This is a genomic window from Vibrio sp. RM-41-2B, from assembly GCF_024744415.1.
Lineage (GTDB): Bacteria > Pseudomonadota > Gammaproteobacteria > Enterobacterales > Vibrionaceae > Vibrio > Vibrio diabolicus.
The window spans coordinates 1-115,343 of sequence record NZ_JAMQWD010000015.1; the positions used below are offsets into that span (position 1 = coordinate 1).

98 protein-coding genes and 2 pseudogenes (1 of these 100 running past the window's edge) are annotated in these 115,343 nt (G+C 43.7%); 46 read left to right on the plus strand and 54 right to left on the minus strand.

The features are described 5' to 3' along the window. Positions 1-238 precede the first annotated feature (238 nt). The 4 genes from yciH to NB463_RS10305 all read right to left on the minus strand — a co-directional run bounded on the left by yciH (position 239) and on the right by NB463_RS10305 (position 2,775). Positions 239-550 carry a stress response translation initiation inhibitor YciH gene (gene yciH / locus NB463_RS10290; RefSeq protein WP_012842285.1) on the minus strand — a complete coding sequence of 104 codons (312 nt, stop codon included), beginning with the start codon at positions 548-550 and terminating at the stop codon, positions 239-241. 1 nt (position 551) lies between these two features. After that, complete coding sequence (locus tag NB463_RS10295; protein WP_005395460.1) at positions 552-938, minus strand: DUF3319 domain-containing protein; 387 nt, start codon at positions 936-938, stop codon at positions 552-554. A gap of 128 nt (positions 939-1,066) precedes the next feature. Next, complete coding sequence (locus tag NB463_RS10300) at positions 1,067-2,056, minus strand: D-alanine--D-alanine ligase (protein WP_258431146.1); 990 nt, start codon at positions 2,054-2,056, stop codon at positions 1,067-1,069. 149 nt (positions 2,057-2,205) lie between these two features. Further along, complete coding sequence (locus NB463_RS10305; RefSeq protein ID WP_005390018.1) at positions 2,206-2,775, minus strand: SPOR domain-containing protein; 570 nt, start codon at positions 2,773-2,775, stop codon at positions 2,206-2,208. A gap of 236 nt (positions 2,776-3,011) precedes the next feature. Here NB463_RS10305 and NB463_RS10310 point away from each other — a divergent pair, with 236 nt between their 5' ends. Further along, positions 3,012-5,645, plus strand: a complete 2,634-nt coding sequence (locus NB463_RS10310) for a bifunctional acetate--CoA ligase family protein/GNAT family N-acetyltransferase (protein ID WP_085344749.1) — start codon at positions 3,012-3,014, stop codon at positions 5,643-5,645. 76 nt (positions 5,646-5,721) lie between these two features. Here the strand turns inward: NB463_RS10310 and NB463_RS10315 are convergent, their stop codons facing one another. After that, complete coding sequence (locus NB463_RS10315; protein ID WP_005395465.1) at positions 5,722-6,609, minus strand: LysR family transcriptional regulator; 888 nt, start codon at positions 6,607-6,609, stop codon at positions 5,722-5,724. 232 nt (positions 6,610-6,841) lie between these two features. Between NB463_RS10315 and NB463_RS10320 the strand changes: the two genes are divergently transcribed. Continuing rightward, positions 6,842-8,923, plus strand: a complete 2,082-nt coding sequence (locus NB463_RS10320) for a TonB-dependent hemoglobin/transferrin/lactoferrin family receptor (RefSeq protein ID WP_258431147.1) — start codon at positions 6,842-6,844, stop codon at positions 8,921-8,923. Positions 8,924-9,258: 335 nt separating this feature from the next. Here NB463_RS10320 and galE read toward each other — a convergent pair whose 3' ends face one another. Further along, positions 9,259-10,275 carry a UDP-glucose 4-epimerase GalE gene (galE, locus tag NB463_RS10325; RefSeq protein WP_258431148.1) on the minus strand — a complete coding sequence of 339 codons (1,017 nt, stop codon included), beginning with the start codon at positions 10,273-10,275 and terminating at the stop codon, positions 9,259-9,261. A 54-nt stretch (positions 10,276-10,329) separates the two neighbouring features. Then, positions 10,330-12,288, minus strand: a complete 1,959-nt coding sequence (locus NB463_RS10330; RefSeq protein WP_258431150.1) for a diguanylate cyclase domain-containing protein — start codon at positions 12,286-12,288, stop codon at positions 10,330-10,332. A 319-nt stretch (positions 12,289-12,607) separates the two neighbouring features. On the opposite strand from NB463_RS10330, the gene NB463_RS10335 reads away from it, so the two are divergent. Genes NB463_RS10335 through NB463_RS10345 form a run of 3 tightly spaced genes read left to right on the plus strand, consistent with a single transcriptional unit; the run spans position 12,608 to position 14,978 of the window. Beyond that, a complete protein-coding gene (locus NB463_RS10335) occupies positions 12,608-13,363 on the plus strand; it encodes a 5-oxoprolinase subunit PxpA (RefSeq protein WP_074190669.1) in 756 nt (251 codons plus the stop codon). Further along, positions 13,363-14,046 carry a 5-oxoprolinase subunit B family protein gene (locus NB463_RS10340; RefSeq protein WP_258431151.1) on the plus strand — a complete coding sequence of 228 codons (684 nt, stop codon included), beginning with the start codon at positions 13,363-13,365 and terminating at the stop codon, positions 14,044-14,046. Before NB463_RS10335 ends, NB463_RS10340 begins: the two co-directional genes overlap by 1 nt. After that, positions 14,043-14,978, plus strand: coding sequence for a biotin-dependent carboxyltransferase family protein (locus NB463_RS10345; RefSeq protein WP_258431152.1), 936 nt, complete (start codon positions 14,043-14,045; stop codon positions 14,976-14,978). The genes NB463_RS10340 and NB463_RS10345 overlap by 4 nt, the downstream gene beginning before the upstream one ends. A 27-nt stretch (positions 14,979-15,005) precedes the next feature. Here NB463_RS10345 and NB463_RS10350 read toward each other — a convergent pair whose 3' ends face one another. From NB463_RS10350 to NB463_RS10360, 3 genes are all read right to left on the minus strand, one after another. Further along, positions 15,006-16,445, minus strand: coding sequence for an FAD-dependent oxidoreductase (locus NB463_RS10350; protein WP_053808418.1), 1,440 nt, complete (start codon positions 16,443-16,445; stop codon positions 15,006-15,008). Positions 16,446-16,798: 353 nt separating this feature from the next. Continuing rightward, on the minus strand, positions 16,799-19,255 hold the full coding sequence (locus tag NB463_RS10355) for an ABC transporter permease (protein WP_258431153.1): 2,457 nt from the start codon (positions 19,253-19,255) through the stop codon (positions 16,799-16,801). After that, positions 19,255-19,947 carry an ABC transporter ATP-binding protein gene (locus tag NB463_RS10360; RefSeq protein ID WP_005395482.1) on the minus strand — a complete coding sequence of 231 codons (693 nt, stop codon included), beginning with the start codon at positions 19,945-19,947 and terminating at the stop codon, positions 19,255-19,257. Before NB463_RS10360 ends, NB463_RS10355 begins: the two co-directional genes overlap by 1 nt. On the opposite strand from NB463_RS10360, the gene tesA reads away from it, so the two are divergent. The 4 genes from tesA (at position 19,946) to NB463_RS10380 (ending at position 25,648) form a co-directional block, all read left to right on the plus strand. After that, positions 19,946-20,548 (plus strand): multifunctional acyl-CoA thioesterase I/protease I/lysophospholipase L1, encoded by a 603-nt coding sequence (gene tesA, locus NB463_RS10365; protein WP_005395483.1) that lies wholly within the window; start codon positions 19,946-19,948, stop codon positions 20,546-20,548. The genes NB463_RS10360 and tesA overlap by 2 nt on opposite strands. A gap of 82 nt (positions 20,549-20,630) precedes the next feature. Then, positions 20,631-21,830, plus strand: coding sequence for an enoyl-ACP reductase FabV (gene fabV, locus NB463_RS10370; RefSeq protein WP_182033675.1), 1,200 nt, complete (start codon positions 20,631-20,633; stop codon positions 21,828-21,830). Positions 21,831-22,010: 180 nt separating this feature from the next. Further along, the gene (locus NB463_RS10375; protein ID WP_053808423.1) at positions 22,011-23,921 is read left to right on the plus strand and encodes a bifunctional diguanylate cyclase/phosphodiesterase; all 1,911 of its coding nucleotides are present in this window, start codon (positions 22,011-22,013) and stop codon (positions 23,919-23,921) included. 71 nt (positions 23,922-23,992) lie between these two features. Further along, complete coding sequence (locus NB463_RS10380; protein WP_258431154.1) at positions 23,993-25,648, plus strand: ABC-ATPase domain-containing protein; 1,656 nt, start codon at positions 23,993-23,995, stop codon at positions 25,646-25,648. An 82-nt stretch (positions 25,649-25,730) separates the two neighbouring features. Here the strand turns inward: NB463_RS10380 and NB463_RS10385 are convergent, their stop codons facing one another. Together NB463_RS10385 and NB463_RS10390 are read right to left on the minus strand one after the other, a co-directional pair. Beyond that, the gene (locus tag NB463_RS10385; protein WP_176319417.1) at positions 25,731-26,351 is read right to left on the minus strand and encodes a DNA-J related domain-containing protein; all 621 of its coding nucleotides are present in this window, start codon (positions 26,349-26,351) and stop codon (positions 25,731-25,733) included. Between the two features lie 203 nt (positions 26,352-26,554). Then, positions 26,555-27,394 carry an isopenicillin N synthase family dioxygenase gene (locus tag NB463_RS10390; RefSeq protein WP_005376329.1) on the minus strand — a complete coding sequence of 280 codons (840 nt, stop codon included), beginning with the start codon at positions 27,392-27,394 and terminating at the stop codon, positions 26,555-26,557. 242 nt (positions 27,395-27,636) lie between these two features. Here NB463_RS10390 and NB463_RS10395 point away from each other — a divergent pair, with 242 nt between their 5' ends. Then, on the plus strand, positions 27,637-28,233 hold the full coding sequence (locus NB463_RS10395; protein ID WP_005395495.1) for a DUF2238 domain-containing protein: 597 nt from the start codon (positions 27,637-27,639) through the stop codon (positions 28,231-28,233). Here the strand turns inward: NB463_RS10395 and cutA are convergent. The 5 genes from cutA to NB463_RS10420 form a co-directional block, all read right to left on the minus strand. Then, positions 28,195-28,527, minus strand: coding sequence for a divalent-cation tolerance protein CutA (cutA, locus tag NB463_RS10400; protein WP_031780471.1), 333 nt, complete (start codon positions 28,525-28,527; stop codon positions 28,195-28,197). The genes NB463_RS10395 and cutA overlap by 39 nt on opposite strands. Positions 28,528-28,541: 14 nt before the next feature. Then, the gene (locus NB463_RS10405) at positions 28,542-28,793 is read right to left on the minus strand and encodes a hypothetical protein (protein WP_053349877.1); all 252 of its coding nucleotides are present in this window, start codon (positions 28,791-28,793) and stop codon (positions 28,542-28,544) included. Next, positions 28,777-30,486: an SgrR family transcriptional regulator gene (locus NB463_RS10410; RefSeq protein WP_104970693.1), complete on the minus strand. Its 1,710-nt coding sequence runs from the start codon at positions 30,484-30,486 to the stop codon at positions 28,777-28,779. The genes NB463_RS10405 and NB463_RS10410 overlap by 17 nt, the downstream gene beginning before the upstream one ends. 79 nt (positions 30,487-30,565) lie before the next feature. Further along, positions 30,566-30,799, minus strand: a complete 234-nt coding sequence (locus NB463_RS10415) for a DUF3389 domain-containing protein (RefSeq protein WP_104970692.1) — start codon at positions 30,797-30,799, stop codon at positions 30,566-30,568. Positions 30,800-30,805: 6 nt separating this feature from the next. Beyond that, positions 30,806-31,240: a hotdog fold thioesterase gene (locus NB463_RS10420; RefSeq protein ID WP_104970691.1), complete on the minus strand. Its 435-nt coding sequence runs from the start codon at positions 31,238-31,240 to the stop codon at positions 30,806-30,808. Between the two features lie 201 nt (positions 31,241-31,441). Here NB463_RS10420 and NB463_RS10425 point away from each other — a divergent pair, with 201 nt between their 5' ends. Next, on the plus strand, positions 31,442-32,230 hold the full coding sequence (locus tag NB463_RS10425; RefSeq protein ID WP_104970690.1) for a M48 family metallopeptidase: 789 nt from the start codon (positions 31,442-31,444) through the stop codon (positions 32,228-32,230). Positions 32,231-32,303: 73 nt separating this feature from the next. On the opposite strand, the gene NB463_RS10430 is transcribed toward NB463_RS10425, so the two are convergent. Next, positions 32,304-33,332, minus strand: a complete 1,029-nt coding sequence (locus tag NB463_RS10430; protein WP_258431221.1) for a site-2 protease family protein — start codon at positions 33,330-33,332, stop codon at positions 32,304-32,306. Positions 33,333-33,755: 423 nt separating this feature from the next. Here NB463_RS10430 and NB463_RS10435 point away from each other — a divergent pair, with 423 nt between their 5' ends. The 4 genes from NB463_RS10435 to NB463_RS10450 all read left to right on the plus strand — a co-directional run bounded on the left by NB463_RS10435 (position 33,756) and on the right by NB463_RS10450 (position 38,620). After that, complete coding sequence (locus NB463_RS10435) at positions 33,756-35,000, plus strand: outer membrane protein transport protein (protein WP_012842310.1); 1,245 nt, start codon at positions 33,756-33,758, stop codon at positions 34,998-35,000. Positions 35,001-35,020: 20 nt separating this feature from the next. Further along, positions 35,021-37,429: a VolA/Pla-1 family phospholipase gene (locus NB463_RS10440; protein WP_258431155.1), complete on the plus strand. Its 2,409-nt coding sequence runs from the start codon at positions 35,021-35,023 to the stop codon at positions 37,427-37,429. A gap of 134 nt (positions 37,430-37,563) precedes the next feature. Further along, positions 37,564-37,773: a YgdI/YgdR family lipoprotein gene (locus tag NB463_RS10445; protein WP_005395509.1), complete on the plus strand. Its 210-nt coding sequence runs from the start codon at positions 37,564-37,566 to the stop codon at positions 37,771-37,773. A 289-nt stretch (positions 37,774-38,062) separates the two neighbouring features. Continuing rightward, positions 38,063-38,620, plus strand: coding sequence for an alkylphosphonate utilization protein (locus NB463_RS10450; protein WP_258431156.1), 558 nt, complete (start codon positions 38,063-38,065; stop codon positions 38,618-38,620). Between the two features lie 191 nt (positions 38,621-38,811). Here the strand turns inward: NB463_RS10450 and NB463_RS10455 are convergent, their stop codons facing one another. The 3 genes from NB463_RS10455 to NB463_RS10465 all read right to left on the minus strand — a co-directional run bounded on the left by NB463_RS10455 (position 38,812) and on the right by NB463_RS10465 (position 42,668). Further along, complete coding sequence (locus NB463_RS10455) at positions 38,812-39,003, minus strand: hypothetical protein (protein ID WP_005376351.1); 192 nt, start codon at positions 39,001-39,003, stop codon at positions 38,812-38,814. A gap of 278 nt (positions 39,004-39,281) precedes the next feature. Further along, positions 39,282-40,301 (minus strand): TerC family protein, encoded by a 1,020-nt coding sequence (locus tag NB463_RS10460; RefSeq protein ID WP_104970688.1) that lies wholly within the window; start codon positions 40,299-40,301, stop codon positions 39,282-39,284. Between the two features lie 624 nt (positions 40,302-40,925). Then, positions 40,926-42,668, minus strand: a complete 1,743-nt coding sequence (locus tag NB463_RS10465) for a bifunctional metallophosphatase/5'-nucleotidase (protein WP_182018552.1) — start codon at positions 42,666-42,668, stop codon at positions 40,926-40,928. 271 nt (positions 42,669-42,939) lie between these two features. On the opposite strand from NB463_RS10465, the gene NB463_RS10470 reads away from it, so the two are divergent. Next, a complete protein-coding gene (locus NB463_RS10470; RefSeq protein WP_012842315.1) occupies positions 42,940-44,574 on the plus strand; it encodes an ATP-dependent endonuclease in 1,635 nt (544 codons plus the stop codon). 151 nt (positions 44,575-44,725) lie between these two features. Here the strand turns inward: NB463_RS10470 and NB463_RS10475 are convergent, their stop codons facing one another. Further along, on the minus strand, positions 44,726-45,208 hold the full coding sequence (locus tag NB463_RS10475; protein WP_005395520.1) for a DUF1097 domain-containing protein: 483 nt from the start codon (positions 45,206-45,208) through the stop codon (positions 44,726-44,728). 435 nt (positions 45,209-45,643) lie between these two features. Next, positions 45,644-46,549, minus strand: a complete 906-nt coding sequence (locus NB463_RS10480; protein WP_005395522.1) for a LysR substrate-binding domain-containing protein — start codon at positions 46,547-46,549, stop codon at positions 45,644-45,646. Between the two features lie 303 nt (positions 46,550-46,852). Here NB463_RS10480 and focA point away from each other — a divergent pair, with 303 nt between their 5' ends. Further along, positions 46,853-48,304 (plus strand): formate transporter FocA, encoded by a 1,452-nt coding sequence (focA, locus tag NB463_RS10485; RefSeq protein WP_012842317.1) that lies wholly within the window; start codon positions 46,853-46,855, stop codon positions 48,302-48,304. A gap of 138 nt (positions 48,305-48,442) precedes the next feature. Here the strand turns inward: focA and NB463_RS10490 are convergent, their stop codons facing one another. The 3 genes from NB463_RS10490 to NB463_RS10500 form a co-directional block, all read right to left on the minus strand. Beyond that, positions 48,443-49,012, minus strand: a complete 570-nt coding sequence (locus tag NB463_RS10490) for a YceI family protein (protein WP_005395526.1) — start codon at positions 49,010-49,012, stop codon at positions 48,443-48,445. Next, positions 49,009-49,548, minus strand: a complete 540-nt coding sequence (locus NB463_RS10495) for a cytochrome b (RefSeq protein ID WP_012842319.1) — start codon at positions 49,546-49,548, stop codon at positions 49,009-49,011. Before NB463_RS10495 ends, NB463_RS10490 begins: the two co-directional genes overlap by 4 nt. 175 nt (positions 49,549-49,723) lie before the next feature. Next, positions 49,724-49,966 (minus strand): DUF2164 domain-containing protein, encoded by a 243-nt coding sequence (locus NB463_RS10500; RefSeq protein ID WP_005395529.1) that lies wholly within the window; start codon positions 49,964-49,966, stop codon positions 49,724-49,726. A gap of 186 nt (positions 49,967-50,152) precedes the next feature. On the opposite strand from NB463_RS10500, the gene NB463_RS10505 reads away from it, so the two are divergent. Together NB463_RS10505 and NB463_RS10510 are read left to right on the plus strand one after the other, a co-directional pair. Then, on the plus strand, positions 50,153-50,785 hold the full coding sequence (locus NB463_RS10505) for a hypothetical protein (RefSeq protein WP_258431157.1): 633 nt from the start codon (positions 50,153-50,155) through the stop codon (positions 50,783-50,785). Between the two features lie 186 nt (positions 50,786-50,971). Continuing rightward, positions 50,972-51,760 (plus strand): EAL domain-containing protein, encoded by a 789-nt coding sequence (locus NB463_RS10510; RefSeq protein WP_005395532.1) that lies wholly within the window; start codon positions 50,972-50,974, stop codon positions 51,758-51,760. 27 nt (positions 51,761-51,787) lie between these two features. On the opposite strand, the gene NB463_RS10515 is transcribed toward NB463_RS10510, so the two are convergent. Beyond that, positions 51,788-53,047 carry a DEAD/DEAH box helicase gene (locus NB463_RS10515; RefSeq protein WP_253658079.1) on the minus strand — a complete coding sequence of 420 codons (1,260 nt, stop codon included), beginning with the start codon at positions 53,045-53,047 and terminating at the stop codon, positions 51,788-51,790. A gap of 180 nt (positions 53,048-53,227) precedes the next feature. Beyond that, a pseudogene (locus NB463_RS10520) lies at positions 53,228-53,705 on the minus strand (ACP phosphodiesterase); the annotation flags it as partial. A 568-nt stretch (positions 53,706-54,273) separates the two neighbouring features. On the opposite strand from NB463_RS10520, the gene NB463_RS10525 reads away from it, so the two are divergent. Next, entirely contained in the window at positions 54,274-55,704 is a 1,431-nt protein-coding gene (locus NB463_RS10525) for a methyl-accepting chemotaxis protein (RefSeq protein WP_258431158.1), read from the plus strand. Between the two features lie 429 nt (positions 55,705-56,133). Here NB463_RS10525 and NB463_RS10530 read toward each other — a convergent pair whose 3' ends face one another. Then, entirely contained in the window at positions 56,134-56,802 is a 669-nt protein-coding gene (locus NB463_RS10530) for an HAD-IA family hydrolase (protein ID WP_005397612.1), read from the minus strand. 194 nt (positions 56,803-56,996) lie between these two features. Beyond that, positions 56,997-57,506, minus strand: a complete 510-nt coding sequence (locus tag NB463_RS10535; protein ID WP_053808437.1) for a hypothetical protein — start codon at positions 57,504-57,506, stop codon at positions 56,997-56,999. 262 nt (positions 57,507-57,768) lie between these two features. On the opposite strand from NB463_RS10535, the gene NB463_RS10540 reads away from it, so the two are divergent. The 4 genes from NB463_RS10540 (at position 57,769) to glgC (ending at position 63,389) form a co-directional block, all read left to right on the plus strand. Then, positions 57,769-58,239, plus strand: coding sequence for a CreA family protein (locus tag NB463_RS10540; RefSeq protein ID WP_005397614.1), 471 nt, complete (start codon positions 57,769-57,771; stop codon positions 58,237-58,239). Between the two features lie 232 nt (positions 58,240-58,471). Then, positions 58,472-59,776 carry an inosine/guanosine kinase gene (locus tag NB463_RS10545; protein WP_005397615.1) on the plus strand — a complete coding sequence of 435 codons (1,305 nt, stop codon included), beginning with the start codon at positions 58,472-58,474 and terminating at the stop codon, positions 59,774-59,776. 236 nt (positions 59,777-60,012) lie between these two features. Next, positions 60,013-61,761, plus strand: coding sequence for a formate--tetrahydrofolate ligase (locus NB463_RS10550; RefSeq protein ID WP_258431159.1), 1,749 nt, complete (start codon positions 60,013-60,015; stop codon positions 61,759-61,761). Positions 61,762-62,171: 410 nt separating this feature from the next. After that, complete coding sequence (gene glgC / locus NB463_RS10555; RefSeq protein ID WP_006742254.1) at positions 62,172-63,389, plus strand: glucose-1-phosphate adenylyltransferase; 1,218 nt, start codon at positions 62,172-62,174, stop codon at positions 63,387-63,389. Between the two features lie 97 nt (positions 63,390-63,486). Here the strand turns inward: glgC and NB463_RS10560 are convergent, their stop codons facing one another. Further along, positions 63,487-66,651 (minus strand): chitinase C-terminal domain-containing protein, encoded by a 3,165-nt coding sequence (locus NB463_RS10560; protein ID WP_065646272.1) that lies wholly within the window; start codon positions 66,649-66,651, stop codon positions 63,487-63,489. A 277-nt stretch (positions 66,652-66,928) separates the two neighbouring features. Then, positions 66,929-67,810, minus strand: coding sequence for an AraC family transcriptional regulator (locus NB463_RS10565; protein ID WP_258431160.1), 882 nt, complete (start codon positions 67,808-67,810; stop codon positions 66,929-66,931). Positions 67,811-68,016: 206 nt separating this feature from the next. On the opposite strand from NB463_RS10565, the gene NB463_RS10570 reads away from it, so the two are divergent. The 7 genes from NB463_RS10570 to NB463_RS10600 all read left to right on the plus strand — a co-directional run bounded on the left by NB463_RS10570 (position 68,017) and on the right by NB463_RS10600 (position 74,552). Next, positions 68,017-69,165, plus strand: coding sequence for an iron-containing alcohol dehydrogenase (locus NB463_RS10570; protein ID WP_258431161.1), 1,149 nt, complete (start codon positions 68,017-68,019; stop codon positions 69,163-69,165). Positions 69,166-69,461: 296 nt separating this feature from the next. Beyond that, positions 69,462-70,109, plus strand: a complete 648-nt coding sequence (locus NB463_RS10575) for a lysoplasmalogenase (protein ID WP_104972557.1) — start codon at positions 69,462-69,464, stop codon at positions 70,107-70,109. Positions 70,110-70,279: 170 nt separating this feature from the next. Further along, complete coding sequence (locus NB463_RS10580) at positions 70,280-71,014, plus strand: amino acid ABC transporter ATP-binding protein (RefSeq protein WP_237285069.1); 735 nt, start codon at positions 70,280-70,282, stop codon at positions 71,012-71,014. Beyond that, complete coding sequence (locus NB463_RS10585; RefSeq protein WP_258431162.1) at positions 71,014-71,811, plus strand: amino acid ABC transporter permease; 798 nt, start codon at positions 71,014-71,016, stop codon at positions 71,809-71,811. Before NB463_RS10580 ends, NB463_RS10585 begins: the two co-directional genes overlap by 1 nt. Positions 71,812-71,820: 9 nt before the next feature. Next, entirely contained in the window at positions 71,821-72,639 is an 819-nt protein-coding gene (locus tag NB463_RS10590; RefSeq protein WP_258431163.1) for a transporter substrate-binding domain-containing protein, read from the plus strand. 81 nt (positions 72,640-72,720) lie between these two features. Further along, positions 72,721-73,641, plus strand: a complete 921-nt coding sequence (locus tag NB463_RS10595) for an amino acid ABC transporter permease (RefSeq protein WP_258431164.1) — start codon at positions 72,721-72,723, stop codon at positions 73,639-73,641. A 92-nt stretch (positions 73,642-73,733) separates the two neighbouring features. Beyond that, a complete protein-coding gene (locus tag NB463_RS10600; protein ID WP_139060995.1) occupies positions 73,734-74,552 on the plus strand; it encodes an EAL domain-containing protein in 819 nt (272 codons plus the stop codon). Between the two features lie 103 nt (positions 74,553-74,655). On the opposite strand, the gene NB463_RS10605 is transcribed toward NB463_RS10600, so the two are convergent. Next, on the minus strand, positions 74,656-75,189 hold the full coding sequence (locus NB463_RS10605) for an RNA-binding S4 domain-containing protein (RefSeq protein WP_053808449.1): 534 nt from the start codon (positions 75,187-75,189) through the stop codon (positions 74,656-74,658). A gap of 226 nt (positions 75,190-75,415) precedes the next feature. Between NB463_RS10605 and NB463_RS10610 the strand changes: the two genes are divergently transcribed. Further along, complete coding sequence (locus NB463_RS10610; protein WP_048625007.1) at positions 75,416-76,369, plus strand: endonuclease/exonuclease/phosphatase family protein; 954 nt, start codon at positions 75,416-75,418, stop codon at positions 76,367-76,369. A 9-nt stretch (positions 76,370-76,378) separates the two neighbouring features. Here the strand turns inward: NB463_RS10610 and cra are convergent, their stop codons facing one another. Next, positions 76,379-77,359 (minus strand): catabolite repressor/activator, encoded by a 981-nt coding sequence (gene cra / locus NB463_RS10615; RefSeq protein ID WP_006742265.1) that lies wholly within the window; start codon positions 77,357-77,359, stop codon positions 76,379-76,381. A gap of 374 nt (positions 77,360-77,733) precedes the next feature. On the opposite strand from cra, the gene fruB reads away from it, so the two are divergent. The 3 genes from fruB to fruA are packed head-to-tail and all read left to right on the plus strand — an operon-like array spanning position 77,734 to position 81,606. Further along, positions 77,734-78,867: a fused PTS fructose transporter subunit IIA/HPr protein gene (gene fruB, locus NB463_RS10620; RefSeq protein ID WP_258431165.1), complete on the plus strand. Its 1,134-nt coding sequence runs from the start codon at positions 77,734-77,736 to the stop codon at positions 78,865-78,867. Positions 78,868-78,876: 9 nt separating this feature from the next. Further along, on the plus strand, positions 78,877-79,848 hold the full coding sequence (gene pfkB, locus NB463_RS10625; RefSeq protein WP_256894230.1) for a 1-phosphofructokinase: 972 nt from the start codon (positions 78,877-78,879) through the stop codon (positions 79,846-79,848). A gap of 18 nt (positions 79,849-79,866) precedes the next feature. After that, on the plus strand, positions 79,867-81,606 hold the full coding sequence (gene fruA / locus NB463_RS10630) for a PTS fructose transporter subunit IIBC (protein ID WP_048625003.1): 1,740 nt from the start codon (positions 79,867-79,869) through the stop codon (positions 81,604-81,606). Positions 81,607-81,688: 82 nt separating this feature from the next. Here fruA and NB463_RS10635 read toward each other — a convergent pair whose 3' ends face one another. The 4 genes from NB463_RS10635 to NB463_RS10650 form a co-directional block, all read right to left on the minus strand. Then, positions 81,689-82,402, minus strand: a complete 714-nt coding sequence (locus NB463_RS10635; RefSeq protein ID WP_085343740.1) for a hypothetical protein — start codon at positions 82,400-82,402, stop codon at positions 81,689-81,691. Positions 82,403-82,577: 175 nt separating this feature from the next. Next, a complete protein-coding gene (locus tag NB463_RS10640) occupies positions 82,578-85,637 on the minus strand; it encodes an efflux RND transporter permease subunit (protein WP_258431166.1) in 3,060 nt (1,019 codons plus the stop codon). Beyond that, positions 85,637-86,698, minus strand: a complete 1,062-nt coding sequence (locus NB463_RS10645; protein WP_258431167.1) for an efflux RND transporter periplasmic adaptor subunit — start codon at positions 86,696-86,698, stop codon at positions 85,637-85,639. The genes NB463_RS10640 and NB463_RS10645 overlap by 1 nt, the downstream gene beginning before the upstream one ends. Then, positions 86,698-87,771: an efflux RND transporter periplasmic adaptor subunit gene (locus tag NB463_RS10650; protein WP_006742272.1), complete on the minus strand. Its 1,074-nt coding sequence runs from the start codon at positions 87,769-87,771 to the stop codon at positions 86,698-86,700. Before NB463_RS10650 ends, NB463_RS10645 begins: the two co-directional genes overlap by 1 nt. 161 nt (positions 87,772-87,932) lie before the next feature. Here NB463_RS10650 and vdeR point away from each other — a divergent pair, with 161 nt between their 5' ends. After that, positions 87,933-88,661 carry an efflux transporter transcriptional repressor VdeR gene (vdeR, locus tag NB463_RS10655; protein WP_006742273.1) on the plus strand — a complete coding sequence of 243 codons (729 nt, stop codon included), beginning with the start codon at positions 87,933-87,935 and terminating at the stop codon, positions 88,659-88,661. Between the two features lie 133 nt (positions 88,662-88,794). Here the strand turns inward: vdeR and gcvT are convergent, their stop codons facing one another. Beyond that, positions 88,795-89,913: a glycine cleavage system aminomethyltransferase GcvT gene (gene gcvT, locus NB463_RS10660; RefSeq protein ID WP_258431168.1), complete on the minus strand. Its 1,119-nt coding sequence runs from the start codon at positions 89,911-89,913 to the stop codon at positions 88,795-88,797. Between the two features lie 259 nt (positions 89,914-90,172). After that, a complete protein-coding gene (locus NB463_RS10665; protein ID WP_005395176.1) occupies positions 90,173-90,796 on the minus strand; it encodes a helix-turn-helix domain-containing protein in 624 nt (207 codons plus the stop codon). 377 nt (positions 90,797-91,173) lie between these two features. On the opposite strand from NB463_RS10665, the gene NB463_RS10670 reads away from it, so the two are divergent. The 3 genes from NB463_RS10670 (at position 91,174) to gcvP (ending at position 95,896) form a co-directional block, all read left to right on the plus strand. Continuing rightward, complete coding sequence (locus NB463_RS10670; protein ID WP_005395177.1) at positions 91,174-92,469, plus strand: serine hydroxymethyltransferase; 1,296 nt, start codon at positions 91,174-91,176, stop codon at positions 92,467-92,469. A gap of 53 nt (positions 92,470-92,522) precedes the next feature. Continuing rightward, complete coding sequence (gene gcvH, locus NB463_RS10675; protein WP_046876056.1) at positions 92,523-92,903, plus strand: glycine cleavage system protein GcvH; 381 nt, start codon at positions 92,523-92,525, stop codon at positions 92,901-92,903. A gap of 128 nt (positions 92,904-93,031) precedes the next feature. After that, complete coding sequence (gene gcvP, locus NB463_RS10680; RefSeq protein ID WP_258431169.1) at positions 93,032-95,896, plus strand: aminomethyl-transferring glycine dehydrogenase; 2,865 nt, start codon at positions 93,032-93,034, stop codon at positions 95,894-95,896. 107 nt (positions 95,897-96,003) lie between these two features. On the opposite strand, the gene NB463_RS10685 is transcribed toward gcvP, so the two are convergent. The 6 genes and pseudogenes from NB463_RS10685 to NB463_RS10710 form a co-directional block, all read right to left on the minus strand. Beyond that, positions 96,004-97,788, minus strand: a complete 1,785-nt coding sequence (locus tag NB463_RS10685; RefSeq protein WP_258431170.1) for a hypothetical protein — start codon at positions 97,786-97,788, stop codon at positions 96,004-96,006. Between the two features lie 32 nt (positions 97,789-97,820). Further along, entirely contained in the window at positions 97,821-98,309 is a 489-nt protein-coding gene (locus NB463_RS10690; protein ID WP_258431171.1) for an ABC-three component system middle component 2, read from the minus strand. After that, the gene (locus NB463_RS10695; RefSeq protein ID WP_258431172.1) at positions 98,299-99,330 is read right to left on the minus strand and encodes an ABC-three component system protein; all 1,032 of its coding nucleotides are present in this window, start codon (positions 99,328-99,330) and stop codon (positions 98,299-98,301) included. Before NB463_RS10695 ends, NB463_RS10690 begins: the two co-directional genes overlap by 11 nt. Before the next feature lie 715 nt (positions 99,331-100,045). Further along, positions 100,046-100,447, minus strand: coding sequence for a VOC family protein (locus NB463_RS10700; protein ID WP_006742276.1), 402 nt, complete (start codon positions 100,445-100,447; stop codon positions 100,046-100,048). A 250-nt stretch (positions 100,448-100,697) separates the two neighbouring features. Further along, positions 100,698-101,518 (minus strand): annotated as a pseudogene (locus NB463_RS10705) (MBL fold metallo-hydrolase). Between the two features lie 254 nt (positions 101,519-101,772). Further along, on the minus strand, positions 101,773-102,678 hold the full coding sequence (locus NB463_RS10710; RefSeq protein WP_258431173.1) for a LysR family transcriptional regulator: 906 nt from the start codon (positions 102,676-102,678) through the stop codon (positions 101,773-101,775). 93 nt (positions 102,679-102,771) lie between these two features. Between NB463_RS10710 and NB463_RS10715 the strand changes: the two genes are divergently transcribed. The 3 genes from NB463_RS10715 (at position 102,772) to NB463_RS10725 (ending at position 105,186) form a co-directional block, all read left to right on the plus strand. After that, complete coding sequence (locus tag NB463_RS10715; RefSeq protein WP_258431174.1) at positions 102,772-103,689, plus strand: DMT family transporter; 918 nt, start codon at positions 102,772-102,774, stop codon at positions 103,687-103,689. A 190-nt stretch (positions 103,690-103,879) separates the two neighbouring features. Continuing rightward, positions 103,880-104,341, plus strand: coding sequence for a carboxymuconolactone decarboxylase family protein (locus NB463_RS10720; protein WP_046876053.1), 462 nt, complete (start codon positions 103,880-103,882; stop codon positions 104,339-104,341). A 104-nt stretch (positions 104,342-104,445) separates the two neighbouring features. Further along, on the plus strand, positions 104,446-105,186 hold the full coding sequence (locus NB463_RS10725) for a helix-turn-helix domain-containing protein (RefSeq protein WP_203586289.1): 741 nt from the start codon (positions 104,446-104,448) through the stop codon (positions 105,184-105,186). 119 nt (positions 105,187-105,305) lie between these two features. On the opposite strand, the gene NB463_RS10730 is transcribed toward NB463_RS10725, so the two are convergent. Next, positions 105,306-105,800 carry a YcxB family protein gene (locus tag NB463_RS10730; protein WP_167427461.1) on the minus strand — a complete coding sequence of 165 codons (495 nt, stop codon included), beginning with the start codon at positions 105,798-105,800 and terminating at the stop codon, positions 105,306-105,308. A 223-nt stretch (positions 105,801-106,023) separates the two neighbouring features. After that, positions 106,024-106,284 carry a DUF5062 family protein gene (locus NB463_RS10735; RefSeq protein WP_005376453.1) on the minus strand — a complete coding sequence of 87 codons (261 nt, stop codon included), beginning with the start codon at positions 106,282-106,284 and terminating at the stop codon, positions 106,024-106,026. A 195-nt stretch (positions 106,285-106,479) separates the two neighbouring features. On the opposite strand from NB463_RS10735, the gene NB463_RS10740 reads away from it, so the two are divergent. The 3 genes from NB463_RS10740 (at position 106,480) to NB463_RS10750 (ending at position 109,921) form a co-directional block, all read left to right on the plus strand. Continuing rightward, entirely contained in the window at positions 106,480-107,094 is a 615-nt protein-coding gene (locus tag NB463_RS10740; protein WP_186290300.1) for a 3'-5' exonuclease, read from the plus strand. A 173-nt stretch (positions 107,095-107,267) separates the two neighbouring features. After that, positions 107,268-109,028: an ABC transporter ATP-binding protein/permease gene (locus NB463_RS10745; RefSeq protein WP_258431176.1), complete on the plus strand. Its 1,761-nt coding sequence runs from the start codon at positions 107,268-107,270 to the stop codon at positions 109,026-109,028. A 500-nt stretch (positions 109,029-109,528) separates the two neighbouring features. Next, positions 109,529-109,921 carry a hypothetical protein gene (locus NB463_RS10750; RefSeq protein WP_053808466.1) on the plus strand — a complete coding sequence of 131 codons (393 nt, stop codon included), beginning with the start codon at positions 109,529-109,531 and terminating at the stop codon, positions 109,919-109,921. Between the two features lie 40 nt (positions 109,922-109,961). Here NB463_RS10750 and NB463_RS10755 read toward each other — a convergent pair whose 3' ends face one another. The 4 genes from NB463_RS10755 to NB463_RS10770 all read right to left on the minus strand — a co-directional run bounded on the left by NB463_RS10755 (position 109,962) and on the right by NB463_RS10770 (position 113,617). Next, positions 109,962-110,966, minus strand: coding sequence for a metal-dependent hydrolase (locus NB463_RS10755; RefSeq protein ID WP_258431177.1), 1,005 nt, complete (start codon positions 110,964-110,966; stop codon positions 109,962-109,964). 333 nt (positions 110,967-111,299) lie between these two features. Continuing rightward, positions 111,300-111,758 carry a hypothetical protein gene (locus NB463_RS10760; RefSeq protein WP_005395188.1) on the minus strand — a complete coding sequence of 153 codons (459 nt, stop codon included), beginning with the start codon at positions 111,756-111,758 and terminating at the stop codon, positions 111,300-111,302. A gap of 94 nt (positions 111,759-111,852) precedes the next feature. Next, positions 111,853-112,881, minus strand: coding sequence for a phospholipase A (locus NB463_RS10765; RefSeq protein ID WP_006742284.1), 1,029 nt, complete (start codon positions 112,879-112,881; stop codon positions 111,853-111,855). A 232-nt stretch (positions 112,882-113,113) separates the two neighbouring features. Continuing rightward, on the minus strand, positions 113,114-113,617 hold the full coding sequence (locus NB463_RS10770; protein ID WP_258431178.1) for a DUF2938 domain-containing protein: 504 nt from the start codon (positions 113,615-113,617) through the stop codon (positions 113,114-113,116). 83 nt (positions 113,618-113,700) lie between these two features. Here NB463_RS10770 and NB463_RS10775 point away from each other — a divergent pair, with 83 nt between their 5' ends. Further along, positions 113,701-114,108, plus strand: a complete 408-nt coding sequence (locus NB463_RS10775; RefSeq protein ID WP_053808503.1) for a helix-turn-helix domain-containing protein — start codon at positions 113,701-113,703, stop codon at positions 114,106-114,108. A gap of 64 nt (positions 114,109-114,172) precedes the next feature. Here the strand turns inward: NB463_RS10775 and def are convergent, their stop codons facing one another. After that, positions 114,173-114,679: a peptide deformylase gene (def, locus tag NB463_RS10780; RefSeq protein WP_005395192.1), complete on the minus strand. Its 507-nt coding sequence runs from the start codon at positions 114,677-114,679 to the stop codon at positions 114,173-114,175. 220 nt (positions 114,680-114,899) lie between these two features. Next, positions 114,900-115,343, minus strand: partial view of an ABZJ_00895 family protein gene (locus NB463_RS10785; RefSeq protein WP_170892643.1) — the 3' portion only. It continues 15 nt past the right edge of the window; only the last 444 of its 459 coding nucleotides appear in the window; the start codon falls outside the window, past its right edge; its stop codon occupies positions 114,900-114,902.

Consider the following 115,343-nt stretch of genomic DNA (forward strand, 5'->3'; position numbering starts at 1 on the left):
ATATTATGTTAAATTGCATGTGCTCGTACGCCAAATGTTGCCAATGAGCACTATTCCCCTGTGAATTTGAAATTTAAAGCCTTTAATGTGAGTATTAAACATAATGGCTATTTACCATAAAATAGCTAATATCGATCTATCAATCTGCGATTGCTTGTTCTTCAATTAGCGTATTACTTACTAAAATAAAAAATGGCGTCTATTTTTAGACGCCATTCTGAGTTTTCCTTAATGTAAATTAGCCACCGGCTAATTTGACTGTCATGCCTTTCTTTTCAAGATGCGCTTTGATCTTGTCTCTAGCATCACCTTGAATTTCGATATTGCCATCTTTTACCGAGCCACCACAGCCGCAGACTTTTTTGAGTTCTGCAGCTAATAATTTTAAAGGTGCATCATCCAAGTCTAAACCTGTCACGATGCATACACCTTTACCTTTACGGCCTTTCGTTTGGCGCTGAATTCGTACAATACCGTCGCCTTTGGGGCGAGATGTTTTTTCTTCTTCCGGCTTAATTCGACCGGTTTCTGTTGAATATACCAGAGTCATTCTATTGTTTCTTTTGTTGTTGAGCTTGCATCGCTTTTTGCTTTGCAACTAAATAAGCTTCGATATGACGTTGAATAGCAGTTTTACTACCCTTAATCAGTTTACCATTAAACATACAGTACCAAGAGTTGGGCTGACCTGTATCATTTTGAATAGTATAACCGTTAAAGACTTCTGATTTTGCACCACCAACTTGCTGCGCTCTTTGTCCAAGCGCAGCAAACTCTTTGGGATCAATAATTGATGCGGTATCGCACCACCAATCAATGCTTTTCTTTACCGCCGTCAAACTGCCTTGTAAGACGTGGTTTTTGATTTTAACCTTCCAAATACTGCCATCTGGTCCGCCTGACTGCAGGTTAAAACCTCTATAGTTTGAAATCGCCATACCACTGAGTCATCTGTTTAATGCGTTGATATAATCATAATTGCTACTGAGCAATATTCAAATACGGCTTGAATAAACCTTGCTCTAGAAAACAATTTCTATCATAAAACGCGCCTCGATAACGTTAATCACTTTGCACTGTTTATACAATCTTCCAAGAACTCATGGAATTTGTGCCCGTTATTTTGAAGCATTTTAGGAAACATCGAGATAGGAGTCATACCTGGGAATGTGTTTACTTCGTTTAAGTAAACCTCATCATCTTCCGTTAAGAAAAAGTCGATACGAGACAAATGGCGAAGATTCATTTGCTTAAATACCCTTTCAGATGCGTGCTGAATTGCATCTAATTGTGCTTGGGTTAGATTCTTCGCTTCAACTTCGGTGAGCGAGTGACTTGAACTGCTGTACTTTTCATCGTACGAGTAAAAAGCACCGTCAGGTGCAATAACCTCGCCTGGTTTGGTTATGTGCAGCTGGCCATTCATCTCATATGCAGCAACTTCAAGCTCTCGTGGTTTTACTGATTTTTCAACCAACACTTGGTCAGAAAACCCAAACGCATCATTTACTGCATTGGAAAGTTTATCTTTTTCTATGACGCTGTAACATCCAACAGATGACCCTTGACGAGCGGCTTTGACAAAGACTTTTCCCCATTTTTCAAACGCTTTATGAGCTTGAGCATGAGCTTCTTCATCGTTGCGCGTTAAGAATAAGTAAGGCGTATTGGGAATGCCGATAGCGTCGTACCAAAGCTTAGATGTGATTTTATTGAAGCTATTGCTACTTGCTTCTGGCCCGCAACCAAGGTAAGGAATGCCTGCGATTTCAAACAGAGATTGAATATCACCTGTCTCGCCTGGAAAACCATGTATACAAGGCACAATGAAATCGATGGTTTGATTAGATTCACTTGAGCACAACTGCTTGGTATTGAGATCCAAGTAAACCAACTCACCTTGGTTGGTCATCCAACCTTCGTTTTTAATTTCTACGCGTGTAACGTGAACGTCTTCAAGAAGATTTAATTGTTGTTCGACAAAGTTTGCAGACAATAATGAAATCTCGTGCTCAGAAGAGCCGCCGCCGCATAGTAGAAGAATATTTTTAATCATGAATCAATCTTTCCGTGACCTACAAAAGATACTATTTATTATGATAAACCTTTGAAGTGTGACGTACAGTAATTTTAGTGTGAGGAATTTTGTTCGAGTAGGATTTGAACAAATAAATAAGGGAGCTATTCGCTCCCTTATTTGATGTGTTAGTTTAATTTGTTAAGCGTTGGGTAAGCTGAGTTTTTAATGGCGTCAATGCTTTTAACAAATGGTCTTAACTGCTGAAATTGAGCAGGCAAAGTCGAAATCGCTTGCTTGGCTTCCGCGCTTGTTGCGTAGTCTCCGTATAAAACTGAGAACCACTTAGTACCGTTGACGACTTTGTAGTTTTCCCAAATTGGCTGACCGTTCTGTGGCAGCTTATTTGCAAACTGATCGACTTTCGCTTGGCTACCCACAGCCGCGACTTGAATGGTATAGCCGAATCGTTGAATACCTGCTTGCTTTTTACTCGGTGGTACGATCTTAACTGGCTTCGCCTGCTCTTTTGGCGTTAGCTTGACTACTTTCTTCTCTTCAGGCTTTGCCGTCATTTTCACAACAGTTGGTTGTACGTCTTTTTCTACTACCGCGTTTTCAGACGCCATAATTGGCTTAGAGATACGATCTGATTTGTAGTCCTCTCGATAACTTTCAGAAGTTACGTCTGTGATGTAAGTTTCAGATGCACAAGCAGAAAGCAGGACTGACAAGCCGATGATTGCGATTTTTTTCATGAAGTAACAAATGCTCTGGATAAATATTACGATAAATCATGCCGATAGCAGGGCCGTTTATCAAGCATCAAATACAATAATCTGTGATTTTGATGTGATGAATAACACAAACTCCATAAGCATCGCCCACATTTTATGCAATGTCTGGTCTGAAGACGTTTTATCAATAAATTATTCGTTTATGATTGATATTAAACCGATAGGCAAACGTTACTTGCAAACGGCTAGGAGTCAGCATGAATAAACTACATAAACTCTTTAAACCCAACTCTGTGGCCGTTATTGGGGCATCTCAAAAAGCATTGCGAGCAGGACATGTAGTTATGCGCAACCTTCTACAAAGTGGGTTTGGTGGCGCGATTATGCCAGTAACGCCGCGATACAAAGCGGTATCCGGAGTTATAGCCTACCCTGATGTGGCTTCCCTACCCTATACGCCAGATATTGCGATTTTATGTACGAACGTTTCACGCAACGAGCAACTGCTTAAAGAGTTAGATGAGAGAGGCACACCGTTTGCGATTGTTATCTCTGATGACGCCCAGCCTTTAAATATTTCATCATTGAATATTCGAGTTTTAGGACCAAACAGCTTAGGTATTATCTTGCCTTGGCACAATTTTAACTGCACGTTTTCTCCTGTTGCGGCTAAGCCCGGAAAAATTGCGTTCATCTCACAATCTGCGGCGGTTTGTACCACAGTGTTAGACTGGGCAAATGATAAGAATATTGGCTTTTCTTCGTTCATTTCGATTGGACGCGGACAGGATATCGATTTTGCTGATTTGCTTGATTACTTAAGTATGGATGGGAATACGGAAGCTATTCTGCTTTATGTGGATAACATCCAAGATGCTCGACGATTTATGTCTGCTGCGCGAGCTGCTTCACGTAACCGCCGTATATTGGTATTAAAAGCTGGCCGCTCTAAAGAGATGAATACTTTCGAACAGCAAGATGGTGATACGCTTGATGTAATTTACGATTCTGCCATCCGTCGAACTGGTATGTTACGAGTCAGCAATACGCATGAGCTCTTCGCTGCGGTAGAAACACTCACGCATTCTGTTCCACTTCGTGGGGAGCGTTTAGCGATCGTCACCAATGGCGGCGGCCCTGCAGTTATGTCCGTTGATACTTTGATTGAACGTGGTGGCCAGCTCGCAACGCTTGATGACGCTGCCATTGAGCAATTACAAACAGTACTCCCGTCCAACTGGCGCGCTCGAAATCCGATTGATCTGTCTGGTGACGCAACAAAAAAACGCTACATTGACACCATTAACGCACTGATGAATAACGACTGTGCAGATGCGATCTTGATTATGCATAGTCCTTCAGCGGTTTCCGACCCTCTTGAAACTGCTCAAGCTGTTATTGAGGCGATCAAGGCTCACCCTCGGCATAAGCATTTTAATATCTTGACCAACTGGTCAGGAGAACAAACGTCGAGAGAGGCACGACTGGCATTTACTCAAGCTGGCATTCCAACCTATCGAACGCCGGAAAGTGCGGTTGTTGCATACATGCACTTGGTTGAGTATCGCCGAAACCAGAAGCAATTAATGGAAACGCCAACGACGGCTGAGCCATTGCACTCTGGAAGTGTGAGTTCTGCAAAAGAATGGGTAAATGAACGACTACTGGATAAAAACACAGTCACCTTGGATACGCATCAAACCAGCCCATTATTTAAGCTGTTCGGGTTTAATGTTCTGCCAACATGGATTGCATCTGACGAAATTGAAGCCGTGCATATGGCAGAAAATATCGGATACCCTGTTGCGGTTAAGTTGCGATCTCCAGACATTCCTCATAAATCGGATGTACACGGTGTCGCCCTGAATTTGAGAAACAGTCGAGAAGTTTCCAACGCAGCGCTATCCATTCTAGATACCGTAAAGCTAAGTTACCCTTCTGCCAATGTACACGGTCTGTTGGTGCAAGGTATGGCAAAGCTCGGCAGCGCTGAAGAACTAAGGATTAGCATTGCAGTAGATAAGGTCTTTGGACCTGTCATCTTGCTGGGTCAAGGCGGCTCGGAGTGGAATATCGCCCAAGATGCCGTCGCTGCACTTCCTCCTTTGAACATGACGCTTGCACGCTACCTTGTTGTTGTTGCTTTAAAGTCTGGAAAGATTCGCCTGCAGAAACACAAAGATGCGCTCGATATTAGTGAGTTGTCGAAATTCTTAGTTCGTATCTCCCAAATGGCGGTTGAGTTGCCAGAAATACAAAGACTGGATATCCATCCAGTGTTGGTGTCGGGAAGCGATTTAACTATCCTCGATGCGGACATCACACTGTGTAAATACGAGGGAGATGCGCAAAAACGTCTGGCGATTCGTCCTTTCCCGGCAGAATTTGTCGAAACTGTAACGCTTCGAGATGGCCAACCTATCCTGCTTCGCCCTATCCTGCCTGAAGATGAGCCGCTGCATGCTCAATTCATTAATAGCGTATCGAAAGAAGATCTGTATAAGCGTTTCTTTTCTGAGGTTGGTGAGTTCAACCATGAGGCTTTGGCAAACTTCACTCAAATCGACTATGACCGCGAAATGGCGTTTGTTGCTGTAGCGTTTAATACCGACGGACCGTCTATCATAGGCGTAGCCCGCGCATTGATTACACCAGATAATAGTGATGCTGAGTTTGCTATTTTGGTTCGTTCAGATTTGAAAGGAAAAGGCTTAGGTAAAGTGCTGATGCAGAAAATTATCAGCTATTGCAAGATTAAAGGCACAAAGCAAATGTCTGGAATGACCATGCCTACAAACAGAGGGATGTTGATGTTAGCTCAAAATCTGGGATTTGAAGTCGATGTTCAGTTTGCCGATGGTACGGCAGATATGGTGCTCCCTTTAAATTGAAAAATAAAGCATTAGCGATAACTTTACTTCTTAGATTCGATAAGCAATGGGAACCTAAGAAGTAAAAGTTACGTTGTTACTTTAGTTTCCAATTCTTTTTCAAGTATTGAATACACCAGGATTTCGCCTCACCCATGGTATTTCGGCGCCATGCTAAGATAATATCCATCGGCTGCTCTTCTGTACCTTCGATTCGCTTCAATACGCCACTATCAATCAAAGGTTGTGCAATTTGGCTTGGTAACGTACCAATGCCTAAACCTGCAGTGAGCGCATCTACTTTTGCCGTAAAGTTGGTGACGGTCAAGCGAGGCTGTTTTTGAATGATATTAATTGAGAGCGCAGGTTGTTCGCGTGCAGTGTCTGCAATGGCAATGATCCGGTACTTTTCTCGCGCCGCCTCATCAAACTTACCACTACGCTTGTGAACATAGTGATCAGCTGCCGCTACCCAAAACATGCTCATTTTACCAATTTTTTCTGATTTGACTTCTTGAGGAAGTGTATCCAGTGATGGGCAAATCAGTAAATCCGCTCTACCTGTATTCAGCGATTCCCAGCTACCAGCCAAGATCTCTTCTTGCAGTCTGACTCGTGTTGAGCTGACTTCAGCCAATGCATCAACCATAGGGAAGAAATTGGATATAGGAATAATGCCATCAAAGGCAATGGTAATATCCAGTTCCCAGCCATTCGCCAATAACGTTGCATCATTCACTAACTTTTCACTGGCTTGTAAAATGGCTCGTCCTCTTTCAAGGATGAGCTTTCCTGCTTCAGTAAAATGGGCTTTGTGGCCAGAGCGGTCGAAGATAATGATGTCTAAGTCTTGCTCGAGTTTCTGGATCTGATAGCTCAGTGATGACGGGGCTCTATCTAACTCATTCGCAGCAGCTGCAAAACTCCCTCTTCGGTCAATGGCATCCAGAATATGGAGCGCTTCTAACGTAATTGGACTCTGCACATGGCCTCTCTTAATGTGATTTTTGTCACATTGATTGTATTTGGATGATCTTATCAATAACTAACATTAAACAATATAACACACTGATAACTAAAGACTAGAAATGCTCATAACCTAAGAGTTCTACTCAAGATAAAACCACAAATGACAATGGTAATGATAGTAATTATTATTTAGATCCATTAATATCCCGTTTGTTGTTACCTATTATGGATCTAAGGTATTGAAGCCAATGTATAAAAAAACCATTTTGTCAGCCTCTATTCTGATTGCACTATCCCAAGGTGCCTACGCTGAAGATCATTCAACCTTCAATGAAGTGGTCGTGACTGCGACTCGTACTAATAGCCAAATCGAAGACACTGCTGCTTCTGTTGCGATCGTTACTGATAAGAACATCGAAGAAAGCATGGTCACTGGCTTAGATGATCTCTTTGAGTACACGCCAGGAGTCACGGTTAAGACAAACTCTCGCCAAGGTGTCCAGAGTATCAATATCCGTGGCATCGAAGGCAATCGAATTAAAGTTCTTGTGGACGGCGTATCTCAAGGTAACCAGTTCGAATCAGGGAATACGTTCATTAACTCTGCTCGCGTTAACGTTGATACCGACCTAATAAAAGCGGTTGAAATTGTAAAAGGTGCAGCATCGTCTCTACATGGTTCTGACGCAATTGGTGGCATTGTTGCATTTGAAACCAAAGATCCGGCTGATTTCCTTAAGGGTCGTAACTTTGGTGGTCATGCGAAGTTCAACTACTCTTCCGAAGACAATACATTCAGTGAATCTGTGGCATTAGCGCACAAAACTGGCGATTTGGAATCTTTACTTGCTTATACGCGTCGCGACGGCAATGAACTGGATAACTTTGGAGATCTAGCAGATGCAGATACAGAAGCGAACAACTTACTGGTTAAGCTTCAGTACCAACTCAATGATGCACATCGTGTTGAGTTCAATGGGAATTATATTCGCAACAAAGGCAACGGAAAGCAGTCTTACAACGGTTATACTAATGCAACAAGTGAAGATGTAACAGAACAATATCAAGTTGGTATAAAACATATTTGGGAGATGCAAACGGCCGTAGCGGACTCCCTTACCTGGCAACTAGATTGGCTTAGCAAAGAAGAAAACGGCATTACTGATCGTGTTAAAGGTCAGAATAACCAACGTAAAGACTACACCTACGAGGATGAAGGCTACCAGTTTGATTCTCAGTTCGACAAATATCTCATGCTTGGTAGTACAGAGCATTACTTTGTGTACGGTGCATCCTTCAGTGATAAAGACATCAAGAATGTTAACAAAGAGTACAACAGTGCAAGCGCAAACAAAGAAATTTTCTATATCCCTTCTGCGAGCGAGCGTCGTTACGGGCTCTTTTTACAAGACGAAATTACGGTAGGTAACTTTACGATTACCCCGGGCGTACGGTGGGATGCATTTGAAACCGATCCAGGTGACACAAGCAGCAACCCAAGTGGTAACGCGGCTAGCGACTACAAAAAGTTTTCTGATTCTGCATTTACAGGCCGCTTAGGTTCTGTTTATAAGCTTAATGAACAACATCGTTTATTCGCACAAATCAGCCAAGGTTTCCGTGCTCCAAATTTCCAAGAGTTGTACTACTCCTTCGGCAACCCAATGCATGGCTACATTTTTAAGCCAAATCCTGATTTAAAAGCAGAAGACAGCATTTCGTACGAATTTGGTTGGCGACATAATAATGACATTTCTAGCAGTGAAGTGTCAGTTTTCTACAGCGATTACGACAACTTCATCGAGAGTAAAACCGTCTCTGGCACTTGGACACCAGTGACTGACCCTGCGATTCTGCAGTACGTAAATATTGGCAAAGCGACAATTAAAGGTATTGAGTTTTCAAACCAACTTTCGTGGAACAAGTTCATGCCAATCGAAGGCTTTAGCTCTCGTGTAGCAGCGGCATATACGGAAGGTGAAGATGGAAACAATAATCCACTAAACAGTGTTAACCCTTGGAATCTTGTCGCTGGTTTAAATTACGATTCAGAACAAAACTGGGGAACCAAGTTAACCATTAACTACACCGCTTCTAAAGATAAAAGCGACATAAATGACGATAAAGTGTTGCCTATCTCCGCAGCTACGGTTGTAGATATCACCGCGTACTACAAACCTATTAAAGACCTTACGTTGCGAGCAGGTCTGTTCAACGTGACAGATGAAGAGTACTACAATTGGAATGATGTTCGTGACCTTCAGACAGAAAACAAAGATCTGACTCAAGCTGGGCGGAACTGGTCAATTACAGCTAAATACGAGTTCTAAAGCCTCCGAAAACACAAAAGCCAGCTTAATGCTGGCTTTTTTATGGCTTTCATTTCAAAAATGTAAAGAAAAGTATGAAAAATGAAAGTTTACTGTTTTGCCATCTCTTTTTTCACCATTACTGCTGCTGCAATGATAAAAGTGATGATCAGACCGAGTTCCATGAACTACCCCAATAGCTATGAGAAAATTTATAACCCAAATTAAGAGTCGGACATAGTTTAACAGCTCTATGTAGACTTGCTACCTTTTAACCAGTAATTTACGATTTTTTCCGATTTGGATCAAAAAAGACGCAATTATGCGTCTTTTTGTTATTATTATGTAAATCAAGATTAGGCGTCTGGGTAACCTTGAGGGTTGTTAGATTGCCAACGCCATGTATCACCAGTCATTTCTTCTAGAGTGCGAGACGCTTTCCAACCTAACTCATTCATTGCTTTTGATGGATCAGCCCAGCACTCCGCAATATCGCCTGGACGACGTTCAACAAGTTGGTATGGAACATCTTTACCACTTGCGGTTTCAAAGGCTTTCACCATTTCAAGCACACTGTAGCCATTGCCAGTGCCAAGGTTGTAGACATGAAGCCCAGCTTTGTTACCTACTTTTTCCAAAGCAGCGACGTGACCATCGGATAAGTCCATCACATGAATGTAGTCACGCACGCCGGTGCCATCTTTCGTTGGGTAGTCGCTACCGAATACAGAGAGGAACTCTCGGCGGCCCACCGCAACTTGAGAAACAAACGGCATTAGGTTATTTGGAATACCTTGAGGATCTTCACCTAACTCACCAGTTGGATGTGAACCTACAGGGTTAAAGTAACGAAGAAGTGTGATGCTCCAATCTGGATTCGCTTTTTGGAAGTCCGTTAAACATTCTTCCACCATTAATTTACTGCGTCCATAAGGGTTAGTTGCGCTAGTTGGAAAGTCTTCTGTGATTGGAACAGAAGCAGGATCGCCATAGACAGTTGCTGAGGAGCTAAATACCAACGATTTAACTCCAACTTCGCGCATTGCATCAGCCAATACCAAAGTGCCATTCACATTGTTGTCATAATACTCTAGAGGTTTTGCTACGGACTCACCGACGGCCTTTAAACCTGCAAAATGGATAACCGCTTCTATATCGTGCGATTTTAGAACCTCTACCATTGTCGATTTATCTCTGATATCGGCTTGGATGAAGGTTGGCTTTACGCCACATACCTTTTCAATGCGCTCTAAGACCGTAGACTTACTGTTGTACAGGTTATCTAGAATCACTGGCGTCATACCAGCTTCGATCATTTGAATACATGTATGGCTACCAATATAGCCCATACCACCCGTAACAAGTACTTTCATTTTATCATTCCTTCTGACGCGAATGGGTTTAGTTTAAAGCTTTGACGTTACGATTTAAACTGTCTCCTGCAATTCGCATCCCATTAATATTGCTTGGCCTTTTCCGGCTTTTTTAGCTTGATACATTGCAGTATCTGCACTTTTTAACACTCGAGTGGCATCTCGCTCATTAACACCGACCAATTTTACGCCGATGCTAACGCCAACCTTGAGCGAGTTACCTTTGTACTCGATTGGTGTGCATACGCTTTCGAGCAGTTGTTCTGCAATGCGGGTGACGACTTTTTGGTTGGCAGGGTTAACCAACATGACAAATTCATCCCCCGAAAGTCTTGCGATTAAATCACTATGTCGAGTCGCAGATGTTAGACGCTCGGCTACTTTTTTCAGAACTTCATCACCTGCGTCATGGCCATAGGTATCATTAACCTCTTTAAAACCATCGAGATCGAGGTAAAGCACCGCAAATTCGTCACGTAAGTATCCCGACCGTTGTACTAATTCTTCCAACTCTAAATGGAACGTGGAGCGATTCGCTAACCCCGTTAGTGCATCGTGATGAGCTAAGTACTCAAGTCGTTCCATCTCTTTTGCACCAGAAAGATCGGTAAGAACAATGACTAGGTCGTAGAACCCATGGTCTTCACATTTAACGATACGATTAACCCTTGCAAACATCGGCACAAACTGGCAAAGATGGTTCTGCTCAATAACTTCCCCTTGCCATACCCCGTAGTTTTCTATCGATTCAATGATGCTAGGCATCATTTCCTGCAACTTGCGCCACTTAAGTGTTTGGATAAATGACTTCCCAATAAGCTGATCCATCTCTAGTCCAACTAACTTAGTGACCGCAGGGTTAGCCATTGTGATAACACCTCGATGATTAAGAACGATGAGGCCATCTTGGCTGCTCTCAAAAACACGCCCTGCAACACGCTGCCTGCTCATGGCCTCTTCAATTTCGGTGATATCTTGAATCGAGAACAATAAGTATCCATGTGTGGACAAACGACGACTGGTTAAACTCAATTGCTGTTCGTTGTCTGCATTTTTGAGGTGAATATCATCGCATTCTAACCCCCTACTTAGGATTTGGCTCAGCTCATTCGGTGTTTTCGTTTTAATTAGATCACGGATATTGGCATGCTCAAGTTCCTCTGACTTTTTTTGAAATATCTGCCGAGTCGCAGTATTACAGTAAATAACACGCCCGAAGTTGTCGGTAATAACTAATGCATGTTGAATAGATTCAATGACTTCTTCTGAAAACGCCCGCTTTTGTTCTAACATTTCTAATGAATGTTGCCGCTGTTTCTCGCGTGTTGTTAACTTGTTCATCATTTGATTGAAGGAATGTGCGAGTTCTCCAATTTCATCCTTGGAGTAATAGCGAACTTGAGTATCCGTATTTTGTCCGTGTGTCACACTCTCTATCGTATGACTCAGTTCTATAACAGGTTTGAGAACAAGCCTATCGATACTTATGTAAAAGATAGTGCCACCAGCGAACAGCAACAGAAGAAGTACAGCACCATCTCGAAGTAAAGATTGTTGGGCTTCTATGATTGGACGATGGGAAAGCGTAACCCTCATACTGCCAATGACACGACCATCGTGAATAATTGGCTCTAGAACATAAAGAAATTTGGCTGATAAGGCATAACCTAGCGCGTGTAACTTGCTTCTTTCAGTTTGATTAGGGACGGGAGCTGATACCCCACTTCCTTCAAGAACAACGAAAGGCTGATCATCTTGGTCGTAAAGTTTAACCCGCGTAACATTCGGCTGGTTTAAAAAGTTGATGAGAGTAGTTTGAGCTTTTTGCTTGTTCTTTGTCGTTAGCGCATCTTTAATTGAGAAAGAAACATTGTTAATCAACTTTCTCGTTTGTTCGACCAACTCATGCTTAGACGATTGGTATGCAGTATACGAGGTATAACCTTTTGAGATAACAAAGATAGCCGTTATAAAGACCAAAATTGGCCAAATAAGCTTTGCTCGTAATGACATATGTATTCCTGTCGCAGACAACCACTAAAAATGACAGAAGCGTTGTTATGCAATCTATTACCCATTAAGGGCGACAAGATTAACACGATGACAATGCAAAATAACCTTAAATTCTCAAAAATTGGATGGAAAAGGAACGAAATACCTTAAAATTCGGATCAACTCAAATAACGGCAACATCTTTATGGACTAAAGTGATCTTTTTCGTCAGCCATCAGATCATAAACCTCGCTTTCATGATAGAAGAATGAAGTGAGTCACTGAACCTAGATGCATTTTCCTGCATCGTGAACCCATTGCTTGTGTAGAAATAAAACGTATGACATTGAATAAACAGCAACTTACATTGAACTGTGACATGGGTGAGAGCTTTGGCTCTTGGATTATGGGGGCAGACGAAGATGTTATGCCTCATGTTGATATGGCAAACATCGCGTGCGGTTTTCATGCTTCCGATCCTAATGTCATGCACGACACTATCACTCTCGCCAACGACAACGATGTTGATATTGGAGCACACCCGGGCTACGCCGACCTCCAAGGCTTCGGCAGGCGCAGTATAAACATGACGGGTGATGAAATTACTAACATGGTTATATACCAAGTAGGCGCTTTACAGGCACTTTGTCGGGCTCAATACACAGATATCAGCTATATAAAGCCTCATGGCGCGTTATACAACGACATGATGAAAAGTGATGCGATATTTAGAGCAGTCGTAAAGGCGGCAGCTTTATTCAAAGTGCCGTTAATGATTTTAGCGTCACAGGAAAACGAAAAATACTTAGAAATCGCAGATGACTATGACGTTCCCTTGCTGTTTGAAGCATTTGCAGACCGCTTGTATCAAGATGACGGATTACTTACACCTAGGACACAGCCTGATGCCGTGTTAAAGAATGAGCATGCGATACTTGAGCAAGTCCGTACGTTAGCAGACTCTGGGCGTGTCAAAACCGCTTCTGGCGGCTACATTTTACTGGAAGCCGATACGATTTGTGTTCATGGTGACAATGAAGAGTCGATCGCGCTGATCCAAAAGATCCGTCAAAGCCTATACGCGGGAGGAAATTAATGCATAAAGAGAAATTTAGTATCTCTTTGCTCTCTGAGTGCAGTATTTTCATTAAGTTTGACGAGAATATCTCTGAAAATGCGGTCGGAGAACTTGCTCGAAACATCAAAGACACTTTAGCGTCAATCATTATGAACGTGGTCCCCTCCTATCAAACCATCCTGATTGATTACTTGCCTTTTCGAATCAATGAAAAAGATTTAGTGCATAAACTGCATCAAATGATCAGTCAGTTTGATACTCAATCGCTCAGCCTTGTTCAACCTAACCACATCACTATTCCCGTATACTACTCCGAAGAAACCGCGCTAGATTTGCCCCGCTTTCAAGATCGTGGACTATCATTAGACGCGCTCATTTCCTTACATACTCAAGCCGAGTATGCGGTTTCAGCGATTGGTTTTGCTCCAGGTTTTGCATTCCTCTCCGATGTCGATACTCAATTACATATGCCAAGGTTAGCTACACCAAGAACGCGAGTACCAGCCGGAAGCGTGGGAATCGCAGACTCTAAAACGGCCGTCTATCCATCAGATAGTCCTGGCGGATGGAACATTATCGGTAGAAGCCCGCTTCCCCTTTTCTCTGATACGCCACCTTTTATACCGTTTGAAGTAGGTGATAAGGTCACGTTTAATGCCATTTCCAAACAAAAGTTTATCGAGTTAGGAGGTGTTCTATGAGTTACGCTGGATTGCTGGTGGAAAAGTCAGGGCCACTTTCTTTGATTCAAGACTTTGGTCGTTTTGGATTAGCGCATATTGGCGTGACTCAAGGTGGCCCCGTAGATGATTACGCCTACAGTTGGGCAAACCATTTACTTGGTAACGTAGTCAATTGTGCTGCGATTGAAATTACTTTGGGTAACGCTTGCTTTGTCGCACTACATAACTGCCATCTTGCAATATGTGGTGGTGATTTGAATGCAAAAGTAGATGGTGAGCCTATCTCAAATTGGTCTGACTTTACGTTGAAGAAGGGGCAGAAGTTGCAGTTCGGAGTCGCAAAAAATGGACTTCGATCCTATCTTGCGGTTAAAGGTGGGTTCGATATTGCTCAGCACTTAGGAAGTGCCTCTACAGTTACGAGAGAATCTCTTGGTGGTTATGACTCAAATGGTGGCGCTTTAAAAGCAGGCGATATTCTTCCCTTTTTTCCTCATAACTTACCGAAACACAAACCAAGGCTGATGACGTTTCGCTTTAAGCCGGATTACAACTTACCTATCAAGCTGAGAGTGATTGAAGGCTATCAAAATGAGGACTTTGATGAAGACGCTCGCCAAGCCTTTTATAGCAACGCATTCACCATATCCCCTGATTCAAATCGTATGGGCTATCGTCTTGAAGGAAACAAAATCAAACCGCCTTACGAAGGCGTACTGTCGGAAGGAATTGCGCTAGGATCGATTCAAGTTCCTAACGATGGTAATCCCATTGTGTTGCTCAACGATCACCAAACCATCGGTGGCTATCCTAAGTTTGGCTGTGTAGCACGTACTGACCTGCCAAGGCTGGCACAGGCGAAACCCGGGCAAAAAGTCAATTTTGTGAAAGGAGATAGACAAGGCTTGCAAGAAGTATGGTGCCAATGGGCTCAGTTTTTTGGATATTAATACAACCTCTGAGCCCATACGTAACTGTTATGCAGGCATCCCATAACGCTCTGCTAACGCTTGCGGATAATCTCGCTCTTGCGTGAGTTTAATCGCGTACTGTTCAATTTCTTGTTCAGACCAATGCACAGCGACAGGATGTTGGGATTCCACATTTTGGTTAGGTTCAATATCAAACCAGAACTGAAGCATTTTTTGCGCTGCAAGTAGTGTTGATGACGCTTTTACCACTTCTATCCGCGCGTAATGGTTGTCTTCAAAGGTCACATCGGCTGCCCTGAGTACCGGATCCGTTCCAGGAATTTGCTGGGCACCAAACAGGGCTTTTCCCCCTTTGATAGCAGAATGATAGTCGGGAATGAACTGCGCCATGTGTTTGATAGCATTATTGGTTCGTTCTTCTAAGACTTCTTCTCGCCAACCGTTACGTATCTTTGAGAGTAAAGGAACTGGCAGTTCAGGCTGAGCTGAGAACGGTGTACTCTCAACTAAGCCATCTTCAAATAGCGTAATGCCTTTCGTCATGCCGTGAAGCTGAAAATAACCATCACCATAAGGGGTCAGTTGAGCCATTCCTTTATCAGTTCCACGCGGTCCATGGAAAATAACTTCTGGCCAAAGTTGTTGGCAGTCTGCCCACTTGGTTACGTAAGCGGCTTTAAACTCAACTAACCTATCACGCTTGGCACCGATGGTATTGTCAATGGATCCTGTTTCAAAACCACATGCATTGACCAAGTAGTCACATGTCATAAGATAATCAATGCCATCTCGTTCGTAACCAAGTTGCCAGTGATTACCCATCCAGTCCGCTTGTTTGAGCGTTGCTTGTGTGCATACTGAGGCGTTTGGCAGAGCGTTCAACGTTAAATTGGCAATTGCGGCAAGGCGAAAAACACTCCAGCCATATTCCTGAACCGCCACAACTGGGTACTTTAGCGCTTCTAGATCAGCATGTTGAGCAAAAGGAATACACCACTCATCAAAGGTTGCAGGGTGACTTGGTTGAGTGCGTTGTGCGAGTGCTTCTAGATCCTCTTTTGAATACAATTTGTAGTATTCGCTTGGCTCGCCGAGCACTTTGTTGCTTTGATCTTTATCAACGAGCGTTTGATACGCATTTTTCACCACCTCTAGTCGAGGAATAAGTGCGGATGGGTCTCCACCATCAGAATAAGGGACTGCAATGATCGTCGGGCGAATATTCAGTGAAAGCGGATATAGGCGAACGGTATCAATGGATTGTGCTAACAAATCTAAACATTGTTGCTCAGAAATCTCTCGATATAAGTTGCCACCTGCATGTAAATGGCAAATGGGCGGACCATTTACCAGTGATACGCCCTTCTCTATTACGGAAACTTTAAAACCCAGCTCCGCAAAATGAATTGCTGCTGTTGCACCTGCGACACCGCCACCAACAACAGCGATGTGCTTATCTTTGTAATTTGGAAACTCAGACTTCATTGCTTCACTAAAAATTTTATAAGGAAAATTCTTTACTAACGGTGGATTCTACTCGTGTTTGGGCTTGATTAAAATCACAAAAAGTTCATGGGTTTGCGAAATATCCAACTGCGCCTTTATGGTGCGTTAAAGTAGAAAAAAATTGCAAAAAAAGTACTTGACGACATGGTTAGGAAGACACTTTTTTATGCCTATGTGAATAACAATTTCACTGTAAGACCCATGGCGCAAAGCCTGCAGAAACACCCCACTTTTTACCCCATTTAGTTATCCCAAAAGTTATCCACTGTTTTTGTGGATAACTAAAATAAAAGTGTCATGGAGTGTTCCACATTTAATAACATTTGCAGTGATTAAGTGTTTACTGGCGTTAACAATCTTTTCAACAAACTCATTACGACAAGTGCCAACGTAACAAATGTTGCCAGTGGTAAAGCTATCCACAATTCGGGGTGAATTTGTGCGTTTAGGTCGAAGCCATATATCATTACCGCGGCAACACAAACTTCGGCAGCGAATACCGCGACACCGCTAGCTATCAACGCCATAATGCCGTATTCGGCCCACAGAGTTGTATTGATCCGTTTTTTACTTGAACCTAATGTGCGATACAAACGGATCTCCTGCTGACGTTGGGATAAGCTTAATCTCAATAGCGTAAAGATAAGTAGCAACCCCGCAACCACGCCTAAAAGAGCAAGAATAGTGATTGCAGATACGATTTGTTGAATCAAATCCTGGATTTTTTCGCCCATGGTACGAATATCTAAAACAGATACCGTTGGGTGAGATCGAGACATAGACGTTAATAGTGCTTCGTTCCCTTCATCAATTCTATAACTGATGAGATAAGAACCCGGTAGATTAGCCATAACGTCGGATGAGAAAATAAAGTAAAAGTTAGGCTTCATATCACGCCATTCAACATAACGAATGGTATCTACTACCGCATCGTAGTTCTGGCTATTAATAACAAAGCGCAGTTTGTCACCAAGTTCGATGCCCAAGTCATTTGCTACATCGGCTTCTACGGAGACACTCCCTTTATTTGTCCATTCACCCGCAAGCACATCATTATACTCTGGCAGGCTGTTTCCCCACGTAAGGTTCAATTCACGACGTATTGCGTCAGAGCCTTCTCCTTCGTATTCAATCTCTTTGACGTTTTGACCATTAATCTCTGTCAATCGACCACGAATAATTGGATAAGCTTGTGACCGTGTAACCCCATTTTTATCTAAGGTTTCTAGGTAGCTATCGAGTTCGTAATCACCAATATTTAATGCGAAGACATTTGGCGCGTCTGCAGGTAAAGTTCTCTCCCAATCCGCGAGAATATCGCTGCGCACAAGCCAGATAATAGATAGCAGCATTAAAGACAACGCCAAAGCACCAAACTGCAGGCCACTGGTTACTGGCGTGCGGTTGATACGACTCAACGCAAGCTTCATGGCAGGTTGTGTTGAAATACGCGCAAACAATTTTGTGAGTGCGACGCTCACTGCAGCAAGCACAATAAAAAGTACTGCAATACCAATAAGAACAATCCAAACTAAGGTATTATCAGCATAAAGCAAAAGTAATGGAACAACGGGGACTAGAACGAGCAACATTCGCTTCCAAGAACGTTGTACTTTGCCCTGCTGTAGCACTTCTAAGGCTGGAGTTTTAATCAAACCCAACAATGGTATGCCAAGGGCAGGAACGGTAATCAGAACCGCTGAGATAAACGACACCAAATATGGAGTGACGCCGTAACTAGGTAGTGGCTCGGGTAATAAGTCTTTGAGTGGAATGCGCAACAAGTACTCCAGCCCACTTCCCAACAATAACCCAACGACACTGGCGCTAATGAGCAGGATTGTGACTTGAATAAACAGCCATTTTTCAATCCATCGTCGACTTGCGCCAAGGCTTTTTAGCATCGCAATGGTTTGTGTTCGACTATTCACATAGTTTTGGCAAGTAAGAACCAATGTTGTCGCTGCCATAATGATGACAATCGCAACAGTTAGAGACAAATACTGCGTCGTTCGTTCAAAAACCTCATTGCTACGACTGGCAGTATCTTGCGTGCGCCATCGATCACTAGGAGAAAGAACAGTATCTTCTTGCAGGCCTTTTAGCGTTTTATCATCGGCTTGTAAAAACAGACGGTATTGAACTCGACTCCCAACTTGAATCGCTCCCGTTTTCTCAACGTCTTTTTGATGAATGTATGCAGAAGGCATTTGCTGAAATGGGTTAAAGCTTAATCCAGGTTCCATCAGCACTGCACCTGAAACCGTAAAATCGGCATCGCCTATAGTGACGCTGTCACCCGACTTGACGTCTAGTTGAGCCATAATCCGCTCATCAAGCCAGAGTTGGTTCTTTTTAACGCGACCAGATGGGTTGTTGTCTAGTACCAATTCTCCCATTAAAGGGTAATTGTCGTCCACTGCCCTTACAGAAATCAACTGCATACCATTGTCGCTAAATGCCATCGTGGCAAATCGTGTCATCGTCGAACGTTCTAGGTTTTCAGTCGAGGATAACAACGTGTCAGGTATAGGATTAGCAGACACAAACACCGCATCCGCTGTCAATGCATCCTTCCCCTGTTTGACGATCACCTGCTCCATTCGCTCCGCTAATGCAGAAAGCGCAAAGATGCTCGCAATCACAAGAATAAGAGCGACGCTAATAGGCCAAAGGTTCCCCTGTCTTATTTCGCCGAAACTCCAACGTATTAGGCTTTTGTTTGACGAGTGTTTTATTGCACTGCTTCTTTCTGTCGATGTTGCTTCGCTTGATGATACTGCAGACATTACACCTCCTCCTTAAGCTCACCCGCCTCCATACGATAAATACGGTCACATCGACTTGCTAGATGACCATCGTGTGTAACTAATATCAGCGTTGTTCCATGCTGCTCATTAAGATCGAATAGCAGCTCAATCACTTTGTCTGCGGTTTGATGGTCAAGATTGCCGGTAGGCTCGTCTGCGAACAACAGTTCAGGCTGTGTCATAAAGGCACGTGCTAGCGCGACACGTTGTTGTTCACCACCAGATAATTGACTTGGAAGATGATCGACACGTTTTTCCAATCCAACAGCGGTTAATAATTCGGCGGCTCTTGCTTCATCTTCGGCTTCACCACGTAAAAGACAAGGAAGCGTGACATTGCGTAATGCACTCAAGCTCGGGATTAATAAGAAACTTTGGAAAACAAAACCTAGAGAGTCAGCTCGAATTTTTGCGCGAGCTTCATCGTCAAGTTTTGATAACTCATGACCCAACAAGGTAATTTCACCTGATGTTGGTGTATCAAGGCCAGCTAACAACGTCATCAACGTTGACTTACCCGCACCGGAAGTACCGACGATGGCGATTTTCTCTCCTTTCCTGATGTCAACATTTACATCTTTGAGGATTGTTAATTGCTCTTGATTAGTAGAGACTTGTTTAGAAACCAAATTGGCTTGAACAATAGGTGCATTAAGTACAGGTGTTTGCATGATTCGTATACTTTCCTTAGTTCTATTTTTTTGTTTTTCCGCTACTGCACATGCGAGCGAAAAGCTACTTGTCTTAGGTGATAGCCTGAGCGCGGGCTATCAGATGCCGATCGAAAAGAGTTGGCCTAGCTTACTCCCTGATGCGTTGTCAGAACATGGTCAAGATGTAACAGTTATTAATGCCAGCATTTCTGGCGATACTACAGGCAACGGCTTAGCTCGATTACCGCAGCTGCTAACCCAGCACAGCCCTGATATGGTGCTCATTGAGTTAGGTGCCAACGATGGCCTAAGAGGTTTCCCTCCTAAACTTATTACGTCGAATCTCTCAAAAATGATTACCATGATAAAAGATTCAGGTGCGGACGTTGTCATGATGCAAATTCGAGTGCCACCTAATTATGGTAAGCGCTATAGCGATATGTTTTACGATATCTACCCTAAGCTTGCACAACATCAACAAGTTACCTTGATGCCATTCTTCTTGGAGCATGTGGTCATCAAACCCGAGTGGATGATGGATGATGGCCTTCACCCAAAGCCTGATGCACAGCCTTGGATTGCTGACTTTGTTGCTCAAGAATTAATTAAACATCTCTAATTTTAATGGTCTAGCTCAATAAGTTTTACTTAACTTTACGTTAATCTATTTTCAATTCCACTCATCGAGGATAGATAACAACATGCGAATAGACCCTTTAATTCAAGGTGTTGTTGCTCGCTCTGCTCACCCATACGGGTGTCATGCATCCATTAAAGAGCAAATTGAATACGTAAAACACGCCCCGCAGATCAAAAGCGGTCCAAAACGGGTTTTGATTATTGGTGCTTCCTCTGGTTTCGGGTTAGCGGCTCGTATTGCCCTCACCTTCGGAGGTGCTAAAGCTGATACCATTGGTGTCTCCTTCGAGCGCGGACCTTCAGATAAAGGCGTTGGAAGTGCGGGTTGGTATAACAACATCTTTTTTAAACAAGAAGCAAATCACGCGGGGCGTACCGCCATCAATATTGTTGGTGACGCATTCTCTGACTCTGTCCGCAATCAAGTGATTGAAGCCATTGAAACGTACTTTGAAGGTGAAGTTGATTTAGTCATCTATAGCTTAGCGACGGGTGTTCGACCTAAACCAGAGTCTGATGAGTTTTGGCGCAGTGTCATTAAGCCTATTGGTGAGTCTGTCACTGGCGCTTCAATTATGCTGGAGAACGATCAGTGGGTTGAAACCACTTTAACTCCCGCAACAGAAGAAGAGGCCGAAGCCACTATCAAAGTGATGGGCGGTGAAGACTGGGAAAGCTGGATTGATACACTGATTAATAACGACTCGATTGCACAAGGCTGCAAAACCATCGCGTTTTCTTACATGGGACCAGACGTTACGCACCCTATCTATCTCGATGGTACGTTAGGTCGAGCGAAAATCGATTTACACCAAACAAGTCACTCGTTGAATCTAAAACTTGCCAACTTTGACGGCGGTGCTTACGCAACAGTGTGTAAGGCGTTGGTGACGAAAGCCAGTGTGTTCATTCCTGCGCTAAGTCCCTACCTTTTAGCACTGTATCGAGTGATGAAGGAAAAAGGTACTCACGAACGTTGTATTGAACAAATGCAGCGACTGTTTACCACTAAATTGTACGATCAAGATAAAGTGCCTGTTGACGGCGAACGCTTAATCCGAATAGACGACTTAGAGCTTGACCCGCAAGTACAACAAGAAGTCCATGCTCTTTTAGAGCAAATGAACGCGAATAACTTTAAAGAGATTGGTGATTACCAAGGCTTTAAAGATGAGTTTATGAAGCTAAATGGCTTTAACTTTGAAGACGTCGACTATTCGCAAGACATTTCTATTGAGTCGCTAAAATCGCTTAAACCTTAATGCTTGTTATCTGTTTCAAGTATGAGATATGTGATAACTATTCCTAGTCCTGAACACTTTTCAGGACTTTTTTTTGTTTCAAGCCCCAGCCACCCTATACTTAATTAAAAACCGAGAACAAGATAGAGCAGTCTACATTTTAAATTCACAGGAAGTGAAACCACGTAAAGGATGACCTATATGGGGAGATTGCAAACATTAGATTATGAAATCCCTGAGTCTATGCAAAAAAGTTGGCAGGAAATCGTCAACTTACTGGCTCAAATAACGCACGTACCCACCACATTAATCATGCGTATCCATCCAGATCGTATTGAAGTCAACACATCTAGTGAAACTCAAGGTAACCCCTATCGTACCGGCGATGCTGAACTACTCGGGAACGGTTTGTACTGTGAGCATGTCATTGAGCATAAGAGCGAACTCATGGTTCCTAATGCGCTCGAGGATGAAGAATGGTGCAATAACCCTGACATCAAACTAGGAATGATATCTTATTGCGGTTTACCGTTATTCTGGCCAAACGGAGAGACGTTTGGAACCATCTGCATGCTTGATTCCAAGAAGAATGAATACAGCGACACTTACCGCCAATTGCTCGGAACTTTCAAAGACTCAATCGAAGCGCAGCTCTCCGTCGTGTATCAGCAACACAAGCTCCAGCGTCTTAATAATGAACTCAAAAATCGAGTTGAGAACCGTACTACGGACTTAGCGCAGTTGAGTTACTCCCTAACAAAAGAGATTGATCGTCGTAAGGCCGCAGAAAAACAAGTGAGCTACCAAAAAACACACGATCAGGGAACCGGATTCTTAAACCGCGCAGCACTTGAAAGTGTTGTCGGAGAAACGCTCGGAACGTTGGATCATAGCCAGCAATCACTGCTCGTGATAAACATTGGCTTTAGTAATGCTCGCAGTATCCAAACCCGATATGGCTTTGAGGCCTTTGACGAGATATTAAAGGAATTTCGGTATCGCCTTGGTAAACGAGAATCGAGTTATTTTGTTACCGGGAGGCCGAGCTCGAATGACCTTGTATTACTCATTTGGGGCAACGATATTGATATGAAATTGCGTAAGCTACTGGATGATATCACCAATATTGGCTTGGGAAGCTTTTATATAAAAGACACAGAGGTTCACCTCAACTCTTATATTGGTGTTGTACAAGCCCACCAAACCAGCAATGCCAAACAACTTCTTCAAAATGCATGCTATGCCATGCTGCTGTGTAAAGAGTCTGGCGAAGCGTATAGTTATTTTTGTGAAAGTCATTCGAATGAGCTAAACAACCACAATCAATTGGAAAGCTACTTATTGCAAGCGGTAAGAAATGACGACCTGATGCTGTACTTTCAGCCCAAAGTTCATCCCCATACTCACAAATGGATTGGCGCAGAAGCATTGCTGCGCTGGAGACACCCAATACTGGGAGACGTCTCTAACGAAGCATTAATACATATGGCCGAACAAAACGGACTTATTTTTGAAGTTGGCTCTTTTGTTCTTCGTACCGCGATAGACAAAGCTAAACAGTGGTCGGAGTTAATTGATAATTTCAAAATTGCCGTTAACGTATCTCCAATTCAATTACAAAACGTGAACTTTGCGGAGCAAGTGCAACACCTACTCGAATCCTTTCACTTACCAGCACATTTTCTCGAGCTCGAGGTGACCGAGAGCGCTTTAATTGCCGATGAAATCGTAGCACGCACAACGCTAAACAAATTGCACGAACTAGGTGTGACGTTGTCACTAGATGACTTCGGTACAGGGTACGCCTCTTTCAGCTATTTGAAGAAATACCCATTTGATGCCATCAAGATTGATAAGAGCTTTGTCCAGCAAATGGAAAAGTCGGACGATGATCGTGCGATCATTTGCTCTATCATACACATAGCTAAAAAACTGGACCTCCAAGTGGTTATTGAGGGCATTGAATCCCCCCAACAAGAGCAGTTTCTTATTGGTGAGGGTTGTGATATTGGGCAAGGCTTTCTCTATGGTAAACCGATGCCTTGTAATGAATTTGAGCAAAGTTTGTTTAATCAGCGTCTTTCAGGCGGACAATACGCCTACTCTTCCTAAGCATTCTCTTTACTAAGGTGGCGGTGGTTTCTATAATCGCCGCCCGCTTCTATTAAAAGGCCAATATCTTCATGGATCAGTTGACTGCCACGCTTAAGAAAATTGAAAAGCAGAACTACCGCGCTTATCAGCAAATCAAAGGTCAATACGACTTCACTGATTTCACTTTGTTCATCGATCACGTACAAGGAGATCCGTATGCTTCCGCGTCACGTTTTCGTGCAACTCGCGCCTGGTCCTTGACTGGTCTGGAATGGTTAAAAGACGAGTCCCCTGCTTTTCAACGAGCAGCACGTGACTTTATTGCGCGCAGTTTTGAGCAGTTTGCTAAACAAGAAAACTCCGTATCCATTTCATTGAATGGCCAAACTGTGTTGGATAGCACCGCAGTATTGTTTACCGAGGAAGGTATTGAACTGCGTTTTCGAGTTAACTTGCCTGCTGAAGGTCGTTCAGTGTTGGGGAAAAAAGCCAACAACATACTGACTTTCCATTTGCCTAAGTTTATCCGTCGAGCGACCTTAGAACGTGAACTCGACAAAGCAGCATTGATTGAGCATTGCCAAGTTGTTGAAGACCAAGATGCCCTGCGTGCACAGTTGGAAGCCAATAACCTAGTTGCGTTTGTCGCAAATGGCAGCATTCTTCCTCGAATTGCTGGCAACTGTGATCTCCCAATGAAAGAGGCGGTTGAGTTCAAGGCCCCTGAATCGCTGCAAGTGACTTTACATGCACCAAACAAAGGCCATGTCACGGGATTAGGGATTCCAAAGGGCATTACGCTAATCGTTGGTGGCGGTTTCCACGGTAAATCTACCTTACTGAATGCGATTGAGCGTTCGATTTACGATCATATTCCAGGAGATGGTCGTGAATACATCGTAGCTGATGACAAGGCAATGAAGATCCGCGCCGAAGATGGTCGATGCGTGCATCATTTGAACCTGTCGAATTACATCAACCATTTGCCAATGGGTAAAGATACTGCGGATTTTTCGACTCAAGATGCATCAGGCTCAACATCACAAGCCGCTTGGCTTCAAGAGTCTATTGAAGCGGGTGCGAGCACGTTATTGATTGATGAAGACACCTCTGCGACGAACTTCATGATTCGAGATGAACGTATGCAGGCATTGGTGGCAAAAGGTGATGAACCAATTACCCCTCTTGTCGATCGCATTGGTCAATTGCGAGATGATCTCGATATCTCTACCATTATCGTTATGGGTGGTTCAGGCGACTACTTAGACGTTGCCGACACAGTCATTCAGATGCACGACTACCAAGCGGTTGATGTGACAGAAAAAGCGAAAGAAGTGATCGCTCAGCACCCTACTCAACGTCATAACGAATCGGAAGAAAGTTTACAAACCTTCCCGCCTCGCGCCCTGAGTCGCGTTGCTTTGATGAATATTCTCACTGACGGTAAATTCCGTGTGAATGCGAAAGGCAAAGAGTCACTTCGATTTGGCAAAGAGTTTACTGACCTTAGCGCTTTGGAACAGATTGAGTCCGCTGATGAAGTCAACACGATTGGCTGGTTATGGTTCCAAATCGCTCAGCTTCCAGGCTGGTGTAATCATCCAGCGAAAGAAATTGAAGAAATGCTGTCTGGTGAGTGGCATGCATCGCTTCCTAAGCAAGGGGACTTAGCCAAACCACGCACACTAGACGTAATGGCTGCGCTTAATCGCATGAGAAAATCTCAGTTTAAGCCTTCATGCTAGTTTTGATACGCTGATTGAGACAATCCAATGAAAAAAGGCAGCTAATAGTTAGCTGCCTTCCTTTATCTTTATTCATACCGAATCATTCGTTTCTCAGTACATTCCACGCTTCACAAAGAATTCTAAACCTTTCTGCATCACCATTCTCTCTATCTGGGTGCCAACGAAGCGCGAGTTTTCGCCACTGCTTTCTAATTTCTGCGGGTGTTGCATCAGGGTTAAGCTCAAACAGTGAGAGTGCTTTTGTTTTATCCACGCTGACTGTAGACGAACCACTAATGAATTTTTGATAAGTGGTCCAAAATTCATTCAACAATCGACGCACTTCATCTTCGTCCGCTTCGTAGTTACGCCAATCCAGATAATATTCACGCAAAGGGTCGTTAATATCAACGATATGCCTCGAAGCTTCTAACGAAGACATCAGCTGGATATTCATCGCTTCAACTTGCAGCCAGGCATCTGGGTAAAGTGTTTCTTGCAGTTGGTATAGCGCGTTCATGATTAAGAAATTTCGTTTGAATAAATCCTTATCAGGAGAATCATCCAATTTCGAAATGTAGCCCTGTTCACTCAACTTGCTTGCTAAGGTGTGAACTTTCCAATCGGAAGGCTGCTTTCTAAGAATTTCTAGCATTGGCCAAAGCAACGGGTTTTCTATTGCGTGAGTCTCAATACTACTGACCGTGCGTTGTCCTTCCATTCATCCTCTCTGTTTTTAATATTGAAGCATCACACTAATCTCAGAGAAAGCTGCTCATCTGTACTGGTAAAAATGCTTGCTGACGCGTGTTTCAGGCCCAATTTCTGTGGCACCGAATGAAGCGTGGGTATCATTTTGTACCATAAACAACAAAAGGCCAATAGTCATCAACCATCGGCCTTTGTAAGGATATCACGTAAAGGTTAAATAACCCCTAGTTCACGTAAACGTTCCATAAGGTAGCTATGTGCGGTGTAGCGCTCAGACAAAACCACTTCTGGCTTTGGATGCAAGAACAACGGCAATGAAATACGCGACTTTTCTTGACGGCCACCCGTTGGGTTGATTACACGGTGAGTCGTTGAAGGAAAGTAACCGCCCGACGCTTCTTGAAGCATATCACCAATGTTGATGATTAAGTTTCCGAAGTCACATGGTACATCTATCCAATCACCTTCTTTGCTCTTTACTTGCAGTCCAGGCTCATTAGCGGCTGGCAGAACCGTTAGCAGGTTAATGTCTTCATGCGCGGCAGCACGGATGGCGCCTGGCTCTTCTTCCCCTGTCATTGGTGGGTAGTGAAGAACGCGTAGTAATGTTTTGTCGCTGTTATTGATCATTTCTGACAACGCGATAGAAAACTTCTCTTGAACGTCCTTAGGTGCGTACGCTTCAACCCAGCCTAATAGCTCCTGAGCAAATGCATTCGCCCGCTCATAGTACTCTAAGATTTCAGCTTTAAGTTGCTCTGGGATCTGGCCCCAAGGGTAAACATGAAAGTACTCTTTGATGTCTTTCACTTTGTGCCCTTTCGCTACTTCAGACACAGAAGGTGGGAAGTAGCCATCTTGGGTGTCTACGTTAAAGTGAAAATCATTCTTTTGATCTGAACAGAAAAACTCATGCCAGTTTTTGTAAATTGACTCTACAAGCTCTTGTGGAATCGGGTGGTTTTTCAACACACCGAACCCTGTTTCGCGCAGAGAGGTAACGAACTGTTGAGCAGCATCGTCAGCAAGATAATCGACAGTTTCCAGTTTCATGGCTTTACTTCTTTTTTATTAGACTGAATCACGGATTCTATGGATGGGCATGTTGTAAATCAAACTTTAATGAAAAGTGCACGCGCAAACGTTTTAATGTTGAGCAGTTTGGCAATAAATCAACATTTTCAGTGATCAAAAACACCATCAAAATAACAATTGCACACCGTTCAATTAAGTGTAATCATTACTCAAGTCTATGGAGTCCCACTGTAAGATAAATTGAAGGATCAAGTAACTCTATGAAAAGCACCTCGACACTCTTAGGATTGACGATTTTTTATGCCATCGTGTTTTTATTTTCTGCGTTAGAACCTAACTCACGTGCCGTTTGGTTTGCAGAGATTATCCCAGCAATTGGTATTCTTGTTGCTATTTGGGCAATCTCGATTCGCTATCAATTCAGTAATACGGCTTACTTTTTAATGTTCATCTGGCTCTGTTTGCACACTATCGGAGCGAAATATACGTTTTCCGAAGTACCATTTGACTGGTTTAACGACATGATTGGTTCAGATAGAAACAACTTTGATCGCGTTGCGCACTTTTCGATTGGCCTTTATGCGTATCCGATAGCTGAATACTTGATACACAAGAACAAGTTCAACAAAACGTTCTCTTGCTGGTTTGCTTTGTTTGCGATCATGTCGCTTGCAGCAGGCTATGAGATTATCGAATGGTGGTATGCAGAATTGGCTGGTGGCGATGAAGGAATCGCCTTTCTGGGCTCGCAAGGTGACATATGGGACGCCCAGAAAGATATGTTGTGCGACACCGTTGGTGCAGCGTTGTCGCTGTTTTTAATGTCGGCTCAGCGTCGATTCTCTCAGCCACTCTAAATAAGGGTTAAACCCATCAACAATTGGAACCTGTACGATCTGTGCTACTTCATATTCGTGCAGGTTTTCTATTTTCTCTTCCACCAATTCATAGAGCTCTCGGCGAGTTTTGATCACCAGCAACCATTCGTTGTCAGTACAAATCTCCCCTTTCCACACATAGTGACTTTCAATAGGCATCGTTTGAATACACGCGGCTAATTGGGCATCTAGCAAACCTTTAATGATCTGATCTCGATTTTTTTCGTTGCTGGTTGTGCTTAACACCATGCAGTAGTCATGTTTTATACTCATTTTTTAGCCCTTCATTATTTCATTGTCACTTTGCCGCCAATCATTTTGTAAGCGGGCGTTCCTCTCACTAGGGTATCTCTTGCAAACTCTTGCCCGCAACTGGGACAGATGCATGGGGTTTGTGTGAAATCGTCAACAATGCGCTCTTTGAAGCACTTGACCAGTGCGCCTTTTCCGCCTTTACGGTACTTGAATAGTTGAGTTTTACACTTTGAGCAATAGATATCGACGGTTTTCGTCGGCTGTTTCTTATTCGGTTTCGCCATGATTATTTTCTATATCAGGTTTTACCCATACGTTATTAAAGTCAAACCAACCTAAGGCATTACACTTTGCATTTTGTAAGGCACCGCTGTGATCTTTATTGACACCCAACCAGCAGTGAAACATCGGAATCACCTGACAACTTTTTACCAACTGACGTCCTAACTCACGTGCAGGGAAGTCTGGATAAACACCAGCACGCCACTGATCAACGAGCTTAGCCCATTCGCTAAAATCGTAACCAGAACTGAATTTCTCAATATCACTGTAATCCAGAAGCCAGCCCGCTAACGCGTCATTTCGGTTCGTTGCAATGCCCATGGCTTTCACCCAAATATCCACTTCCTCCGGTGCGGGCGGTTGAGAATCATAACGAATAAACTCGACCTCTATACCGTGCGGTTTTAAGAGTGTCTTGATGGCCTTGGCAACTACTGGAAACATCGGATGCTTTTTCTGATACGCTACGGAAATCACCTTATCAGCCTGCGGTACGCTGCCCGCCTCTGCAGGCCTAAGGTCAATCCAACCTGGCTTAAGGCCAAAGGCTTGCAATACTCCCAGTTCCATCACTTTATCCTGAGGAACATGAGCATAAATTTGGTGACTGTTGAGAGTTTGTGATAGGAATTCTGCCCAGCGAGGGTCTTTTGCAATCCCGGTGTTTTTGTTTAGTAATAGGAATGTACAGCCAGGATCAAGCTCGACCTCATCAGATGAACCTTGTTTATCCATCTTTGGCTTAGACAAGCTTGGATAGACCATTGAAGAGTACGCTTCATCAATTACCCACACCTCAACTTGGTCCAGTAAGGGACGAAAGCCAAAGTAGCCATCAAAAGCAGTCAAAATGAGACGCTTATCATCATTCATTTTAACTTGGAACGGCCCAGTCCCTATTGGTTGTCTATCGAAGTTTTCTGAACGCAAAGCGCTTGGTAGCAAAATTTTTGCTTGCGACTCACTCAGCGCCAAAGGCAGGTAGCGATCAGGACGGACGAGTTCAATATCGACGGTCCATTCCTGTGGTGAAGATACCTTTTTTATATGAGAAAACAGGTTCAAGCTACTTAGTGCAAGCACACTTTCAAGTACACAACTGGTTGATAACGGTTCACCATTATGAAAACGCACCCCACGACGAAGATAAAAACGCCAGTGCGTATCAGAAATGGCTTCCCATGTGTGGGCTAAATCTGGCTGAAGTTGTTCATTTTCATCAAGGCGAGTTAGCCCGCTAAAAATTTGTCTGGCGATGTGCTGTTCAGAACGCCGCATCGGTTTCTGTGGGTTTAACATCGCCAATGGTCGATAATAAGGCAAACGTACCACCTGTTCGCCCTGTCGATGCTGAAGCCCTAAATAACCCTGAATAACCTGCGTTAATCGAGCCGCGTCGTTATCAAGCGCATCTAGAGCCTGGCCAATTTTCCCTTCGTCGAGATAACGTCTGGCGAGGTTTTCACTGACATCGCTACGGTTACGTTTGAAAACGAGTTTTGAGAGTTTTCCTCGACCCGCCGCTGGATGCCATTCAATCCAGCCCTCCTCTTCTAATTTATTGAGAACAATACGAGCATTACGACGTGTACAAAACAGCGCTTCGGTGATGTCTTCAAGCTGAACGTCCGTATCGTGACCGGAAAATTTTTCAAACAGTGTTTCGAACTGAACACGTAAACGAGGGCTACTCATAAAGAGGAAATTCTTATCTTATTGTTGATAAGCTAAGTTTCCTCATTTTTATCAAAAAGTGCAAACGTCACGCAGTAAATTATTGAATATCGATGCCAATTTCTCGTGCAAGATCGGCCAGTTGTTCCTCATTATCCAGCTTGATAGACCATTTACACTCTGCACCATGAGATAAAACAACGTTCGCTCCTCTACCCAGTAACTGGATAGAATCGGTTTGCGCTTGTAAAGTCACCATTGCGCTGCCGGAGAGCTTAATCACGATTTCACGCTGGGTAGCAATGATTTTTCCTAATGAAAACTCAACCACCATCTTACTTTATACCGACTTCGTTTTATGTTGCTTCACTGCGATAGTTAAGCGACTGGTACACACTAATCGGCCTCGTTCATCAGTTATGTCGATTTGCCACACTTGTGTTGAAACGCCAAGGTGTACGGGTTTTGCCGTACCAATCACATGACCACTTCGCATTGCACGTACATGGTTCGCGTTGATATCCAAACCGACACAGTAACTCCCCTCATCGACAGAGAAATTTGCAGCTAAAGAGCCTAATGTTTCTGCGAGCACAACAGAAGCGCCACCATGAAGCATTCGTAAAGGTTGATGAGTAAAGCTGCATACGGGCATGGTTGCTGTAAGGGAGTCGTCAGTGAAATCTGTATATTTAATTTGTAGGTGCTCGATCAGGGTATTTTTTGACGTGGCATTCAGAATCTCTATGCTTACGGGCTTTTTCCATATACTCATTGTTTTACTCTTAGTTTCACAAACTGGTTTGTTAGGTTGTAACGATGTGCTAGGAAGCTAGCATAGACGCTACTTGGGCATAACTTCAAGACGTAACATCTCACCTTCTTTATTAATCAGATGAATAACTTGATCCATGCATCATGTTACTATTTGGGTATATACTATTGCTTCAAAACAAAAAATTAAATGGAGCCTGTTATGAAGGTATGGATGAAAGCCTCTGCTCTTTTAACTATCGCGGGTTTAACAGCGTGTAGCGCATCACCGACGGGTCGCAACCAGATCCTGATGTTTTCAGATCAGGAAATGTCATCGCTTGGCGCTAAATCTTTCGAACAAATGAAGAAAGATATCCCAATCAGCAAAGATCGCAAAACGAATGCCTACGTTCAATGCGTTGCCAAACACATCACTGACACCATTCCCGCTCAATCTGGATTTAAAGACTGGGAAGTCGTTGTTTTTGATAGTGAACAAGTCAATGCGTTTGCTCTACCTGGTGGGAAGATCGGCGTTTACACCGGGCTTTTAGGTGTCGCGAAAAACCAAGATCAGTTGGCAACAGTCATTGGTCACGAAGTGGCTCACGTCCTTGCTGACCACAGTAATGAACGCCTTTCACAAAGCCAGTTAGCAAATGCGGGATTGTCTCTGGCAAACGTTGCTATAGGAGCTTCCGAGTACAAACAGTATCAGCAAATGACGATGGCGGCACTTGGTGTCGGTGTCCAATACGGTGTTATTTTACCATACGGTCGTACACAGGAATCCGAGGCTGATATTGTCGGGCTTGAGTTTATGGCAAAAGCAGGCTTCGACCCACGTCAAAGTGTCGATTTATGGAAAAATATGAGTGCTGCATCCGGTGGCTCTCAACCGCCTGAATTCTTCTCAACTCACCCATCGCACAGTACGCGTATTAAAGATTTACAAGCAACCATAAATAAGTTGCCTGCGTATAACGCGAAAGCGCCAAAATGTGGCTAAACTTCTGCTACCAGTGTCTATTTTTCGCAAAAAAGCTCCCTAGGGAGCTTTTTTAATGGGTATAAGGAATAGTTTAAGTACCCAGTATCTGTAGTGGCAAGCTCAACAGGCTATCTCCAAGGGTAGCAAAATACCAAATGATAGCGACAAAACCACCGACAGAAACCAAGTACCAAGCAAGTGAGAAGAGTTGTCCGTAACGGGTTAACGGCAATAAGTGACTATGATGTCGACCTCTCCATTCCATGACCACTTCTAGCATCCCCATTAACAATAAAAACCCAAGCAACGTCAGCCCGAAAGAATAGCTGATAAAAATACCCAACAAGGCAGCAGCTATACTGCCGACTAATCCAACCCAAGTGTTCATCGAGAAGGTAATGCTTTTGAGTACATGACCACCATCTAGTGGCAGAATGGGCAACAGATTAAACAGGTTTAGTAACGCGTTAAACACTGCTAGGCCAGCGAAGAGCACCTCTCCAGTCATCCAATAAAGCAAAGTAAACGCGATGCTAAGAACTAAACCAAAAAATGGTCCCATAATCGAGATAACCACATTTTGCCAGCGTGTGTTGATCTTTTCATCACTCAGCGCTAAACCGCCAAGAAATGGAATCAAATAGATGCCCTTTGTCTTCATTCCAAAGTACTTCATCGCTCTAATATGGCCATACTCATGGAAAACTAAACAGGCGATCAAAGCTAACGCGAACTCGATAGAAAATAGCCAAGAATACGCAGCAAGACTTGCAGATGCTAACGCCACTTTGATTACTTTCGCACTCTTGAGTGCTTTCATTCCAAGCGATACTAGCCCTATCACACTTAAACGCTTTTCTGTTGGCGGCTCAACTTCTGGTACTTGGCGTTCGATGTCTTTTTCATTTCGGCAACCTTCGCTAATAAGCTCATCGTTAATTGTGACCTTGTAACTCAATTCAAACGGTTGCCATGTTAATGAACACTCCAAATGGCATACCAGGACTTCCTCCCCTGCAGAGAGTCTAAACTGATGAAGACAAGTGTCTGCAACATTATCACTGGCATCTATTTGGGACACCAAGGTGTTATCCCAATATAACTGCTGCCAACCAGCCATCGATCCTTCGAGCCTTAACGAACGACCTAAAAATTCAACATTCAGTAATTCCAACACGATTCCTATTGCGTCTATTGAATAACAACAAAGCGAGGCGCGAATTATGCCTGCTAAGTACAGAAACGGCAAAGCCCGCTATCTCTTGGTTTGAATGCCATTTAACCATAAAGCCCGTAAAAAAATTCTGGTCGTACCATTCTCTTAAAAAATATAACGATAATACATGCCCTTACGAATCACCGTTTGACCTATGCATCATATTTAAAACGCAAAATACGTTCAAACTTTGACAAGTTATTAAACATACAATTAACATTACATTTACATCACAGTTGTATTTCACGTATTAACAACTGGTGTAAGTATCACACAACAATTACAAGGACTTCGGTCCAACACTATGACACCCTAGGAGGGTCAAGGATGAACAAGAAGCACTGCTCTCTGCTTACAATTTCGATATTGTTTGCGTGTAATGCCCATTCAGCGGGCTTCCAGGTAGCTGAGCATTCAGCATCTGGTCTTGGTCGAGCATTTTCAGGTGAAGGAGCGGTCGCAGACAATGCCAGCGTTCTTGCACGAAACCCAGCAGCGATGACGCTTTTCAAAGAAGCTCAATTCTCGGGCGCGTTATCTATCATCGATCCTGAAGTCGATGTGTATGACACGGTTAACAAAGAACATGCGAAAGATGTTGCCCCTTTACAAGTCGTGCCAGCGGGTTATTACATTAGTCCTATCAACGATAACTGGGCTTGGGGTATCGGTATGTTCACAACATACGGTGTTGCTACTGATTATCCAGATGATATTTCTGCAGGTGACATGGCGGGTGACACTTCCCTACTTTCAGTAAACATTAATCCCAATGTCGCTTACCGTATTAACGAGTCTTTCAGTGTGGGTGGCGGTATCAACCTAGTGTACGCGGAAGCGGAGCTGACTCGTCACAAAGGCGCACTCGCCCGTATTTTAGGTGGTAATAAGTCCGATAACCTTGTCGGCATGGAAGGCGAAACTTTTGCTTGGGGTTGGAATATTGGCGCTTTGTACGAGCTAAATGAAAACAACCGTTTTGGCTTTGGTTACCGTTCTAAAGTTGATCTAGATTTTGACGACGGTGAGTTTAGTAGTTACGACTCAGGCCGAGCTCCATCACCAAAAGTGGATGGCCGTTTAAAAATCTCTCTCCCTTCAATTATCGAATTATCGGCTTTCCATCAACTGAATGAACAATGGGCAGTACATTACGGCTGGCAACAGACCGATTGGAGCACATTTAAAGAACTGAAAGCGACGAGTCCTCAATGTAATGATGGAACTGCTGGTCAATGTTTCTACAAACCAGAGAAATACGAAGACAACAACCGTTATTCTATTGGTGCAACTTACACCCTCAATGCGGATTGGACATTCCGTGCAGGCTTTGCATACGACGAACAAGCAGGTGAAGCCACATTGAGCATCCCTGACAGTGACCGTTTTTGGTACAGCGCGGGCCTAACTTACGCAATGAATGAGAATTTAACTTTCGATGCAGGCTTTGCACTTGTTAAGAGTAAATCAGGCTCTTTCACCGAGACAAATGCTCAGGATGAAGAGATCAAGTTCGACTCTGAAGGTACTGCTTACATCAGCGCGGTACAGATGAACTACACCTTCAAATAATGGGATTACGGAGTAAACCAATGAAACACACGTTTAAATTATCAATGCTTTGTTCTGCAATCCTTCTTGCTGGTTGTGGTGACAATACATCAAGCTCTGGTACTTCCGACAAAGTTCAATTTGAAGATGAAGTCCAAGCACTGCTCGACCGTGGAACATCTATCAGCTTTACGCTTCAAGGGGCGAATGCGGATGTACCTGCGCCCTCTTACTTATTAATGGACACAACAGATGGCACGCTTGGTCTGCCAACTGACGGTGATGATGCCTTAACCAACCCTAGAGCCTCGATGAATACGATGGATGGATGGTCAACGTCTATGCCAATCGTTCTGAACTTTAAAGGCGATGGTTTTGCAACGGGTATGCTGCCGTCTGGTATTAAAGTCATCAAGATTAATCAACGTTTAACCGAGTGGGATGGTAAGTCTAATCCAATCGAAGACGTTCTCGTTCAGAACCAAGACTACGTTGTTCAAGCAAAAGGCAACTCTCTATATATCCAGTTCATGGATGCGCTTGATGAGTCAAGCGAGTACATTTTTGCAGTAACACAAGATGTTACTGACGTGAATGGTGAGCCAATCGGTACATCAGCCAGTTACGCGACAGGTAAATCGAAAGAAATCGTTTATGAAACTGGTGCTCTTGCTTCTATTCAAGCGGTGACACAAGCGGTAGAAGGCATTTTTGGTATCGCCAAAGTAAACCCTGACGACATCGTTTACTCCTCATGGTTCAGCACTCAGTCTGTAGGTGACACTTTGGCGGCGGTTAAAGGTGTAACGGCAACCGGTTTCTCAACGGGTGCAAATACACTAAACGCCGTTTACAAAAACGATGCGAACGAAGGTTCAGTAGATTTATCAACAGCCTACACAATGACACTTGGTGCAACCCAAGACTTTAGCACTGCGCTAGACGCTGACGATAACTTTAGTAAGTACGTTAGTGACCTAGACGCGGCAAAAACGGCAATTAAAGGCCTTTATGCGAAGTCAGGTTCCGATGTAAATGTGACTCAAGGTGTGGTCAGACTGCCTCATTATCTAGAAAAAGGGGCAAACTGGAACATGCAGCCAATGGTATCTGCGATGCCAAGCCTAGCGAAGCTAAGTGCAGCACTGGCGGATCCGAACGAGCAAGCGAACATGGTTCAGCAGCTATCAACTGGCGTTTTCGCAAATAACCCTGTTGACGTGACAAAGCTCGCAACCGATCCTACAGAGCAGCTAAAACTGGTGGGTGCTAAACTCACATTAAGCGATGGTACCCAACTCGACAGTGAACGTATTGTGACTCGCTACTCCCCAGTTCCAGTCGTTAAATCGGTAGAAGATGTCGAAGTACTGGTCTTCACACCTAAATCTGGCGTCGCGACCGACGTTGTGATTTATCAACACGGCATCACTTCAGCGAAAGAGAATGCGTACGCGTTCGCGTTCAATATGGTAAAAGCAGGTGTGGCTGTTATTGCTATTGACTTACCTATTCACGGTACGCGCAGCTTAGATGAACAACGTTCCGCAAATGCGAATGTACTGGCTTATCTAAATCTTTCCAACTTAGCCGTTGCGCGTGACAATCTACGTCAAAGTGTTCTGGATGTGTTAGGTTTGCGCGCTAGCTTGGTAGTATCGGCGCAAGGCGGTCTTTTAGCTGGAGGTCCTCTGCAAGGCTTCAACCCAATGACGGGTTCAAAAGTCAAAATGCTAGGTCATTCACTTGGCGGTATTGTAGCTACATCTGCCGTCGCAGCAGCAAACAATACATTGGGCAGCCCTACTGCGGATGCGCTGTACACCTTTAGCTCTGCATCAGTACAGAACTCTGGTGGACAAATTGGTAATTTGTTACTAGGTTCAGACAATTACGGTCCTCAGATCAAACATAACCTCGCTTATGCAGCATCAAAAGACTATGCGAATTACGCTGATGCATCATGTGCGGATCTAGAAGATAAAACATGTTACGAAGCATTTGAGGCTGCGGCAACGGAAGCTCAAGTAGCAGCGCTAGAAGCTGGTTTCTCACAATTTATCTATGCAGCACAAACAACGCTAGATACAGTCGACCCGTTCACAAACGCCTCAGATTTGGTCGCTTCTGGTTCACTAACGACACCATTCTTGATGACCGAGGTTGAGGGTGATAGCACAGTGCCAAACAGCGTTCCAAATGCACCATTCGCGGGTACTGAACCGCTTGCTAATAAGCTAGGGTTGAAGACTGTGAACAGTACGGACACTACTGTGAATGCAACTGCGAGCTTTGTACAGTTTAATGCTGCTGCATCGCACAGTACTTTTGCTTCGCCAAATGGCACTCTGTCTGATATTGACCATCACGTTGAGATGCAAATGGAAAACACAGACTTCTTAATGGATGACACTTTAACGAGTGTGACTAATACTTCCGTTCTGAAGTAATCGTATTACCTCTCTTACCAAAGCCCAGTTTCGACTGGGCTTTTTCGTTCTCTATCATAAAAACCGTCCCGTATATCCTTTGCTATAGTTAAATCGGTGCCGTACCTAACTTACTTGTTTGAAAGGAAAACTCTATGCGCATATTCACTATAGTGGCCACTGCTTTACTTCTTGCTGCATGCGGAAGTAGCCAATATCTTATGTCGACAAATGAAGGGAAAATTATTACTTCTTACGGAAAACCAGACCTTAACGAAGAAACGGGTATGTACGAGTATGAAGACATGGATGGGAAAGAAATGAGCATTTCAAAAGATCAAATTGTGCAGATTATTGAACGCTAGCAATATGCCCTCTATGTATTTAGAGGGCTCTCCCCATACTTCTGAGCGCAGTTAATACTCACAACGAACCTCTAACTTCCTCAAGAAATGAAGCAACCAATTCATCACCCAAAACAATCAATGCGTTTTCTTATATACAGGTATTATTTGTTTAGCGAATATTTTACATCTTCACCCTAATCAGGTTGGAATATTGTAAAATCTCGGCTTTAATTCGCTAACACCCTTTTATTTCTCAGGATAAAGTGGATAATACCGCCACAAAATAACATTACTAAGGTGAGTCCTTATGTCTATTGAAGCTACTCTGCTTGCGCGCTGCGAGTCAAAATGTGAACTGTGTTCTTCTGAATCTCAACTAACAGCATACGCTGTCCCACCTCACGGTAACGTGACCGTTGATACTGCTATCATGGTTTGTGATAAGTGTCTGGGTGAGATCGATGAGCCAAAAGACATTAACCACTGGCGTTGTCTAAACGAAAGCATGTGGAGCCAGGTTCCTGCAGTACAAGTGACAGCATGGCGCCAACTCACTCGCCTAAACTCTGAAAGCTGGGCTCAAGATGCTCTTGACATGATGTACATGGATGAAGAGCAAATGAACTGGGCGATGAAGGGTATGTCTGATGATGACAAAACGCTGGATTGCAACGGCACTGAACTTAAGAAAGGTGACGATGTAACGGTAATCAAAGACCTACCAGTTAAAGGCACTAACCAAGTAATCAAACAAGGCACAGTGATCCGTGGCATCAGCCTTGGTGATGATCCGAAACTAGTTTCGGGCAAGGCAAATGGCGGTCAGTCAATGTACGTGATCGCAGAATACTGCCGTAAGAAGTAATATCGTATTACTCTACAAGTCAAAACGGGGCACTATTGGTGCCCCGTTTTCATTTCTAATGAACACCAATTTGGAATAAGCTCCTCTACTCCGGTATTGACTCTGTATAGAGTTCTAGCTCCGTTATTCGCGTTTGAGCAGCTAAAAAAATACCGGCTTATAAGCCGGTATTTTCATTCATTATTTCAAGATTAACGGTACATACCGATATCTTTTTGAATGTGAGCTGACAAATCTTCCGCATAGTAACTGCGTGGTGCAGTATTATCTACGAATAGAATGTCTAGTAAGTGAGCAATCAGTCCTTTGAAGTTAACCGCGTAGGTTTTCTTATCCATAGAGGTTGGTAAAGCTACATTTGTCATTTGCATTGCTTGTGCCATGATTGCCTCTCTTTAAAGCAGTAGTCTGTTTTGTTGGTTGTATATTAGTCAGTTTCTTATTGTTTAAGAAATGACAAATTTTACCCATTCGGATTAGATTATCTAATAAAACAAGTCCATTACAAACATCGAAAATACAAATGAATAATAACAGCATAAATAGTCATAAACTGTCTAATTATGTTGAATAACTTAACGTTACCTGCATAAAGTCATCACGACTAACAACATATTTTTAACATTAAGTTTCGTTATTTATTTTATTTTTAGCGCTTTACTTATATTTTTTGATTAGTAATTTTAACGCTAGAGCGACTGTTCGACTTATTTTTGAGGAGCGATGCCACAACCGCTGATGTCATCACAACGATTAAGAATGTGAGTGACCACGTTGTCGGAATCTCATACTCTGTTCCCACCAATAACATCTTTACACCGATAAACATCATGATCACCGATAATGCTGGTTTTAAGTACACAAACTTGTCTAACATCGCTTGCAGAACAAAGTACAAAGATCGCAAACCCAACAGTGCAAACACGTTCGCGGCTAAGACTAAAAATGGCTCTCGTGTTACCGCGAATATGGCAGGTATAGAATCCAGTGCAAACATTACGTCCATCACTGCAATTACACCGACTACGATCAGCATTGGTGTTGCCACCCACTTACCAGCTTGCTTTAAGATTAAGTGATTTCCTTGGTAATCATCCGTAACTGGCAATATTCTGCGAATAAACTGCTCAGGGTATGGGTTAACCTCTTCTGCTTCACCTTTGTCGCGAGCAAGCTTAATACCTGTCCAAATAAGGAATGCGGCAAAGAGGTACAACACCCAGTGGTACTGCGCAAGTAACTGAGCACCAACCGCAATCATGATAGCCCGTAGAACTAACGCACCAATCACGCCCCAAAGCAGCGCTCGCGGACGCAAATGCTCCGGCACACTGTATTGTGCAAAGATGATGGCAAACACAAACAAGTTATCCACGCTTAGCGACTTCTCTAGTAAGTAGCCTGTTAAGAATGAAACCGTTGCTTTATCGTTCGTATAAGAGCTGTGCGGTGCGTAAAAGTCCCAGAATAAATAGATAGAACCTGCAAAAACAAAGGCAAGTAAGAACCAAAAAACACTCCAAAGGATGGCTTTTTTCATTGTTATAACGCCACCACGCGTTTGATAGATATCAAGCGCAACAAGAGCAAGTGTAAAAAGACCAAAAGCGCCATACATCGCTAATGACTCTTGAAGTGGTGCCGATTGGCTCAATTGGGTGGTACTTTCGATAAGAGACATGCTTCCTCCCATGGCGGAAGGACATGAGTTTGGTGACCTTCCGCAGACAATAACAACAAGCAGTCACATAGTAATCATGTGCTGCCAGTCAATGAATGCGTTGGTCTCGTTGAAGTGTCGGCGTGGATGAATCACGCAACACCTTTACTTACCGGATAAGCTGATGCTTAACGAGATGACGATAAGTAAACTTGCGCTAACTACTCCCCAAACGCCGCAATGATAACGCCGAATGTAACGCTTTCCAACAAAAAAGCTTTGTCCAATCGAAATAAAATTCTTATTAAAAATCAGAAAGAAATAAAAAAACAAAGGAATTGGTTCAACCACGTGAACTTTTGTTAGATGTAAAGATCAGCAAGTGACTCAAGGTGATACATTTAAGAGTCGGAGCGATGTCTCTGAGAACATAGACACAAAAAAAGGAGCATAACTGCTCCTTTCCTAACTTCCGTGTTATTAGCAATTCAAAAGCCGCTCAAAGGTACAAAGTAAACTAACGTTGACCAAATTGCGACCCAAGCAACCACCACTGCCGTATCTGTCCAATCTTTATTCCACATACTGCCACCCTCATCATCGCATGTAGCAATTGAAAGACAGCAAAATCGATACCAATATCTACTACCTGTGTTGCTGTGTATAAAGTTTGTGACTTTGATTCAAGCAGTTTGGCTCATCGGTCAGAAGTTCAATAAAACAGTCTGCCATGGATAAGTTGGTTACACGCCCCTCGCCTTTCATCTCCAGTAGCGCATCGTAACCTTCTTTCCCTTTCATGGTATAAGCGGAGGAAGTGCCTCGATACCAGGTGTCGTCTTGAACGTCGACCCATTGTTGACCATCAAAAATTGCTAATGACTGAATTCTTTCACCTTTAGGGGCATCAGCTCGGTACTCAAAGTTTAAATTGTAAGTGTATGGATAACTGCCAGAGCCAGTACCTTCCACATCATTGTTGAGTGCATTGTTTATGGCGCCTTCAAGTGCTCGACGAATAGCACTGCCTTTTACGTCGTAAAAGCCGATCGGAACGGCAAAAGGCAACAACCGTCCGGCAATATCTGCCACTGTGATGTTGCCAGGATTCAATGATGTTCGCACGCCCCCCGCATTATGAATCGCAAATTGAACTTCATGCCCGCGTTTATTTAGGCTGTACAAAAATGAACGAGCAACAGAAGAAGCCAGCTCGCTCTCACCAAACTCATCTGGGATTCGCACATGACGCTTTTTGGTGTCAATACTAGCAATGACTTGTGACTGTAACTGTCTTACCCGAGGGATGTATTTATCACTTAGGATCGCTTGAGTCTCTGGGTGTTTCTTACAGACCACCACATTTGGTTGACCATGGATAAAGTCACACGCGGTTTCGAATACGCCTTGGTCAAGCTGTTGATTTAGTGTCGAGTCCCAAAAAATACGTCGGCCAAGTAACAGTTCATTTTGACCACTCAGCATGGTTGCTTTGCCGTTTTCATCAAATTCAATGACGCAGTGCCCCATAGTCAAAGCATGAAAGCCCGCTTGCACAACATAGGTATCTTTTACTTTGACACCATAAGGGTCATCTTGCCCTAAACCTATTGATGAGAAATCGCCTTGCAGTCGGTGGCTATGTCCACCAACAATAATACCAATCCCCTCAACTTGTTCAGCCAACTCTAAATCACCTTCATAACCTAAGTGGCTCAGAAGAATGATATTTTTAATACCAGAGGAGTGAATTTGTTTTACGGTCGCCTTAGCGGTTTCAATTGCAGACTTAAATGGCGTATCTACATCTGGGTTCGCGATATCGCTCATTTTATCAATGGATAATCCGAAAATCGCAACCTGCTCACCATGAAACTCTTTGACGATGTATTGTGCGCTTTGTGTCTCCGTTTGATAGCTATACACATTGTTGCTATCGCTGACTCGGTGAGGCTTTTGAAGCGATTCATTTGATAGATCCCAGTTACCAGCAAGCAATGGAAACTGAGTGCGTTGACAGAATAAGGCAACAGGTTCATTACCCATATCCAGTTCATGGTTGCCTAACGCCATCGCATCAATCTTTAACGCATTCAACAAATCGGCGTTGGCTTTACCTTTAAATAATGAGAAATAAAGTGTGCCTTGGAAACAGTCTCCAGCATGGAGAAATAACATCCCATGCCCTTGACGTTGCGCGTCGTCTCGTAGCTGCTCTACTCGGGTTGCGATGCGAGAAAACCCGCCAGCACTCACGTATGGCTCTAGCGTGAGTTCTTTGTTGATCTTAAGCTTTAACTGTAATGACGTTGGCTCAAAGTAGGAATGTGTGTCATTGATGTGTGCCAGTTTGATTCTCACTGGCTTATGATTGTTATTCATCTTCATCTTCTCTCTTTTCATTCCTTATAATAATAAGAAGTGAATCATGACAGAATCATGAATTTTATGAAACTGTGATTTTTTGATTTCATGTTTAAGTGATCACGATGCTATCTACACTACTTTTGAAAGCAAGCGTCGCTTGTTGCGGTCTCTATTCAGTAAGGGGCTCTCGTAATTTTGTGAACTGAGCTTAACTCCAATATTTCGAATTAATATATGCTTAGGAGTAGCAAAATAACTCTCTATAATTCAAATAATTGCAAGGAGGATTGAGATGAGACTAGAACGCATCGAAATCTCCGGGTTTAGAGGCATCAAACGCCTTTCACTCTCTTTTGACGAACTCACTACGCTCATCGGTGAGAACACGTGGGGCAAATCATCATTGCTCGATGCCCTTTCTATCGCGCTACCTGCTAATGGCTCATTATATCAATTCGAACTAAAAGATTTTCACGTTGATTACTCAATTTCTCATCCACAAACCCAACACTTGCAGATCATTGTTTGCTTTAAAGCACAAGACAAGAACGAAGTAAAAGCTGGGCGTTATCGACGGATAAAACCTGCATGGTGCACAAACGAAGATGGTGAGCAGGTCATTTACTATCGAATTAGTGCGTCTCGCGACGAGTATGATATTAAAACTGAATACGCATTTTTGGATCATAACGGTAAGCCGAAGAAACTGCACCACTCTGAAAAACTCGCCGTAGAGTTGATGACTCTTCACCCTGTTATCCGCCTACGAGACTCCCGACGCTTCCCAGATTTAAACCACGTCAACGGCGACAGCAAAAATGCTCGGATTGAAAAACGAATCAACAACACCTGCCGACGGCTATTGGCGATGCCTGGGCACGTAAACAAGGGTGAGATTCGCAGTAGTCTCGATTCAATGCAAACACTTGTCGAACACTATTTTGCGTTCCGCAGCGTCAGCAAAGGTAACCCACGAAAACCTCGTGATGGTCTTTTTTATACGAGCCCTTCCTCTGATAAAGGATTAAGTCAATTCCTTAAGGAAACAAATGATAAACAAAGCCGTTTGCTTTTAATGGGGCTTCTCAATGCTTACCTTCAAGCAAAAGGCCCTACCGATTTAAGACGCTGCGCAAGACCGATACTGATCATCGAGGACCCTGAAGGCCGACTACACCCAACTCATCTCGCTAGAGCGTGGTCATTATTGCAGTTGTTGCCAATGCAAAAGATTTTAACTACCAACAGCGGTACGTTACTTGGCTCGGTTCCACTTTATTCAATCCGACGTTTGATTCGCTTGTCAGACCGAACCATTGCCAAGAGCTTAAACTCTGCCAAGTTTGGTAGAGATGAGTTACGCCGAATTGGTTTCCACATTCGTTTTCATCGCTCAGGGGCGTTGTTTGCACGGTGTTGGTTACTCGTAGAGGGCGAAACTGAAGTTTGGTTATTTCATGAATTGGCTCGTCAATGCGGATATGACTTAGCGGCGGAAGGAGTTCAAATCGTTGAATTTGCACAGTCAGGACTAAAGTCACTGATCAAAGTAGCAAAAGAGTTCGGTATCGACTGGCATGTTGTTACCGATGGTGACCCGGCAGGTAAAAAGTACGCGCATGCCGTGAGAGCGCAACTCGATCATGATCAGGAAAGGCATAGACTTACAGAGTTACCTGATCGAGATATCGAACATTTTCTATACAATCATGGATTTGAACTTTTCTTTAAGGACATCATCAAAGTTCCTCATGATCACCCTATCCCAGCTAAAAAAGTCGTAAACCGTGTTTTGAAAAAGCATGCAAAACCGGACTTAGCTTTGGCCATTGTCTCTCACTGTGAAGAGAGAGGTATGGAATGCATTCCTGTACTTCTGCGTTGGACACTTAAACGCGTTGTCACCATGGCAAACGGTAATACATGAGTTAGAGTATTTCACACTCACACCTTGCCTTGTAATACAAAAAAAGCACACCAAATTGGTGTGCTTGTATCAAACATCATTAATTTTGATTAAAGGTATTGAGAGGGATAAAACTCAATACACAGTGGATACAAATAAGATCGGGGGTTCACTACTGTGCTTGCTCAGCAAGCGTAGAAGAAGTAGTGCTTGATTTCGTATGCAACCAAAGTCCAGTCGCTTTCATTAGATAACCAAACACACCACCTAGCAGCAAAGATGGAATGACAAGTTGCCAGTTTCCATCAGCGGCAAATGTTGCGCAGGAACCAATAAAAGTGCCTGGAATGTACGCGAGCCAAGCCTGTTTCGCTTGAATACACATGAAAAATGCCACAATAGCGGTAATCACATAACCGATAATTTCCAAACCAACGTAAGTTGAACCGTGGATAATTACCATTGCCCAGAATACACCCGTCATATTAGTGATTAAGCTGATACCAAGTCCTTTCAATCCGCTAGTTGGCGCAGCAAAGTAGCTCGTGCAACCTAAAAAACCAGCCCAAGAAAGCAAACCTAAAGAAATGGCGATCCAACCCCATACGCCAGATAAAATTCCAGTAGTGATAGAGATAGCTAAAAGTGTCGTCATGGTAGTCGTACCTGCTTGGCTATTATCGTACCCATATGGCTCAATAACTGCCTTCATACATTGAAATCAAGGACACATGTTAGATACATCAGTCTTGTTTATCGGTGATAGTGATCACAATAAGGCTATAACAATTTCATGACTTGCACTAAAAGTTTGACGCAACCGATAAATCAACAGATTTAGGGAATGAGTATTTCTAGTGCTAGGTAAAAAAGGATGTGTGTTGGATAGTTCCAATAGGTCACTCCAGCAAGCTTTAACGAGACTAGGAAGCTAATATCGGCGTGCAGAATCATGGATCACCAAGTGAGTGCATAAAAGCTCCTGAATCACGCTTGTTCTTCGAAGTTCAGTATACTGTACATAGAAATATGCCACTCCCAATTAAGCGAGTGGCATTGCTGTACTTCTAGAGCTTATTTGAGTGGTAACTTACAATACCGAAGGCTTACCTTTCATCATTCGCAGACCTTCTCGTTTAATGCAGTCGACTAGTGGGTTTTCTGCCATATCAGCTCGCCATATAAATGACAGTGTCCTTTCCATTTTTAGCTCGGGCACATTTAACGCAACAAGATGACCCGCTTCTATATATCGCTCTACATCTAAATACGGTAAACAAGTAAGGTACTGGCCGTTAGCAACTAAGCTGCGTAACACCGGAACGTGCTCGTACTCTCGCCACACATCCAAATCTTCAATTAGATGATGAATAGAGCTATCAAATGTTTTTCGTGTGCCAGAGCCATGCTCTCTCAACACCCACTTCGCTTGTTCTAACTGCGCGAGGCTTACAGATTGATTGCGAGCAAAAGGATGATGAGATGCAGCGACAACAGTAAGATGGTCTCGGCACCAGACTTCTTGGTGCAAACGGTTATCGTCACAACGCCCCTCGATGATCCCTAAATCATATTTATAATCTAATACGCCATCAATAACCCCTTTTGTACTCTGCACACCAAGGGAAATACGCATTTCTGGAAAGTCATTATCAATGATACTGATAAGGTCTGGAACCAGATGCTCTGCCGGAGTTTGACTCGCGCCCATGCGAATCTCACCGCTTAACAAATGTTGCTCATAAAAGCCCATTTCAATCTGCAGTGCGTCTTGTAATAAGCGTTTTGCTTTTGGTCGTAACCACATACCCCAATGGGTTAACGCCATTTGCTTGCCTTGCCTCTCAAATAAAGGCCTGCCAAGCATTTTTTCTAATTGCGCAAGCGACATACTTGTCGCTGATTGTGTCAAAGCCAGTTTCTCTGCGGCCTGGCTTACACTGCCGGTATCTGCAACTGCGTCAAAAACCGCTAATTGCTTAAGTGAGTAGCGCAAAGTGTCCTCCATTATTGGTGAGTATTTTCATACCCTCACAATCGTTAAAAACATGCCCCAATAAGCAATAGAGTTCATTTTACCTAGCCGCATAAAGTTATCAATTAATTTGATGAGGTTTCTAAATATTATCAATTTTACCTACCAAACCCTTCTCCTTATTCTGACTGTGCGGTTCGGGAACACCGCAAGCCTCAATGACTTTGAGACTGAAGTCATTGAGGCTTCTAAATAAAAACAACAATTTCATTTTTGAGTTAATAACCAAGGAATTTTTATGCGATTACAAATTAAGGAGTCAATATGGCGGTGACCAGCTCTCAAAATCACCAGTACTTTTCTCCAAAAGAAATGATGGCTGAAGCGGAAAAATTTGCGTTAAGTAAAGCAAACAAAACCAGCAGTATGACACTGAGTCTTGCCATCATGGCGGGCGCGTTCATTGGATTGGCGTTCTTGTTTTACATCACGGTGACTACTGGCAGCGCTGGCGCTGGTTGGGGCTTAAGCCGTCTTGCTGGCGGATTAGCATTTAGTATGGGCTTGATCCTCATCGTGATCTGCGGCGGTGAACTATTTACCAGCTCAGTTCTTTCCAGTATCTCATGGGCCAATAAGCAAATCTCGTTCGGAAAAATGCTTTCTATTTGGGGCAAGGTTTACGTTGGCAACTTCATTGGTGCGATGTTCCTACTTGCGCTAGTTACTGCAGCTGGTCTTTATCAAATGGATAGCGGTCAATGGGGGTTAAATGCGCTTAACATCGCGCAGCACAAGCTTCATCACACTCTCATTCAGGCGTTTGCGCTCGGCATCCTTTGTAACCTATTGGTCTGCCTCGCGATTTGGTTAACGTTTAGCTCTGCAAATGCAATGACAAAAGCAGCAATGACAATCATGCCTGTGGCCATGTTTGTCAGCAGTGGCTTTGAACACTGTGTCGCGAACATGTTTATGGTTCCACTTGGCATTGTTATCGCGAATTTTGCACCTGAGTCTTTTTGGGCCTCCGTCGGTGTGCCCGCTTCACAGTACGCAGACTTAAATATTGGCCACTTTATTACCGCTAACTTAATTCCTGTCACGCTTGGCAACATCGTCGGCGGAGCGGTTTTAGTTGGTCTTGCAAACTGGTGTATTTTTCGCCGACCAGAACTAAAAGCAGCGAATATATCTTCTATCACAACGACTACAACACTCTCGTCAGTTAAGGATTTCACCATGAAAAACGCATCTTTTGTTAAAGACATTATGAACCCAAAACCAGTTACCATCAGTGCAGAAACACCGATAGCAATCGCACTGGATGTGCTACTTGACAACAACGTAACTAGCGCACCTGTTGTAGACGTACAAAATCGATTGGTTGGTTTCTTCTCTGCTCACGATGTGATGGTAGAACTATGGTGTGAGGACTACATTCCGGTGAAAGACCAAAAAGTCGTCGACATCATGAGCCGCGATGTGGTCGCAATTGATGCCGGTGATCGTCTCGTTGATGTTGTCGAATTCCTATGTATCGATAAAGAGCAGTTGTACCCAACGAGCAGCATGGGCATCGCCACTCGCATGACGTCTCTATCTTTAGAAGAACGCGCAAAAAGCATCAAAGTGAGCAAGCCACAAGTACTTCCTGTACTTGAAAATGGCCAGATGGTCGGTGTTGTTACTCGTACTGAAGTATTAAAAGCACTACGCCCGATTTTTGGTGAGCGTTTAAACCTAGTAGAAAAAAACGAGTTAGAAACAGCGTAATTCATTAAACGCTTGCAACGTCTGTTGGCTTTCAATCGCTGTCACTGACTGGCTTGCCAATGTTGTCGATTGTGATTGAGGTAATAAAAAAGCGCTCTTTCGTTGAAGAGCGCTTTTACTGTATCTAAAAGAAGTTCGTTACTTCTTAACGCCTTCGATATGAAGTTCCATATCAACATAGCTTGAAGCACCCATTACTGGGATATCAAAGTCAGCAAGCTCAAGGCGAGTGTTACCAACGAAGCCAGCGCGCTCACCACCCCATGGGTCACTACCTGCGCCAACAAATTCAGCTTCGATAGTAATAGGCTTAGTAACACCGTGTAGCGTTAGATCACCAGTTACATCTAGCTTGCCATTGCCTTTATCAACCACTTTTGTGCTTTTAAAGGTCGCTTCGCTGTATTTGCCAGCATCAATGAAATCACCACTACGAATGTGCTTGTCACGTTCAGCGTGGTTGGAGTCTAAGCTAGTTGTATCAACAACAACATTCACTTTTGAATCAGCAATGTTGTTCTCATCAAAAGAAAAGTCACCAGAAAATGTATTGAAACGACCTTTGATGAAGCTGTAACCCAAGTGACTAACTTTAAAGTTAATTGAAGCGTGAGCACCTTTGGTATCGATGACATAATCTGCAGCTTGCGCACCAAATGGTAGTGCCATAGCGATAGCTAATCCTGTAGCGAAGAGTGACTTTTTCATTTTGAAGCTCCTAACATTTTTCTTAATGTGTTGTCTTTATCGATAAAGTGGTGTTTTAGCGCAGCAATAGCGTGCAAACCTGCTATCAGGATGACGGCCCAAGCTGCGTAGAAGTGAATTTCACCCGCTATGTCTGATTGTCCTGGGAATAACTCTCCCGCTCCTGGCACGGTAAACCAATTAAACACTTCGATACCGCGTCCATCAGACGTTGAAATGAGGTAACCTGAAACAAAGATGGTGACCAACAGCAGGTACATAACACCATGCGCTGCTTTAGCAGCAAGCACTTCGTAAGGTTTGCCTTCTACCTTTGGTGACGCCGTAACATGTTTCCATACAATGCGTGCCAAAGTTAAAATAGCGAGTAAAATACCGACAGAGCGATGGTAATGTGGCGCAGTTCGATACCATTCGCTGTAATAGCTAAGGTCGACCATCCACAAACCCACTGCAAATAGACCAATAATGCACAGCGCAGATAACCAGTGCATCACGCGTGCAGTAAGGTTGTAATTCTTTACCAGTGTATCCATCTCAAGTTCCTAGATATATTTCCTAAGTTAATGTTGAGCAAGAAACACTACATTAACCTATTTACGTCATATGAAACAGATTATTTACCATCATTTACATCCAGCCAATGGCACCGTATCTATCAAGTTGTTCGAATTTTTTGAAGGAACTTTAAATCGTTTATAAAACTGAAACTTACAGCTTAACTTCTTGTTCTATCTCATACAGCTCTTCGGACACTTCTAACATTCTACGTTCAACCAGTGATTTTGCATCTTCCACCCCCTTGTTGTAATAAATTGGCCCTAGTTTTTCTGTAATGAAATCAATAAGAAATTCACTATCGAACTGGCCAATCTCAACATCGAGTTCGTCCTGCATATAATCTTGAATGGCGGTTGCCAGCGTTTCTTTTTGTGCACGTTCTAACTTTATCATCTTTGCCCTTTTTCAGAATTTTGTTCTATGTGTGCTTCTATCGTCTTGCTCTCTTAAAGAGTAGGCGCGATCATTTGTGAGAAATTTGGTGTTTAGATCAAGAAGTTGCCGAAGTAAATTAGTCTATTCTCAAAAGACTATGCTAACCTTTTGCAGTTCGTTTTGTTAATTATTAAGGGATATTCTTTGCTACTCGACCTAGTGATTCAAAGTGTTAATGATTTTCAAGACGACTGTCTTAAGCTGTGTGAAAAGCATTACCCTGCGGTACATAACCAAGGCATGAGTGAGCATCATCTTGGTCTCGCGTTTTCAAGAAGAATGGAACACACTTTCCGTCACTTCGGATACAACAGCGTGGTAAAACCAATTGAAGTTTTAAATACTCCGGACCTGCCTCATCACTACCGTATTTCATCTGCAATAGGTACGGTTTGGGTCCTGAGCCACCATATGGTCAGTGCGGGAAAATCTTGTCGAGAGAACTTACTCTCATCAATTACGGAATGGCAAAGCGAATATGGTTATGCGCTGCAACCGAATGATCTACTCTTTTTAGTTTGTGATCATTGGATCAGTCGCAGCAAAACGAGCCGAGAGTTGCTTCATTGGTGGATGGGTGAACTGCCCGATCAGATCAACGAATACAAGGAGCAAGGCATCACGCTGTACACCAGCGAATCGCAGCTCACGCAATCGTTAGACACTCGATTTGGCATTAGTCCTTGTTACATTAAGTTTGGTCATCCTTTACGTCGCTCGAACAAACAACAGTTGGTCAGAAAATACTTACAACTGTATGCAGTACTACAATGGTAACATCAAATTGCATTAGGAAGATTGTCAGTCATTTCATCAATTTGTTTGATATCACTCGACAAATCTAATCATCTCTTACCATCGTTCTTGCTTGAGTTCATGAGCCCACTTAGATTCACTGCCAATGAAATAAAAAATTAGCGCGATAGCGCTGATGTAGAAGCATTGATTTAGGTTGTTGTAACAATGATGAGCACCTCGCAACTCCTTAGTTGCATCCGCAAACAAGCCGACGGGCAATACATTGCGAAATACGCAAAGCTCACTCTTCGAAGTGTCTTTCAACCTATATATAAAAAAGATATTTCTATCGTTGGCCTTGAGGCACTAGTAAGAATTACCAATGCTAATGGCACCATGATCAGGCCAGATCAGTTTTTCCAATCAAAAACCATTGCCGCTCAAGACCTACTCAATGTCGAACGCTTAAGTCGCCTAATTCATATCAAAAACTTTGCCCAATCTCACTTTCACAATAAACAACTGTTTCTTAATGTATTACCAGAAGCAGCAAAAATACTAGCCAGAGACATCACGTACAATAGGCTGCTAAAACAAACCATTTATCAATCTCATTTAGTAAATGAACAAATCGTCATGGAGTTGCTTGAGTTGAACGTAGAAGACGAGTCCTCGTTGTCGCAAGCAGCTCGTGAATTAAGCCAAGGCGGGTTTAAATTGGCGATCGACGATTATGGCGTCAATGCCTCAACAATTGAACGAGTGAAAGGCGTTCGTCCAGACATAATAAAGATGGATCGCTCGTTAATGCTGAGATACGAAAATGGTGACTGGAAAGCTCTAGTCGATGCATTATCACTAGCAAGAACGTTGCGCTCTAAAACCGTTATCGAAGGAATTGAAACCGAGCATCAACTTAACTTAATGAAAAAACTCGGTTTCGATATGTATCAAGGATACCTACTCGCTATCCCGCAAACGTTAGACGTTTATGAAGAGGCAAAAACAGCCTGACTATGTAAGAACAAAAGTTTGTGCGGTTTAGCGAGAGTTACGTGATTTACCACGGCTCTTATGAATCGCTAATTTTGCTTTTAGCTTACGCTTCTCTGATGAACGGCTTCGACGGCGTCCACTACCATTTTTCTCAGGCTCGACTTCTTCTATAAGGCTTGGCTCGAAGCCTGCCAACCATTCTTGCGGTAGGCGTTGATCAAGCAAATTCTCGATAGCATGCAATAAATATTCTTCATCCCGACTCATTAGAGACACAGCTAACCCCGACTTTCCTGCACGGCCAGTACGGCCTATACGGTGGACATAATCTTCGGCTTTAAATGGCATATCAAAGTTCACCACTTGCTCTAACTCTTGAATATCCAGTCCTCGTGCTGCTACATCTGTCGCAATCAACGCACGCACCTTACCTTGTTTGAACTCATCCAACGCTCTTTGACGCGCACCCTGTGACTTATCCCCGTTAATTGAAACCGCTTTTATGCCATCTAACTTAAGCTCTTTTGCTAGCTCATCGCTACCTTGCTTAGTTTTTGTAAATACAAGCACTTGCTGCCAATTGCGCGAGCCAATCAAGTACGCCAATAATTCACGTTTACGCTTTTTGTCTACCGGATAAACCATCTGTTTTACCGTTTCAGCCGTCGTGTTTGCTGGTGACACTTCAACTTCAACCGGCGATTCCATGAGTTTGTACGCAATAGTCTTGATTCGCTTTTCAAATGTCGCAGAGAACAACAGGATCTGTTTTTCGGCGGGTAAACGTCGGAAGATGCGTTGCAAGTCAGGCCAGAATCCCATATCTAACATACGGTCGGCTTCGTCTAGAACGAGCATACTGGTTTTGGAGATGTTTACGTTGCCATTAAACAGATGATCCAAAAGGCGGCCTGGTGTTGCAATCAAAATATCAACGCCCTCTTCTAACTTCCTCTTTTGTACGCCAATGCTTGTACCACCATAAACACACACAATGCGAAGTTCGGTTTGTGCAGAGTACTGATTCAAATTATCAAATACCTGCTGCGCAAGCTCGCGTGTTGGAACCAAAACCAATGCTTGAGGCGTACCGTTGAGTTTCTTTTGCTGAACGGTTTGTATAATAGGTAAACCAAACGCAGCTGTTTTCCCCGTACCAGTTTGTGCAGCAGCAAGTAAGTTCTTTCCTTCAAGGACATGTGGAATAGACTTTTCTTGCACTGGTGTTGGTGTCACGATATTTAGATTGCTTAGCGTCTCGATTAGCTTTTGTTCAATGCCTAAGTCAGCAAAATTAACAGACATGTGTAACCTCATTATTTTTGGAGCGCAGAGTTTACCAGAGCCCCAATAGCCATACTACTTTTCTATCTCATTGGGCTGAATCAATAAGATGTTGCTGAAATCATACGACTGGCGTAAAACGTCTCGATAGAGTGTCGAGAACTTCTCTTCCAATTCTGTGTAATCACTCTCAATCACTTTAAATGTTGTAGTAAGGTCAGCCATTCTCGGGCTTCTTTGCGACATTCGATGTAATGCAAATTCGATATTATCCAGGTCTTGGTATGACTGAAGCCATCGACCGTGCCACATCCGGCTGTGGAGCACCAAAAAACGCGATGGCAAATGTTCATCAACGTCACGGTTTACTCGCTCGTATGCCGAGTCGACAAAGTGTTCGAGAGATACGGCATAAAAGTCGTTCCAGTGTTTTGTCCCAGAACATATCGAGAGCGATAGGGGCAAAGCGCCGCGCAGTACCTTTGAAGTGAGGTTTGCATTCGTTAACAATAGGATGGTGATCGGTAATGCGGTCAACAAATCTATGTAATTTAATGCCGTTCGAGATATCACGTTCATACAGCTTGCTTGGATCTCCTTTTACGAAGTCTCCAAGCAAGTTTCCCAATAAATGGCTGTTACAGTGGTCTGCGATATGCAGGTGGGCTAGAAAGTTCATCCGACGCCAGTTTTGGCCTTTAAGGCTTGGTGTGACATGAACCTAGTATAACGTCAATTACGACGAGATGAGAGTGTTCCGCTATTCGGCTTCGTTGTCTGAGCCAACGTATTCCGACAAGATAATGCCAATTTCAAGCGCATCTAGCAGCTCTAGGCTCTCATCGTTTTGGTATTGGTCGCTCATTGTGACCTCCTTTATTTTAAGCTCTCTTGCTTGTACTTGCTGACGGCTTGGCCTTGCCATATCCACGTCAACAACTCCTTTTTATAGTCTTTATATGACACATTCATGACAGCGAGAAGTAAAGATTTAAAAACCTATGAGCAGAATCAAAAGTAAACGTTTGCAACCAGATTTCATATCTACTTAGCACTACAGAGAAATAGCTCTTTTATCAATATTTATGTCAATTTAAAGATATAACATACCGTTATAGGCGTCCTTAGATCTCATTTCTTAAACTAAATTTAGTTTTCGTTACATATTTTGCTGATTAACTTCGCATATTTTGTTTCGATATAGCAATAGATTTGGTCAATATCTTTTATCTCTAATGGAGCTTTAAATGAGAGAAGTTGAGTTTAGAACGATAGACAGGCTGTTTATCAAGATGTCTATCAACGACAAAATGTGGGTTATATTCCTGCTGTTTTTAGTAGCCCTCACTTCTGTGGCTGGAAGCCGCTACTTCAATGAAATACAACAATTTAAACAACAAGCGATTTCTGCTAGCGAAGCGAAACTTTCTGGTATTGTTGACGCTCAACCAGGTCTTGTTCCACAAATTGACGGCGTATCGAAATCAAGTCGCGTAAGCGAGAGCTCTTTTGTTGATGGCTCTGTCACCGCTTATGCAAAGTTGCATTCTGGCGAAGTGATTAAGTTGACTCAAAACGTATCCGCGCAATACGAATCTGCAAAGTCGTCAGCCTTAACCTCTCTGTTACTCAGCTTTTTATGGGTTGTTCCTTTTGCCCTTTTCTCTTACTGGGTTGCGACCTTTATAGGAGGCGCCCTGTGGGTTTTATATACGACAACCGAAAAAATTGGTGAAGGTGATTTAACCTCTCGCCTTGGTTTTCATCCTGGCCGAGACGAGTTTGGCACCATTGGTTGCGCGTTAGATAAATCGATGGACACCTTAAGTGAACTAGTTAACAGTGTGAAAAATAATGCGGCTACATTGAGTGAGACATCTTCTGCATTCGAAAAAGATATGCAGTTGAGCGAAACGCAGATATCTCATCAATATCAAACACTCGATTCCGTCGCGACAGCAATGGAAGAAATGACAGCCTCTGCAAAAGAAGTATCCAGCATTTCCCAACAAGCGACGATGCAATCCGATCAGGATGCTCAAAAGATCGAGCTAAGCAGAAATCGCGTGCAAAATGTGATTGGAGAAATTGAGACGTTATCCAGCTATATTGAACAGGCTTCCACGTCAGTAAACAACTTAAATGAGAACACGACACAGATCAATGACGTTATTACAACGATCAATGCCATTTCAGAACAAACCAACCTATTGGCTCTGAATGCGGCAATTGAAGCAGCACGCGCTGGTGAACAAGGTCGTGGATTTGCTGTGGTTGCTGATGAAGTGCGTACATTGGCAAGCCGAACTCAACAGGCAACAGTAGAAATTCAAGCCATGATTGAGAAACTACAAACCGAGAGCCAAAACATTGCTTCAATCACTGATCGAACCGTTCAACAAGCGCAAACCAGTAGCCAGCTTATTGATGAAATTGGTCATGATGTGACGTCTATTGCTGAATCCGCACGCTCATTGATGGACATGAGTATCCAAATTTCCACCTCAGCAGAAGAACAAAGCGCAGTCGCCAACGATATTGCATCTGAGCTTTCAGAAATTCGCAGCCAGTCGAGCACAATCAGAGAAGTTGCAGAGCAATCTACCGTAGGGGTAGCTAATCTCACTCAGGCGTCAGTGTCTCTTGGTGAGGTATTACAACGCTACCGCACCGCATAACTTTGCAGCATTTATGATCAACAAGGGCTCCTCAGGAGCCCTTTTCTTTAAACCGTTTTCAGCCGTTATCGTCGATATTTTCTACTACACACAAGTGGATATTTGAAGTGAATCTCAAGTTCTCGCTGTACCTGATGAAATAATGTTCATAAACAAAGCGTTCCGCTATGCTTAATCCTGCCAATTCCAATTTGCTGCTGGAAAACAATATGAATAATTACAAAGATACAAAAGACATCGAAAACCTAAGTTGCCCTCTCTGCCAGGGGGATGAATATCTCATTTCATCGGATGGAGAGAAATTCACATGCGCTGCTTGCGGATTTCATACAAAAAGCTTCTCATCCATCCAATGCCTACATCAAACCCCTTACCTACAGTCCAAACTTAAACATATCCATAGCTTAAGTACGGTGTGCCATTAAGAGATTAAACAGAGCAGCTAAATAGCTGCTCTTTTAATTCATCTAAATGTTGAATGCGAATTACGCGTTCATCATCAACACGATTGATTGCCTCACCATTAAATAGCTGTACGGTTTTAATGCCAGCGTTTAATCCCGCTTCTACGCCTTTAGGTGTGTCATCAATATAAAGACAGTCGCTCGGTAAAAAGCCCATGCTCATTGCACTGTACATAATTAAGTCAGGTTCAGGCTTCCAACTATTCGCATCGAATGCAGAGAACACTTTCCCTTGGAAAGCATCGAGCAATCCTGTTAACTCCAATGCGTATTCTATTTTATCTTTCGGCCCATTGGACGCGACACAATATTCGATATTATGCGAATCTAAAAACTGAATTAATCGCTTTGCGCCATCCATCGGCTGTAAGTGGCGAACAAAAAGAGACTGGACTTCTTCACGGTATTGCGGCTCTAAGACATCAATAGGGACTTTGATATCTTTCAGCTCTTTAGTATCTAAAAGGATGTCAGCGAGCTTTCCTCCTTTAAAATGAGAAACGCACTCTTCCATCGTTAATTCTGCGCCATGCAGGTTAAATACATTGACGAGAGCTTGGCAACACAATCGTTCACTATCGACCAACGTACCATCACAATCAAATATCACGCACTTAATATTGGTAATTGCCATAGCCATCTCCAGACATCTTAAAGGCTAATGCCCTAGCTGATTTTAAAAATGTTGGCTTAATCTTATTTAAGTTTGGGATTGTTGAAACGACGAGCTTGGCATTTCATGGAAATAGAGGGGAGCAATTACAGTTTTTCTAAGCAAGATCACCTATCGTCATCTTGCTTTGCTTTTTATGCATTTGAGTGCGCAAATTAGCTTTCAATAATCACCGAATCTAAAAGCTTGTGTTCGGTACTTAGTCTTTTAGCAAGATCCGCCACAAACGAACTCTTGTATTTTGATTCAGAAACCGCGACATCAGAGATAAGCGTGTTTCCTTTAAGGTGGCTAATAATAGCGGCACCAATTGGAGCTCCAGCTTTAAAACCAACATATAACTCAAAATCTGGCGTTAGAATTATCTGAGTGAGGTATTCCACAATCATATCTTTATCGTACTGTTGATCCCAACGCTGAGACTGCAGGACAGAAAACATGATAGTAAGTCGGTGAAAATCGACCAGAAAAATATCGTCAGAGCTAAATTCAGAATTACTTTCAAGTAGCGTGTCTTTGTCGACCACTTGATAGGTTGCTTGTTCTAGTGCTTTGAAATAGACATCACGCCCTTTCAGACTCTCTGGTGTTGGAAATTCAACTTCAACCAGATCATACAGCCATGTATTTTTACGCTCGATACTGGCTAACTGTTGTTCATTCATTTTGATACCTTAGTTGCAAAACGAAATGTGCAGAGTATTTCATTCTCACATAGAGTGAAGCTTAGACAGAGCGACAAGCGATATAAAGTCATATTGGGAGAAAGTATGGTCACTCTAACTCATCATTTCGTTTAGAGCAGTACATTAGCATGAAGCCCACAACAAACCTAGCGTACGTAGACCTTTCCTTGGCTAAATTTTGTTTTAGTTGCAAACCTCTGATAGATTTTATCAATATCTTTCCTAGTTAAGGACAAAAATAATGAAAAAGATGCTGTTAAGTGCATTGCTTGCTACTACGCTGGTTGGTTGTTCAGATAACGATGTTGCTGATGTAGGACTCGGTTGGTTTACTTTGAAAGACATCAAAGTAGGTGAATTAAAAGACGAGGTAGTCACGGGGGTAACGTGTCATATAGCTTCTATCGAAGCAGATTTTAGCTTAGCGGATCCAAGTGACAGCTCAATATCCTGTCGTCAGACTGGCGAAATTACGCCGGAAATGATTGCAAAAATAGATAAAAGTAAGTCTGGCGAAATTGTATTTAAGAAGTCAAAAAGTATTTTCTTCAAAACCATGAAGGTTCGCCGAATTTATGATGCAGACAACCAAACCTTACTCTACCTGTCTTACACAACAAAAGAGACAGACGGTAGCTTTAAGCACAGCCTATCGACAGTTCCACTTTGGGGTACCAAGGCTTACGTTGAGCCAACTGAAGTGAAAAAGTAACGCGGCTAAATTTGGATAGCTCCAAGCTCGTTGTTAAAGAGAATAACCGATCAACAATCTGAAAAGCGACCAATTGCAGTACTATAAGCATCAGTAATTTAGGCTATCTTGGTCGCAATTTCTCCAGCTCGCTGATTTTTTCAGCGGGCAAACTTCTTTGTAATAAAACGCCACGATTTTCATTTTTTTGTGATACAATCCCGCCTCTTTTTTTTCTCACTCAAGAACAAGCATGAAGTTTCCTGGTCAGCGTAAATCTAAACACTACTTCCCAACTCACGCTCGAGATCCATTAGTAAACCAAATCCGACAAGCGCCTAAGCTATATCGCCCAACTATTGTTGGTGTCGGTCAAACCATCGTAGATATCGAAGCGCGTGTAGATGATGCGTTTTTAGAAAAATACAACCTAAGTAAAGGACATTCACTCGTTCTTGAAGAAAGCAAAGCAGATGCACTTTACGAAGAACTGGTTGAGCAAGGCCTGATCACACACCAATACCCAGGTGACACGATTGGCAACACGCTCCACAATTACTCAGTATTGGCGGATAGCAAATCCGTTTTGCTCGGTGTGATGTCCAAGAACATTCAAGTTGGTTCTTTTGCTTACCGCTACCTTTGCCGCACGTCTTCACGCATGAACCTCAACCACCTACAAACGGTAGATGGTCCTATTGGTCGTTGTTATACCCTGATTTCTCAAGATGGCGAACGCACATTTGCTATCAATGAAGGTCACATGAACCAACTACTTCCGGAAAGCATTCCTGAAGAGATCTTTGAGAAAGCATCAGCTCTAGTTGTTTCTTCTTACCTCATGCGCGGTAAAGAAGAGGATCCAATGCCGAAAGCAGTACAAAAAGCGATCGACTTTGCCAAGAAGCACGATGTCCCTGTTGTACTGACTTTAGGCACAAAGTATGTTATCGAAGGTAACGCGCAATGGTGGCAAGAGTACATTCGCGAGAACATATCTGTTGTTGCAATGAATGAAGAAGAAGGCGCGGCATTAACAGGCGAGACAGAACCGCTAGCGGCTGCTGATAAAGCACTTGAGTGGGTCGATCTTGTTCTATGTACTGCTGGGCCAAATGGCCTATACATGGCAGGTTACACTGACGAAAAAGTAAAACGAGAAACCACACACGACATTCTTGAAGGCTCAATTGAAGCCTTTAACCAATACGAATTTAGTCGTGCGATGCGTAAAGGAGATTGTGAGAAGCCAATGAAGGTATACTCTTACATTGGTCCTTACCTAGGTGGTCCACTAGAGATTAAGAACACCAACGGCGCAGGTGATGCGGCGCTTTCTGCTTTACTGCATGATATGGCTGCAAACTCTTTCCATCAAAAAGAAGTGCCTAACTCAGAAAAGCACGAAGTACGCTGTTTGACTTACTCATCACTTTCTCAGATCTGTAAATATGCAAACCGAGTAAGCTATGAAGTGTTGACGCAACACTCTCCTCGCCTATCGCGAGCACTTCCTGAACGAGAAGATAGCTTAGAAGAAACTTACTGGGATCGTTAAGATCACAGCTTTAAAGTTAAAAATACATCAAGGTCACCATTTGGTGGCCTTTTTGTTTTGATCTAGCGCAGTAATTAGTAGATTTTGTTAGTATGTAGCACAGTATAGAGCAGTAAACTCTTTACATACCGAATCGAAACAGTACCATCACCGAGCAAACGTTTGCCCAACAATAATACTTGCTCCAACTCAGATTGTTTTTCAACACTACCTGCGAGTCACTTTAGGGATTATCCATGCAGTCAGATATTGAAATTTGCCGAAACACACCACTTTCTTCTATTGATGTTATTGCGGAAAAAGTAGGGTTACTACCCGAAGAATATGACACTCACGGGAAGCACAAAGCCAAAGTCCATCCAAAATGTTTGGAGCGGCTCAAAGAGAATGATAACGGTAAACTTGTGCTTGTTACTGCGATCACTCCTACCCCACTTGGCGAAGGAAAAACCGTTACAACAGTCGGACTGGCGCAAGGTTTAGCTAAGCTTAGACAATCCGTTATCGCATGTATTAGACAACCTTCTATGGGGCCTGTATTCGGTATTAAAGGCGGTGCTGCTGGCGGTGGTTATTCCCAAGTTGCTCCAATGGAAGAACTGAACTTGCACCTTACTGGTGACATCCATGCGGTGACGGCGGCGCATAATCTAGCTTCAGCCGCGCTTGATGCTCGCTTGTATCATGAACAACGCGAAGGCTATGATGCCTTTGAAGCACGTACTGGATTAAAGGCACTTAAAATCGATACGGCAAGCATTACTTGGAAACGAGTAATGGACCATAATGATCGTGCACTACGTAAAGTCAAAATTGGGTTAAATGAGCCAGGAAAAGTCATCAATGGATTCGAACGCGACGAAGGGTTCGATATTTCTGCCGCGTCTGAGTTAATGGCTATCATTGCACTGGCTAAAGATTTGAAAGATTTACGTCAGCGTATTGGGAAAATTGTCGTAGCGTACGATTTGAACGGAAACCCGGTAACCACGGAGGATCTGCAAGTTGCAGGAGCAATGGCTGTGACATTAAAAGAGGCCATTGCACCGACACTGATGCAAACTCTGGAAGGTGTTCCTACGTTGATTCACGCAGGCCCGTTTGCAAACATCGCCCATGGAAATTCATCTATTATTGCCGACGATATCGCGCTAAAACTATCAGATTACACTGTAACAGAGGCGGGATTTGGCTCAGATATGGGATTTGAGAAAGCGTGTAACATTAAAGCTGCCGCCGCTAGCAAGGCGCCAGATTGTGTAGTGATAGTAGCTACATTACGCGGCCTCAAAGCAAATTCTGGACACTACGATTTACGACCAGGTATGGCCATTCCAGATTCCATTTTTAATCCAGACCAAGCAGCGTTGGAAGCGGGATTTGAAAACTTAAAATGGCACATTAATAACGTTCATAAATATGGCATTCCAGCTGTTGTCGCTATTAACCAGTTTCCGCAAGATTGTGAGAAAGAGCTTAAAATACTTAAAGAGCTGGTTCAGCAATTTAATCCGGAAGTTAAAGTCGCTATCAGCACCGCTTTTGCGCAAGGCGGGCAAGGCACAACTCAGTTAGCTCAACATGTTATTGACGCTTGTGCCCAGCCTACAGAGTTTCGTCCTTTATACAGTAAAGAACAATCGTTACACGAAAAACTTATGGCTGTGTGTGAAGCTGGCTATGGTGCCGCCAATATAGAAGTGAGTTCCCTTGCTACTGAACAGCTCAACCATTTTGAAAATCTAGGTTTTAACAACTTAGCGGTTTGCATAGCGAAAACCCCACTATCGATAACAACAGATTCCGCTGTCAAAGGCGCGCCGACAGGTTTTACAGTCCCTATCCGCGAGTTACGTCTGTGTGCTGGCGCTGGGTTTGTGTATGCGTTGTCCGGTACGGTGATGACGATGCCAGGTTTGCCTGATAAACCTGCATTTATGAACTTAGACCTTGATGATGAAGGGAATATCGTCGGCCTCTCTTAGTGTAGTAGCAACGTATAGTTGACTATAAAGGAAGCACGTTTAAAGAGTGAGTGGTTTACTTCTATATCCACTCACTTTGGACAGACGAAGAGGCGTGCTGGATTATCTTTATCTTACTGTTTTATCCTCACTTTACATTGTAAATCCATACTTATTTTCTCCCCTTCCCTATAATCTTGCGCCAATTTGATGCACGGCCTACTTAGCACTTCACTAATGTGGTGCAATTACCTTGCGATGAACTTTTAACCTCTTTGATTTTTAAAGAGATATTCTATGGCTCGAATCTTGTACTAAAGTTTGCAGTAGTAAACACATCAGCACATGCACTTTCAAAACCTCTGCGCTGTACACCACTTCCTCCTGGTTAGCACCGTTTTGATGCATGCAAAAAAGGGAAAGGGAATAATATGGAAGACGCACTCGCCGTAATTTTAGCAGGAGGGATGGGGTCTAGACTCAGCCCACTCACCGATGACAGAACCAAGCCAGCAGTACCTTTTGGCGGAAAGTATAGAATTATAGATTTCACACTAACCAACTGTTTACACTCAGGTTTACGTAAAATCCTTGTTTTGACCCAATACAAATCTCATTCACTTCAAAAACACTTGCGAGATGGTTGGTCAATATTCAACCCAGAGCTTGGCGAGTACATTACTGCGGTTCCACCCCAAATGCGCAAAGGTGGTGCATGGTATGAAGGAACTGCTGATGCGATTTATCACAACATGTGGTTACTATCGCGCAATGACGCGAAGTATGTGGTTGTGTTATCCGGCGATCATATCTATCGAATGGACTACGCCGCAATGCTTGAAGAGCATAAAGAGAAAGGTGCTAAGCTCACCGTTGCCTGTATGGATGTTCCCGTAGAGGATGCTTCAGCATTCGGGGTAATGGGCACCGCAGAAAACGGGCTAGTTACTTCATTTATAGAAAAACCAGAATGCCCACCTACCCTTCCAGGAAGCAAAACCAGAAGCCTCGTTTCCATGGGGATCTATATCTTTGATATGGATGTTTTAAAAGAAGCACTCGAAGACGACTCAAAACTCGATTCATCAAGTCATGACTTCGGAAAAGACATCATACCTAAGCTGATTGATACGGAATCCGTTTATGCTTATCAATTTTGTGGCAGTAAAGGGCGCGTTGATAAGGATTGCTACTGGCGCGACGTGGGTACCATTGATTCCTTCTATGAAGCGAATATGGATCTGCTAGAGCCAGTACCACCAATGAACCTATATCAATCCAATTGGGCGATTCGTACTTACGAGCCGCAGTTTCCACCAGCTCGTACCGTATCGTCAGCCACGGGCAATGAAGGTATTTTTATTAACTCCATCATTGCTACCGGTGTCATCAATTCTGGAGGCTCAGTACAGCATTCCATTATTTCCTCTAACGTACGCATTCAAGACAGTGCAACGGTTGTCGATTCCATCATTTTTGATGACGTAGAGGTCGGTGAAGGAAGTCAGTTGGTCAACTGCATAGTTGATAAACATGTTCGTATTCCGCCACATACTCAAATTGGCATCAACAAACTAGAAGATGCGAAGCGATTTAAAATCTCAGACAAAGGTATTGTCGTCATACCCGAAAGTTACCAATTCGACTAAACGACAAACCATCGCAACAAAAAAGCGCACGATCATCATCGTGCGCTTTTGTTTAAGTGCCTATTAACGTTAGGCTATAACAAATAATACATAATAATTAGATGTTACATACCGTTGACCAGCTACCATCTGTGCCCGGCTCAGCCGCTGTCCACCAGTTCGCTTGGTAAACCACACCGTTGTGGATGATCTTATCACCTTGGTTAGCGTGGCTTGGGTTACCAGCCCAATCCGTTTGTGGTAGAGCTGGGTATGTCACTAAACCTGTCGTATCACACGTACCTGGTTCAGTAGTACCACCATCACCCGAGCCTGCATTTAGGTCGCCAATTGGTAGTTCTGGCTGTTCAAACTTGAACGCAAACTCTTTACCACCAGAAATCACTGAGTAGTTAGCCGGACCAGAGATTGGTAGGTAGTAAACCATATCAAGCTCGTAAGTACCGCCCGCTGGTAAATCTTTCCAAGCAGGTAGAGAGAACGATACGCGGTGCATTACGCCATCTAAGCCACCGATGTTGTTTGCACGAGTATGTCCAGAAGCAATGACTTTCAAACCGCCACCAGATTGATCTTTCGCATTATCAGGAGCTGATACTGGGATATCAAACTGGAATTCAGTACCACCAGGGATCGCTTGACCAGTGTTGTTCGTAAACGTGATCTTCGGATTAATTGGGTAGTTTTGGTCGCCAACCTTAAAGCCGCCAACGCTGACTGTAATGTCTACCGCTTCTGTTGGTGTCGGACCCGTCGCGACTTTATTACCGTAAGGTGTTGCAGACTTAAACTTGTCGTAGATAGCTTTGGTCATAGTGTTACCCATGTGGTACTCACCATTACCAGCTGCACAAGCTTGTTCTGTTGCATCTACTGCCGTACGATTACCATTTGCATCCAGTACGTAACAGTTGTAGTCGCCTGCCAGTTCCCAGAACATAATACCGCCGATTTCTTTATCGATAACGTAATCAGCTTTCACTTCGATAGAAGCTTTATCTTCCGTAGATAGGAACACGCTCTTCTCTGCGTTCCACAACCAAGGCGCTACAGCAACGCTATCGTAATGACGTGTATATGTACCAACAAACTTATCCGAAGGATCGTTAACTGGATCAAGACCGTAAGCGGCTGCGTAAGAGCCCCAGATACCATTTTCTAGGTTCTTCGCATGCCACATTGGGTTAGAGCCAGCGCCCATTTCGTTGCCTTTAGGGTCTGTATCGTGCCACATGTTGTCGATACCAATAGCACCGTGACCACAGTTGTTCTTCTCACCTTCACCGGTACCAGGTTGACACTCAGCTTGGTTTGGCAGTGCTGCTCGGCCCCACAGACCATTTTCACCACCAGTAACACCTTGCCAACCACGGGTGTAGTAAGGAACACCGATGTTGATACGACCTGCTGGCATAGAACCACGGAAATAGTGGTAAGCCCAGTCTGTGTTCAAGTAACCGATACCACCGTATGCAGCAGTGCCGTATACGTTCCACTGGGCTAGCTCCGAGTCTTTACCTGTATCGAATAATGCTGCGTTGTGACCAACGTGATCATTCCAAGCCCCATGCAAGTCGTAAGACATGATGTTTACGTAGTCTAGGTACTTAGTTACATCGAAGGTTTCCATACCACGCAGTAGGTAACCTGAAGATGGTGCTGCGATAGTCAGCATATAATGAATGCCATCTTGCGCGGATGCCGCATCAAGTTTCTCACGCAATACTTTCATCAGCTCTTGGTAAGACGCCCATAGATACTGACGACGTGGTTCCATGAAGTCTTTGTCGTAAGGGTTACCAGCACCAGCCATTGATGTCGGGTATTCATAGTCGATATCCAGACCATCGAACTTGTACTGACGCATCATTTCAACGGCTGAAGTTGCGAACTTCTCGATGCCTGCATGGTTAATAGAACCGTCCGCATTCGTCGTCATGGTGTAGAAGCCACCATCAGCTACACGATTGCCGTTCGTATCGAAGTGACCGCCCGTTTCAGCCCAACCACCGATAGAGATTAACGTTTTAACATCATGTTTTTGCTTGTAAGTCGCGAGCGCACCAAAGTGACCTTTAAAGCCAAGAGCAGGATCTACCTCAACGCCAGGCCAAGTTTTACCCGTAGCAGGGTTGTTAGGGTCATTAACGTCACCAACGTTTACTTTACCATCAGAACCAATGCTCACAAACGCGTAGTTAATGTGAGTAAGTTGCTCCCAAGGAATATCTTTAACAAGGTAAGTAGATTGAGGGTCCTCACCTGCGCGCCAGCTAGTAAAGTAACCAATCACACGACGTGGGTGATCGGCGCCCATTTTCTCGCGACCTTCTTCGTCATAAATAGAACAGTAAGGGACGTCTACACCCGTTGTTTGATACAAGCCATCAGGGCGACAGTTAGATGTCACCGCGCCACCGTTTACCGTTAACGTCGCAAGTGCAGAATCTGCAGTTGCTCCGGCATCATCGGTTGCTCTCGCATAAACACTTAGCGAACCAGCTTGTGAAGGCATTACATCAAGCGTGTATGGTGCAGTTGTTGCGGTGCCAGCAAGGACGCCCGCCACATAGAAATCAACTTTAGCAACGGTGCCATCCGCATCTGCGGCATTCGCAGTCAGTGTGACGGAGCCACCCAAGTCAATAGAAGTCGCAGAAAGAGCAACATCCACTGTCGGCGCTTCGTTACCAGGTTGTGCTGGTGCCACAGTTAACGTCACAGCACTTGCTGTGCTCACTGCACCTGCATCATCATACGCCTTAGTAGAGAATTCGTGCTGGCCTTCAGTCGCTGTCCATGACGCAGCATAAGGCGCAGACGTTGCCTGACCAACTAATACGCCATCAACAAAGAATTCTACTTTGCTAACAGTACCATCGGTATCAGCTGCATCTGCAGCTAGGTTAACAACATCCCCCGCAGTCACAGAAGCCGACGCAGAAGGCGATGTCAGAGTAACAGTCGGGACTTCATTCTGAGGTGGATCAACCGGCCCAGTGCCATCACATGCGCCAAGTGTTTCCCACTCGCCCCACTCACCAGATTGCGCTGGGTTACTGTTTTGCGTCCAGTAACGTGCTTTGTAAGCATTACCTTCATGTTGAACTTGGTCACCACCGTTATAAACTTTTGATGATTGCCAAGTTTCTAGAGGGGCACAGTCAACCGCTGCGTAGCTATTGAAGGCCATAAGACAAGAAGCGGTGAGAGTGCTTAGTGTGAACACGCTTTTCACTGCGTTGCCGTTTTTAAGGTGCATAATCGCTCTTCCTTAAGTTATTGTTAAAACAATACTAAATGCGCTAAACAAAGCGCACTTATACTTTTATTTCGACGTAAAATAACTTAAGTACAAGTTGGTGATTTCACACTATCTATTTACGAGTTTTCCACACCGCCTCGCAACAATCCACTAAATGCTTGCAACAACGTACCTATTATTTGGCACCAGTAACTAATTTTATAAATCAAATAAATATGTCACTCGCAAATTAATAAAAAAGGCAAAAAAAGTCGTTATTTTGAAATAAAGATCACTAAGCCTTTGTTGACCTTGGCGTTTCATTAAAATGTCGCTTGTACTCACGACTAAACTGTGATGGGCTTGTGTACCCGACCAGTCTCGCGGCATCGTTGACTCGTCTCCCCTCCAGCAGGATCAACTCGCGCGCTTTATTAAGTCGAACTTTCTTAATGTATTGCAACGGAGATTCAAGCGTGACATTGCGAAATGCTTGATGGAAAGCAGACACACTCATGTTGGCTTCTTCAGCCAATGTTTGTACGCTCAACTGTTCATGATACGCTTGATGAACACGATTCAATGCTTTGGCCACTCTAGCATAAGAGCCTTCTTGGTGTGCTAAGTCAAATAAAACATACCCTTCTTTGCTTACCAAAGTGCGATAAACAATTTCCTCAAGAAGTAGATCACCGAGCATGACAACATCTAGCTCATTACACAACGCGCTCATTAGTCGCTTGCATGCATCCAGCATACCTTCGCTCATGCGTACCGATTTAAGGCCGCAACGGGTAGCGTCCAGACACTTATTACTGAATTTCTCAGCCTCAAGTTTTTTAACGAGCTTATGAAGAAGCGTTGGCGAAATATCTATCGAGATGCCAAGTAAAGGCTCATTGTTTGTCGCAAACGCTTCGCACTCCAGGGGCATGGGAACTCCTACGACAAGGTAATCATCGGGCCCATATTGGACAGGTGTATCACCGATATGAATGTTCTTATGTCCTTGCCCTAAAACAATAATTCCAGACTGATAGACAAACGGCTGGCGATGATTTCCTTTGCTACTGCGATAAAACCATACGCCATCTATTGCGGTTTTCTTCATACCTTCTAAGTCATGCAGTCCCTGCTTTTCAACATATTGCTGCATGATATCTGCGAGAGTGTGCATTCGAGCGCTCCATCAATGACCAACGAGTTTGGTCTCTATTATCATTTCGTGCACTATACTTCCTCTCGACTTTAACTTTCTAGCTCAAGAGCATCAATTTTGTAGAAATAGGCAGATTATTTGCAGAAATCGACCTATTAACGAACGTTAATCAGGAATAATATGCACGTATTCAATCTCCTTTACTGGAAGCAAGAGGGCTAATAATGAACTTTTCTTATGTAAACCCAACCAAGATTTTCTTTGGTCAAAAACAAATCGCTGCAATCAAAGAAGCTATCCCATCCGACCAAAAAGTTTTAGTGGTATACGGCGGTGGCTCAATTAAAAAAAATGGCGTGTACGACCAAGTCTCAGAAGCACTAGAGGGACATGAATGGCTAGAGTTTTCTGGTGTTGAACCCAACCCAACCAAAGAAACGCTCGATAAAGCGGTCGCAATGGTAAAAGAACATGGTGTTGACTTTATTCTTGCTGTAGGTGGTGGTTCAGTCATTGATGGCTCTAAATACGTAGCAGCAGCATCTAAGTATGATGGTGATGGCTGGGATATCATGATTGGTAAACACCAAGTCACTGAAGCGACGCCTCTAGCTGCAATTTTGACACTGCCAGCAACAGGCTCAGAGTCAAACATGGGCGCAGTTATCACTAAAAAAGAAACTCAAGACAAACTTCCGTTCATGTCTCCAGCAGTACAGCCTAAATTTGCGGTGTTAGACCCGGATGTAATGAAAACATTGCCAGAACGCCAGCTTATCAACGGCATTGTTGACGCATGGGTACACGTATGTGAGCAATACTTGACGCTTCCTACCGGCGCAATGGTTCAAGATGGTTATGCAGAAACACTGCTGAAAACCTTAAAAACACTCGGAGAACAGTTTGCCGAGCGAGACGACGATATGTGGCGCGCAAACTTAATGTGGTCTGCTAACCAAGCATTGAACGGGTTAATTGGTAGTGGCGTTCCACAAGACTGGGCGACACATATGATCGGCCATGAATTAACGGCTCTATGGGGCGTCGATCATGCACGTTCTCTTGCAATCGTCCAACCATCGCTACTTCGCAACCAAATTCAATTTAAACGTCCTAAGCTAGAGCAAATGGGTCGCAACGTATTTGGACTTGAAGCTGGAGACGACCTTGCTGAACGTACCATCGAAGCGATCGAAGCGTTTTATCATCAACTTGATGTCGCAACTAAGCTAGAAAACTATGGTGAAAGTCGTGAACAAGCGATCGATGCCATCATCGAACAACTCAACAAACACGGAATGACCGTTCTCGGTGAAAACCAAGCGATTACTCTTGAACGTAGTCGTGAAATTTTAGAACTCGCTGTTGCCTAACAGCAAAAACAGTTCACTGCCCTTTCTAGGGTTTAACGGTATTGTGACTTAACGGTCACAATACCGTTTTTTTATGCTATTTTGTAAACTTCATCACGTTCAAATTCGGGAACTCCTCAAAATAACGATTAATCCCTACAAACTCATTGATCGTGTAGGTCAGTAAAGAGACAACTGTCTAGCTTTACACAAACAAAAATAAAATTGAATTCAAAGGTCTAACTTACTCATTTAATGGACCTTTTATTTGTTGTAGTTATCCACTACATTAGCTTGTCTGTTCGAGAATCCATTTTATGTGGCTAGTTGTTGTAGTATTAGCATTCATACATATCATCAGTATCCGTAAAGGTCCTAAGTGGGTCTTCTACGTATCCAAACCATTACCAGTGCTCTGTATGTTAGGGATTTTAATCCAGTCTCCTGCCTATCATATGCCATACACGCATTGGATTTTGGTTGGCTTATCGCTCTCGTTGCTTGGTGATCTACTATTAATGCTCCCTAGAGATAAGTTTATTACCGGATTAGTGCTCTTCTGCTCTGCCCATCTTTCCTATAGCTACGGTTTTACCATCATGTCCGCTTGGCATTTTACGCCTTGGCTCCCTATTGCTTTATTTGGACTCGGTGTGTGTTTCTATTGGTTGTTTCGACCGGACCTTGGTCAAGAAAAGCTCCCGGTTGCCAGCTACATATTGGTATTGATGACCATGTGTTGGGCTGCTATCGAGTATTATTTGAGTGGAAAAACACAATCGTCCTCATTTGCAGTGCTCGGAAGCTTTATCTTCATCGTTTCTGGTACCGTCTTAGCTTTTGAACGCTTCGGGGGACGATCCGTATTTTCGCGACAAGTCGTCATGGTGACCTACTATTCCGCACAAACATTGATGGTGATGTCTGTTGTTGCCATCGTTGTTCGTTATCCGTATCTCAGTTGAACTGACTTATTAGTAATAGCTTTTGTGCCTAATTCTTAAAACATTACTTTATCAAACACTAAAGTGAGCAGGTTCTTAATCTTAGAACCTGAATATAAGCTTGTTCTTAATGAAATAATGCGCACAACTTGCTATTGTAGAAGGATATTTTTCCTTTATAGCGTGCCCCTTTGAAAGAGAACACTCCTGTTGTTGAATTTAGCAACGTAAACAAGTGGTATGGCGATTACCACGCTCTAAAAGATATCAACTTCTCCGTGCATTCTGGCGAGATCGTCGTGGTGTGTGGCCCTTCTGGTTCAGGAAAATCAACGCTCATTCGTTGCATCAACCATCTTGAATCGATTCAAGAAGGCCAACTTCATGTATTCGACCAGCCTTCTCACGCAAAATCTCTCAAGCCCGGTAAAATCGGCATGGTGTTCCAGCACTTCCACCTTTTTCCTCATTTGACTGTACTGGAAAACCTCACCTTAGCGCCGATTCGCACACTCAAATTGTCAAAACAAGAAGCTGAAAAACGCGCACGGCATTACCTCAAGCGCGTCAATATTGAAGAACAAGCGAGCAAATACCCCATCCAGCTTTCCGGCGGTCAGCAGCAGCGCGTCGCGATTGCCCGTTCCTTATGTATGGAACCGGACTTACTCCTTTTTGACGAACCGACTTCGGCGCTTGACCCGGAAATGATCAACGAAGTGTTGGATGTCATGGTTGAGCTGGCTCAAAGCGGAATGACGATGATTTGTGTCACGCACGAAATGGGATTTGCCAAAAAAGTAGCGAACCGCGTGGTATTTATGGATGAAGGCCAAATCGTGGAAATGAACTCACCGTTCGCCTTATTTGAGACGCCACAGCATCCACGAACCCAAGCATTTTTGAACCAAATTTTAAGTTACTGATGATAGTTCGCGTAATCAAACCTGTGCTTCAAGCTTTGTTGCAAATGATGCTACTCTTCATAGCGATTGTGTGGGTGTTAGACTCTGGTGCCAACGCTATGGGGTATCAATGGCAATGGGAACGCGTACCTGATTACATCGCTTTTTATGAAGATGGCGAATGGTGGCCCGCCGAACTTATCGATGGGCTATTGGTCACGCTTAACATCTCGGCCATTAGTCTATTCTTCACCTTAGTGTTGGGGTTGGTCACCGCATTACTAAGGCTTAGCGATTCGAAAGTCGGCAATGTTATTGGCACCACTTATGTCGAGGTAATACGTAACACGCCGTTGTTGGTGCAAATCTATTTGCTCTACTTCGTGTTTGGCCCCGTGATTGGTTTGGACCGATTCAGCACCGCCGTTTTGGCTTTATCCCTTTTCCAAGGTGCTTACACTGCAGAAATACTCCGTGCAGGTTTAAACAGTATTCCTAAAGGGCAATTCGAAGCAGCACAAACTCTCGGGCTGTCGCCGTTTTACACCTACAAAGACGTGATTTTGCCTCAGGTTTTACAGCGCACATTACCGCCATTAACCAATGAAGTGGTTTCTTTGATCAAAAACTCTTCCATTGTAAGCGTGATGGCGATTTTTGATTTAACAACACAGGCACGCAACATCGTCTCTGAGACGGCGATGCCGTTTGAAATTTGGTTTACCGTGGCAGCAATTTATCTTGCTCTCACTCTATCACTTTCTGGCTTGTCTGCATGGCTAGAACACAAACTCGGAGCAAGTTGGCGCAAATTATAAGGAGATAACATGAAGTTATTCAAAGCGACCATTACTGCATTATTAGGGCTAGCCATCGCTATGCCTACAATCGCGAAAGAAGATGTTGCCACACCCAATGTAGATCAAATCAAAGAACGAGGCACTTTGCGCGTTGGTATGTCAACATTTGTCCCTTGGGCAATGCGCAACAAGCAAGGTGAGTTAATCGGTTTTGAAATCGATGTTGCCAAACGCTTAGCAGAAGATTCAGGTTTGAAAGTGGAATTTGTACCGACCGCGTGGGATGGCATTATTCCCGCACTACTGGCGAAAAAGTTCGACGTGATCATCGGTGGCATGTCGGTCACGCCCGAGCGTTCCAAAAGCGTGTTGTTTACTGAACCCTATTCACACTCCGGTGTTCAAGTAGCAGCAAATAAAGAGCTGGCTTCTGGTTTTAGCGAATTTTCGGATTTTGACTCACGACGCGTAAAAATTGCGGCTCGGCGCGGCGCATTCACCGTTCAAGTCGCCAGAGAAACCTTCCCGAAAGCGAAGATTCTGCAATTTGATGACGATGCGCAAGCGTTCCAAGAGGTGCTGAATGGTAACGCCCACGCGGTCATTGCTTCTAGCCCAAAACCAGAACATGAGACAGTGAAACACAGCGACAAGCTATTCCTTCCATTCTCTGAGCGACTATCAAAAGGTAACGAAGCCTTTGCTGTTCGCTTGGGGGAAGAAGATAAAAAAGCCTTTTTCAATAAATGGATTGAAGCAAGAACCCAAGATGGATGGTTAAAACAGCGTTATGAATACTGGTTCTCGACATTAGATTGGCAAGGTCAAGTCGCGCAAGGCCAGTAATCTAAATGGCTCGTGGTCTTCGCGAGCCTATACTTTCCAATCATCCATTTTACTTTTTCATCATCTATCGGAGTCAAATTTTTGGGCGAACAAACCACCACTCGCACAGTATCCACTAATTCCAACACAGGTTCCTTTCTATCGCGATTAAACACGCTAGATTGGTTACTGCTTATTATCTGTGGTATTGGTGGCGTTTGGCTGTACCATCGGTCCGCTGTTGGTGTGCATTATTTGTGGCAGTGGAAAGAGGCGCTTGAATTACTTTTCACGCCAAGAGCCGATGGTGGTTTGCCCTACTTCTTCCAAGGTTTGATTTCGACGTTAAGGCTCAGTATTTGGGGCATCAGCTTCGCGTTAGTGCTTGGCACTTTGTTAGGCTTAGCACGCTTCTCTCGCTCCGTTTGGTTGCGCACACCTGCAAACACATTTATCCAGTTGGTAAGAAACATCCCACCGTTGGTTTTTGTTTTTATTTTTTACTTTTTCATTTCTAACCAGTTGATCCCGTTACTCGGTTTGGAAGATCTTCTACGAAACTATAACGGCGAACCAAATGCGCTACAGAGCTTTCTTTTTGGGCCTTATAACCTTTGGGAAAATCTTGCCTCTGGCGTGTTATGCGTCGGCCTACTCTCTTCTGCCTACGTTGCAGAAGTGGTGCGTGCAGGTTTACAAAGTATCGACCAAGGACAGTGGGAAGCGGCGGATTCATTGGGCTTGTCTCGATGGGTGAAGTACCGATTCGTTATCGCGCCACAGGTGCTTAAAGCAATAACACCTGCACTTGCCGGTCAAACCATCTCTTTGGTGAAAGACACCTCCATCGTTTCGCTAATTTCTATACAAGAAATGACTTTCGTTGGGACCGAAATGGCAAATTCATCAGGCTATATCTTTGAAATTTGGCTCATTGTCGGCATTGCTTACTTTTTGATTTGTTTTGGGTTGTCACTTATTTTTCGCCACATTGAAGCAAAATCGGAATCCATTTCAAATTAACTCAACTGTATATGTAATTAGACACATTTGAATCTTCAAATCAGAATTGCATCCTGTTACATTGAAAAGATGCTAAATTTTCGGCGTTTTTCATGGAGTTAAAGAATCAATCGGACTACGAGCGATACATTAAGCAAGATAATCTTGGTGAATATTACGTAGTTCTCAATCAATTCACTTTTCACAGTGTTTATCAGCCGATTTTTGATAAGCACCAGCGTATTATTGGAATGGAAGCTCTACTGCGAATTCGTGGCATTGATGGTTCGTTAATTCGTCCTGATGTATTTCTGGCCAACAATGGCCTCGATCCCTACTTTCGATTGTGTGTTGAGTTTTTATCCAGAGCAATGCACATTCGAAATTTTGCACGCTGTTTCGCAGGAACGCCTATCAAACTGTTTCTCAATGTCATGCCTCAAACCCTACTCACCCTAACCAAAGACATGGGCTTTAAAGACAACGGCCTGCTTTACAAGCGCCTTGCCGATTTGGGTATGACCCCTTCTGATGTGGTGTTTGAAGTAGTCGAAGAATCATGCGGTGATACTGATTTACTGATCAAAGCCGTGCAGTTAATGAGAGCGAATGGCTTTATCTTTGCTATCGATGATTTTGGCGCTCAACATTCTGATATCGCACGTGTTCAGCAGCTCTGCCCTGACATCATAAAAATCGATCGCTCCTATCTACTTGATTACTGCGCCGGAGAAACCTTTTCCATACATAGCGCCGTTGAGCTCGCGGCTCATATGGGAGCAAAAGTGATCATAGAAGGGGTAGAAGAAGACGTGCAGCTGCAAGCGATGTATCAACTTGATTTGGATTATTACCAAGGCTTTTACTTAGGTAAGCCTTGCGCCATTCATCACTGGACCGATAGCCTAAACATTGAGACGACAGTGCATTGACACTACCCCCTTACGATACAGTAAAACCAAAAAAGCGCCGATATATACTCGGCGCTTTTGGGTTTTGCTTGGCGATGACATGCCTAGCTAGGTATTAATTTGCTTAGAAAAAGTCAATAGAGTTACGTCCGCTCTTCGGATCACGAGTCGCTTGCGGCTTTTCAGCTTTCTTACCTTTCTTCGCCGATTGCGACAGCGCGTTTTGTTGTGCTTTCCGCTCTTTATGCGCTGCTTTTCGGCCTGTTGACTTAGGTCCAGAGCCTTTAGCTGACTTGCTTTGGCGAGATTTCTCTTTACGTGCAGATTGCGCTTCTTTCTTCGCTTTCTTTTCCGCTTTTTGCTCTGCCGTTTCAGGTTCAGTTACTGGCGCATCGCAAACCACAACATAATATTCCTGGTTAAACTCAAAAAAGTCACCATCATACATCTTGCGGCGCTTACGTGTTTCTAGCTCACCATTCACCGCGACGTAACCTTCTTCGATGATATGCTTTGCTTCGCCGCCACCGCTGACCAAGTTCGCGATTTTAAAAAGCTTGTACAGTTCGATCGGATGCGCATCAACGTCGATGCCAATCGCTTCGATCTCAATCTCTTCGCCTTCTAAATACTCTTCGTGGTCGTAATCTTGGGTCATGTTACTTACTCTTACTATTTGATGCCCTGAAGTTTAAACGCAATGCTTAAAAATAGAAACCTCTGCCGATGCTCAATCACCGATTCGCCTTGGCATTTGAGTACCTCTTAACCCATTTAACTTGCTGCTCGTTAGCTTGTATGTCGAGGCTTGGTTCAAACGAAGCTGCAATTACGCAGTCTGAAGGTATATACTCTTCAAGTTATTGTTGAAAAGAGCGAATACTTTGTCTCAACCAAGCAGAATTACCTTTGTCACGGCTAACTTGTTTAATTTTGTCGCACCTCCTGATGCCTACTATGATTTCGAAAACATCTACTCGTTAGAGCAATGGCAAGACAAACTTGCTTGGACGCAACGTCAAGTTGAAAAACTGGAAGCTGACGTGATTGGCTTACAAGAGGTGTTCAGTATTGAGCAAACTCGCGCATTCTTTTCAACCATCGGCTACCCCTACTTTGCGACCGTTGACACCCCACATGTTGAGGATGAGTACATTTACTCAAGCCCTGTTGTGGCAATCGCATCTCGGTTTCCAATCGAAAAAGTACAAGCGGTAGAATTTGACTTAGCAACGCTTGAGCCTTTTGGAGTAAGTGTTGCTCCAGAGTTCAGTCGCAAACCTATCTATGCCCAAGTCATACATCCTGTACTTGGGCATATCGCCGTTTACGTGACGCATCTAAAATCTCAACGCCCAGCCGACTCAGAACAACCAGAAACGTCTAGCACGATTATTGGGCGCTGGTTATCCACCCAGCAAAGAGGTTGGGAAGCAGCGATGTTAAGAGACGCGATGCAAAAAAGGTATAGAAAGGAGCCAATGCCAACGGTGTTAATGGGTGATATGAATCAACCTATCACTCTAACCAGTGTTAATAGCGCATTGGTATCCAATGCTGGTGACAGCGTCACTGAATTGCAACTCAAAGATGGATGGTCATTACAAAGTGACGCTCTGAAGGATGAACGCCCCGCTACGCATTATCATTTTTCCACTGGGAATGTGCTCGACTATATCTTGCTCTCTCAAGAGTTTGACACCTTATCAGATATATCGGTTGCCGAGGTTGTTGATTATCAGGTGTCTAACCAACATCTGATCAACCCGATTTATGACAGAGATAAAAACGCCAGCGACCACGCATTTGTGGCGCTGACGGCTGAAGTAAAGCTTTGAGTAACCTGTTTAGTGACGTTTAACAATTTTACGTGGAATCAACTCAACACCCGGTTTATAACGTTTGGCGGAAGCGTTGAGCGCTAACTCCATTGCGCTGTCCGCGATCAACTCAAATTGTTGAGGTAAAGAGTTGATTTTCACTGGCAAGAAGTCCAGCAGTCGATTATCACCAAACGTCGCTAGGCGAACTTTGCTCATGAGTTCTGGCTTTTCGAGCATCACATCCAACACACCTTCTAACAGTGTGTATGACGTTGTGACAATGGCATCTGGCAGCTCGTTCTCTGCTAGCCATCTCTCTAAGACTTTCTTACCTTCTTCTCGGGAGAAGTGCTGCCCATAACCCACTGTTGCCGTTTTGCCACCTTGTTGAGAAGCGGATCGAAAACCGAGCTCACGCTCTTTTGAAACTTGAAGATCTTGCAATGCGCCGATTAAGCCAATGGACTTTATATCCTCGGACAGTACTGACTGAGTGAGTTCAAGTGCGGCGTCAAAATCTTCGCTGATGACACAACAAAAGTGCTCATCATCCATTGGGCGGTCTAGCGCGATAACTGGCGTACCAGAATTTTGCAACTTAAGATAATACTCGTTTGCAGTGGGCATACCACTTGCCACAAACAACGCATCAATGCGACGACTGACTAACGCTTCCGCCACCTTTTGCTCTGTATCAGGATCATCATCAGAGCAGCCAATTAAAATTTGGTACCCTGCTTTACGCGAGTTTTGCTCAATCAGTTTTGCAAGACGCGCATAACTGGTGTTTTCTAAGTCTGGGATGATAAGCCCAAATGAGCGTGAATTACCTGCTCGCAAAGAAGACGCCGCATGATCTGGCTTATAATTGTATTCTTCTACAACGGCCATCACTTTCTTCTGAGTCTTCTCGCTGATGCGGTATTTCTGCGCTTTTCCGTTAATCACATAGCTTGCAGTTGTCTTAGAAACGCCTGCTAATTTGGCTATTTCATCCAGTGTCATATTCTAAACCTTATTCTGTGCGCGCGATCATATTAATACATCAGCGATCTTTCGATAAGTTGAATTATAAGCTGAACCGATTCAGTATAAAAGCTGAAAGGATTCAGCAAAACTTAAAAATTGACGTAAATCACCTGAATACACAACAAACCAATTTGTAGGCTAGGCTATAGGACAGCGCCAAAGACTCATTTGTTAACGTCAGTTTTTAAAATAGTTTTTCTGAGTCTTTTAAAAAATTTACCAATAAGCTGAATCGATTTAGCTTGAAAAATAGAATGGTTTGAGGAGTGATAAGCGCTCAGCAGAAGCAGCGTTCAACTTCTCACACAGAATACATTTTTAAATTGATACCTTAAGGCTGGAGAAGCACCATGCTTAAGCTAAATAAGAACGACATTACCCTCTCGCAATCAGCGACAGATAAGTTTGCAGCAATCAAGAATATTGCGCAAAGCCTGACAGACAAAGGCCTTGTTGAACAAGGTTATGTGGAAGGCATGCTAAACCGTGAAAACCAAAACTCTACGTTTTTGGGGAACGGTATTGCCATCCCGCACGGGACGACTGACACTCGCTCAATGGTGAAAACAACGGGTGTTGCTGTGCACCACTTTCCACAAGGTGTCGACTGGGGCGATGGTAACACGGTATTCGTCGCTATCGGCATTGCTGCTAAATCTGATGAGCACCTTGGCATTCTTAAACAGCTAACGAAAGTGCTAGGCGCTGACGGCGTAGAAGAACGCCTACGTAATGCAAAAAATGAAGACGAGATTATTGCCCTGCTCCATGGTGATGTTCAGCTTGAAGCAGACTTTGACGCCTCTTTAATTCAACTTATGTTCCCTGCGAGCGATATGCTACAAATGAGTGCTGTTGCTGGTGGTCTTTTGAAAAACACGGGCTGTGCTGATAACGAGTTCGTCGCAGATCTCGTTACCAAAACACCAACTCACTTAGGTAATGGCCTTTGGTTAATTGGCAGTGACAAACATGTAACTCGCACAGGCGTGTCATTTGTCTCGACGGCAAACGACTGCGAATATGAAGGTCAAAAAGTGCGTGCACTTGTCGCGTTTGCGGCATGTAACAATGCTCACCAGCCTATCCTAAAAACGCTTTCTAATATCGTGTTTAACAATGAGCACGGCAAGCTTTTAGATGCATCAGTAGAACAGATTCTTGCTTTGTTTAAAGGTGAAGAAGTCACAGCCGCATCCCCAGAAGAAGGCAATACCGCTGTATTTAAAATCAAAAACTCTCATGGTTTACATGCTCGTCCGGGTGCAATGTTAGTGGCGGAAGCGAAAAAATTTGAATCCACTATTCGCGTTGCCAACCTAGACGGTGATGGCAAAACAGTAAACGCGAAGAGCCTAATGAAAGTCATTGCGCTTGGCGTTAAGCACGGTCATCAACTTCAATTTACTGCGGAAGGCCCTGATGCACCGCAAGCCTTGGAGTCTATCGGGAATGCTATCGCTTCTGGCCTTGGTGAAGGTTAAGGAGCCGATATGACGAACAAAACAAGTAAAGTTGTCACTATTACGCTCAACCCGGCATTGGATTTAACAGGTTCAGTAAATGAGCTAAACGTTGGTTCCGTGAGCCTAGTGCAGCAAAGCAATCTCCATGCTGCAGGTAAAGGTGTCAACGTAGCAAAAGTGTTGAGCGATTTAGGCGCAGATGTCACGGTTACCGGCTTTCTTGGTAAAGATAACCCTGAGCTATTCCATCAGCTTTTCAATGACATCGGCGTCAAGAACGAGTTTGTAGAAGTACAAGGTGCAACTCGTATCAACGTCAAGCTCGTTGAGGCTAATGGCAACGTTAGTGACATTAACTTCCCTGGTGTTCAAGTAACGGCTGACGAAATTGCTCGCTTTGAGGAGACGCTATTCCGTCTCGCAAAGACTCACGATTACTTTGTGCTTGCAGGTAGCTTACCTGGAGGCGTAACCGCCGAACAATGTTCTGCGTGGATAAAAGCACTGCATCAACAAGGCAAAAAGGTGTTGTTCGACAGCAGTAAAGCCGCATTGAAATCAGGTATTGAGGCTCACCCATGGTTGATTAAGCCTAATGATGAAGAACTTGGTGATTTTGTTGGCGAACACCTAGAAACACCAGAACAATGCCAAGCCGCCGCGCAAACACTGAGTGACAAAGGCATCGAGAACATTGTTGTGTCGATGGGCGCTGACGGTGTGATGTGGCTAAACCAAGGCAAATGGCTTCGTGCACAACCCCCTCGAATGAATGTGGTAAGCACCGTTGGCGCAGGCGATACGCTAGTTGCTGGCTTGTGTTGGGGCCACATGCAACTGATGCCGAAAAACGATTTATTGCGCTTCGCTACAGCACTTTCTGCCTTGGCAGTTAGTCAAGTCGGCGTAGGGCTAACCAGTCAGGAAGAACTGGAGAACATCAAGCAGCAAACTGAAGTTAGCGAGCTTTACCCTATTACAAACTTAGAACAAAACTAAGGAACAGAAGGTTATCGTATGAATATTGCCATTATTACTGCCTGTCCGAGCGGTGTTGCAAATAGCATCCTTGCGGCAGGGTTACTAGAACAAGCAGCCGCAAAATTAACCTGGAATGCAAAAATCGAATGTCAATCAAGTGTGGTTGAACCTACATTGCTGACGGAAGCTGACGTTGAGCAAGCAGAAGTCATTATCATTGCGGCAAATACTTGCGTGGATACTTCTCGTTTCGTAGGGAAAAAGGTTTACCAAGCGGAAATCCGCGAAGTAGCAAAAGACGCAACTGCGTTTCTCCAGCAAGCGGTTGAAAACGCCACTTTACTTGAAAAAGCAACCACACTTGCAGCCCCTATCACTCCTGAAGCAACATCAGCAGCGAAGAAAATTGTCGCAATCACCGCTTGTCCTACTGGCGTTGCGCATACCTTTATGGCAGCAGAAGCGCTAGAAGAAGAAGGCAAACGCCGTGGCCATCAAATCAAGGTGGAAACTCGTGGTTCAGTTGGTGCGAAAAACCAACTGACAGATCAAGACATCGCAGACGCTGATCTAGTGATCATTGCTGCAGATATCGAAGTGCCACTTGATCGCTTCAACGGCAAAAAGATGTACCGCACGAAAACAGGCCCAGCTCTGAAGAAAACAGCCGAAGAGATGGACAAAGCATTCGAGCAAGCCACGATTTACCAACATTCAGGTTCTGCAAATTCTGCTTCGGCAGCAGACGAGAAGAAAGGCGCTTACAAACACTTGATGACAGGGGTATCGCACATGCTGCCTGTGGTTGTCGCTGGTGGTTTGATCATCGCCCTATCGTTCGTGTTTGGCATTGAAGCATTTAAAGAAGAAGGCACGCTAGCTGCAGCATTGATGAACATTGGTGGTGGCTCTGCATTCGCATTGATGATTCCTGTTCTTGCGGGTTACATCGCGTTCTCAATTGCTGACCGTCCGGGCCTGGCTCCTGGTCTTGTTGGCGGTATGCTAGCAAGTTCAACGGGTGCTGGTTTCCTAGGAGGTATCGCAGCTGGCTTCATTGCCGGTTATGCAGCGAAGCTCCTTGCGGACAAAGTAAAACTCCCACAATCGATGGAAGCGCTTAAACCAATTCTGATCATTCCATTTGTGGCAACACTGTTCACCGGCCTTGTGATGATCTACATCGTAGGTGGCCCAGTTTCAGGCATCATGAACGGCCTGACTGACTTCCTAAACAACATGGGATCTGACAGTGCAGTTCTGCTAGGTATTATCCTTGGTGCGATGATGTGTTTCGACCTAGGTGGCCCAGTAAACAAAGCCGCTTACGCATTTGGCGTCGGTCTATTGGCTTCGCAAACTTACGCGCCAATGGCAGCAATCATGGCAGCAGGTATGGTTCCTGCGCTAGGTATGGGTTTAGCGACCTTCATTGCGAAGAACAAATTTGAACAAAATGAACGTGAGGCTGGTAAAGCATCATTTGTATTGGGCCTGTGTTTCATCTCTGAAGGCGCAATTCCATTTGCCGCCAAAGATCCAATGCGTGTGATTCCATCTTGTATGGCAGGTGGCGCGCTTACTGGTGCCCTATCCATGCTGTTCGGTGCAAAATTAATGGCACCACACGGCGGTCTGTTCGTACTGTTAATCCCTAACGCCATTTCACCAGTGTTAATGTACTTAGTGGCTATCGCAGCTGGTACAGCAGTAACTGGCTTTACTTACGCTTTCTTAAAAAGCAAAGCAGAAGCCAAACAAGAAGTCGCGGCATAAACAGAATTACTCCGCTTAACAATGCCACCCTCGAATTTGGCATTCAGCACCTCCCTTTAATTCCGGTTAAGGGAGGTGTTTTTTATTCCGCAGCCGGAACGGCAACAATGTCTACTTCCCCACTATTCATATCCACCGTCGCTTTATAAGTACTATGCGGATCACCGTAATGTTTAAAGGTGAAGTGGTATACATTGGCTGGCGTCCACAAAGTTTTCGAATCAGCGGGCATAATGTCATAGCCATCTTGCTGATAAAGCTCTGTCGCCATTACATTCGCAATTGCCGCCTGCTGGTTTGAGTCACGATCCACCTTTGGCTCCAAAGAAGGGTTACTCGGGTAAGATTCACCGTTGTAACTCATGAGTCGATATGAGCCATTACTCCAAACGATGAAATCTTGCCAGCCATTGCTGTAACTATCTGCAAGTACAATAGGCGTGCGAGTGACAGACATTCGATTGATAACGTTCCCCTCATTATCAAACATATAAGCTGCACAACCACCGCTGCCACAGAAATAACGGTCCTGTAGCAATACAATGTGTTCTGCATTGCCATCGCTGTTTAAGTCGGCGCTACCCGATATATAACGTAGATTGTCTTGTTCGAGTGAAAGCCCTTCAGGCGCTAAAACCTTGCTATCAATCCAGTTGGAGATGACTTCAGTGCTAACGCTGTTGATTTTAGGAACGGCTTGCTTAGCCTCTTCTGTAGTCATACTGTCTGTCGTAGTACAGCCGACCAAGGTGAAAGAACCGACGAAGAAGAGTCCGTGTAATACGCGCTTGTTCATGTTATCTCGCTCTTTGATGTGTCGTTCCATCAGTATACGCATGATTTGCATTGCATTCGTAAGAAAATCATTAGAATCAAGTAAATGAATGGGTTGCTGTACATTGGTAAGATCAAAAAAGCCCTGAAGAAAACCTTCAGGGCTAGGCAGGAAGCTGGCAAATAGCCAGGAGTCCCTATGCAGTGGTCGGTTTTACCCTAAACAGAATCGCAAACATCACTGGCACTACAATCAGTGTCAGTACTGTAGCAAAACCAAGACCTGCCATAATCGTTATTGCCATCGATCCAAAGAAGGCATCGAAGACGAGTGGAATCATCCCCAAGATGGTCGTCAGAGCAGCCATACTTACCGGACGAACACGACTGATCGCACTATCGATAATCGCGAGGTAAGGCTCTTTCCCTGACTCCAACTCAAGGTTAATTTGATCAAGCAACACAATACCGTTTTTCAAAATCATCCCACTTAGGCTCAGCAAACCAAGGAATGCTGTAAAGCTGAACGGCATATTCGTGGTAAGCAAACCAAAAGCAACACCAATGATCGCCAACGGCACGGTGAACCAAATGACCAACGGCTTTTTAATTGAGTTAAACAGCAAAATAGTAATGATGAACATCAACAAGTAACCCATAGGCAACGAACCAAACAGACCTTCTTGCGCATCTTTCGATGATTCATACTCACCACCCCATGTGATTTCGTAACCTTCTGGAATATGCAGTGCCATCACTTTAGGCTGCACACGCGCAAATAAGCTTGCCGCCGTGTCGTCGCTCAACACATCGTGGTCAGCGAGCACAGTTAACGTGCGCTTACGGTCACGACGCTGAATTAGCGGCTCGCTCCAATCCAATTTAACGCCATCAATCACTTGGTCGACCGGAATATACGTTTGCAGTGATGGGCTCCAAATGGTCACGTTTTGTAGTGATTCAAAGTCCACGCGTTCTTCTTCAGGAAGGCGCGTCATAATTGGCAAAGTGTGTGTACCATCGCGTAAGTAACCCAACGTGCTACCACCAAACGCCATTTGCAGTGTGCTTGAAAGATCTTCTTTCGAAATGCCTAAGCGGCGAGCTTTAGACTCATTGAAAACAGGCACCAGCTCCTTAGTACGCTCTCGCCAATCGTGACGAATATTTCGAGCGCCAGGGTCGGTATGAAGGATATCTTCCACTTGCACCGCCAAGTCACGTAAGACTTGTGGATCGGGACCAGTAATACGCGCTTCGATCTTAGACGCTGGCGAAGGGCCAAATTCCATCAATTTAAATTGAAATGTCGGTGCATAAAACGTCTTCGCAAGGTTAGCGTCTAACTTGTGCAACAAACCGAACATGTTCTCACGATCAGTAGCGCGAACTTGGAACTGGGCGTACGCTTCGTAACTTTTCTCTGGCTGATACGTAAGAGCAAAACGCTGCAAACCCTGCCCAATTGAAGCAGAAACAAAGTCAATATCGTCTTGCTGACGAATGTAGCTTTCCACTTCTTCGGCTTTTTTGATCGTTTCGCGGATATCCGTACCTTCTGGCATCCACATATCAACGTAAAACATCGGCGTGTTCGATGGTGGGAAGAACTGCTGTTTTACATTACCAAATGCCACGACAGCACCCACTAATAGCGCGACCATGCCAGCAACCGTTAGCCAACGGAATCGCAGTGCGAATTTCAGCGATGCGCCAAATACAACAAACAGCCAACCTTTATAGGGATCTTCTTCGTTAGTATCTTGGCCCTTGTCCTCTTCTTTCAACAATAGATCTGCGAGGAATGGCGTCAGCGTAATAGCGGTAATCCAGCTCAAAAATAGTGAGAAACACAGCACCCAGAATAGAGAGCCCATGAATTCACCCGTTGCATCTTGCGACAAACCGATAGGTGCAAAAGCCGTAATCGCAATGATGGTTGCGCCAAGCAAAGGCCACTGTGTTTGCTTTACAATATCGACGGCCGCTTGAACTTTAGTGCGCCCTTTTTTTAGGCCAACCAAGATGCCTTCCACGACCACAATCGCGTTATCAACCAGCATACCCAGAGCAATAATTAACGCGCCAAGAGAAATACGGTGCAGCTCGATATTGTTGTAGTTCATCAAGATGAAGGTACCGAACACCGTCAATAACAGCACGACGCCAATGATGACACCACTGCGTAAGCCCATCGTAAACAGCAGAACGATGATAACGATCGCCACTGCCTCTGCTAGGCTAATTACGAACGCTTTAACGGACTCATCCACTTCATTGGCTTGGTTGTAAAAGTAGTTCATATCGATGCCAGCAGGCTTGATAGACTCAAGGCTCGCAAGCTCCGCATCCAAACGTTCGCCAACCTCAACCACGTTCACACCTGACGCAAACGAGATACCGATATTAATCGCTTTTTGACCGTTAAAGAGTACGACGTTGCTTGGCTTCTCTTGGATACCACGAGAAATCGTTGCTACGTCTTTTAGACGAATTAGGTTCCCAGTGTCACGACCATGAATGATCAAGTTTTCTAGCGCTTCTACGGTGTTTAAGGTACCACTTGGACGAATGACAAGGCTTTCGCCATTGACCATCACTTCCCCTGCTGAAACCACATTATTTTGTTGGTTCAACAAGCTCGCAACCACGTTCATGTCTAAGTTCAATGCCGCAAGGCGGTCAAGAGAGATCTCAACAAACAGCATTTCTTGTTGATCGCCCGTGATATCCACCTTTCCTACGCCATCAACCAGCTCGATTTCACGAGTCAGGTAATCAGCATAGCGTTTTAGCTCGACATAATCGTAGTCATCGCCAGTGAGCATCAGCATCACGCCATAAACGTCACCGAAATCATCAATGATCTGCAAAGATTGTACGCCCTGAGGCAAAGTTGGTCGCAAGTCATTAATTTCACGGCGCATTTCATCCCAAATTTGCGGCAGTTCATCAGGACCATAGTCCATTTCCATACTGACCGTGATTTGAGACATACCATCAGAAGACGTAGAGGTAATTTTGTCTATATAAGGGAGTTTTCGAATCTCTTTTTCTAAAGGATACGTCAGCTCTTCTTCAACCTCTTTCGACGTCGCGCCAGGGTATGTTGAAATGATCATGGCATCTTTAATCGTAAATGCCGGGTCTTCTAGTCGTCCAAGCTCCAAAAACGACGTTAGACCACCAACAGCAAGGATAATAATGAACAACCAACTGATGACTTTATTTTTTATTGAGTACTCAGCAATGTTCATTATTGTTTCTTCTCCACAACATCCACATGTTTCCCTTCACGTAATTTACGTAGGTTTGAATTAATCAGAACGTCGCCTTCCTTAACTCCCGACGACACAATGGCTCCGTTGCCATTCACTTGAGAAATCATCACAGGCCCCCGAGTGACAACGTCACCATCTTTTTTCCATACAAAGAACTCATTCTCTTCGCTGCCCGCTTGAAGCGCCGTTACTGGAATACTGTAACCATCGATGGAGGTAATCCCCGCTTTCACCATATCGACCAGAACACTGACGCTGGTTCCCGGCAATATCTCTGGTTCTGGCTGTGGCATCGTCAAATACATTTCGTAAGTTTGAGTTTCGGAGTTAGGCTCACTTGTGTGCTCTAAATAGTCCAAAGCAAATGTGTCATTAATGCCGGAGAAGGTGGCTCTAGGCTTGTAACTCATGTTGTCTGAATTTGGGTCCACCATAGCGAGAACATTGTCGGAAAGCTCAATACGCACGTACACCAAATCGTTTTGGTATAGGTTCAAAACCGGCTCCCCAACTGCCACACGTTCAAAACGCTCTTTGAAAACGTCAGACACTTTACCGGCAAACGGGGCGAATAAACGGGTGTAGTTCAATTGATTGGTGGCGTTATAGAAATTAGCCTCTGCCAACTCTTTATTAGCCGTTAGCTCATCAAGCTCGGCCTTTGAGATCATCTGACGTGCGTGTAGGTCTTCGCCGCGTTTGAGCTGACGAATCGCCAGTGTATATTGCGCTTCTGCGTCATTTACGGCTTGCTTTTCTTTACTGTCATCCAACTTTGCGATCATTTGGCCTTGCTTAACAACGTCGCCCGCTTTCACCAACACGTGTTGAATTTCTCCCGCGCGGCGGGATGCCATAGGTGTTTGCTCTGCTGGTACAACTATTCCTTTAAAAGCTCGATATTGGCTTTGTACCGGCGCATCCACAGAGATAGTCGACACAAAAAGCGGCTGCTCGACGACAGCTTGGTTTTCATTTTTGCAACCCGTTAAAACTGCAAGCGCAATTGCAGAGATCGTAAATAGAGATCGTTTCATTAAATGCCTCCCTCACGAACCCAAGCTTTCACGACTTGTCCTTCGACCAGTCGCTCAACGCCAGCAACAACAACGTAATCATTGTTATCAAGCCCTGCTTTCACACCTCCAGAGGCATCAAGAGACACTGTGACTTTATTAACTTGCTGTGTGTTTCTGTCCATTACCCACACTTCGCCTTGCGTCTCTTTTTTGTTTACCCAAGCAGATTGAGGCAACGTCATCGCGTCCGATAGATGTTGTTTAGCTATGTGCACCTGCCCTGTCATACCTGTTAGCAAATTGCGATCTTCTGGTCGAGTGATGGTTACGATCGCCTCATAACTGTTGGTATCGATATTTGGCTGAGTCGAAATTTCTTTAAATTTTCCAGGGATACGTTTTCCTGGCTCGCTATCCATCGTCACCCACATATCGGAGTTTTGCAGTGACTCAAGTGATACGGATTCCGCATAACTGACTGGCAGTGTGAACGACACATCTAAGGTCGTGTTATCGATAAGATTCAGGATCTCTTGCTTCTCTGCGACCACTTGAAACGGGTTAACATAGGTGTATGACACGATGCCATCAAAAGGTGCGTGAATCTTGGTATAACTCAAATCTGTTTTGGCTTGTTCGTAGTTTGCCAATGCCGCTTTATATTGAGTTTCTTTCTGGTCGTACTCATCTGTACTAATCAGCTTTTTTCCATAAAGGTTTTTCGCGCGCTCCCATTGCGTTTTTGCTAACGCGAATTGTGCTTGAGAGGCGTCTAACGCAAGCTGAAGATCTTTAGGGTCTAACGTTGCAAGCACTTCACCTTTTTTTACCTCTTGGCCCATGCGAACAAGTAATTCATCGACCTCACCACCAACCTGAAAAGAAAGCTGTGCGCGATGTGTCGCATCAATACGCGCTAAAAAGGCATGCGAGTCTTCAACTTCTAGATCTTTCACCGCCAGTAATTTTACAGGTTTGATTAAAGGTTCAGACGGCTCGGAAATGGCTTTGTTACACCCAGTTAGCATGCCAGAGAGACTTAATGTCACCACAGCACCAACTAAAGTGCGCTTTAAATATTGTTTTCGCACCCGCTTTCTCCGTAGGTTTTATTTATTACACAGCCGTGCAGTATATGCAGAATTTGAAATCGATCAAGATATTTTCCAGGTGGAAAGCAAATTAATTAGTCAAAGCGTCCGGTTTCTGGTAAAAGTAAGCGCGTTGATTAATATTCGGGAAAATTCGAACTATGAATGAAAGAAAGCAGGGGCGTAGAAGTGCTGAAGCCGCAGAACAAACTAAGTGTCTGATCCTTAAGGTGGCAGCAGATATGTTTTGTGAACTTGGTTACGAGCGTGTCTCACTGCGCAATATCAGTGAAAAGGCTGGTGTTTCACATAGTTTGATCCGTCACCACTTCGGCAGCAAAGAGAAGATTTGGCAAGCGGTTAGCGACGCGATGGATGAATTCATGCAGTGCTATATGGCTGAATTAATCAATGAGATGCCTGAGAACACACCTTCGAATAGAAAAATTTATCTGTTCATGGTTCGCATGCTGGCATTTGCGCTCGTTAATCCTCACCCAGTACAGATGATCGCTGATGCTATTCGCCAAGGTGATGATGGTGCCCTGCTGCAGTATTTCTTAAAGTCAAAAGATGAGTTTGCTGCGATATTTACCGGAATTTTTGAGCAGTACAACAGTGAAAACCCTAACGCCCAATTTGATCAGTGGGAATCAAAGTGGCAGATGTTGATTTTTGCACATGGTGCAATCAGTCTTACTCCGATGATGCAAGAGACATGGCCTGACATCGCTGATAATCGCGAAAAAATGCTGATCAAACATTGGGAGTTGTTTAATACGATCATGGCGTCTCAGTTTGGGATTGCAAAAGAAGACATGATTCATCCGGAAAAACTTGAAGATATCGTTATCGACATGTGTTGTACAATCGACAAAGCGGTCGGATAAGGCTGCAGAAACTACGATAACTTCCAAGCGTATAAATAAAACCGATATACATAAAAATGCCGAGCTAGAAAGCTCGGCATTTTTGCTTGTTTCTTGCCTCGCGAATACGCGAAGAATGACAATAATGGGTAACCTAACCGCGGTAGTAACGTTGCGGTACAAACGGCATTTTCTCAACCGTCATTGGTAGCATTTTACCGCGTACTTCAGCGAACAATTCGGTACCAATCGCAGCAAGATCAGCACGCACATAACCCATTGAGACAGGCTTACCTGCATTTGGACCCGCAGTACCGCTGGTTACAACGCCAATTTTAACGCCATCAGCATCAAACAATTCCGCGCCTTCACGGACTGGTGCTTTAGTTTGGCCAACCAAACCGACACGCTTGCGCGCCACATCTTTGGTCTCGATCTGCTTAAGAATAATATCCGCACCTGGGAAACCACCTTCACGTTCACCGCCGATACGACGAACCTTTTGGATGCCCCATAACAAGCTTGCTTCTACAGGCGTAGTTGTTGTGTCTAGGTCGTGACCGTATAGGCAAAGACCACACTCAAGACGAAGTGAATCACGAGCACCAAGGCCAATCCATTCAACTTCCTCTTCCGCGGTCAGTTTACGTGCGAGTTCTTCTGCCTTGTCAGCAGGAACCGAGATCTCGTAACCATCTTCGCCAGTGTAGCCACTACGAGAAACAATGCATTCGGCGCCTAAAATATCGACTTTACAAATATCCATGAACAGCATGTCAGAAACTTCTGGGGCAAAACGCGCCAATACAGCTGCCGCTTTAGGACCTTGGATCGCAAGCAGAGCACGGTCTTCGATAATGTCTAGCTCAACACCAGATGGCAAATGCGCTTGTAGGTGTGCAATGTCTTGTTCTTTGCATGCCGCGTTCACAACCACAAAAAGATGATCGCCTAGGTTCGCTACCATCAAGTCATCCATGATGCCGCCCTCTTCATTAGTGAAGAACGCATAACGCTGTTTACCAGACTCAAGATCCACAATATCCACTGGCACTAATGTTTCTAGGAACGCAGCTGCACCGTCACCGAGTAGGCGAAGTTGTCCCATATGAGAAACATCAAACAGACCTGCCGCATCACGAGTGTGTAAGTGTTCCTTTTTTACGCCTAGAGGATACTGAACAGGCATATCGTAACCCGCGAACGGGACCATTTTTGCACCAACTTCAACGTGAAGTGCGTGTAGTGGTGTTTTCAGTAGTTCTTGAGTCATTTTCGTCTCCATTTAGATAGACCCGAGAATGCTATCGGCATTCGATGTGTTTCCAATAATAAACACGGCTCATTCTATTTTGCACGAACAAGACGTGGATCGACTTGCAAAAGTGTGACTCTTAACATTTTAATCACAACAAATCGTACAAAAAAAGCGCTTTAATGAGTGTGTTCTCATCAAAAAGCGCCTTTTCATCATAACGACTACCGACAGCAATCGTTTGCTTTCACTATAGGAAATTTACAATTATTTATCACTATTTGGCTGTCACCCACAAAATGTGCGCATCTTCCTCGCTAACACTGGTCAACATATGTCCCATGTTCGCATCGTAATAGACGCTGTCGCCCTCGCTTAGAACGACAGGTTCGTAGAACTCAGAATAGAACATGACCTCACCAGATAAGATAAGCAGAAATTCTTCACCATCATGACGAACCCAGTCTTTATATTCATCAAAACTGCGAGCACGAATTTGGCTCTTAAACGGCATCATTTTCTTATTGGAAAGTTGAGTAGCGAGCAGCTCATGTTCATAGGTTTGCGTTGGGTGTGGTTTGCCTTCATTCTTCTTGGTAACATCTCTACGCCCTGTTGCAACTTTTTTTCTAGGCGGTTCAAAGAGTTGCGGCATATCAATTTGTAAGCCAAGCGCCAATTTTTGCATTGCTTGAAATGTCGGAGAGATCTGCTCATTTTCTATTTTACTTAGTGTAGAACGAGCAAGCCCTGTTCGCTGACTGGCTTCTTCTAGTGTAATACCAAGTTTTGAGCGGATATCCTTGATACGCTGACCCAGCTTTAACGGCTCGATATTTTGATCATTTTGCTCTTTCGCTAACGTCATCGATGGGTATTCATCGTAAATACTTTCTGCCATAAATCCCTCTATAGATATCCTTATTTTTGTCCTACTAGCATTGTGCATGAAGCACATAGTGGATAAAAGTCCACCAAGTGAATTAAACCGTGCTCTTGTTAACAAATTTTGAAATCTTGTTTCCTATAGGAAATTTTTGGTTGATTGTTCCCGCTGCAGGCGCTATGTTACCAACTTGTTAGATGTAGAGATGCATATTTCCGTAAGAGATTGGTAAAGGAAACACGCAATCCGACGGAGTTTTTGCCCACATTTAGGGCCGGATGTTCACTCTGTTCTGCTATGCAGTTCAGCTGTTTTGAGGACAAATGAACCACAACCGCAAATCATAATTCATCTATTGCGGGTTCATTTTAAGATTTGGAAGGTCAACTACCATGAATAAGAGTTACCCTAACCACAGCTTGGAAAACTTTTTCTCTACCAACCTCTCTGCGACAGATGATGCTGTCTTTGCTGGAATTCAGGCGGAATCCGCTCGCCAAAACGAACAAATCGAACTTATCGCTTCTGAGAACATTGTTTCTAAAGCGGTAATGCAAGCTCAAGGCACATGCCTAACAAACAAATACGCTGAAGGTTATCCAGGTCGTCGTTACTACGGTGGTTGTGAGCACGTAGATACAGTGGAAGCCATTGCCATCGAACGTGCGAAAAAACTTTTTAATTGCGAATACGCAAACGTTCAACCTCACTCAGGCGCTCAAGCAAATGGTGCGGTGAAACTGGCTCTTCTTCAACCAGGCGACACCATTCTTGGCATGTCTTTGGACGCTGGTGGCCACCTAACGCACGGTGCACGCCCAGCACTTTCTGGTAAATGGTTTAACGCAGTTCAATACGGCGTTGATCGCGAAACACTGGAAATCAACTACGACGACGTTCGTGCACTTGCAGTAGAACACAAACCAAAGATGATCATCGCAGGTGGCAGTGCTATTCCACGCGTTATCGATTTTGCTAAGTTCCGTGAAATCGCTGACGAAGTTGGCGCAATTCTTATGGTCGATATGGCGCACATTGCTGGCCTTATCGCAACAGGTGCACACCCTAGCCCATTGCCACATGCGCATGTTGTGACAACCACAACACACAAAACATTGCGTGGCCCTCGCGGCGGTATGATTCTTACTAACCACGAAGACATCATTAAGAAAATCAACTCCGCCGTATTCCCTGGCCTACAAGGCGGCCCACTGATGCACGTTATCGCAGCAAAAGCGGTTGCATTTGGAGAAGCGCTTGGCCCTGAATTTAAAACTTATATTGATTCGGTGATCAATAACGCAAAAGTCCTAGCGGAAGTATTGCAAACTCGCGGTTGCGACATCGTAACTGGTGGCACAGACACGCACCTAATGCTGGTTGACCTTCGCCCTAAGGGCTTGAAAGGCAACAAAGCAGAAGAAGCTCTAGAACGTGCTGGGATCACATGTAACAAAAATGGCATCCCATTCGATACAGAGAAGCCTATGATTACATCGGGCATCCGTTTAGGAACGCCTGCGGGTACAAGCCGCGGCTTTGGCGCTGAAGAATTCAAACTCATCGGTAATTGGATTGGTGACGTACTGGATGGTTTGGTGAACAACCCAGAAGGTGACGCAGACGTTGAAAAACGCGTTCGCAAAGAAGTAAAAGAGCTTTGCAGTCGCTTCCCTCTTTACCAATAAACGATTTTTTAAAAATCACAATAATTCCTGACAAGTTATTTGGAGATTAAGCAATGGACAAAACACTGAAGTTTACAGATAGCCACGAGTGGGTACGTGACAACGGTGACGGCACAGTAACACTTGGTATTTCTGAGCATGCGCAAGAAATGTTGGGTGACGTAGTATTCGTTGACCTACCAGACGTAGAAGACGAAGTAGAAGCAGGTGAAAGCTTCTCTTTGGTTGAGTCTGTAAAAGCAGCGTCAGATATCTACTCTCCTGTTACCGGTGAAATCGTAGAAATCAACGAAGAACTAGAAGACAGCCCAGAGCTAATCAACGAAGAACCGTACGAAGGTGGTTGGATTGTGAAAGTGAAGCTTTCAAACCCATCTGAGTTGGATGACTTAAAAGACGCGGAAGAATACCTAAACTCTATCGAAGAAGAGTAATTAGGATGTGACGAAAGCTGTTCCCTAGCCTGTTTAGAGAGCAGCTTTTTTTCTAGGTTCGGACGTATAATTAAATGTGTCACTAACGACCATTTCCGTTACCCGAGCCAAGGAGTAGGTAAAGGACAATGACTGAATTACTTCAAAGCCTCAGTACCCAAAATGAGTTCGTTGGACGCCACAACGGACCAAGCAAATCAGACCAACAAAAAATGTTGGATGCCATCAACGCGGTAAGCCTTGACGCCCTCATCGAAGAAACCGTGCCTGCACAAATTCGCCTAGAACAACCAATGACGTTGGCAGAAGCGAAAAGCGAAGCAGACATGCTAGTAACGATGAAGCAGTTTGCTAAACAAAACCAAATTAAACGTACATTCATTGGCCAGGGCTACTACAACACGTTTACTCCAAACGTCATTCTACGTAACGTGCTAGAAAACCCTGGCTGGTATACCGCTTACACACCTTACCAACCAGAGATCTCACAAGGTCGTTTAGAAGCACTTCTAAACTACCAACAAATGGTGATGGATCTTACTGGTATGGAAATCGCGAACGCCTCATTGCTAGACGAAGCAACAGCAGCGGCAGAAGCAATGACTCTGTGTAAGCGCGCGGGTAAGAACAAGAGCAACGTATTCTTTGTGGCTGACGATGTTCACCCACAAACGCTAGAAGTAGTAAAAACTCGTGCAAAATTCATCGGCTTTGAAGTTCTGGTTGGTTCGCTAGAATCCCTACCAGAGCAAGACGTGTTCGGCGCACTAGTTCAATACCCAAGCACAACAGGTGAAGTTCGTGACCTAACGGACATCATCGCAAAAGCGCAAGCAAACAAAACGCTTGTCACTGTTGCGACTGACCTGCTTGCTTCTACCCTATTGAAACCTGCTGGTGAAATGGGCGCAGACGTAGCAATTGGCTCTGCACAACGTTTCGGCGTTCCTATGGGTTACGGCGGTCCACACGCGGCATTCATGGCAACACGTGACAAACACAAGCGCACCATGCCAGGTCGTGTGATCGGTGTTTCTATCGATACTAACGGCAACCAAGCACTGCGTATGGCAATGCAAACCCGTGAGCAGCATATCCGCCGCGAAAAAGCGACATCGAACATCTGTACCGCTCAAGCATTGCTAGCGAACATGGCGTCTTTCTACGCGGTTTACCACGGCGCAGAAGGTCTACGCACTATTGCTCGCCGTACACACCATATGACTGCGATTATCGCCGCTGGCCTAACCAAAGGCGGCTTTGAACTTGCTCATAACAGCTTCTTCGATACCATCACCATCAACACAGGTTCAAAAACAGAAGAGCTTTACGCAAAAGCACTTTCAGCAGACATCAACCTACGTCTACTACCTGGCAAGCTAGGTATTAGCTGTGACGAAACAACCACGGTCGCTGATGTAGAAGCACTATTTGCAGTCTTTGGTGTAAAAGAAGACGTAGCAGCACTATCGACGGAAATCGCAGGCAACGAGTTTGCGGCAATTCCAGAAGCGCTACGCCGCACAACAGAATACCTGACTCACCCTGTATTCAATACGCATCACAGCGAAACGCAAATGATGCGTTACCTGAAACAGTTAGAGAACAAAGACTTCTCGCTAACGCACGGCATGATCCCACTAGGCAGCTGTACGATGAAGCTGAATGCCGCGGCAGAGATGATTCCAATCACTTGGCCTGAGTTTGGTTCTATCCACCCATTCGCGCCAGCAGAACAAGCGGCGGGCTATGCAGCACTAGCGAAAGATCTAAAAGAGAAGCTTTGTGAGATCACAGGCTACGACGCATTCTCACTTCAGCCAAACTCTGGCGCATCGGGTGAGTACGCAGGTCTTATCGCGATTCAACGCTACCACGAAAGCCGTGGCGAAGGTCACCGCAACGTATGTTTGATCCCGAGCTCTGCGCACGGTACAAACCCTGCGACGGCGTCTATGGTGTCAATGAAAGTTGTGGTTGTTAAGTGTGACGAAGAAGGCAACATCGACATCGACGACCTAGCAGCGAAAATCGAGAAGCACAAAGACAACCTATCAAGCATTATGATCACTTACCCTTCTACGCACGGCGTTTACGAAGAGAAAGTGAAAGAAGTGTGTGAAATGGTTCATGCCGCTGGCGGTCAGGTTTACCTAGACGGCGCTAATATGAACGCGCAGGTTGGTCTAACATCACCAGGCTTCATCGGTTCAGACGTTTCTCACCTAAACCTACACAAAACCTTCTGTATCCCACATGGTGGTGGCGGTCCGGGTATGGGTCCTATCGGAGTGAAATCTCACCTAGCGCCTTTCCTACCTGGCCATATTGAAGACGGCGTAGAAGGCGAAGATTTTGCAGTATCAGCAGCAGATATGGGTAGCGCTTCTATCCTACCTATCTCTTGGGCTTACATCGCAATGATGGGCGAAGCAGGCCTAACAGATGCAACAAAAGTAGCAATTCTGAACGCAAACTACGTGATGGAAACACTTCGCCAACACTACCCTGTTCTTTATCGTGGCAAAAATGGTCGTGTAGCGCACGAATGTATTATCGACATTCGTCCACTGAAAGAAGAAACAGGCATCAGCGAAGAAGACATTGCGAAGCGTCTAATGGACTACGGTTTCCACGCACCAACTATGTCGTTCCCTGTAGCGGGCACGCTAATGGTTGAGCCAACGGAATCGGAAGATCTAGAAGAGCTAGACCGCTTCTGTGATGCGATGATCGCTATCCGCGAAGAAATGGAAAAAGTGAAAAACGGTGAATGGCCACTAGAGAACAACCCTCTCGTTAATGCGCCACACACGCAAGTTGACCTTTCTGCTGAAGAGTGGGACCGTCCTTACTCTCGCGAGCTTGGCTGCTTCCCTTCTAAAGCGACCAAATCTTGGAAGTACTGGCCAACAGTAAACCGCGTAGATAACGTATACGGCGACCGTAACCTAATCTGCTCATGCCCAAGCATCGATAACTACGAAGATTAATTTTTGTATTTGATCACAGATAACTAAGTTGGAAACCGATAACTGAATTGGAAACTAACTTGAATAAAAAAGGCGAACCATTTGGTTCGCCTTTTTGTATATAAGATTCAATGAGGTATAAAACCGTATCTCCCTTTTCTCTTGCTTTTAGTGAAATGTATATGGTTCACCACTTTACTAACATCCTCGGGAACATCCTCATTCTCGATAATTATTAATTGTTGCGATTTATCAAGGCCCTTCAACGAGTCATAGAAACTCGATGCCATATCTTCCGAAATTTCTTCGCCTTCAGGAACATCTGGCTTTTTGTACGTAACTAATGGCGAATCAATGATCATAAAGCCTAGGCCTTTGTATAGCTCCAACAATGAAATAGCACAAGCAGCATACGTTATTGAACGATAACCTTTACCTGCTAAGTTCCGACTTTCCCCAGCAATTACAAAGTCCTTGTCATCCTCACTATACAAAACGCAACTTGATTCAACATTTGGATAACCCCATAAATCAAGGTATTCTCCTATCCGATTAGCTAAACTTTCCATCATAGCTACAGTTGGAACCTCAAACTGCCTTGAAATCGAAGAGTCTTCTATAACCTGTTCTATGTCATCTTTCTGTAGTTGCAGGCCCTCAATGTGCTCTATGAGATAAATGTTGTGTTGCACTTCTTTATGTTTATCTTCGAGCTCCCTCATTTTTACAGATAGTTCTTTTAGTGCATTAGAAACGTAACCATCTAACTCAGTTTTTTTAGTTTCCAGCTCTTCTACAAGACTGGCATCGAGCAAATCAAGCTCGCCAACTTCATCGTCGAACTGAGACTTCGCACTCTTTAATTCATTGATTAGACGGATGGTTTTTTCTATCTCTATTTTTGAACTATTACACACCTCAACAACAGTATGATTAAGGTCATTCAAAACACTATCACATACTGGACAGCTCCTAGTTTCTATTCCTTGAACAGCGGATCCCATCTCTATGGTTGACTGTAACCTCATTAGATCTGAAAAGTATTGCTTTTCTACTATTGCCGAGTTTTGAGACAATTTCTGTAGCTCTTTTCTCTGTTCAGCATGATCTAATAATTGACTGTTCAACGAATCACGCTCACTTTCAAGCACCTCACATTGAGATATGATTGCGAGATGTTTAGACTCAACTTCCTCTATTGCCAATTCGAGCTTACTTTCCTGATCCTCAAGCTCAGCTCTGGTCGCACCAGTGGGAATGCGTTCCATTAGTGACGAGATCAACTCTTCCAACAACTCGAGCTTTCCCGTTTTATTATTGATAACTTTCACTGGAAGTTTTTCAGTAATGTGTGAGTCGTCCTCACCACTAACAAGCCACTTTATTACGTTAATTTCCTTAGTCTCATCAGTGTATTGTCCCGACAGAAAAGGAGATAATTTTGTAGGTATTCTTAACTCGTCGATTAAATGCAGTTGCCTCATTGAGGTCAGGTTAAGTTCGTTTTTCTTGCCCTGTTTATTGCTTCGAATCCATATACCAGTCAGACCGCAGCGTTCCAGCAAGTAGTACGATAGAGTATTTTTGGCTTTTGCAGTGTGCTTCCTCTTCAACTCTCTAGAGGAGCTGGCACGATCGATTTCATCTATAGATGACTCGAAAACCTCAAAGTTTTCTCCGCTAAATCCTGACTTTAACGTAAATGTATCACCGTCAGCATCACAAAGTTCAAGGTAAATCTCTGAGTATACTTTAGACTCCGTAATTCGCCTTTCCAGTGCACCTCTGCCCAACATGTACTCCAAACACTCGAAAATGAAAGTTTTACCTGTGTTAGAAGGCCCTGTAATTATATTAACGCCCTTATCAAACTTAATTGAGGCATCTGCATTATCTGCATCTGCACTGCTCAATCGAAGCTCACTAATATACAAATGCGCCAAAACTAACCTCTCAAAATGTGTGTTCTGAATGCGATCTCCGCATCCGTACCATTAAACGACTGCTGGATACTTCTTCTCAAACTCTCGCTATCAAGCACCCCAAACTCCCTAACTGCCCACTTGGCTCTCTTCTGAACATGTTCTACATACTCTGAGCCGAGCATATCCAAGAATGGTTCACCTTCTTCCGTAAGTACATAATGCAAGCCAGATTCATCGTTTATAACTGACGCCAAGCCATATTGGCACAGTAGCTTTAAGCCATCTCTCATTAATGAGCGCCTAATATAAAGCTCACTACTTCTATGAGGTATAGGTGCATGCAAGCTATCTAATGAGTTGGAAAAGTCTCCAGAGTGGACAACAATGTAGTCTAGGCAAGCTAGCTTATCGAGATCACCGTATGTGGGATATAGGTGCTTCAATATTGCCAGCGCACGTAAGCCATATTCAACATGATTATTAAACGCAAGATTAGTTTTAGTCGTCATCAGCAGCTACCCAAACAAACTCATTGTCTCCGCTACTATCATTGGCTAGGTGATGACATATACCAGCTCTATCCTCACCATCACTGCATAGTGTCAGTGGGTTTGATGTTATAGCCAATCGACGAGCTTCCTTTTCTACAGTTTTCACTCTCACGAAACCGTTCTCATGCTCTTCGTCCACTATATCGACGACTCCAGATGAAATTTCTCCTTGGAGCTTTTCAAATATACCTGGTGGGAGAGTATCTCTAGAAAACTGCTTAAGCTGTTCAGCTTTATGAAAATTTTTACGAGCGCGTTTAAAGTGCTTATTTGTTGCTTTCCCTTTAGGCAAGTCACTAACCTTTATGTACTCAGCATCATCAGCTTCACTATAAGCGTCTAGCAACTTGGAAATATATACCAACTCACTCAACGCAATATCTTGGGGGACATCACCAACACTAGGACGATTAGGTAAACCGCCACCAAACCTTGTCGCGTGATAGCGAGACTTAGCATGCTCTTCTACAAGAGTAAGTGGCTTCATTTTGTAGAAAATAGAAAAGTCAAACTCATCAATGTATTTTAGTAGCTCCCCTTCGAGTGAAATCCCTCCACTTACTGTTTTAGTTATTTTATGTTTACAGTACTTGTCCCAATTCACCTTAAGTTCTTTTTTTAGAACGTTAGGTTTACGAAGTAAATCTGACAATGAAGTTCCCAAGCCTTGAGGAGCTACAAAGAAATAGTACCTTGGAATAGGAAAATCACCGATGTAAGTGTAATAACAGAGTTTACCGAACTCCGCCCAGACATCACTAGGCATCAACGGATGATCATAGTGCTTACACTGAAAATTATCCCAAACATAAGAATCAGGATACTGTTTTGGACATGTAACATAACCAACGACATCACGCCCTTTATCACCAGCACCACCTAATCTATCCGTATCAAGAAATTCTTTCTTCTTAACCGTTAACCACTCTTCAACGAATTCTTCCCATTCATCTGGAGAAAAAATTTTAATTCGTTGCATTGGGGGCACTGGAGAACCAGCTAAGATCTGAGCTAAATTATATTGCGACATTTACATTTGAACCGATGCGACATCATGTCGCTTTGCTTGCAATAGGTATCATTAGGTACCCAATACTCTACCAAATTAAAATGCAACTAGTAACAATGACACCACAAACAGTGTGCTCTTTATCATATTCTTGCCGATAACTCATGTCGTAGAGGTATTACTGACATATAAAAAGGTGAACTCCTGTGATAGAGCAAGTTCTTATATGATTCTTTAGCTTCAAAAGAAATCATAACCACCAGAGAGTTATTTGCAGCGACGACAATCGACCTCAGCCAGAACGTCTCATTACACTCCAAAGGAGCCAATGCGTCAGCCCCTTCAAAGATGACGAGTGTTTTGCGTCTACAATATTTTTTAATGAGTATTCCTGATGGTTGATTTAGAGAGCAGTCAAGTTTCCATCTTAGTTATCTGTGATCTTTTGTAGTCTCTAGATAGACAAAGGCGAACCGTTTGGTTCGCCTTTTTTGTTTGTGGTGTGCCGTCCTGAAATGTGTTGATCTATCGTGGAGGAATGATGACTACTTATTTGCTTGCGCAAAAGTGATTTAGAGATATTGTGACTTCTGAGAACCTTTGAATTAGAAAAATATCTCAGAACCTTAAAGGCTGGTTGGATACTCCTCATGAACACTATGTTATGCAGGTAATGTGTAGTTTCTCAGTTCAGTTGCAGTAAGTCCCATTTATTACCATAGAGATCTTGGAACACCACCACTGTCCCGTATTCTTCCACACGAGGCTCTTCATTAAATACAACACCATTTTTCTTCATCAACTCGTAGTCACGCCAAAAATCATTAGTTTGCAGAAACAGGAAAACACGACCACCTGTTTGATTTCCTACTGCATGCGTTTGCTCCGGTGTACTCGCTTGAGCTAAAAGTAGGTTTGTACCATTGGAGTTTGGAGGAGAAACTTGAACCCAGCGTTTACCACCTCCTAGGTTGGTATCTTCAACCAGGGTGAATTGAAGTTTTTGAGTATAAAATTCGATAGCATCGTCGTAATTTTCAACGACTAGAGCAATGTTTCCGATTTGCTGCTGAACAGTTTTGGACATGATGATTTCCGCTATGTCAAAACGCTAATTGTACGCTATTTTGAGGCTTTTCTAGAAAGCACGTAACGTCTTGCAAAAGTGTAAGGCACACAATACGAATGTTTACGCACAGCGCCTTTGTCACTAGAACCTACAAACAATATAGCTACCACAAGTGTCGAATCTTGATTGAGCAACTTATTAAAGCCTTAGCTATAACTCAAGAGCAAACCTCTAACCTAATAACGAACGCTGCTCGTATGCCACGGTATTATAGTTCTTCTAGTTTTCCCTTAGCTAAATCTTCTTGTTGCTTAAGGAACATGAAGAAGTTTGCCTCACTGATAAACGGGTTACCGCTTGTGCCTAGTTTCTTCCTATTTTCAAAAAGGAAATTTTTATGTGGATGGTTCGAAAGGTTAACGTTCACAATAGGTGCCTGTAGTGAAATTTTTCTAATTTTCTCCATGCTAGTCAGGAACTGGCCAATAACTTCTGGATCATTGCTACTTACGCTATGCCCACCAACGATAAAAGCACGATATTGCCATTATCTTCAACAGCGAAGTCTAAGGAATAATCACCTTCCGTGTGGCCAGGTGTCAGATAGAACTTAAACTCATGTCCACCAATAACCATAGAGCTATCGCTTTTTATCTCTATGTCTAAATTTGGAGGAAGGAACTTGTTCTCACCTTCGCTTTTGTTTGATTGCTGTATAGATAGTTCATGAGCGCTTTTGGTCATCACGACTTTGTGAAGTAACTGGGCACCTCCAACGTGGTCAGAATGCCCATGCGTTACCAATATGTGCGTTATTGGCTTATCTTTTAGCCCTAGCTTCTCTAGGTTGATAGGTATCCACTCAGTGTAAGGGAAATCAAGCGTATCAATGATAACGAGTCCGTCGTCTGTAGCAATGGCATATGATGAGACCCACTTGTCTCCTACATAATAGACATTATCAAACATTTGAAATGGTTCTACATAACCGTTCTTATCATTCATTGCTGGAACATATTGACTTAAGGAAGCAAAAGACGAAGCACTGAAAAGTAAACCTACAATAATTTTTTTTACGAAATCACACACAAATATATCCTTAATAATTTCTTATAGAACCTCGCGGATGAGAAAGCTCTAAACGATTTTCAGAGGCAAATACAACTGCAAATACTTTCTACTTAGCTTGAGTTTTAGCTGACCGAATCACTTGTAAACTCGAATCCCATTAACTGCCTATGTATTCATGATTCTTTTAGAGGTTAAATAAATGAACTCAATTGAAGCAGAGTCATGAAGCTTCACTTGAGGTTACCGGCACAGCACAATGTGATAAACCTCTTTCAAGCAAACATTTGAATGCGATTTTTCCAATTTAAGACATGTTCAATAAATGCATCAACTCTTGCAGGCCTTTTATCGCGGTCTCGATACATAATGAATACTTCTTTACCCGAGCATTGCCATTCTGGCAACAAAGGCAGCAGGTTATGTTGATCATGATTTAGCTCATGAAAGTAATAGGTTGGAATCCACGCAATTCCTAAACCATGGATGACAGCGTCTCTAACTAGTAGTACATCATTTGAAGTGAATTGAAACTTTAGCGGATGATCAAATATTTCATTGGTGATTTGATTAACTAATTTCCATTGGCTGTCGTTGTTTACCGTAATTAGGCGATGATGCACAAGTTGTTCTGGATGGGTAATCGGTTGGTGTTGTTCTAAATAGCTTCGTGATGCACAAAGCGCAAATGGAATCGACCATAATTTCTGAGCAATCCAGTCTTGTTCAATAAGATCACCAAGACGAAAACTAACATCGACACGGTTAGATACAAGATTGATTTTTTCATTCTGTACATCTAAATCGATACATATCTTCGGATGTTGCTCTGCAAATTCATAAACACACCGCTTTAACCACATCTGTGTCATGTTAATTGGCGCTGATATTTTGATCGTTCCGCTTAAAGACTGACGCTCAGTTGCAATTCTCGATGTCACATTATTTAAGCTAAGAAGTAACGGCTCACAGAGTTGATAATATTTTTCGCCATCAGTTGTTAGCGCAAAGTGGTGTGCACTGCGGTTAAATAGTCTGCAATTTAAGTTTGTTTCCAGCCTTTTTAACTTCCGGCTTAGCGTGGCTAACGGGACATTAAGACGCTCAGATGCTTGTGTTAGGCTTTGATAGCGAGCAACAGAAACGAATAACAAAAGGTCATCCAAAGAGTGACGTTCCATATTTGGGATTAACCCTCTTAAATTTGGCTATTAAAAATCAAATATGAAATATATAGCATTATCGCGTCAAGTTAATTTTTATCAGGAAGATCTATGTCTAAGCATTTATCAATTTGGTGCGGTGTTGTTGTCGCTATCTTTTTTTGGTCTAGTAACTTTAACGTAATAAAGGCTATTAGTAGCGATGTCTCTCCTTTGGATTCAGCGACGTTACGGTTTTCCGTTGCAGCTTTAATACTCTTGTTGATAAGGGGGACCAAACGCTCTCCATATGGATCCAAACTCACACGAAAAAGCATGTTGTCGTTGTTTGTTATAGCGACCGTGGGTGTAACTATCCAAAACTTCTCTATTTTCTCTGCAATGAGCTTTACAACCCCAGTTAACGCAGCTGTTGTTCAGGCAAATCTACCACTTGTCACCATCTTGTTGTCGGGCTTTATTCTCAAGACTTCCATTTCGGTTAAAACTATTTTAGGTGCACTAATCAGTTTTTGTGGAGTGGTAATCGTCATTACAGGCGGAAATATTCATTCTATTGGCAGCAATAGTAATATTGGTGATCTATACATGTTATTTGCTTTAATTAGTGGGTGTTTATACACAATTCTAGCGAAGCGTTTAACATCTCATATCCCAGTAACTCAGCAGTTACGTTGGGTGTTAAGCATTGGTGCCATTCAAATGGTCGCTATAGCGATTTACCACGGCGACTTTAGCCGTAGCTTAAATACCATAACATTCAAAGACCTATCACTAATAGCGTACATGAGCCTGTTTGGCACTTTGATCGCTTATTACTTTTGGATGAAAGGTGCTATCGTTCTTGGTCCAGATAAAATGTCTCCATTATTTAATACTATGCCGGTATTCACTCTACTGATTTCGTTCATTTCTGGTGAGCAGGCTCAATGGGAAAATGTTTTAGGCGTCTTTATCGTTGCGGCTGGTGTGTATATAGGTAACTCAGCGCCTTTTGCTCGTTTACGGAGGGTGGCGGAGCAAAAATAGACGCCAACCTTAAGTCGAATTATTTAGCGCAATACTTTGTTAATTGGCATAAGTTTTCTTGGTTTCCAATAGGTGCACTTTTCGCTTTCTTCGTTCACTCCTTTATCTAACTTTATTGAGTGCATGTCGAAAATCTTCAATCTTTTGCTAAGAGCGTTTTTTATTATGTGAAAAACAGAGGAGAATGACCATGAAAAAACGACTCAACTATATTGAAGTAGCGCCAAAGGCAATAGAAATCCTATACGCTCAGGAAGCTTACTTCCATGAACAATTTAGCCAATCAGAAACCATGAACATGATCATATGGGAACTGGTAAAGTTACGCATATCGCAAATCAACCAATGTGCATTTTGTATCGACATGCATAGTAAAGATGCGCTTAAGTTAGGTGAAAAGCCAGAGCGCATATGGGGGCTTAGTGCGTGGAAAGATATGCCATTCTACAGCGATGCAGAACACGTTGCGCTAGGCTGGGCTGAATTACTAACTGCTGGCCTACCAGTAGATGATGATACCTATCAGCTGACCTTGAATACCTTCGGAGAAGAAGCTATGGTCAACCTAACAATTGCGATCAACGCGATCAATAGTTGGAACCGAATAGTTAAGGCATTTAAGCCAAAGGTTGGAGACTATAAACCTAGATAATTCTATCTGACAGTTTTTACTTATAAGTCGCTGCTTATTCCTCAGCTTAATATGATGAAAAGTACATGTATATCACTTTCTCATTTAAGTTGAGGTTAAATAGGATGATTCATTTGAACTTAGAATTTGATATTTTAAAACCTCAAAAGGCTTTAGCTGGCTATGTTCAAGCCATTTGGTCAGCATCCGTCAAACCTGATACGACGCAAACCGTACGTAAACAATTACTCAGTGATGCTGGTACAGGTGTGGTATTCATTTTACAGAATGAAGTACAAATGGATGGTGAGTGGCAAACGCCAGGGGTTGTCCTACTACCTGTGAGCATTCTGGCACATCAAGTCTGCCTACCGCCAGGCGCGGTGATGACTGGCGTACGCTTTCATCCTGCAGTTGGTTATCAACTATTTGGTAAACGCCTAGAACAGCTATTGCGGATTCAAGATGACCACCCTTTGGCTTCTTCTGCACTAGCAACATTTGAGTCTCTGCAAACAGCGCGTTCGCCGTCTGCAAGGATTTCTACTTTGTATCGCTGGGTTCAAGCACTGATTGAGGAATATGAACCACAATACGTCCGCCACATCATTGACCAGCCTACAGGGACGCTCAGTCAGCGCCAGAGAGAGCGCAATTTTCAGAAATGGTTGGGGATTACTCCTAAACATTACCAACGTATTAAACGAGTGAAGCACACTTTAGAACTACTCCGAGCGCAACCCGATCTTACTTTATCGGAGTTGGCGCTGGAGCAAGGTTTTTCTGATCAAGCACACATGACTAGAGAATGTAAGCAGATTGCGCGCATGACACCGAAGCAGTTTCTCCGAAAGAGAAATCTCTAAACCTTTTTAGCTTTGTACATCAAACCCAGTTGATTCAGAATCAACCAAGCACTTGTTATGATGTTCGATCATATATCACCTACTTTTTAGATCGCTCATTCCAGCTTGATGTGAATTTGTTAGCTCGCTTTTGATGCCGCGTGCTGTTCTACCATAAACGCGGTCACTTCTTCGTTTAAGCAAGATTTGCTGATGTATTGGCGTTGTTTACCAAGGTGAAGGATAAATCCCAAATCAGTTTGTTCCAGTTGGTCGATATCATTCCAAGCGAGGCTGCGGTCAACTTTACCACTTTTGTAGCGCACGCCATCTGCATTCACTTCAAAAGCCACTTTACTGCCGCGACTTGAGCTGATGGTTTGACGCCACAGCCACCAAGTTCTTTTGAAGTAAACGCTACACGCTTCAATCACACTCAATACGATAAAGAACCAACCGACATAACCGTTAGGTAGCAGTTCAAACTCTAATAAGACCACACCAAAGATAAGAAACAGTATCCCTTTTAAGTACGCTTGTGGGAACTTCGTTGGCTGGCTAGTTTGATCATAACACTCAGCAAAGAAAGGTTTGTCGAGTATGTATTCTGTAGTGAATTCGAAATCTTTAGACATGTATGGTTACTTCAAGGCTTCTGTAAATGAGTAATCTTGGTTGCACTCTCGCAACGCCTGCATTGTAGCGCTTATCGGGATTTATCTTTAGTCCTTTTGATTCTGTTTTGTAAATCAATGATACCGCCACGCAAAAAGACCTCGGTGCACTCGCCAAGATCAAACAAGGCGAACCATTTGGCTCGCCTTGTTAATTAATGACCTATATGACTTATAAGGTTTTCTACTTTAGAGGGTCGTTGTCTGGCAATGCACTGTGTATCCAGACTGCCAGTCGGTGTTTGATGCTTGCGCCGTCTAGCTTGCTTTCCGGTAGTGGCGTGATCTGTTTGGCATCGACCAAGAATAGGTAAATCGCTTTTACTCTCAGAGGTTGTGGTGACTGTGGAAGGTCAAAACCTTGTAGCTTCGCCATCTTACCACCAATCTCTAGTGCCTTCTTAACCAGTTTGTCTTCATTGTGAAGCTTGGAGCTTTTTGACATTGATAAATCCTCTTCTTCGCTTCGGCTAAGAATACATTAAGTATCGCCAATAACGTGTTATAAAACTCTCATATTGATTACGTAGCGTCGATTTTTTGGAATCTACATCGACAAAGATATACCAATTGGTTCGCCTTTCTTTTTCTGTCACTTTCGATAATACTCTTGCGCAATATTACTCAGCTGGAAAACTTCATGCCTCAAGCAAACTCTGTGGTCGTACTCGACTTTGAAACCACTGGTCTCTCTCCTACTTTGGGTGACCGTGCAATAGAAATTGGTGCGGTAAAGTTAGTCGATGGTGAGGTTGTTGATAGTTTTCAGCAACTCATGAATCCCGGTTTCAGAGTGAGCTCCTTCATTGAGAACTACACCGGCATTACCAATAACATGTTGCGAGTAGCACCAAGCTGCGAAGAGGTAATGGCGTCATTTAGTGAGTTCATTGCTGGCGAGAACCTTATCGCTCATAACGCTTCATTCGATAAACGATTTTTAGATGCAGAACTTGAGCGAATCAACTGTGGTTATTCAGGTGAGTTTGCTTGCTCCTTACTGGTGGCAAGACGGCTCATTCAAGATGCCCCATCGCACAAACTAGGAGAACTTGTTCGCTATAAAAATATCGACAACGACGGTGTTTTTCACCGCGCACTAGCCGATGCGCAAATGACGGCCAAGCTTTGGCTCTTAATGGTCGAAGGATTAGAAAACTCAGGTATCGTTAAGCCAAGTTTTCAGTTGATGCAAACGGTTAGTAAAACAGCAAAAGGAAAGGTCGACCTGCTACTCGCCAAAAGCCGTGCTTAACTCCCTCCTCACTCAAAGTTCATTTTTGACTCTTAGACATTTAAGCAAGTTTCGATATACATAAGATATTGTGCATCCCAGTGAACTTCCTACTCCGAAAGCGGCAGTTCGCTGGTCTCCCCTACAAAACTGGCTTACTATGCCAGTTACCTAAAACGCTTTGTGAGTCACTCATGAGCAGAAAAAATAACAAAAATCTCAGTATTCTTCTTAAACTCAACACCTTTATTGCACCTTATAAATGGCGGGTTGCGGCGGCTTTGGTTGCCCTTGTCGCAACGGCAAGTTTGACGTTATCCGTTGGCTATGGAGTACGTATTCTTATCGACCAAGGCTTTGCTCAACAATCATTACAAGAGCTTACCAATGCGATTCAGTTTATTGTCGGTGTCACACTGTGTATTGCCATTGGGACGTTCTTTCGCTTCTACCTTGTCTCTTCCGTAGGTGAGCGCGTCAGTGCGGATATTCGCCTTGCGGTGTTTAACCATGTGATTACGCTGCATCCGAGCTATTTTGAGACCAACAGTAGCGGCGATATTATGTCGCGCCTGACTACCGATACCACATTGCTGCAAAGCATTATTGGTTCATCGTTCTCGATGGCGATGCGTAGCGCTTTGATGTGCTTTGGTGCCATCATTATGTTATTCGCTACCAACGTTAAGCTCACGTTGATCGTACTTGCTTCTGTGCCTTTGGTTCTGGTTCCAATTTTGTTTTATGGACGACGCGTGCGTGCGCTCTCTCGCCAAAGTCAGGACTCAATGGCCGATGTCGGCAGCTACGCAGGTGAAGCGATAGAACATATTAAAACCGTGCAAAGTTTTAGCTCAGAACCGTACGAACGAGCGGCTTTCGCTGTCGAGGTGGAAAAAGCGTATGAAGTGGGCAGACAGAGAGTAAAACAGCGCGCGATCCTAATCTCTGGCGTTATTGTGATTGTGTTCAGCGCGATTGCAGGCATGCTTTGGGTTGGCGGCAGCGATGTGATTCACGGAAAGATGTCTGCGGGAGACCTAGCAGCGTTTGTGTTTTATGCCATTATGGTTGCCTCATCAACTGCAACCATTTCTGAAGTGATGGGTGAACTGCAAAGAGCCGCAGGCGCTACCGAACGGCTGATTGAGATCCTTCAAGTAGACAGCGATATCAAAGCGCCAAGCAACCATTTGCCTATCCGTCCCGACATGCCTGCTGAGGTTAACTTTAATTCGGTGAGTTTCAACTACCCTTCTCGCCCAAATCAACCAGCTATCAAAGAATTAAATCTAACCGCAGAACAAGGCAAAGTATTGGCGTTGGTTGGCCCTTCTGGTGCAGGTAAAACAACACTATTCGAACTGCTGCAACGCTTTTACGACCCGCAGCAAGGGCAAGTGTTTTTTGGTGGTGAAGATATTCGACAGTTCGACCCAAAAGAGCTTCGACGCCAAATGGCACTCGTACCACAACAGCCAGCGCTGTTTAGCCATGATGTGTTCCACAATATTCGCTACGGCAATCCAGAAGCCACGGATGAACAAGTCATCGAAGCCGCCAAAAAAGCTCATGCCCATGAGTTTATTGAGAAGCTTCCCGAAGGCTATCACAGCTTTTTAGGCGAGCGCGGCGTTAGACTATCAGGCGGTCAAAAGCAGCGCATTGCGATTGCCCGCGCGATTCTAAAAGATCCAAAAATCTTACTGCTGGATGAAGCCACCAGCGCCCTTGATAGTGAAAGTGAACATCACGTTCAGCAAGCACTTGAAGCACTGATGAAAGGACGGACAACACTTATCATTGCTCATCGCCTTTCGACCATCCAACATGCGGATAAAATAGCGGTGCTGGACAATGGTGAGTTAGTCGATGTTGGTAACCACCAATCATTAATGCAAAGCTGTGATTTGTATCAGCGTCTCGTGGCATTGCAATTTAAGCACTTCGAGTAACGCCTAGTTAAGCCCTCAAGAATAAGCAAAAACGGACCAAGTGATTTAATGCCAATAGCTTAACGATGTTTTTATGTCATTCCAGCGAGCCTTGGCGAGACTAGGAATCTAATAGTAACGCGCTGAGTGGTTAAAGAGACAATTTTGACCATAAAAAGCTAGGATAGAAGATCCTATATCACGCACCTTCGTCGCTGTACAAGGTGACGAAATACAAAAAGATGCTACTCGCAGTTAAACGAGCGGCATTAAACCAAGTGGTCTCCTTTTAATACAGGAACTCCGGTAAGAATCCAGTAACCAGCGTACTCTCCCTTCAACTAGAAACACTCATCCCCACGTACCATATAAAATCCAATCAACTTCATTTGTAACAAGTTAGCTTTCAAAAATAGGAAATCACCATTGTAAAAGTTCACCGCATTTTGTCTTGCTGCCTATGGTTACAATGTTTTTGAAATCAAAGCCTTTAAACCAAGTTACAAGTAAGCGGCACCGAGATGAACAGTGAAGCAAAACAACTTTTTTATCATTTATGTCAGCAATACGATGTGCTCTCTCAAGAACTAGAGTCTCGCGCGTTTCCTGAGTTTTCCGAGACCATCACTCATCCGCTTGGGCACTGCTTTGTCCGTTGCCCTGTTGGCAGTCAGCGCTTTTCCATTGTTGCAGTCAACTTTGCGCCCTCCGTTCGCGGGCAAGGCGTGCTTACTGCATTTATCGACTACATTAAAAGCAATCCATACCATTACCAAGGCGTTGAAGTCGCTATCATTGAAAACAAAAGCTTAGCAAAACGACTGTTGTCTCTTGGCTGGAAGTATAAGTCTCTGTTTGGCAAAATTTTCTTCGCCAGCAAGCCTACCCTAGTGAAGGACTTTCAGTCAGCGTGATAGTTATTACGACACCGCATCGGTACCCAAAGTAAAACCATCACTCAAAATCTGTAAGCATATTGAGAAAAGTTTGGCGGTCTTCCGTTGTACTACCTCGATGAGCAGTGTATTCGACGTGTTCATCCGCGCTGGCTTTTGGGGATAGATTGATGCCCCACAGCGCATTAATTTGGTTTGGCACGATGGAGTAACGCACATCAACAATTCGCATTTCGTCATCCGGGTCTTGCACTACAAAACCATTTGAAAACCAGCGGAAACGTTCAATATCTCTCGCTTGTTGCGATTGCGGGTCGAGCCATGGAAATTGTGTTTTCACATTGAGCTTTGGTGTGGATTCGCCAGGATAGATTTTTATTGAGCGCCCCACTCTTACTGCATCCACATAGTAGTTATCTTCCGTTTCATAAATCACTTTCCAGACCAAAAGATTGCCGAAGGTTGGTTTTGCTTTTAGCTGCACAGCACTGTGCTGTCGCTCTTGGACGATTTTCCACCCGGCCGCTTCTGCTCTATCTCGTTGAATAACCCCAAGAGTCAGATAAGCCAGAGACCATAGAAATGCGACACGCGCGTAATTTCGATTTCGCTTCAGTGCGGCAAACAAAAGCAGGATCAAAATAGGAAATGTGAAAGCGGGGTCGATAACCGAGATTGTGTTCCAAGCATAGCGTGTGTTGCTTATCGGCCAAAAAAGCTGAGTCCCATAGCTGGTGCAAGCATCTAACAGCGCATGGGTGCTATAACCAAGGGCACAATAAAACCAACTCTGTCGGAAGTTTAGCCCTCGGCTTTTTGCAAACAACGGATACAACACTAAAGCACAGAGAAAGCTGCCAAAAGGGATAAACAACAATGAATGGGTAAAGTGTCGGTGATATTCCAAAAACAGCAATGGGTCAGTTGATGAACGGATAAGTACATCCAAATCCGGTGCCATCCCTGAAACCACGCCTAACACGCCAGCAGCCACAATGTGCCGCTTGTTACTTGCAGACTGTGGCAAAGCAGCGCCAAGTAAACCTTGCGTTAACGGGTCCATTATTTACGCCCGCAACGAAAATGTAGCCGAGATAGAAGGCATATACGCTTCAAAATAGGCTCAAATTTAAAAACCAGAACGTTCTCCGACATAAATTATCCGTATTTAAGTGGATTGGAAGACACACCTTAATGACGCATTAAAGTGTTCGAAAACAAACACTTTGATTTTAGTGTAAGAAGGAATCGCCCTATTCGCTAGTGAGAAGCGAACCTAAAGCGAGGCTTGTGGTGTACGTCAAAAGTACAAAACTGCGGATTTTACAGATGCAAAAATAAAACAAGGCGAACCGGATGGCTCGCCTTGTTTACTGAAGGATTAACGACAAAAACCTTAGTCTTGAGGGTTTTCTTTCGCGTTGATTTCAGCGTAAGTGTGCAGAAGTTCCGTCAATGTTTTTACCCAATCAAAAACATCCGAAGGTGTATTTTCGAGTAGCTTTTCCACTAGTGCACAGTGTGTTTCTAACGTGATCGCCTCTTCCAAATGGAATGAAATCGCATAGAAATGCCAAAGAACCAGTCGCGTCATTCGCTCGCTATTTTGCTTCGCATTGTCTGAGTCATCAAACGCTTGTTGAATTTCACTCAGTGCGATTGCTGTCATGCGTAACATGGCATCAAGACGTGCAGACAACATACGGTCTTCGCTATCCACTTCTTCTTGATCGAAAGTAAATAGCTCATTCATCACGTCTTCAGGCACCATTTTACTGATCATGCGAGCACTAAACTCTTCCAGTTCATGACGAGGCATGGTTACAAGACAATCGAAGGTGTAATCACGAAGCATAAAATCACTCTAGGTTGGAAATCAATTTCAGCCACGCATTCTAAATACTGAAATCTCAATTGCCAGCGTTTATTTCTATTGGGCTACCGAAAAACTACAGAACACCGTTGATCGCAATACCAACACCAATACGCTGCTGATTATGATCATAGTCAATCAAGCTCTTACCATAACCCGTCGAGTACTGTGCGTATCCCTGAAGTTTGCCCCAGATCGGAAATGACACCCCTAATTCGGCAAAGCCTTTATGCGTTTGGAAGTTCTGGCGGCCTAAGAAGGTAAACTCATAACCATTCCATTTGTACGCACTCGATAGCTCAAAGTGCCCCATGTAATCTTCGATATCCGGGTTATCATCACCTTTAGGATCATTCGGAGATGTTTTTTCATCCTCAGGTATACGCCACCACGGTTGAAGAGAAACCGCAAAATTGTCTTTCGCAAAGGTTAAGTTGGCGTAAACACGATTCCAACTGCGCGATAACTCTTGTCTCTGCCCATTCGACTCATGTTCAATACCAAAACCTAACCAAGTCGAACCATCAAGTGGCTTCCAGTCTGTCGGGGTATAATAAAAAAGCTCAGGACGATAATTGGTTTCACGAAATGGACGCGATGCTGCTCCTGTGTACACCTGCCAAAATGACTTTAGCGTCATACCAAAGAACAAACCATCCCCATCAAACAACAAATCGTCGTAGTTCATTGGCACTTTAAAACTAATTTGGAACTCCGCTTCTTCCTTACGCAACTCATCTCCGTACTTAGTGTCCGCATAAGCACGCTTATTTACGCGATCACTGTAAGTGAACGGCAAGATGTAGTTAACACGATGCGCCACCAAACTAAATGGTTCAAAGGCGTTTTCTCGTTCTGATTCCAAACGCTTGTCGACCAAGCTTTCCTGAAGCTCCTCAGGTTCTTCAATTTCTGGATCAGCGGGCACTGTACTTGTTACTGCATCGAGCTCACACTGCGCGCGAATGCTCTTTATGGTTTCCTCACCTTTGCTTTGCTTGATTTTGTCTAGCAAACATAAATCATAAGCACTGGCTGTTTCTCCCATCGCAACTGGCGCTGCCAATAAGCTCAGTATTGATATCCCTGCCACTTTTGAAGCCATCTGAAACCCTTAATATTCTTGATGTCAAACCAGATAATTTTAATTTTTCTTGGTAAACCGCTTGCCATTCTGGCGTTAAGGCAATGTTAAATATTCGCCGACTTTACGTCTTGAATAAATACGATAGACCTCAAACATATCGGCTCACTATGAGCAAAGCGCCAAAAACGACCAAGAGTTGAGCATCATAAATAAAAACAAAAACAACTCGTTTGCATGATGCTCATATTCCCTATGCAAAATACTGGCTCGCCACTTTGATTGCAAACCCGGCTATGAATAAACCCAAACCATAAACTAAATGCGCCAATGTGCTAAGAAAACGGGCTTTCCAAGGTGTTGGGGTTTTACTGGCAGCAAAACCAAATCCTAGACAAGGTTGAATGACAAAAAATGGGAAGACCAACGTTACCACACCAGTGACTAAGCCGAGCACTAGACTAGGCTCTACCAACCAATGATGCCCAAAAGCAGCAATGTGAGCCAAAGCGAAAACAACACCAATGGCATAGTGCAAAAACCAACCGAGTGCTTTTTCTCCCGACATCGGGTCTGTTGCCATAATTGGCGCATGCATAAGCTTTCCTTTGGGCATGTACAAAACCCAGCGCGCGACCAATGCATAGTTTAGTGAGGGAATACCAAACACTCTCCTTTGTAGCCAAGCCCATAAATCCATTATCAAAGTCGCACCAATCCCTATTAGCGCCGCTTGTAATCCTATTAAAAACAGCATTTTCGCTCCTCAAGTTTTTGATTTGTTAAGGTCTTAGTTGCATGCTACAACTTAAAGCCAACTTGAAGTCAATGAGGAATAATATGGATATTGCAGAAGTGGTTAAAAAATCAGGATTGCCGACCTCAACGCTCAGATACTACGAACAGTTGGGGTTAATTCGCTCGATAGGAAGGAATGGATTGAGACGTCAATATTCACCAGAGGTACTCAATAAACTCAACATCATTAGTTTGGGGCGTATCGCTGGCATATCACTTAACGAAATGGCAGAAATGTTGAATCACTCAGAAGGTTCAAAGCCATACATTGATCGTGACTTACTGGCGAAAAAGGCGCTTGAAATTGATGAGCAAATAACACGTTTGAAAGCGGTGCGAGACAGCCTAAACCATGTTGCCACCTGCCCTCATGAGTCACATATGGACTGTTCTTCATTTCAGAGGCTTATGAAGGTCGTAAAGCGTTATGTCTCCAAAAAACCGAGATAAAGCACTCTACTTATTCTTGATTTAAAAGGAAGCAACTCGCGGTTGTGAGTTACTTCCTCTCATATTACTTAGCTTGCGCCTTTACGTACTTCTTCACTTTTTTCATCGCCATTTTTTGCTTTAACGGTGAAAGGTAATCAATGAACAAGTTACCAGATAGGTGATCAATTTCATGCTGCATCACAATCGCCAAGAACTCATCGCTCTCGATTGTAATCGGGTTGCCATCGCGGTCCAATGCAGACACAACAACTGATGTGTAACGCTCTACATCGGCGTAGTATTCGGGAACAGATAGGCACCCTTCTTGACCAAGCGCTTTGTTTTCTCCGCTCACCACTTCTGGGTTGACTAAGATTAAAGGATCATTGCGTTCGTCAGAGATATCGATGACAACAACCGCCTCTTTTCTACCCACTTGGGTTGAAGCTAAACCGATGCCATTGCCCGTTGCGTAAAGTGTTTCTAACATATCGTCGATCAACGTTTGTATTGTCGATACGTCAGTGACTTTTTCTGCTTTTACTTTAAGCCTTGGGTCTGGAATGGAGAGAATTTCGAGGACTGCCATACTTACCTTTCGTTATCTGTAAATCGTAATTTCCGGCGAATTATACACACGTTTGGGCAGACATAAACATGTTGAGTTTTCGTGGAAAGACCGTTTCGTCTAAAACATTCGATTTTGCTTGAGACCAAAGAGGCAAAAAGAAAGAGAAAACAATAACGCCAGCACGATATGGCTGGCGTCTTTTTTACGTATCTATCTTTAAGCGTTCGTTATTTGTGAGTTACGCACTCTTTTGCGCTTTTAGCAAAACCTTAATCGCCATTTTTTCACCACTCTTGAAAATAAAGTACCCGAGACAAACGGTTATTAACGTTAATACAACGATAATAATACTGAACCAGCCTAGTTCCGCTATCAATTCAAATATAGAGATGCCCAAAAACATTAAGATGAGAGAAAACACCACTAAGCTCGATAAATTCCAAAGCAGCACTGAATACCATCTCGTTGTCGAAGGCATTATATTCCCTGTTTTATAGCCAAAATAATATCCTACACTCATCGCTGGTATTAACGTCCCAAGAAAGCCGACACCGTTCATTTCTATGCCAGAAATGTACTCAATAATAAATAGCAGTATGGCCAAACAAACTGATGCCAGACACAAAAGCGACGTTACAAAGAGCACCGAGGGAGCGTTGTTTTCTGTTGAGTAATTATTTTT

Excerpts from the sequence above, each read along its gene's own strand:
- yciH (WP_012842285.1), bottom strand. The coding sequence starts at position 550 with ATGACTCTGGTATATTCAACAGAAACCGGTCGAATTAAGCCGGAAGAA.
- NB463_RS10295 (WP_005395460.1), bottom strand. The coding sequence starts at position 938 with ATGGCGATTTCAAACTATAGAGGTTTTAACCTGCAGTCAGGCGGACCA.
- NB463_RS10300 (WP_258431146.1), bottom strand. The coding sequence starts at position 2,056 with ATGATTAAAAATATTCTTCTACTATGCGGCGGCGGCTCTTCTGAGCAC.
- NB463_RS10305 (WP_005390018.1), bottom strand. The coding sequence starts at position 2,775 with ATGAAAAAAATCGCAATCATCGGCTTGTCAGTCCTGCTTTCTGCTTGT.
- NB463_RS10310 (WP_085344749.1), top strand. The coding sequence starts at position 3,012 with ATGAATAAACTACATAAACTCTTTAAACCCAACTCTGTGGCCGTTATT.
- NB463_RS10320 (WP_258431147.1), top strand. The coding sequence starts at position 6,842 with ATGTATAAAAAAACCATTTTGTCAGCCTCTATTCTGATTGCACTATCC.
- galE (WP_258431148.1), bottom strand. The coding sequence starts at position 10,275 with ATGAAAGTACTTGTTACGGGTGGTATGGGCTATATTGGTAGCCATACA.
- NB463_RS10330 (WP_258431150.1), bottom strand. The coding sequence starts at position 12,288 with ATGTCATTACGAGCAAAGCTTATTTGGCCAATTTTGGTCTTTATAACG.
- NB463_RS10335 (WP_074190669.1), top strand. The coding sequence starts at position 12,608 with ATGACATTGAATAAACAGCAACTTACATTGAACTGTGACATGGGTGAG.
- NB463_RS10340 (WP_258431151.1), top strand. The coding sequence starts at position 13,363 with ATGCATAAAGAGAAATTTAGTATCTCTTTGCTCTCTGAGTGCAGTATT.
- NB463_RS10345 (WP_258431152.1), top strand. The coding sequence starts at position 14,043 with ATGAGTTACGCTGGATTGCTGGTGGAAAAGTCAGGGCCACTTTCTTTG.
- NB463_RS10350 (WP_053808418.1), bottom strand. The coding sequence starts at position 16,445 with ATGAAGTCTGAGTTTCCAAATTACAAAGATAAGCACATCGCTGTTGTT.
- NB463_RS10355 (WP_258431153.1), bottom strand. The coding sequence starts at position 19,255 with ATGTCTGCAGTATCATCAAGCGAAGCAACATCGACAGAAAGAAGCAGT.
- tesA (WP_005395483.1), top strand. The coding sequence starts at position 19,946 with ATGATTCGTATACTTTCCTTAGTTCTATTTTTTTGTTTTTCCGCTACT.
- NB463_RS10360 (WP_005395482.1), bottom strand. The coding sequence starts at position 19,947 with ATGCAAACACCTGTACTTAATGCACCTATTGTTCAAGCCAATTTGGTT.
- fabV (WP_182033675.1), top strand. The coding sequence starts at position 20,631 with ATGCGAATAGACCCTTTAATTCAAGGTGTTGTTGCTCGCTCTGCTCAC.
- NB463_RS10375 (WP_053808423.1), top strand. The coding sequence starts at position 22,011 with ATGGGGAGATTGCAAACATTAGATTATGAAATCCCTGAGTCTATGCAA.
- NB463_RS10380 (WP_258431154.1), top strand. The coding sequence starts at position 23,993 with ATGGATCAGTTGACTGCCACGCTTAAGAAAATTGAAAAGCAGAACTAC.
- NB463_RS10385 (WP_176319417.1), bottom strand. The coding sequence starts at position 26,351 with ATGGAAGGACAACGCACGGTCAGTAGTATTGAGACTCACGCAATAGAA.
- NB463_RS10390 (WP_005376329.1), bottom strand. The coding sequence starts at position 27,394 with ATGAAACTGGAAACTGTCGATTATCTTGCTGACGATGCTGCTCAACAG.
- NB463_RS10395 (WP_005395495.1), top strand. The coding sequence starts at position 27,637 with ATGAAAAGCACCTCGACACTCTTAGGATTGACGATTTTTTATGCCATC.
- cutA (WP_031780471.1), bottom strand. The coding sequence starts at position 28,527 with ATGAGTATAAAACATGACTACTGCATGGTGTTAAGCACAACCAGCAAC.
- NB463_RS10405 (WP_053349877.1), bottom strand. The coding sequence starts at position 28,793 with ATGGCGAAACCGAATAAGAAACAGCCGACGAAAACCGTCGATATCTAT.
- NB463_RS10410 (WP_104970693.1), bottom strand. The coding sequence starts at position 30,486 with ATGAGTAGCCCTCGTTTACGTGTTCAGTTCGAAACACTGTTTGAAAAA.
- NB463_RS10415 (WP_104970692.1), bottom strand. The coding sequence starts at position 30,799 with ATGGTGGTTGAGTTTTCATTAGGAAAAATCATTGCTACCCAGCGTGAA.
- NB463_RS10420 (WP_104970691.1), bottom strand. The coding sequence starts at position 31,240 with ATGAGTATATGGAAAAAGCCCGTAAGCATAGAGATTCTGAATGCCACG.
- NB463_RS10425 (WP_104970690.1), top strand. The coding sequence starts at position 31,442 with ATGAAGGTATGGATGAAAGCCTCTGCTCTTTTAACTATCGCGGGTTTA.
- NB463_RS10430 (WP_258431221.1), bottom strand. The coding sequence starts at position 33,332 with ATGGCTGGTTGGCAGCAGTTATATTGGGATAACACCTTGGTGTCCCAA.
- NB463_RS10435 (WP_012842310.1), top strand. The coding sequence starts at position 33,756 with ATGAACAAGAAGCACTGCTCTCTGCTTACAATTTCGATATTGTTTGCG.
- NB463_RS10440 (WP_258431155.1), top strand. The coding sequence starts at position 35,021 with ATGAAACACACGTTTAAATTATCAATGCTTTGTTCTGCAATCCTTCTT.
- NB463_RS10445 (WP_005395509.1), top strand. The coding sequence starts at position 37,564 with ATGCGCATATTCACTATAGTGGCCACTGCTTTACTTCTTGCTGCATGC.
- NB463_RS10450 (WP_258431156.1), top strand. The coding sequence starts at position 38,063 with ATGTCTATTGAAGCTACTCTGCTTGCGCGCTGCGAGTCAAAATGTGAA.
- NB463_RS10455 (WP_005376351.1), bottom strand. The coding sequence starts at position 39,003 with ATGGCACAAGCAATGCAAATGACAAATGTAGCTTTACCAACCTCTATG.
- NB463_RS10460 (WP_104970688.1), bottom strand. The coding sequence starts at position 40,301 with ATGTCTCTTATCGAAAGTACCACCCAATTGAGCCAATCGGCACCACTT.
- NB463_RS10465 (WP_182018552.1), bottom strand. The coding sequence starts at position 42,668 with ATGAAGATGAATAACAATCATAAGCCAGTGAGAATCAAACTGGCACAC.
- NB463_RS10470 (WP_012842315.1), top strand. The coding sequence starts at position 42,940 with ATGAGACTAGAACGCATCGAAATCTCCGGGTTTAGAGGCATCAAACGC.
- NB463_RS10475 (WP_005395520.1), bottom strand. The coding sequence starts at position 45,208 with ATGACGACACTTTTAGCTATCTCTATCACTACTGGAATTTTATCTGGC.
- focA (WP_012842317.1), top strand. The coding sequence starts at position 46,853 with ATGGCGGTGACCAGCTCTCAAAATCACCAGTACTTTTCTCCAAAAGAA.
- NB463_RS10490 (WP_005395526.1), bottom strand. The coding sequence starts at position 49,012 with ATGAAAAAGTCACTCTTCGCTACAGGATTAGCTATCGCTATGGCACTA.
- NB463_RS10495 (WP_012842319.1), bottom strand. The coding sequence starts at position 49,548 with ATGGATACACTGGTAAAGAATTACAACCTTACTGCACGCGTGATGCAC.
- NB463_RS10500 (WP_005395529.1), bottom strand. The coding sequence starts at position 49,966 with ATGATAAAGTTAGAACGTGCACAAAAAGAAACGCTGGCAACCGCCATT.
- NB463_RS10510 (WP_005395532.1), top strand. The coding sequence starts at position 50,972 with ATGATGAGCACCTCGCAACTCCTTAGTTGCATCCGCAAACAAGCCGAC.
- NB463_RS10515 (WP_253658079.1), bottom strand. The coding sequence starts at position 53,047 with ATGTCTGTTAATTTTGCTGACTTAGGCATTGAACAAAAGCTAATCGAG.
- NB463_RS10525 (WP_258431158.1), top strand. The coding sequence starts at position 54,274 with ATGAGAGAAGTTGAGTTTAGAACGATAGACAGGCTGTTTATCAAGATG.
- NB463_RS10530 (WP_005397612.1), bottom strand. The coding sequence starts at position 56,802 with ATGGCAATTACCAATATTAAGTGCGTGATATTTGATTGTGATGGTACG.
- NB463_RS10535 (WP_053808437.1), bottom strand. The coding sequence starts at position 57,506 with ATGAATGAACAACAGTTAGCCAGTATCGAGCGTAAAAATACATGGCTG.
- NB463_RS10540 (WP_005397614.1), top strand. The coding sequence starts at position 57,769 with ATGAAAAAGATGCTGTTAAGTGCATTGCTTGCTACTACGCTGGTTGGT.
- NB463_RS10545 (WP_005397615.1), top strand. The coding sequence starts at position 58,472 with ATGAAGTTTCCTGGTCAGCGTAAATCTAAACACTACTTCCCAACTCAC.
- NB463_RS10550 (WP_258431159.1), top strand. The coding sequence starts at position 60,013 with ATGCAGTCAGATATTGAAATTTGCCGAAACACACCACTTTCTTCTATT.
- glgC (WP_006742254.1), top strand. The coding sequence starts at position 62,172 with ATGGAAGACGCACTCGCCGTAATTTTAGCAGGAGGGATGGGGTCTAGA.
- NB463_RS10560 (WP_065646272.1), bottom strand. The coding sequence starts at position 66,651 with ATGCACCTTAAAAACGGCAACGCAGTGAAAAGCGTGTTCACACTAAGC.
- NB463_RS10565 (WP_258431160.1), bottom strand. The coding sequence starts at position 67,810 with ATGCACACTCTCGCAGATATCATGCAGCAATATGTTGAAAAGCAGGGA.
- NB463_RS10570 (WP_258431161.1), top strand. The coding sequence starts at position 68,017 with ATGAACTTTTCTTATGTAAACCCAACCAAGATTTTCTTTGGTCAAAAA.
- NB463_RS10575 (WP_104972557.1), top strand. The coding sequence starts at position 69,462 with ATGTGGCTAGTTGTTGTAGTATTAGCATTCATACATATCATCAGTATC.
- NB463_RS10585 (WP_258431162.1), top strand. The coding sequence starts at position 71,014 with ATGATAGTTCGCGTAATCAAACCTGTGCTTCAAGCTTTGTTGCAAATG.
- NB463_RS10590 (WP_258431163.1), top strand. The coding sequence starts at position 71,821 with ATGAAGTTATTCAAAGCGACCATTACTGCATTATTAGGGCTAGCCATC.
- NB463_RS10600 (WP_139060995.1), top strand. The coding sequence starts at position 73,734 with ATGGAGTTAAAGAATCAATCGGACTACGAGCGATACATTAAGCAAGAT.
- NB463_RS10605 (WP_053808449.1), bottom strand. The coding sequence starts at position 75,189 with ATGACCCAAGATTACGACCACGAAGAGTATTTAGAAGGCGAAGAGATT.
- cra (WP_006742265.1), bottom strand. The coding sequence starts at position 77,359 with ATGACACTGGATGAAATAGCCAAATTAGCAGGCGTTTCTAAGACAACT.
- fruB (WP_258431165.1), top strand. The coding sequence starts at position 77,734 with ATGCTTAAGCTAAATAAGAACGACATTACCCTCTCGCAATCAGCGACA.
- pfkB (WP_256894230.1), top strand. The coding sequence starts at position 78,877 with ATGACGAACAAAACAAGTAAAGTTGTCACTATTACGCTCAACCCGGCA.
- fruA (WP_048625003.1), top strand. The coding sequence starts at position 79,867 with ATGAATATTGCCATTATTACTGCCTGTCCGAGCGGTGTTGCAAATAGC.
- NB463_RS10635 (WP_085343740.1), bottom strand. The coding sequence starts at position 82,402 with ATGAACAAGCGCGTATTACACGGACTCTTCTTCGTCGGTTCTTTCACC.
- NB463_RS10640 (WP_258431166.1), bottom strand. The coding sequence starts at position 85,637 with ATGAACATTGCTGAGTACTCAATAAAAAATAAAGTCATCAGTTGGTTG.
- NB463_RS10645 (WP_258431167.1), bottom strand. The coding sequence starts at position 86,698 with ATGAAACGATCTCTATTTACGATCTCTGCAATTGCGCTTGCAGTTTTA.
- vdeR (WP_006742273.1), top strand. The coding sequence starts at position 87,933 with ATGAATGAAAGAAAGCAGGGGCGTAGAAGTGCTGAAGCCGCAGAACAA.
- gcvT (WP_258431168.1), bottom strand. The coding sequence starts at position 89,913 with ATGACTCAAGAACTACTGAAAACACCACTACACGCACTTCACGTTGAA.
- NB463_RS10665 (WP_005395176.1), bottom strand. The coding sequence starts at position 90,796 with ATGGCAGAAAGTATTTACGATGAATACCCATCGATGACGTTAGCGAAA.
- NB463_RS10670 (WP_005395177.1), top strand. The coding sequence starts at position 91,174 with ATGAATAAGAGTTACCCTAACCACAGCTTGGAAAACTTTTTCTCTACC.
- gcvH (WP_046876056.1), top strand. The coding sequence starts at position 92,523 with ATGGACAAAACACTGAAGTTTACAGATAGCCACGAGTGGGTACGTGAC.
- gcvP (WP_258431169.1), top strand. The coding sequence starts at position 93,032 with ATGACTGAATTACTTCAAAGCCTCAGTACCCAAAATGAGTTCGTTGGA.
- NB463_RS10690 (WP_258431171.1), bottom strand. The coding sequence starts at position 98,309 with ATGACGACTAAAACTAATCTTGCGTTTAATAATCATGTTGAATATGGC.
- NB463_RS10695 (WP_258431172.1), bottom strand. The coding sequence starts at position 99,330 with ATGCAACGAATTAAAATTTTTTCTCCAGATGAATGGGAAGAATTCGTT.
- NB463_RS10700 (WP_006742276.1), bottom strand. The coding sequence starts at position 100,447 with ATGTCCAAAACTGTTCAGCAGCAAATCGGAAACATTGCTCTAGTCGTT.
- NB463_RS10710 (WP_258431173.1), bottom strand. The coding sequence starts at position 102,678 with ATGGAACGTCACTCTTTGGATGACCTTTTGTTATTCGTTTCTGTTGCT.
- NB463_RS10715 (WP_258431174.1), top strand. The coding sequence starts at position 102,772 with ATGTCTAAGCATTTATCAATTTGGTGCGGTGTTGTTGTCGCTATCTTT.
- NB463_RS10720 (WP_046876053.1), top strand. The coding sequence starts at position 103,880 with ATGAAAAAACGACTCAACTATATTGAAGTAGCGCCAAAGGCAATAGAA.
- NB463_RS10725 (WP_203586289.1), top strand. The coding sequence starts at position 104,446 with ATGATTCATTTGAACTTAGAATTTGATATTTTAAAACCTCAAAAGGCT.
- NB463_RS10730 (WP_167427461.1), bottom strand. The coding sequence starts at position 105,800 with ATGTCTAAAGATTTCGAATTCACTACAGAATACATACTCGACAAACCT.
- NB463_RS10735 (WP_005376453.1), bottom strand. The coding sequence starts at position 106,284 with ATGTCAAAAAGCTCCAAGCTTCACAATGAAGACAAACTGGTTAAGAAG.
- NB463_RS10740 (WP_186290300.1), top strand. The coding sequence starts at position 106,480 with ATGCCTCAAGCAAACTCTGTGGTCGTACTCGACTTTGAAACCACTGGT.
- NB463_RS10745 (WP_258431176.1), top strand. The coding sequence starts at position 107,268 with ATGAGCAGAAAAAATAACAAAAATCTCAGTATTCTTCTTAAACTCAAC.
- NB463_RS10750 (WP_053808466.1), top strand. The coding sequence starts at position 109,529 with ATGAACAGTGAAGCAAAACAACTTTTTTATCATTTATGTCAGCAATAC.
- NB463_RS10755 (WP_258431177.1), bottom strand. The coding sequence starts at position 110,966 with ATGGACCCGTTAACGCAAGGTTTACTTGGCGCTGCTTTGCCACAGTCT.
- NB463_RS10760 (WP_005395188.1), bottom strand. The coding sequence starts at position 111,758 with ATGCTTCGTGATTACACCTTCGATTGTCTTGTAACCATGCCTCGTCAT.
- NB463_RS10765 (WP_006742284.1), bottom strand. The coding sequence starts at position 112,881 with ATGGCTTCAAAAGTGGCAGGGATATCAATACTGAGCTTATTGGCAGCG.
- NB463_RS10770 (WP_258431178.1), bottom strand. The coding sequence starts at position 113,617 with ATGCTGTTTTTAATAGGATTACAAGCGGCGCTAATAGGGATTGGTGCG.
- NB463_RS10775 (WP_053808503.1), top strand. The coding sequence starts at position 113,701 with ATGGATATTGCAGAAGTGGTTAAAAAATCAGGATTGCCGACCTCAACG.
- def (WP_005395192.1), bottom strand. The coding sequence starts at position 114,679 with ATGGCAGTCCTCGAAATTCTCTCCATTCCAGACCCAAGGCTTAAAGTA.